This window comes from Phytohabitans houttuyneae, assembly GCF_011764425.1.
GTDB lineage: Bacteria > Actinomycetota > Actinomycetes > Mycobacteriales > Micromonosporaceae > Phytohabitans > Phytohabitans houttuyneae.
The window spans coordinates 848421-960794 of sequence record NZ_BLPF01000001.1; the positions used below are offsets into that span (position 1 = coordinate 848421).

Annotated in this window: 113 protein-coding genes, 7 pseudogenes and 3 riboswitches (2 of these 123 running past the window's edge); of the genes and pseudogenes, 51 read left to right on the forward strand and 69 right to left on the reverse strand. The window is 72.4% G+C overall.

All coding sequences use genetic code 11. From position 1 onward, the window contains the following. Window positions 1–276, reverse strand: partial view of a replication-associated recombination protein A gene (locus Phou_RS03895; protein ID WP_173058095.1) — the beginning only. Its footprint begins 1104 nt before the window's first position; 276 of the gene's 1380 nt are visible here — the first part of the coding sequence; its start codon is at window positions 274–276; its stop codon lies beyond the left edge, outside the window. A gap of 26 nt (window positions 277–302) precedes the next feature. Next, window positions 303–515 (reverse strand): hypothetical protein, encoded by a 213-nt coding sequence (locus Phou_RS03900; protein WP_173053601.1) that lies wholly within the window; start codon window positions 513–515, stop codon window positions 303–305. Between the two features lie 102 nt (window positions 516–617). On the opposite strand from Phou_RS03900, the gene Phou_RS03905 reads away from it, so the two are divergent. Beyond that, window positions 618–1316: a GNAT family N-acetyltransferase gene (locus Phou_RS03905; RefSeq protein ID WP_173053603.1), complete on the forward strand. Its 699-nt coding sequence runs from the start codon at window positions 618–620 to the stop codon at window positions 1314–1316. Between the two features lie 59 nt (window positions 1317–1375). Here Phou_RS03905 and aspS read toward each other — a convergent pair whose 3' ends face one another. The 3 genes from aspS to Phou_RS03920 form a co-directional block, all read right to left on the reverse strand. Then, on the reverse strand, window positions 1376–3184 hold the full coding sequence (aspS, locus tag Phou_RS03910) for an aspartate--tRNA ligase (RefSeq protein ID WP_173053605.1): 1809 nt from the start codon (window positions 3182–3184) through the stop codon (window positions 1376–1378). 77 nt (window positions 3185–3261) lie between these two features. Beyond that, complete coding sequence (locus tag Phou_RS03915) at window positions 3262–3975, reverse strand: hypothetical protein (RefSeq protein ID WP_173053607.1); 714 nt, start codon at window positions 3973–3975, stop codon at window positions 3262–3264. A gap of 170 nt (window positions 3976–4145) precedes the next feature. Further along, the gene (locus Phou_RS03920) at window positions 4146–4376 is read right to left on the reverse strand and encodes a hypothetical protein (protein WP_173053609.1); all 231 of its coding nucleotides are present in this window, start codon (window positions 4374–4376) and stop codon (window positions 4146–4148) included. Window positions 4377–4473: 97 nt separating this feature from the next. Here Phou_RS03920 and Phou_RS03925 point away from each other — a divergent pair, with 97 nt between their 5' ends. From Phou_RS03925 to Phou_RS04000, 17 genes are all read left to right on the forward strand, one after another. Next, window positions 4474–4809, forward strand: coding sequence for a hypothetical protein (locus Phou_RS03925; protein WP_173053611.1), 336 nt, complete (start codon window positions 4474–4476; stop codon window positions 4807–4809). Window positions 4810–4887: 78 nt separating this feature from the next. Further along, entirely contained in the window at window positions 4888–5190 is a 303-nt protein-coding gene (locus tag Phou_RS03930; protein ID WP_173053613.1) for an urease subunit gamma, read from the forward strand. Then, on the forward strand, window positions 5187–5501 hold the full coding sequence (locus Phou_RS03935; RefSeq protein WP_173053615.1) for an urease subunit beta: 315 nt from the start codon (window positions 5187–5189) through the stop codon (window positions 5499–5501). The genes Phou_RS03930 and Phou_RS03935 overlap by 4 nt, the downstream gene beginning before the upstream one ends. Then, window positions 5498–7198: an urease subunit alpha gene (locus Phou_RS03940; protein WP_173053617.1), complete on the forward strand. Its 1701-nt coding sequence runs from the start codon at window positions 5498–5500 to the stop codon at window positions 7196–7198. The genes Phou_RS03935 and Phou_RS03940 overlap by 4 nt, the downstream gene beginning before the upstream one ends. A gap of 8 nt (window positions 7199–7206) precedes the next feature. Continuing rightward, a complete protein-coding gene (locus Phou_RS03945; RefSeq protein ID WP_173053619.1) occupies window positions 7207–7830 on the forward strand; it encodes an urease accessory protein UreF in 624 nt (207 codons plus the stop codon). Then, on the forward strand, window positions 7820–8488 hold the full coding sequence (ureG, locus tag Phou_RS03950; protein WP_173053621.1) for an urease accessory protein UreG: 669 nt from the start codon (window positions 7820–7822) through the stop codon (window positions 8486–8488). The genes Phou_RS03945 and ureG overlap by 11 nt, the downstream gene beginning before the upstream one ends. Further along, on the forward strand, window positions 8485–9249 hold the full coding sequence (locus tag Phou_RS03955) for an urease accessory protein UreD (protein WP_173053623.1): 765 nt from the start codon (window positions 8485–8487) through the stop codon (window positions 9247–9249). The genes ureG and Phou_RS03955 overlap by 4 nt, the downstream gene beginning before the upstream one ends. A gap of 56 nt (window positions 9250–9305) precedes the next feature. Beyond that, on the forward strand, window positions 9306–9737 hold the full coding sequence (locus tag Phou_RS03960) for a DoxX family protein (protein ID WP_173053625.1): 432 nt from the start codon (window positions 9306–9308) through the stop codon (window positions 9735–9737). Further along, entirely contained in the window at window positions 9734–10108 is a 375-nt protein-coding gene (locus tag Phou_RS03965; RefSeq protein WP_173053627.1) for an SSI family serine proteinase inhibitor, read from the forward strand. Before Phou_RS03960 ends, Phou_RS03965 begins: the two co-directional genes overlap by 4 nt. A gap of 83 nt (window positions 10109–10191) precedes the next feature. Next, window positions 10192–10313: riboswitch (guanidine-I (ykkC/yxkD leader) on the forward strand. Between the two features lie 52 nt (window positions 10314–10365). Next, window positions 10366–11133, forward strand: a complete 768-nt coding sequence (locus tag Phou_RS54300; protein ID WP_218578699.1) for an agmatinase family protein — start codon at window positions 10366–10368, stop codon at window positions 11131–11133. Continuing rightward, entirely contained in the window at window positions 11130–11477 is a 348-nt protein-coding gene (locus Phou_RS54305; protein WP_218578700.1) for an arginase family protein, read from the forward strand. Before Phou_RS54300 ends, Phou_RS54305 begins: the two co-directional genes overlap by 4 nt. A gap of 17 nt (window positions 11478–11494) precedes the next feature. Beyond that, entirely contained in the window at window positions 11495–12490 is a 996-nt protein-coding gene (locus Phou_RS03975; protein WP_173053629.1) for an ABC transporter substrate-binding protein, read from the forward strand. Continuing rightward, a complete protein-coding gene (locus Phou_RS03980) occupies window positions 12487–13368 on the forward strand; it encodes an ABC transporter permease (RefSeq protein WP_173053631.1) in 882 nt (293 codons plus the stop codon). Before Phou_RS03975 ends, Phou_RS03980 begins: the two co-directional genes overlap by 4 nt. Continuing rightward, window positions 13368–14147, forward strand: a complete 780-nt coding sequence (locus Phou_RS03985; protein ID WP_218578701.1) for an ABC transporter ATP-binding protein — start codon at window positions 13368–13370, stop codon at window positions 14145–14147. The genes Phou_RS03980 and Phou_RS03985 overlap by 1 nt, the downstream gene beginning before the upstream one ends. 110 nt (window positions 14148–14257) lie before the next feature. Next, window positions 14258–14695: a protein kinase domain-containing protein gene (locus Phou_RS54310; RefSeq protein ID WP_281365001.1), complete on the forward strand. Its 438-nt coding sequence runs from the start codon at window positions 14258–14260 to the stop codon at window positions 14693–14695. Next, window positions 14659–15492, forward strand: coding sequence for a serine/threonine-protein kinase (locus Phou_RS03995; protein WP_281365057.1), 834 nt, complete (start codon window positions 14659–14661; stop codon window positions 15490–15492). Before Phou_RS54310 ends, Phou_RS03995 begins: the two co-directional genes overlap by 37 nt. Further along, window positions 15489–16052 (forward strand): hypothetical protein, encoded by a 564-nt coding sequence (locus Phou_RS04000; RefSeq protein WP_173053637.1) that lies wholly within the window; start codon window positions 15489–15491, stop codon window positions 16050–16052. Before Phou_RS03995 ends, Phou_RS04000 begins: the two co-directional genes overlap by 4 nt. 48 nt (window positions 16053–16100) lie before the next feature. Here Phou_RS04000 and Phou_RS04005 read toward each other — a convergent pair whose 3' ends face one another. Continuing rightward, window positions 16101–16571 (reverse strand): winged helix-turn-helix transcriptional regulator, encoded by a 471-nt coding sequence (locus Phou_RS04005; RefSeq protein WP_246273202.1) that lies wholly within the window; start codon window positions 16569–16571, stop codon window positions 16101–16103. 56 nt (window positions 16572–16627) lie between these two features. Here Phou_RS04005 and Phou_RS04010 point away from each other — a divergent pair, with 56 nt between their 5' ends. After that, window positions 16628–17155, forward strand: coding sequence for a PaaI family thioesterase (locus Phou_RS04010; protein ID WP_173053639.1), 528 nt, complete (start codon window positions 16628–16630; stop codon window positions 17153–17155). A 706-nt stretch (window positions 17156–17861) separates the two neighbouring features. On the opposite strand, the gene urtE is transcribed toward Phou_RS04010, so the two are convergent. The 6 genes and pseudogenes from urtE to Phou_RS04040 form a co-directional block, all read right to left on the reverse strand. Further along, the gene (gene urtE / locus Phou_RS04015) at window positions 17862–18554 is read right to left on the reverse strand and encodes an urea ABC transporter ATP-binding subunit UrtE (protein WP_173053641.1); all 693 of its coding nucleotides are present in this window, start codon (window positions 18552–18554) and stop codon (window positions 17862–17864) included. Then, window positions 18554–19282, reverse strand: coding sequence for an urea ABC transporter ATP-binding protein UrtD (gene urtD, locus Phou_RS04020; protein WP_173053643.1), 729 nt, complete (start codon window positions 19280–19282; stop codon window positions 18554–18556). Before urtD ends, urtE begins: the two co-directional genes overlap by 1 nt. Next, window positions 19279–20372 (reverse strand): annotated as a pseudogene (urtC, locus tag Phou_RS04025) (urea ABC transporter permease subunit UrtC). Before urtC ends, urtD begins: the two are co-directional and overlap by 4 nt. Continuing rightward, on the reverse strand, window positions 20369–21256 hold the full coding sequence (gene urtB, locus Phou_RS04030; RefSeq protein ID WP_173053645.1) for an urea ABC transporter permease subunit UrtB: 888 nt from the start codon (window positions 21254–21256) through the stop codon (window positions 20369–20371). Before urtB ends, urtC begins: the two are co-directional and overlap by 4 nt. Before the next feature lie 49 nt (window positions 21257–21305). After that, a complete protein-coding gene (gene urtA, locus Phou_RS04035; RefSeq protein WP_173053647.1) occupies window positions 21306–22547 on the reverse strand; it encodes an urea ABC transporter substrate-binding protein in 1242 nt (413 codons plus the stop codon). Between the two features lie 178 nt (window positions 22548–22725). Then, a complete protein-coding gene (locus tag Phou_RS04040) occupies window positions 22726–23844 on the reverse strand; it encodes a substrate-binding domain-containing protein (protein WP_246273208.1) in 1119 nt (372 codons plus the stop codon). A 76-nt stretch (window positions 23845–23920) separates the two neighbouring features. Here Phou_RS04040 and Phou_RS04045 point away from each other — a divergent pair, with 76 nt between their 5' ends. Continuing rightward, on the forward strand, window positions 23921–24457 hold the full coding sequence (locus tag Phou_RS04045) for a MarR family winged helix-turn-helix transcriptional regulator (RefSeq protein WP_246273214.1): 537 nt from the start codon (window positions 23921–23923) through the stop codon (window positions 24455–24457). Between the two features lie 779 nt (window positions 24458–25236). On the opposite strand, the gene hisS is transcribed toward Phou_RS04045, so the two are convergent. Together hisS and Phou_RS04055 are read right to left on the reverse strand one after the other, a co-directional pair. Further along, a complete protein-coding gene (gene hisS / locus Phou_RS04050; RefSeq protein ID WP_173053649.1) occupies window positions 25237–26574 on the reverse strand; it encodes a histidine--tRNA ligase in 1338 nt (445 codons plus the stop codon). Between the two features lie 55 nt (window positions 26575–26629). Next, complete coding sequence (locus Phou_RS04055; protein WP_173053651.1) at window positions 26630–27313, reverse strand: MBL fold metallo-hydrolase; 684 nt, start codon at window positions 27311–27313, stop codon at window positions 26630–26632. 193 nt (window positions 27314–27506) lie between these two features. On the opposite strand from Phou_RS04055, the gene Phou_RS04060 reads away from it, so the two are divergent. Continuing rightward, window positions 27507–28418 carry a peptidylprolyl isomerase gene (locus Phou_RS04060; RefSeq protein WP_173053653.1) on the forward strand — a complete coding sequence of 304 codons (912 nt, stop codon included), beginning with the start codon at window positions 27507–27509 and terminating at the stop codon, window positions 28416–28418. 43 nt (window positions 28419–28461) lie between these two features. Then, a complete protein-coding gene (locus Phou_RS04065; protein WP_173053655.1) occupies window positions 28462–29283 on the forward strand; it encodes a peptidylprolyl isomerase in 822 nt (273 codons plus the stop codon). A 352-nt stretch (window positions 29284–29635) separates the two neighbouring features. Here Phou_RS04065 and Phou_RS04070 read toward each other — a convergent pair whose 3' ends face one another. From Phou_RS04070 to Phou_RS04120, 11 genes are all read right to left on the reverse strand, one after another. Continuing rightward, window positions 29636–32125: a RelA/SpoT family protein gene (locus Phou_RS04070; protein ID WP_173053657.1), complete on the reverse strand. Its 2490-nt coding sequence runs from the start codon at window positions 32123–32125 to the stop codon at window positions 29636–29638. A 154-nt stretch (window positions 32126–32279) separates the two neighbouring features. After that, entirely contained in the window at window positions 32280–32807 is a 528-nt protein-coding gene (locus Phou_RS04075) for an adenine phosphoribosyltransferase (protein ID WP_246273216.1), read from the reverse strand. A gap of 72 nt (window positions 32808–32879) precedes the next feature. After that, on the reverse strand, window positions 32880–34067 hold the full coding sequence (secF, locus tag Phou_RS04080; protein ID WP_173053661.1) for a protein translocase subunit SecF: 1188 nt from the start codon (window positions 34065–34067) through the stop codon (window positions 32880–32882). 4 nt (window positions 34068–34071) lie between these two features. Then, entirely contained in the window at window positions 34072–35967 is a 1896-nt protein-coding gene (secD, locus tag Phou_RS04085; RefSeq protein ID WP_173053663.1) for a protein translocase subunit SecD, read from the reverse strand. 105 nt (window positions 35968–36072) lie between these two features. After that, window positions 36073–36381 (reverse strand): preprotein translocase subunit YajC, encoded by a 309-nt coding sequence (gene yajC / locus Phou_RS04090; RefSeq protein ID WP_246273723.1) that lies wholly within the window; start codon window positions 36379–36381, stop codon window positions 36073–36075. Between the two features lie 199 nt (window positions 36382–36580). Further along, window positions 36581–37645, reverse strand: coding sequence for a Holliday junction branch migration DNA helicase RuvB (gene ruvB, locus Phou_RS04095; protein WP_173053665.1), 1065 nt, complete (start codon window positions 37643–37645; stop codon window positions 36581–36583). After that, complete coding sequence (gene ruvA / locus Phou_RS04100; protein WP_173053667.1) at window positions 37645–38247, reverse strand: Holliday junction branch migration protein RuvA; 603 nt, start codon at window positions 38245–38247, stop codon at window positions 37645–37647. The genes ruvB and ruvA overlap by 1 nt, the downstream gene beginning before the upstream one ends. Beyond that, entirely contained in the window at window positions 38244–38768 is a 525-nt protein-coding gene (ruvC, locus tag Phou_RS04105; RefSeq protein WP_173053669.1) for a crossover junction endodeoxyribonuclease RuvC, read from the reverse strand. Before ruvC ends, ruvA begins: the two co-directional genes overlap by 4 nt. Window positions 38769–38834: 66 nt before the next feature. After that, window positions 38835–39437, reverse strand: coding sequence for a TetR/AcrR family transcriptional regulator (locus tag Phou_RS04110; protein ID WP_173053671.1), 603 nt, complete (start codon window positions 39435–39437; stop codon window positions 38835–38837). Between the two features lie 20 nt (window positions 39438–39457). Beyond that, window positions 39458–41026 carry an MFS transporter gene (locus Phou_RS04115; protein ID WP_173053673.1) on the reverse strand — a complete coding sequence of 523 codons (1569 nt, stop codon included), beginning with the start codon at window positions 41024–41026 and terminating at the stop codon, window positions 39458–39460. Between the two features lie 106 nt (window positions 41027–41132). Beyond that, on the reverse strand, window positions 41133–42167 hold the full coding sequence (locus Phou_RS04120; RefSeq protein WP_173053675.1) for an aminotransferase class V-fold PLP-dependent enzyme: 1035 nt from the start codon (window positions 42165–42167) through the stop codon (window positions 41133–41135). A 151-nt stretch (window positions 42168–42318) separates the two neighbouring features. On the opposite strand from Phou_RS04120, the gene Phou_RS04125 reads away from it, so the two are divergent. Continuing rightward, window positions 42319–42651: a glycoside hydrolase family 12 protein gene (locus Phou_RS04125; RefSeq protein WP_218578703.1), complete on the forward strand. Its 333-nt coding sequence runs from the start codon at window positions 42319–42321 to the stop codon at window positions 42649–42651. A gap of 89 nt (window positions 42652–42740) precedes the next feature. On the opposite strand, the gene Phou_RS04130 is transcribed toward Phou_RS04125, so the two are convergent. After that, window positions 42741–43895: a YncE family protein gene (locus Phou_RS04130; protein ID WP_246273217.1), complete on the reverse strand. Its 1155-nt coding sequence runs from the start codon at window positions 43893–43895 to the stop codon at window positions 42741–42743. A gap of 125 nt (window positions 43896–44020) precedes the next feature. Between Phou_RS04130 and Phou_RS04135 the strand changes: the two genes are divergently transcribed. Then, window positions 44021–45016, forward strand: coding sequence for an RICIN domain-containing protein (locus Phou_RS04135; protein WP_308784396.1), 996 nt, complete (start codon window positions 44021–44023; stop codon window positions 45014–45016). Between the two features lie 9 nt (window positions 45017–45025). Here Phou_RS04135 and Phou_RS04140 read toward each other — a convergent pair whose 3' ends face one another. The 7 genes and pseudogenes from Phou_RS04140 to pgsA all read right to left on the reverse strand — a co-directional run bounded on the left by Phou_RS04140 (window position 45026) and on the right by pgsA (window position 50529). Continuing rightward, entirely contained in the window at window positions 45026–45781 is a 756-nt protein-coding gene (locus Phou_RS04140; RefSeq protein WP_173053679.1) for a YebC/PmpR family DNA-binding transcriptional regulator, read from the reverse strand. After that, a complete protein-coding gene (pdxT, locus tag Phou_RS04145; RefSeq protein WP_218578705.1) occupies window positions 45781–46377 on the reverse strand; it encodes a pyridoxal 5'-phosphate synthase glutaminase subunit PdxT in 597 nt (198 codons plus the stop codon). The genes Phou_RS04140 and pdxT overlap by 1 nt, the downstream gene beginning before the upstream one ends. After that, entirely contained in the window at window positions 46374–47303 is a 930-nt protein-coding gene (gene pdxS, locus Phou_RS04150) for a pyridoxal 5'-phosphate synthase lyase subunit PdxS (RefSeq protein ID WP_173053681.1), read from the reverse strand. Before pdxS ends, pdxT begins: the two co-directional genes overlap by 4 nt. 63 nt (window positions 47304–47366) lie before the next feature. After that, complete coding sequence (locus Phou_RS04155) at window positions 47367–47861, reverse strand: hypothetical protein (RefSeq protein ID WP_173053683.1); 495 nt, start codon at window positions 47859–47861, stop codon at window positions 47367–47369. 18 nt (window positions 47862–47879) lie between these two features. Continuing rightward, window positions 47880–49015 (reverse strand): annotated as a pseudogene (locus Phou_RS04160) (glycosyltransferase family 4 protein). A gap of 12 nt (window positions 49016–49027) precedes the next feature. Next, the gene (locus Phou_RS04165) at window positions 49028–49924 is read right to left on the reverse strand and encodes a phosphatidylinositol mannoside acyltransferase (protein WP_173053685.1); all 897 of its coding nucleotides are present in this window, start codon (window positions 49922–49924) and stop codon (window positions 49028–49030) included. Continuing rightward, window positions 49921–50529 (reverse strand): phosphatidylinositol phosphate synthase, encoded by a 609-nt coding sequence (gene pgsA, locus Phou_RS04170; protein ID WP_173053687.1) that lies wholly within the window; start codon window positions 50527–50529, stop codon window positions 49921–49923. Before pgsA ends, Phou_RS04165 begins: the two co-directional genes overlap by 4 nt. 231 nt (window positions 50530–50760) lie before the next feature. Here pgsA and Phou_RS04175 point away from each other — a divergent pair, with 231 nt between their 5' ends. Continuing rightward, the gene (locus Phou_RS04175; RefSeq protein ID WP_173053689.1) at window positions 50761–52920 is read left to right on the forward strand and encodes an elongation factor G-like protein EF-G2; all 2160 of its coding nucleotides are present in this window, start codon (window positions 50761–50763) and stop codon (window positions 52918–52920) included. 109 nt (window positions 52921–53029) lie between these two features. On the opposite strand, the gene Phou_RS04180 is transcribed toward Phou_RS04175, so the two are convergent. Genes Phou_RS04180 through thrS form a run of 3 tightly spaced genes read right to left on the reverse strand, consistent with a single transcriptional unit; the run spans window position 53030 to window position 56548 of the window. Then, the gene (locus Phou_RS04180) at window positions 53030–54016 is read right to left on the reverse strand and encodes an aldo/keto reductase (protein ID WP_173053691.1); all 987 of its coding nucleotides are present in this window, start codon (window positions 54014–54016) and stop codon (window positions 53030–53032) included. A 26-nt stretch (window positions 54017–54042) separates the two neighbouring features. Beyond that, window positions 54043–54534, reverse strand: a complete 492-nt coding sequence (locus Phou_RS04185) for an HIT family protein (RefSeq protein WP_246273218.1) — start codon at window positions 54532–54534, stop codon at window positions 54043–54045. Between the two features lie 10 nt (window positions 54535–54544). Continuing rightward, window positions 54545–56548, reverse strand: coding sequence for a threonine--tRNA ligase (thrS, locus tag Phou_RS04190; RefSeq protein ID WP_173053693.1), 2004 nt, complete (start codon window positions 56546–56548; stop codon window positions 54545–54547). Window positions 56549–56635: 87 nt separating this feature from the next. On the opposite strand from thrS, the gene Phou_RS04195 reads away from it, so the two are divergent. Continuing rightward, complete coding sequence (locus Phou_RS04195) at window positions 56636–57796, forward strand: class I SAM-dependent methyltransferase (protein WP_173053695.1); 1161 nt, start codon at window positions 56636–56638, stop codon at window positions 57794–57796. A gap of 1275 nt (window positions 57797–59071) precedes the next feature. Here the strand turns inward: Phou_RS04195 and Phou_RS04200 are convergent. Further along, on the reverse strand, window positions 59072–60376 hold the full coding sequence (locus tag Phou_RS04200; protein WP_173053697.1) for an MGH1-like glycoside hydrolase domain-containing protein: 1305 nt from the start codon (window positions 60374–60376) through the stop codon (window positions 59072–59074). Window positions 60377–60554: 178 nt separating this feature from the next. Between Phou_RS04200 and Phou_RS04205 the strand changes: the two are divergent. The 3 genes and pseudogenes from Phou_RS04205 to Phou_RS04220 all read left to right on the forward strand — a co-directional run bounded on the left by Phou_RS04205 (window position 60555) and on the right by Phou_RS04220 (window position 63269). Further along, window positions 60555–61243: pseudogene (locus tag Phou_RS04205) on the forward strand (response regulator transcription factor). Window positions 61244–61299: 56 nt separating this feature from the next. Next, window positions 61300–62651 (forward strand): annotated as a pseudogene (locus tag Phou_RS04215) (ATP-binding protein). 369 nt (window positions 62652–63020) lie between these two features. Further along, window positions 63021–63269: a hypothetical protein gene (locus tag Phou_RS04220; protein ID WP_173052324.1), complete on the forward strand. Its 249-nt coding sequence runs from the start codon at window positions 63021–63023 to the stop codon at window positions 63267–63269. 199 nt (window positions 63270–63468) lie between these two features. Here the strand turns inward: Phou_RS04220 and Phou_RS04225 are convergent, their stop codons facing one another. Both Phou_RS04225 and Phou_RS04230 read right to left on the reverse strand, forming a co-directional pair. After that, window positions 63469–64488, reverse strand: a complete 1020-nt coding sequence (locus Phou_RS04225; protein WP_173053703.1) for an adenosine deaminase — start codon at window positions 64486–64488, stop codon at window positions 63469–63471. A 10-nt stretch (window positions 64489–64498) separates the two neighbouring features. After that, window positions 64499–65254: pseudogene (locus Phou_RS04230) on the reverse strand (trans-aconitate 2-methyltransferase); the annotation flags it as partial. A 55-nt stretch (window positions 65255–65309) separates the two neighbouring features. Here Phou_RS04230 and Phou_RS04235 point away from each other — a divergent pair. Together Phou_RS04235 and Phou_RS04240 are read left to right on the forward strand one after the other, a co-directional pair. Then, window positions 65310–66296: an aldo/keto reductase gene (locus Phou_RS04235; protein ID WP_173053705.1), complete on the forward strand. Its 987-nt coding sequence runs from the start codon at window positions 65310–65312 to the stop codon at window positions 66294–66296. 43 nt (window positions 66297–66339) lie between these two features. Continuing rightward, a complete protein-coding gene (locus Phou_RS04240) occupies window positions 66340–66531 on the forward strand; it encodes a hypothetical protein (RefSeq protein WP_246273724.1) in 192 nt (63 codons plus the stop codon). Between the two features lie 58 nt (window positions 66532–66589). Here the strand turns inward: Phou_RS04240 and Phou_RS04245 are convergent, their stop codons facing one another. The 8 genes and pseudogenes from Phou_RS04245 to Phou_RS04275 all read right to left on the reverse strand — a co-directional run bounded on the left by Phou_RS04245 (window position 66590) and on the right by Phou_RS04275 (window position 72081). Next, entirely contained in the window at window positions 66590–66793 is a 204-nt protein-coding gene (locus tag Phou_RS04245; protein ID WP_173033499.1) for a cold-shock protein, read from the reverse strand. A gap of 232 nt (window positions 66794–67025) precedes the next feature. Further along, window positions 67026–67298 carry a DUF4235 domain-containing protein gene (locus tag Phou_RS04250; protein ID WP_173053709.1) on the reverse strand — a complete coding sequence of 91 codons (273 nt, stop codon included), beginning with the start codon at window positions 67296–67298 and terminating at the stop codon, window positions 67026–67028. Between the two features lie 33 nt (window positions 67299–67331). Then, a complete protein-coding gene (locus Phou_RS04255) occupies window positions 67332–67604 on the reverse strand; it encodes a DUF3618 domain-containing protein (protein ID WP_371872077.1) in 273 nt (90 codons plus the stop codon). Further along, entirely contained in the window at window positions 67605–68054 is a 450-nt protein-coding gene (locus tag Phou_RS04260; RefSeq protein WP_173053711.1) for a phage holin family protein, read from the reverse strand. 65 nt (window positions 68055–68119) lie between these two features. Then, window positions 68120–69331 carry a mechanosensitive ion channel family protein gene (locus Phou_RS04265; protein WP_173053713.1) on the reverse strand — a complete coding sequence of 404 codons (1212 nt, stop codon included), beginning with the start codon at window positions 69329–69331 and terminating at the stop codon, window positions 68120–68122. Window positions 69332–69393: 62 nt separating this feature from the next. Beyond that, window positions 69394–69729 (reverse strand): hypothetical protein, encoded by a 336-nt coding sequence (locus tag Phou_RS04270; protein ID WP_173058104.1) that lies wholly within the window; start codon window positions 69727–69729, stop codon window positions 69394–69396. Between the two features lie 162 nt (window positions 69730–69891). Next, a pseudogene (locus Phou_RS52170) lies at window positions 69892–70497 on the reverse strand (DUF6042 family protein); the annotation flags it as partial. Window positions 70498–70602: 105 nt separating this feature from the next. After that, entirely contained in the window at window positions 70603–72081 is a 1479-nt protein-coding gene (locus tag Phou_RS04275; protein WP_173053716.1) for a glycoside hydrolase family 3 N-terminal domain-containing protein, read from the reverse strand. Between the two features lie 193 nt (window positions 72082–72274). Between Phou_RS04275 and Phou_RS04280 the strand changes: the two genes are divergently transcribed. From Phou_RS04280 to Phou_RS04315, 8 genes are all read left to right on the forward strand, one after another. Continuing rightward, window positions 72275–72424 (forward strand): hypothetical protein, encoded by a 150-nt coding sequence (locus tag Phou_RS04280; RefSeq protein WP_173053718.1) that lies wholly within the window; start codon window positions 72275–72277, stop codon window positions 72422–72424. A 167-nt stretch (window positions 72425–72591) separates the two neighbouring features. Further along, complete coding sequence (locus Phou_RS04285; protein ID WP_173053720.1) at window positions 72592–73206, forward strand: winged helix DNA-binding protein; 615 nt, start codon at window positions 72592–72594, stop codon at window positions 73204–73206. 279 nt (window positions 73207–73485) lie between these two features. Next, window positions 73486–75120 (forward strand): RecQ family ATP-dependent DNA helicase, encoded by a 1635-nt coding sequence (locus Phou_RS04290; RefSeq protein ID WP_173053722.1) that lies wholly within the window; start codon window positions 73486–73488, stop codon window positions 75118–75120. An 11-nt stretch (window positions 75121–75131) separates the two neighbouring features. Then, window positions 75132–75635: a hypothetical protein gene (locus Phou_RS04295; RefSeq protein ID WP_173053724.1), complete on the forward strand. Its 504-nt coding sequence runs from the start codon at window positions 75132–75134 to the stop codon at window positions 75633–75635. A gap of 116 nt (window positions 75636–75751) precedes the next feature. Continuing rightward, the gene (locus Phou_RS04300) at window positions 75752–76126 is read left to right on the forward strand and encodes a PPOX class F420-dependent oxidoreductase (RefSeq protein WP_246273219.1); all 375 of its coding nucleotides are present in this window, start codon (window positions 75752–75754) and stop codon (window positions 76124–76126) included. Continuing rightward, window positions 76119–77306 (forward strand): precorrin-6y C5,15-methyltransferase (decarboxylating) subunit CbiE, encoded by a 1188-nt coding sequence (gene cbiE, locus Phou_RS04305; protein WP_173053728.1) that lies wholly within the window; start codon window positions 76119–76121, stop codon window positions 77304–77306. The genes Phou_RS04300 and cbiE overlap by 8 nt, the downstream gene beginning before the upstream one ends. Further along, on the forward strand, window positions 77303–78043 hold the full coding sequence (cobM, locus tag Phou_RS04310) for a precorrin-4 C(11)-methyltransferase (protein ID WP_173053730.1): 741 nt from the start codon (window positions 77303–77305) through the stop codon (window positions 78041–78043). Before cbiE ends, cobM begins: the two co-directional genes overlap by 4 nt. A gap of 208 nt (window positions 78044–78251) precedes the next feature. Further along, entirely contained in the window at window positions 78252–78869 is a 618-nt protein-coding gene (locus Phou_RS04315) for a G5 domain-containing protein (protein ID WP_246273220.1), read from the forward strand. 40 nt (window positions 78870–78909) lie between these two features. Here Phou_RS04315 and Phou_RS04320 read toward each other — a convergent pair whose 3' ends face one another. Continuing rightward, the gene (locus Phou_RS04320) at window positions 78910–79980 is read right to left on the reverse strand and encodes a cobalt-precorrin-5B (C(1))-methyltransferase (protein ID WP_218578709.1); all 1071 of its coding nucleotides are present in this window, start codon (window positions 79978–79980) and stop codon (window positions 78910–78912) included. Between the two features lie 59 nt (window positions 79981–80039). Here Phou_RS04320 and Phou_RS04325 point away from each other — a divergent pair, with 59 nt between their 5' ends. Continuing rightward, window positions 80040–80774, forward strand: a complete 735-nt coding sequence (locus Phou_RS04325; RefSeq protein WP_173053734.1) for a cobalt-precorrin-6A reductase — start codon at window positions 80040–80042, stop codon at window positions 80772–80774. Here Phou_RS04325 and Phou_RS04330 read toward each other — a convergent pair. The 3 genes from Phou_RS04330 to cobG all read right to left on the reverse strand — a co-directional run bounded on the left by Phou_RS04330 (window position 80752) and on the right by cobG (window position 84075). Beyond that, window positions 80752–82239, reverse strand: coding sequence for a precorrin-2 C(20)-methyltransferase (locus Phou_RS04330; RefSeq protein ID WP_173053736.1), 1488 nt, complete (start codon window positions 82237–82239; stop codon window positions 80752–80754). The two genes, Phou_RS04325 and Phou_RS04330, sit on opposite strands and share 23 nt — an antisense overlap. Continuing rightward, window positions 82239–82859, reverse strand: a complete 621-nt coding sequence (locus Phou_RS04335) for a precorrin-8X methylmutase (protein ID WP_173053738.1) — start codon at window positions 82857–82859, stop codon at window positions 82239–82241. Before Phou_RS04335 ends, Phou_RS04330 begins: the two co-directional genes overlap by 1 nt. A gap of 76 nt (window positions 82860–82935) precedes the next feature. Further along, complete coding sequence (cobG, locus tag Phou_RS04340) at window positions 82936–84075, reverse strand: precorrin-3B synthase (protein ID WP_218578719.1); 1140 nt, start codon at window positions 84073–84075, stop codon at window positions 82936–82938. Window positions 84076–84129: 54 nt separating this feature from the next. Further along, window positions 84130–84215, forward strand: a riboswitch (cobalamin riboswitch). A gap of 52 nt (window positions 84216–84267) precedes the next feature. Here cobG and Phou_RS04345 point away from each other — a divergent pair. Next, the gene (locus tag Phou_RS04345; protein WP_173053740.1) at window positions 84268–87780 is read left to right on the forward strand and encodes a cobaltochelatase subunit CobN; all 3513 of its coding nucleotides are present in this window, start codon (window positions 84268–84270) and stop codon (window positions 87778–87780) included. Here the strand turns inward: Phou_RS04345 and Phou_RS04350 are convergent. Then, a complete protein-coding gene (locus Phou_RS04350; RefSeq protein ID WP_173053742.1) occupies window positions 87777–87947 on the reverse strand; it encodes a hypothetical protein in 171 nt (56 codons plus the stop codon). The genes Phou_RS04345 and Phou_RS04350 overlap by 4 nt on opposite strands. A gap of 86 nt (window positions 87948–88033) precedes the next feature. Beyond that, on the reverse strand, window positions 88034–88492 hold the full coding sequence (locus tag Phou_RS04355) for a phosphoribosyltransferase (protein ID WP_173053744.1): 459 nt from the start codon (window positions 88490–88492) through the stop codon (window positions 88034–88036). 57 nt (window positions 88493–88549) lie between these two features. On the opposite strand from Phou_RS04355, the gene Phou_RS04360 reads away from it, so the two are divergent. Next, window positions 88550–89368, forward strand: coding sequence for an NmrA family NAD(P)-binding protein (locus tag Phou_RS04360; protein WP_173053745.1), 819 nt, complete (start codon window positions 88550–88552; stop codon window positions 89366–89368). A 320-nt stretch (window positions 89369–89688) separates the two neighbouring features. Here the strand turns inward: Phou_RS04360 and Phou_RS04365 are convergent, their stop codons facing one another. Genes Phou_RS04365 through Phou_RS04375 form a run of 3 tightly spaced genes read right to left on the reverse strand, consistent with a single transcriptional unit; the run spans window position 89689 to window position 93481 of the window. Then, complete coding sequence (locus tag Phou_RS04365) at window positions 89689–91023, reverse strand: cobyrinic acid a,c-diamide synthase CobB (RefSeq protein ID WP_173053747.1); 1335 nt, start codon at window positions 91021–91023, stop codon at window positions 89689–89691. After that, on the reverse strand, window positions 91017–91619 hold the full coding sequence (gene cobO, locus Phou_RS04370) for a cob(I)yrinic acid a,c-diamide adenosyltransferase (RefSeq protein WP_173053749.1): 603 nt from the start codon (window positions 91617–91619) through the stop codon (window positions 91017–91019). Before cobO ends, Phou_RS04365 begins: the two co-directional genes overlap by 7 nt. Next, window positions 91619–93481 carry a VWA domain-containing protein gene (locus tag Phou_RS04375; protein WP_173053751.1) on the reverse strand — a complete coding sequence of 621 codons (1863 nt, stop codon included), beginning with the start codon at window positions 93479–93481 and terminating at the stop codon, window positions 91619–91621. The genes cobO and Phou_RS04375 overlap by 1 nt, the downstream gene beginning before the upstream one ends. Before the next feature lie 51 nt (window positions 93482–93532). Further along, window positions 93533–93705, forward strand: a riboswitch (cobalamin riboswitch). Window positions 93706–93739: 34 nt separating this feature from the next. Between Phou_RS04375 and Phou_RS04380 the strand changes: the two genes are divergently transcribed. The 4 genes from Phou_RS04380 to Phou_RS04395 are packed head-to-tail and all read left to right on the forward strand — an operon-like array spanning window position 93740 to window position 95429. Further along, a complete protein-coding gene (locus tag Phou_RS04380; protein WP_173053753.1) occupies window positions 93740–93928 on the forward strand; it encodes a CbtB domain-containing protein in 189 nt (62 codons plus the stop codon). A gap of 4 nt (window positions 93929–93932) precedes the next feature. Continuing rightward, window positions 93933–94664: a CbtA family protein gene (locus Phou_RS04385; RefSeq protein WP_173053755.1), complete on the forward strand. Its 732-nt coding sequence runs from the start codon at window positions 93933–93935 to the stop codon at window positions 94662–94664. Continuing rightward, window positions 94661–95017, forward strand: a complete 357-nt coding sequence (locus Phou_RS04390; RefSeq protein WP_173053757.1) for a hypothetical protein — start codon at window positions 94661–94663, stop codon at window positions 95015–95017. The genes Phou_RS04385 and Phou_RS04390 overlap by 4 nt, the downstream gene beginning before the upstream one ends. Window positions 95018–95021: 4 nt before the next feature. Beyond that, complete coding sequence (locus Phou_RS04395) at window positions 95022–95429, forward strand: VOC family protein (protein ID WP_173053759.1); 408 nt, start codon at window positions 95022–95024, stop codon at window positions 95427–95429. On the opposite strand, the gene Phou_RS04400 is transcribed toward Phou_RS04395, so the two are convergent. Continuing rightward, window positions 95418–95765 (reverse strand): MmcQ/YjbR family DNA-binding protein, encoded by a 348-nt coding sequence (locus tag Phou_RS04400; RefSeq protein WP_173053761.1) that lies wholly within the window; start codon window positions 95763–95765, stop codon window positions 95418–95420. The genes Phou_RS04395 and Phou_RS04400 overlap by 12 nt on opposite strands. A gap of 78 nt (window positions 95766–95843) precedes the next feature. Here Phou_RS04400 and Phou_RS04405 point away from each other — a divergent pair, with 78 nt between their 5' ends. Genes Phou_RS04405 through Phou_RS04415 form a run of 3 tightly spaced genes read left to right on the forward strand, consistent with a single transcriptional unit; the run spans window position 95844 to window position 97039 of the window. Then, entirely contained in the window at window positions 95844–96251 is a 408-nt protein-coding gene (locus tag Phou_RS04405; RefSeq protein ID WP_173053763.1) for a hypothetical protein, read from the forward strand. Window positions 96252–96256: 5 nt separating this feature from the next. Then, complete coding sequence (locus Phou_RS04410; RefSeq protein WP_173053765.1) at window positions 96257–96598, forward strand: MmcQ/YjbR family DNA-binding protein; 342 nt, start codon at window positions 96257–96259, stop codon at window positions 96596–96598. Between the two features lie 36 nt (window positions 96599–96634). Then, a complete protein-coding gene (locus tag Phou_RS04415; protein ID WP_218578720.1) occupies window positions 96635–97039 on the forward strand; it encodes a DUF3224 domain-containing protein in 405 nt (134 codons plus the stop codon). A 562-nt stretch (window positions 97040–97601) separates the two neighbouring features. On the opposite strand, the gene Phou_RS04420 is transcribed toward Phou_RS04415, so the two are convergent. From Phou_RS04420 to Phou_RS04445, 6 genes are all read right to left on the reverse strand, one after another. Continuing rightward, window positions 97602–98252 carry an SRPBCC family protein gene (locus Phou_RS04420; RefSeq protein ID WP_173053767.1) on the reverse strand — a complete coding sequence of 217 codons (651 nt, stop codon included), beginning with the start codon at window positions 98250–98252 and terminating at the stop codon, window positions 97602–97604. Window positions 98253–98304: 52 nt separating this feature from the next. After that, window positions 98305–99162: an FAD binding domain-containing protein gene (locus tag Phou_RS04425; RefSeq protein ID WP_173053769.1), complete on the reverse strand. Its 858-nt coding sequence runs from the start codon at window positions 99160–99162 to the stop codon at window positions 98305–98307. Beyond that, a complete protein-coding gene (locus Phou_RS04430; RefSeq protein WP_173053771.1) occupies window positions 99159–101546 on the reverse strand; it encodes a xanthine dehydrogenase family protein molybdopterin-binding subunit in 2388 nt (795 codons plus the stop codon). Before Phou_RS04430 ends, Phou_RS04425 begins: the two co-directional genes overlap by 4 nt. An 11-nt stretch (window positions 101547–101557) precedes the next feature. After that, window positions 101558–102154 (reverse strand): (2Fe-2S)-binding protein, encoded by a 597-nt coding sequence (locus tag Phou_RS04435; protein WP_173053773.1) that lies wholly within the window; start codon window positions 102152–102154, stop codon window positions 101558–101560. Between the two features lie 89 nt (window positions 102155–102243). Then, window positions 102244–103347 (reverse strand): vWA domain-containing protein, encoded by a 1104-nt coding sequence (locus Phou_RS04440; RefSeq protein ID WP_173053775.1) that lies wholly within the window; start codon window positions 103345–103347, stop codon window positions 102244–102246. Continuing rightward, complete coding sequence (locus Phou_RS04445) at window positions 103344–104225, reverse strand: AAA family ATPase (protein ID WP_246273222.1); 882 nt, start codon at window positions 104223–104225, stop codon at window positions 103344–103346. The genes Phou_RS04440 and Phou_RS04445 overlap by 4 nt, the downstream gene beginning before the upstream one ends. 98 nt (window positions 104226–104323) lie before the next feature. Between Phou_RS04445 and Phou_RS04450 the strand changes: the two genes are divergently transcribed. Further along, window positions 104324–104509, forward strand: coding sequence for a hypothetical protein (locus tag Phou_RS04450; RefSeq protein WP_173053779.1), 186 nt, complete (start codon window positions 104324–104326; stop codon window positions 104507–104509). Window positions 104510–104631: 122 nt separating this feature from the next. Here Phou_RS04450 and Phou_RS04455 read toward each other — a convergent pair whose 3' ends face one another. Further along, complete coding sequence (locus Phou_RS04455) at window positions 104632–104793, reverse strand: hypothetical protein (RefSeq protein WP_173053781.1); 162 nt, start codon at window positions 104791–104793, stop codon at window positions 104632–104634. 146 nt (window positions 104794–104939) lie between these two features. Here Phou_RS04455 and Phou_RS04460 point away from each other — a divergent pair, with 146 nt between their 5' ends. Continuing rightward, window positions 104940–108377: an adenylate/guanylate cyclase domain-containing protein gene (locus Phou_RS04460; protein ID WP_173053783.1), complete on the forward strand. Its 3438-nt coding sequence runs from the start codon at window positions 104940–104942 to the stop codon at window positions 108375–108377. Between the two features lie 179 nt (window positions 108378–108556). Here the strand turns inward: Phou_RS04460 and Phou_RS04465 are convergent, their stop codons facing one another. From Phou_RS04465 to Phou_RS55315, 5 genes and pseudogenes are all read right to left on the reverse strand, one after another. Further along, complete coding sequence (locus tag Phou_RS04465) at window positions 108557–109810, reverse strand: HNH endonuclease signature motif containing protein (RefSeq protein WP_173053785.1); 1254 nt, start codon at window positions 109808–109810, stop codon at window positions 108557–108559. Between the two features lie 74 nt (window positions 109811–109884). Next, on the reverse strand, window positions 109885–111036 hold the full coding sequence (locus tag Phou_RS04470) for a Gfo/Idh/MocA family protein (RefSeq protein ID WP_246273223.1): 1152 nt from the start codon (window positions 111034–111036) through the stop codon (window positions 109885–109887). Continuing rightward, a complete protein-coding gene (locus tag Phou_RS04475; protein ID WP_173053787.1) occupies window positions 111033–111767 on the reverse strand; it encodes a GntR family transcriptional regulator in 735 nt (244 codons plus the stop codon). Before Phou_RS04475 ends, Phou_RS04470 begins: the two co-directional genes overlap by 4 nt. A gap of 5 nt (window positions 111768–111772) precedes the next feature. Continuing rightward, complete coding sequence (locus Phou_RS55310; RefSeq protein ID WP_246273725.1) at window positions 111773–112084, reverse strand: Gfo/Idh/MocA family oxidoreductase; 312 nt, start codon at window positions 112082–112084, stop codon at window positions 111773–111775. A gap of 83 nt (window positions 112085–112167) precedes the next feature. After that, window positions 112168–112374: pseudogene (locus Phou_RS55315) on the reverse strand (Gfo/Idh/MocA family protein); its annotated part runs 405 nt beyond the window's last position; the annotation flags it as partial.

Genomic DNA, 112374 nt, shown 5'->3' on the forward strand with positions numbered 1-112374 from the left:
CGCCGCCACCAGGTGCGCGATCGTGGTCTTGCCGCTGCCCGGCGGCCCCCACAGGATCACCGACATCGGCGTCGAACCGCCGACCAGCTGCCGCAGGGGCGCGCCGGGTGCCAGCAGGTGATCCTGACCGACAAGCTCGTCGAGCGTCGCCGGCCGCATCCGCACCGGCAACGGGGAGTCGGCGCCGGGTGGGGTGAACCCACCCGTGGCGCCACCCCCCACCGGCGCGCCGCGCGCGCCGGTGGCCGTGAGGGGGAACAGGCCGTCGGTCTCCATCACCCAGAGACAGTACCGGCCGATCGTCAGCCGCGGCCGGGCCGCCGTCCCCGGTACCACCGACCGCCACCGCCGCCGGAGGGGCCGCGGCCGAGGCCAGCGAAGTACAGGGCCAGCAGGAACAGGCCGATCAGGACAAGGGTGTTCCAGTTGAACAGGTCCGGCGCACCCAGGTCGGAGTCGAGCAGGTCGAGCAACAGCGCGAAGCCGAACACCGCGGCAGCAGCGATGGCGAACATGAATCCTCCTTGAGGGGGGTTTGGTGCACGCCTCATGTACCCCGCGCCACATCCCGCCAAGCGTCCACCGTGGACATTTCTGGCGCGGCCTAGGCTGCGAACGTGGAGGTGGTCACGGGGCGGGAGGCGGTCGTGGCGGCGGCCGGCGACTCCCCGTATGCCAGGCTGAACACGCAGGGTGAGGTGACCGGCTATCTCGTTGCCGGTACCACCGCTTGGGTCGACCGGACCCCCGCGGGCCCGCTCGCCTGCGCGGTGGGTGAGCCCGCGCGGGCCGTGGAACTGCTGGCCGCCTCCGGCGCGTCGTGGCTGCATCTGCCGCGCGCCGTGGCCGGCGAGGTGGACCACCTGCCGGTGGCGCACCGCGACGACTGGGACTTCCTGTGGACGGCCTCGCCGCCGCCACCGCGGCCCGGCGAGGAGGCCGTGACGCAGCTCACTCCCGCCGACGAGCCGGACATCGAGGCGTTGCTCGCCGCGGCCTTCCCCGAGACGACCACCCGTCCGGGTGACCCGCGGGTGCGGGCGTGGTTCGGCATCCGTGCGCGGGGCCGCCTCGTCGCCTGCGGCGCCGACCGCAGCCGCGGTGGTGTCGGCTTTCTCGCCGGCCTCACGGTCCACCCCGACCAGCGCGGTCGCGGCCTGGGCGCCGCCCTCACCGCGGCCGTCGTCCGCCGCCACCTGACGGGGTACGGCGTGTCGTCGCTCGGCGTCCTCTCCAGCAACGCGCCGGCCCTGCGCCTCTACCGCGCGGTCGGCTTCACGGACTCGCTGGCCCGCACGTCGGTCCGCATCACTTAGGTCGTGCGCGTTGATCAGGGAGTGCCGAGTCCCTGATCAACCGCGAGAGGAGACGTAGGTCAGCTGCCGTGCTCGACCGGGGCGGCCACGCCGGCGGTACCGGGCTTGTCGGCGGGAGCCTTCGGCTTGGCGTCCACGCCCGCCTCGGCGCGCTGCTGCGGCGTGATCGGCGTGGGGGCGCCGGTCAGCGGGTCGTAGCCGCCGCGCGTCTTCGGGAACGCGATCACCTCGCGGATCGAGTCGGCCCCGGACAGCAGCATGCAGACGCGGTCCCAGCCGAACGCGATGCCGGCGTGCGGCGGCGGCCCGTACTTGAAGGCCTCCAGCAGGAAGCCGAACTTGTCGCCCGCCTCCTCCGGCGTGATGCCGAGCAGGTCGAAGACGCGGCGCTGCACGTCGGCCCGGTGGATACGGACCGAGCCGCCGCCGATCTCGTTGCCGTTGCACACGATGTCGTACGCGTACGCCAGCGCGCGGTCGGGCGCCTCCTCGAAGCTCGCCTCCCAGGACGAGTTCGGCGAGGTGAACGGGTGGTGCACCGCGGTCCAGCCACCCTCGTCCGTCCGCTCGAACATCGGCGCGTCGACCACCCAGCAGAACGCCCACGCGTCCTCGTCGACGAGCCCGGAGCGGCGGGCGATCTCGACGCGCGCGGCACCGAGCAGCTCCTGCGCCTCGCGGCGGTCGGTGGCGGCGGCGAAGAAGATCGCGTCGCCGGGCTTGGCGCCGACCGCGTCGGCAAGGCCGGCGAGGTGGGCCTCGCTCAGGTTTTTGGCGACCGGGCCGCGGGCCTCGCCGGTCTCGGCGTCGAGCACCACGTACGCCAAACCGCGAGCGCCCCGCGCCTTGGCCCAGTCCTGCCAGCCGTCGAGCTCCTTGCGGGTCTGCGCGGCGCCGCCGGGCATGACCACGGCGCCCACGTACCCACCGGCGTCGATCGCACCGGCGAACACCCGGAACTGCGTGCCCCGCAGGTAGTCGGTCAGCTCGGTCAGCTCCACGCCGTAGCGGAGGTCGGGCTTGTCCGAGCCGTACCGCGCCATCGCGTCGTGCCAGGTGATCCGCGGGATCGGGCCGGTGATCTCGTGGCCGGCCAGCTCGCGCCACAGCGCCCCGACGATCGCCTCGCCCAGGTCGATCACGTCGTCCTGGGTCACGAACGACATCTCGATGTCCAGCTGCGTGAACTCCGGCTGCCGGTCGGCCCGGAAGTCCTCGTCGCGGTAGCAGCGGGCGATCTGGTAGTACCGCTCCATCCCGCCGACCATCAGCAGCTGCTTGAAGAGCTGGGGCGACTGGGGCAGCGCGTACCACGTGCCGGGCTGCAGCCGCACCGGCACCAGGAAGTCGCGGGCGCCCTCGGGCGTCGAGCGGGTCAGCGTCGGCGTCTCGATCTCGACGAACTCGCGGTCGTGCAGCACCGTGCGCGCGATCTGGTTGGCCCGCGAGCGCAGCCGGATCGCCCGCGCCGGCCCGCTGCGGCGCAGGTCGAGGTAGCGGTACTTGAGGCGGATGTCATCGCCCGCGTCGACGTGGTCGTCGACCGGCAGCGGCAGCGGCGCCGCCTCGGAGAGGATCTCGAGCACCGCGACGTTGACCTCGATCTCGCCGGTGGGCAGCTCGGGGTTGTCGTTGCCCTCCGGGCGGCGCTCGACCGCGCCGGTCACCTTGACGCAGTACTCGTTGCGCAGCGCGTGCGCGAGCTCCATCTCCTCGCGGAACACCACCTGCACCACGCCCGACGCGTCGCGCAGGTCGACGAAGATGACACCCCCGTGGTCGCGCCGGCGGGCCACCCAGCCGGCGAGCGTCACCGTCGTGCCGGCGTCTGCGGCGCGCAGGCTCCCGGCGTCATGGGTACGGATCACGGGTACATCTCCTTCGCAATGGGTATCCGCGGACATTCTGTCAGGGATACCCGGAGTGACCCGAGGCCACCCGCCCGTCAGCGCGGGATGTTCCACGCGGTGAGCTCGACGACCACCGCGTTGTCGGACCGGACGCCGGTGATCTCGATCCGCGCCAGGCGCCACGGGGCGCCGCTGCTCTGGGCGGCGGTGAACGAGGTGAGCACGCAGAGGACCACGCCCTGCCGGGGTGGCACCCTCGCCTCCTGGGGAAGCGGCGCGGTGCGGATCTTCTCGTGGCAGTCGATGGGGCTCATGCCCTCCACGCCGTCCGCGCTGGCCTGCACTCCGTCACCCATCGTGAAGTACCGCTGGGCGTTGTAGTCGGCGTGGAGGGACAGGTCGGCGTCCTGGCTCGGCGCCTGCGCCCGCGGCTCGTCGACGTCGAGCGACATCGCGCTGTCCGTGGTCGCGAGAAGGATGAGGTTCTCCTTCTCGTACTTGACGTCGTAGTCGGTCCGCTCGTTGAGCTCCGGCGGCTCGGACGAGGTCGGGTCGACGATCGGCGGTGCCTCGGTCGTCGGCGGGGGCGCGTCGCCGGCCGCGCGGGTGCTGGTCCGGGTGTCCGGGGCGGGCTCGACGCCGCCGGCGCCGGTGGCGGCCGCGTTCTTGGCGTCGTTGGCCCGCCCGACGGCGCTCACCGCCACGCCCAGCGACACGAGCGCGATGAACACGGCGACAGCGGAGATCACGATGGGCAGGAGGCCCTTCCACCCACCACCGCCGCCGCCCGGCGTCGCGCGCGGCGGCACCGGACCGCCCGGCGGGAAAGGCCCCGGAGGCGGCGGGGACGCGGGCCCCGGAACGCCCGGGGCGGGGGCGGGCTCGATGCGGTCACGATGCCTCCTCCTCGGGCTCGACGGAGCGTTAGCATACGCCAGAGCCGCCACAATGGACGCGCCCGTAGATCCACAGTGGAAGATCAGGAATGCCCTTGAAGATCGGCAATAGCGAGTCCGCGATGCTCAAGCTGACCATCGTCGGTACCGTCGTCGCCGTGCTCGGGCTGCTCCTGCTTCGCGGCCTGGCAGTTTCCCACGTCGGGCGACGGGACGCCGGACCGCGCCACCGCGACGACGGGCGGCGGGTCGGGCCAGACCGGCACCGCGGCGACGACCCCGCCCGGGCCCGGCCCTGCCGCCGAGCCGGTCACCTACATCGACTCGCTCAGCCCGCTCACCGGCGCGGGCAACCTGGTGCCGACGCGAGGGCGGCCCACCGCGGTCGCCGGCGCCGGATATCCGCATCCGGTGGTGATCGACTGCCCCACGAACCAGTCGGACGACAAGGTCCGCGAGGTGACGTACGAGCTGCGCGGCAGGTACCGCACGCTGTCCGCGACCGTGCGCCCCCACTATGAGGAGTACCCCGACTCGGTCACGTACGTGACGGCCGTCGGCGGCTTCCCGCAGCGCGACGGCGTGCTGAGCCGGCGGGAGGTGGGGCGGCAGCAGTTCGCGACGATGGCGAGTCCGCAGGCGCTCACCGCCGAGGTGCACGGCGCCGCCGAGGTCACGATCCAGATCCGGTGCGAGTCGCCCGACGGCGTCGTGGTCCTGGAGAGCGCGCGGCTCACGCGGGGCTGAGGAGTTCCGTGCGTAACATGTCCGCAACGCAAGGGTGGCACGATCTCTACGCCCTGTAGCCGCCCGGAGGTGTGTCCCTTGTTCCTGACCCGGCACGAGCAGGACCGGCTGCTGATCCACGTCGCGGCCGACGTGGCGTGGCGGCGGCGCGAGCGCGGCCTGCGGCTCAACCACCCCGAGGCGACCGCGGTGATCACCGCGTTCCTGCTGGAGGCGGCGCGGGACGGGCGCACGGTCGGCGAGCTCATGGAGGCCGGGCGGCAGGTGCTCACCCGCGAGGACGTGCTCGACGGCGTGCCGGAGATGCTGGCGGAGGTGCAGGTGGAGGCGACGTTTCCGGACGGCACCAAGCTGGTCACCGTCCACGAGCCGATCCCATGACCGGCATCGTCCCGGGCGAGGTCATTCCGGGCGACGGTGATGTGGAGATCAACGTCGGGCGGCCGGTGCTGACCCTCGCCGTGACCAACACCGGCGACCGCCCGGTCCAGGTCGGCTCGCACTACCACTTCGCCGAGGCCAACCCGGCACTCGACTTCGACCGCGCGGCCGCGCGCGGGCACCGGCTCGCGGTACCGGCCGGGACCAGCGTGCGCTTCGAGCCGGGCATCCCGCGCGACGTCGACCTGGTGCCACTGGGCGGCAACCGGATCGTGCCCGGCCTCCGCGGCGAGGTCGGAGGACCCCTTTGAACAGGCAGCGGTACATCTCCCTCTACGGGCCGACGGCCGGGGACCGCATCCGGCTCGCGGACACCAACCTGCTCATCGAGGTCGAGGAGGACCGCTGCGCGGGCGGCGACGAGGCGGTCTTCGGCGGCGGCAAGGTGATCCGCGAGTCGATGGGCCAGTCGCGGGCGACCCGCGCGGAGGGCACCCCGGACACCGTGATCACCGGCGCGGTGGTGCTCGACCACTGGGGCGTGGTGAAGGCGGACGTCGGCATCCGCGACGGGCGGATCGTCGCGCTGGGCAAGGCGGGCAACCCGGACACGATGGACGGCGTACACCCCGACCTGGTCATCGGGCCGGGCACCGAGGTGATCGCCGGCAACGGCAAGATCCTCACGGCCGGCGCGATCGACTCGCACGTCCACTTCATCTGCCCGCAGATCCTCGAAGAGGCGCTGGCCAGCGGCATCACCACGGTGATCGGCGGCGGCACCGGCCCGGCCGAGGGCACCAAGGCCACCACCGTCACGCCGAACGCGTGGCACCTGGCCCGCATGTTCGAGGCGATCGACCCGTGGCCGGTCAACGTGATGCTGCTCGGCAAGGGCAACACGGTCAGCGCCGAGTCGATGTGGGAGCAGCTGCGGGCCGGCGCGGGCGGCTTCAAGCTGCATGAGGACTGGGGCACCACGCCGGCCGCGATCGACGCCTGCCTCACCGTCGCCGACGCCGCCGGCGTGCAGGTCAACATCCACACCGACACGCTGAACGAGGCCGGCTTCGTCGAGGACACCCTCCTCGCGATCGGCGGGCGGTCGATCCACGCGTACCACACCGAGGGTGCGGGCGGCGGCCACGCGCCGGACATCATCACCGTCGCCTCCCACCCGAACGTGCTGCCGTCCTCGACCAACCCCACCCGGCCGTACACGCGCAACACGCTCGACGAGCACCTCGACATGCTGATGGTCTGCCACCACCTGAACCCGTCGGTGCCGGAAGACCTCGCGTTCGCGGAGAGCCGCATCCGGCCGAGCACGATGGCGGCCGAGGACGTTCTGCACGACCTCGGTGCGATCTCCATGATCGGCTCGGACTCGCAGGCGATGGGGCGGGTCGGCGAGGTGGTGCTCCGCACGTGGCAGACCGCGCACGTGATGAAGGACCGTCGCGGCGCGCTGCCCGGCGACGGCGCGGCCGACAACCAGCGGGCCCGCCGCTACGTGGCCAAGTACACGATCTGCCCCGCCGTCGCGCACGGCATCGAGGGCGACGTGGGCTCGGTCGAGGCGGGCAAGCTGGCCGACCTGGTGCTGTGGGACCCGGCGTTCTTCGGCGTGCGGCCGCACCTGGTGATCAAGGGCGGCATGATCGCGTGGGCGCAGATGGGCGACGCGAACGCCTCGATCCCCACACCCCAGCCGGTCCTGCCCCGCCCGATGTTCGGCGCGTACGGCGCGGTGCCCGCCGCCACGAGCCTCGCGTTCGTGGCGCCGGCCGCGATCGAGGACGGGCTGGCCGAGCGGCTCGCGGTGGCGCGGCGGCTGGCGCCGGTCGCCGGGGTACGCGCCCGCGGCAAGGCCGACCTCCCGCTCAACGACGCCACCCCGCGCATCGAGGTGGAGCCGGACACGTTCACGGTGCGGATCGACGGCGAGGTGGTCGAGCCGCGGCCGGTGACCGAGCTGCCGATGGCCCAGCGCTACTTCCTCTTCTGACGGCGACGATGTCCACCACTCTGCTCCTGCTCGCCGACGGCCGGTTTCCGGCCGGCGGCCACGCGCACTCCGGCGGCCTGGAGGCGGCGGTCACCGCCGGCCGGGTACGCGACCTCGACGACCTCGACGCCTTCCTGCGCGGCCGGCTGGCGACGGCCGGCGTGGTGGCCGCGGCGTTCGCGGCGGCCGCGTGCGGGGGCGGCGACGTGCACACGCTCGAAGGCGAGCTCGACGCGCGCACCCCCTCCCCCGCGCTGCGCAGAGCGTCGCGGGCGCAGGGGCGGGCGCTGCTGCGCGCCGGCCGTACACTGTGGACTCTCTCCACAGTGGAGCGCGAGCTGCACCACCCGGTCGCGCTCGGCGTGGTGGCCGCCGCCGCGGGGCTGACGCCGCGCGAGGCCGCGCTCACCGCGGCGTACGGCACGGTGACCGGCCCGGCCAGCGCGGCCGTGCGGCTGCTGGGGCTGGACCCGTACGCGACGCACGCGCTCGTCGCCCGCCTCGCCGCTGACTGCGACGCCGTCGCCGCGCGAGCGGCCACAGTGGACGACCTGCCCGCCTGTTCCGCGCCGTTGCTGGACGTCATGGCCGAAGCACACGCCACCTGGGAGGTGCGTCTCTTTGCCAGCTGAGACCGAACACACGCATCCGCACCCGCACGGGGACCCGCACGCGCCGCGAGCGGCAGGCGGGCGGGCGCTGCGGATCGGCATCGGCGGCCCGGTCGGCTCCGGCAAGACCGCCCTCGTCGCCGCGCTGTGCCGCACGCTCGCCGCCGACGTGCGGCTCGCGGTGGTGACAAACGACATCTACACGACCGAGGACGCCGACTTCCTGCTCCGCAACGGGGTGCTGCCGGCCGACCGGATCCGCGCGGTGGAGACCGGCTGCTGCCCGCACACCGCGATCCGCGACGACATCTCCGCCAACCTCGACGCCTGCGAGGACCTGGAGGCCGACCTCGGCCCGCTCGACCTCGTGCTCGTGGAGAGCGGCGGCGACAACCTGACCGCCACGTTCAGCAAGGGCCTCGTCGACCGGCAGATCTTCGTGGTCGACGTGGCCGGCGGCGACAAGGTGCCGCGCAAGGGCGGGCCCGGCGTCACCACCGCCGACCTGCTGGTCGTCAACAAGACCGACCTCGCCCCGCTGGTCGGCGCCGACCTGTCCGTCATGGCCCGGGACGCCGGCGCCCGCCGCGGCGCCCTGCCGACCGTGTTCCTCTCCCTTGTGGAGGATCCGGCCGCCACACCGGTCGCCGACTGGGTGCGCGGCCTCCTCAAGGGATGAAAGCCACCGCCCGGATCACCGCGGTCGCGGAGGCCGGGCGCACGCGGCTGGTCACCCTCAGGTCGCAAACCCCGCTTCTGGTACGCAGGACGGGGTACCGCCTCGCGGACGGTGAAGCCGAGGTGCACCTTGTCGGCGGGGCGGCCGGCCCGCTGGGCGGTGACCGGCTGCGCATCGAGGTGACCGTCGAGCGCGGCGCGCGGCTGTGCGTGCGCAGCGTCGCGGCCTCGCTCGCCCTCCCCGGCCCGCCCGGCGCACAGTCCATCCTGGACATCCACGCGCGGGTGGCCGCCGGCGGCGCGCTGCGCTGGCTGCCCGAGCCGCTCATCGCGGCAAAGGGCTGCGACCACGTGTCCAGGTCCCTTGTGGAGCTGGACGGCGACGCCCGCCTCACCTGGCGGGAGGAGGTCGTGTGCGGTCGCCACGGCGAGGAGCCCGGCGACGCGCGGCTGGAGAGCGCGGTGCGCCGCGACGGCCGTACCCTCATGCGCCAGGAACTCGCAGTCGGACCGCGCGCCCCCGGCTGGGCCGGCCCTTCGGTGCTGGGCGGCGGCCGCGCCACCGGCACCCTGCTGATAGTGGATCCTCTGTGGACGGACAAGCCGCCGGAAGCGGCGGTCCTCGGGCCCGGCGCGGCGCTGATGCCGCTCGCCGGCGGTCCCGCCGCGCTCGCCACCGCGGTCGGTGGTGACCTGCGCGAGGTGCGCGCGGCGCTCGACAAGGCGTTCCCGCAAGCCGCCACAGACATAGACAAGTATTGATTGAACGCGCTACGATCTCCTGGCCGTGGGGACCAGCCTCTACAGGAGCTCTTCGTATGAACCCTGCACGCATCCCAGACCTCGTCACCTCGCTGTTCCGCATCGTGCTCGGGCTGCTGTTCGCCCTGCACGGCGCCTCGTCGCTGTTCGGCGTCTTCGGCGGCAACCGCGGCTCGGGCGAGGCGATCGCCGTCGGCACCTGGCCCGGGTGGTACGCGGCGGTGATCCAGCTCGCCGGCGGCCTGCTGGTGCTGTCCGGCCTCGCCACCCGCGTCTCCGCCCTCGTCTGCTCCGGCTCGATGGCGTACGCGTACTTCACGGTCCACCAGCCCGACGGCCTCCTGCCGATGAACAACGGCGGCGAGCGCGCCGCCCTGTTCTGCTGGTGCTTCCTGCTGATCGCGGCGCTCGGCCCGGGCCGGTGGTCGGTCGACCACATGCTGACCCGGCGGCGCGCGTCCGTGCCCGAGCCGGCGGTCGCCTCGTGAGGGCCCGGCGCGTCCTCGGCGCGCTCGCGCTGGCCGGCGCGCTGAGCCTGGCCGGCGCGCAGGGCGCGGCGGCGGGCGCGGACGGCGTGACCGAGTTCGAGATCTACACGGTCAACGGCGTCAAGACGCTCACCTGCGCCCCCGACGGCGGCACCCACCCCCACGCCAAGGCAGCCTGCGCCGAGATCGACGCGGCACGCGGCAACATCGCCGCCGTGCCCCGCCTGCCCGGCTACGGCTGCCTGGACGAGTGGGACCCCGTGCTGATCGGCGTGACCGGCACGTGGCGCGGCCAGGAGGTGCTGTTCAGCTCGTTCGAGTCGAACAAGGGCTGCGCGGCCATCCGCCACGGCCACATCTTCTGGTACTGACGATCTTTAAAGACACACAGTCGCAACAAACGGGCAAAGCACGGGCAACGGGCGGCGGTTCTACTGCGTCTGACTCACCACCGGTGAGGCGCGCCTAGGGTTCCGCCGCTCGTTCGCGCGGGCGGGGCTGGACCGAGAGACGCAGGCGCGCGTGTCGCGACGTCGCGGTGCGCGCGTTCCACGGCGGGACAAAAGCCCGGGAGACAGCCAAGTCCTGGCTGTGCCGTCCCAGCCAGGCCCCTCTCCCGGAGGTGCCCGTGGCCCACATCCACGACAACTACGGTCCCGAAGCGCGCTACGCCGTGGAGCGCGAGGCCGAACTGCCCACCACCAAGTGGGACGAGGAGGTCGCCCGCGGCCTCGAGCTCGGCCTCCCCGGCGCGGACTCCATCGTGGACCGCCGCATCCCCACGTTCAGCCGCGGCGAGCTGCCCCACTTCGCCGGCATCAACACGTTCCTCAAGGCGCCGTACCTGGAGGACGTGCGCCGCTGCGGCGAGTACGACGTGGCGGTGCTCGGCGCGCCCTTCGACGGCGGCACCACCTACCGGTCCGGCACCCGCTTCGGCCCGCAGGGCATCCGCAAGATCTCCGCACTCTACGGCCCGTACTCGTTCGAGCTCGGCGTCGACCTCCGCGAGTCGATCACGATCGCCGACCTGGGCGACGTCTTCACGATCCCGGCGAACATCGAGAAGACGTTCGACCAGATCTCCAAGGCGGTCGGCCACGTGTACGCCTCGGGCGCCTTCCCGGTCGTGCTGGGCGGCGACCACTCGATCGGCTACCCCACCGTGCGCGGCGTGGCCGAGCACCTCGACGGCAACCTCGGGATCATCCACTTCGACCGCCACGTCGACACCCAGGAAACCGACCTCGACGAGCGGATGCACACCACACCGTGGTTCCACGCCACCGACATCCCGAACGTGCCGCCGAAAAACCTCGTGCAGATCGGCATCGGCGGGTGGCAGGCGCCCCGCCCGGGGTCAAGGTCGGGCGCGAGCGCGGCACGACGATCATGACCGTCACCGACTGCGTCGAGATGGGCATCGAGGCGGCCGCCGCCAGGGCCCTGGAGGTGGCCTGGGACGGCGCCGACGCGGTGTGGCTCTCGTTCGACGTCGACTGCCTCGACGCCGCGTTCGTACCCGGAACCGGATGGCCCGAGCCCGGCGGCTTCCTCCCCCGCGAGGTGCTCAAGTTCATCCAGCTCATCGCCGAGCGGCCGCTCGCCGGCATCGAGGTCGTGGAGTGCTCGCCGCCCTACGACAACGCCGAGATCACCTCGCTCATCGCCACCCGGGTCATCTGCGACACGCTCGGCTGCCTCGTGCGCGCCGGTCACCTTCCCTTGAGAAGCGCGTAACTCGTTAGGAGCATGCAATGAGAAGAGTTCTCGCCGCCGCCGCGGCGTTCGTGTTGCTGTCCGCCGCCGCCTGCTCCGAGGGCGGCGACGACGCCGAGGCGGGCGCGCCCACCACCGTCCGGCTCGGGTTCAGCGCGTGGCCCGGCTGGTTTCCCTGGCAGGTCGCGCAGGAGCAGGGCCTGTTCGCCAAGAACGGCGTGACCGTCGACCTGAAGTACTTCGACAGCTACACCGACAGCCTCACCGCCCTGTCCACCGGAAACCTGGACGCCAACAGCCAGACGCTGAACGACACGCTCTCCTCCGTGAGCGGCGGAGCCAAGCAGACGATCGTGCTGGTCAACGACAACTCGACCGGCAACGACCAGATCATCGCCCGCGCCGGCATCGACACCGTGGCCGACCTCAAGGGCCGTACGGTGGCGGTCGAGCAGGGCACGGTCGACCACTATCTGCTGCTGCTCGCCCTGCGCAAGGCCGGACTGTCCGAAGGGGACATCACGGTGAAGGCGCTGCTGACCGACGCGGCCGCGGCGGCGTTCGTGGCCGGGCAGGTCGACGCGGTGGGCGCGTTCGCCCCGTTCACCACCACGGCGCTCGGGCTCGCCGGCAGCAAGGCGATCGCCACCTCCGCCGACTTCCCCGGCGCGATCCCGGACCACCTCGTCTTCGACGCCGACTTCGTCAAGGACCACCCGAAGGAGGTGCAGGCCATGGTGGACACCTGGTTCGACACGATCGCCTGGATCGCGGCCAACAAGGACGCGGCCATCGCCATCATGGCCAAGAAGGGCGGCGTCAGCGACGCCGACTACAAGACCTACGACGCCGGTACCACGATCTTCACGCACGAGCAGAACCTCGCCGCGTTCACGCCCGGCCAGAGCGCCGCCAACCTCGACTTCCAGGCCCGGTCCATCGCCACGTTCCTGGTCGACGCCAAGCTCGTGGACGAGGAGCCGCCGCTCGACGGTCTCTTCGACCCGACGTTCGTCAAAGCGGCGACGCCATGAGCGAGCGGGCCGGCACGGCGGCCTCCCTCGCGGCGGAGCCCTCGGCCGTGCCCGAACCCGCGCCGCCGCGCTCCCTCCCGCGCCGCCGCCCGGCCCGCGGTGGCGGGCTGTGGGCCATCCGAACGCCACCGTCCCGCCCCGCCCGCTGGACCCTGACCGTGGTGTCGGTGGCGGTACCGGTGGTCGGCTGGCAGGTGCTGAGCATGGTGATCGACGGACGGCCGGACTACCTGCCCGGTCCGGTCGACGCGGTGGCGGCGGGCATCGAGATGGCCCGCTCGGGGCAGCTCGCCACCGACGCCTGGGCGACCGTCGCCCGGGTGCTGCAGGGCTTCGGGCTGGCCGTGCTCGTGTCGGTGCCGCTCGGCATCCTCATGGGCAGCTTCCCCGCCGGTCAGGCCCTGCTGGAACCGCTCGTGGGGCTGCTGCGCTACCTGCCGGCGAGCGCGTTCATCCCGCTGCTGATCATCTGGCTGGGCCTGGGCGAGCCGTCGAAGGTGGCCCTGCTGTTCCTCGCCGCGTTCTTCTTCAACACGCTGATGACCGCCGACGCGGTACGGCAGGTGCCGCTCGGCCTCATCGACGTGTCGTACACGCTGGGCGCGCGCCGGGGCGAGGTGCTCCGCAAGGTGATCGTCCCGTACGCCCTGCCCGGCATGATCGACTCGGTCCGGGTGAATGCGGCGGCCTCCTGGAGCTTCGTCGTGGTCGCGGAGCTGATCGCGTCCGAGTCGGGGCTCGGCTACCGGATCGTGCGGGCGCAGCGGTTCAACCAGATCGACCGGATCTTCGCGGTACTCGTCGTCATCGCCCTGATCGGCCTCACGATCGACCTCCTCCTCCGGCTCACCCGCGACCGGGTCGGGCGGTGGGTCTGATGCTGGATCTCGTCTCCCTGGGCAAGCACTTCCCCCGGCGTGGCGGCGCCGTGCAGGCCCTGGAAGCCATCGACCTGTCCGTCCCGGCCGGGCAGTTCGTCTGCGTGGTCGGCGCCAGCGGCTCGGGCAAGTCCACGCTGCTGTCGCTGATCGCCGGGCTGGCCGCGCCCACCGCCGGCGAGGTACGCCTCGACGGCGCGCCGGTCACCGGCCCGGGACCGGATCGGGGGCTGGTCTTCCAGCAGGGCTGGGTCTACCCGTGGCGGACGGTGGAGCGCAACGTCGCGTTCGGCCTCGAGCTGCTGCCCCTGCCCCGGGCCGAGCGCGAGCGGCGCGTGGCCTGGTACCTGGCCGAGACCGGGCTCACCGCCCTGCGCCACGCCCTGCCCAAGCAGCTCTCCGGCGGCCAGCGCCAGCGGGTGGCGATCGCCCGGGCGCTGGCCTGTGAGCCGGACGTGCTGCTGCTGGACGAGCCGTTCGGAGCGCTCGACGTGCAGACAAAGGAGGACATGCAGCTGCTCATCCGGCGGGTGTGGCAGGACACCGGTACGACCGTGCTGATGGTCACCCACGACGTGGAGGAGGCCATCTTCCTGGGCCAACGGGTGATCGTGCTCGCCAGCGACCCGGGGCGGGTGGCGGCGGATCTGCCCGTCAAGCTTCCCGCCGAACGGGAACTGTCGGTAAAACGACTGCCCGACTTTCTCGCGATGCGGGCGCAGGTGGAGGACCTCGTCCGCGCTTACCACCGGCGCCACCAGCAAAAACGGGCCATCTGAACGGCGGTAATCGGAGCATCGGCCGATGGGTCCCCGTACGGATCTGGGATGGCTCGCCTCCCTAACAGGTGCTGAAGTGTTCATGCTGCGGTAGCACGGGAGGATCAGGCGTGGCGTCGTCGGGGCACGTCGTTGGGGGACGGTACCGGCTCGACTCGGTGCTGGGCTCCGGTGGAATGGGAGTGGTGTGGCGCGCGTTCGATGAGCGCCTCGCCCGATGGGTGGCGGTCAAAGAGCTTCGCCTCACCCAGCCCATGACTCCGGAGGAGCGTGAAGAGGTCAAATATCGGGCGATGGTGGAGGCGCTGAGCGCCGGCCGCCTCGTCCATCCGAACGTGGTCGCGATCTACGACGCGGTGGATGACGCCGACCAGCCGTGGGTGGTGATGCGGCTGGTCGAAGGGCGCTCGCTGCGCGAGGTCGTGGCGCAGGATGGCCCCTCGACCCGGTCGCCGCCGCCAAGCTCGGGCTGGGGTTGCTGGACGCGCTGGACGCGGCCCACGGGGCCGGTGTGGTGCACCGGGACGTCAAGCCGTCAAACGTGCTGATCGCCGGCGGCCGCCCGCTGCTCACCGACTTCTCCATCGCCACGGTGGCCGGCGCGCCGGTCCCGCTGCGCGGTGCGACGGTCATGGGCAGCCCGGGGTACGTGGCGCCGGAGCGGCTGCACGGCGAGGAGGGCGGGGTCCCGGCCGACCTGTTCGGGCTGGGTGCGACGCTGTTCTACGCGGTGGAGGGCTACGGCCCGTTCGCCCGGGACGACGCGATGGCCTGCCTGATCGCCACGGTCTGCGACCCGCACCCCCGCCCGGTGCGGGGGATGGCGCTCGCCGCGGTGATCGACGGCCTGCTGGCCAAGGACGTGGCGGACCGCATGGACTCGGCCGCCGTCCGCGACGCACTGATCGCGGCGGCCCGGCCGAAGACCCGCACGGTGTACCGGGTGCCGCTCACGTCCCGCCGCGCGTACACCGGCCACCGCAGCGTGGCCGTGCTGCCCACGGCCGCCGTGACGGCCCCTCCGGACCCGGCCGCTCCCCCGGCGGCGCCGGGCGGTCGCACCACCCGCCCGCCCCGCAGGCGGCGGGTCACCGTCCTCACCGCGGGAGCCGCGCTGCTGGTGCCCGTGGTGGCCACCTTCGCCAGCGCGGCCGGCGGGCCGAACAGCGCGGGCCTCGCCGGGCGCGCCGACGCCGCCGTGCGGCCCGCACCCCTGGTGTCGACCCCTCGGCCGGCCCACCCGGCGGGGCGCGGGCGCTGGGCATCCCGGGCGTCCTGCTGTCACCCTCGGGAAACCTGTACACCCCGTACAGCACGGACGGCCCCGACCCCGCCGGCGGCGTGATCACCGACCCGGTCTCCGGCACCACCCGGCCGGGCGTGGTGACAAAGCCCGGCACCGGGCCGGGCAGCGAGCCCAGCGGCGGTGGCGGCGGCGAGACCGGGGGCACCACGGCTCCGCCGGCGCCCGCGGTGACCGGCCTGACGGTGGCCGTGACGGTCGACCCGACCGCCTGCACGTACTCGGCCTCGGCCCTGGTCACCGTCTCCGCCGCGACCACCGTCACCTACCGGGTGACCTGGTCGGACGGCGGGGGCGGGACGTCGAGCGCCGAGTTCACCGGCGCGGGCGGGGGCACGCTCAGCACGCCGTCGTCCGTCTCGCACGGCGCCGGCCCGGTGTGGGTACAGGTGGACGTCCTGACCCCGACGGCGGTCAGCCAGCGCGGCAGCGGCGAGCTGCCCGCGTCCTGCTCACCGACCACCCCGTCCCCGGAGCCCGAACCGTCGCCGATGACCTCCCCGTCATCGCCCAACCCGGCCCCGGGCGCCGACCAGAACAACCCGGCCAGCGAGCCGACGCTCAGCCAGCCGCCGCAGGGGCCGGCCAGCACGACCCCGTAACCGCTTCTCGCGCGGGCGGGCCTGCCGGCCCGCCCGCCTGCCCTGCCGTCACCGCCGGCGGGCACCCTTTCCCGGCGCGGAGGCCACCTCGCGCGGCTTGAGGGCGTCGTGGCCGGACGCGCAGCGCATCACGGACTGCACCTCCTGCCCGCACTCGCGGTGGACGATCGCCACGGGCGGGCCCTCGGGATCGGCGAGGTAGCGGTTGCCCCACTCGGCGACGGCCGCGAGCACCGGATAGAGGTCGAAGCCCTTGTCCGTGAGCCGGTACTCGTCGCGCGGCCGGGCGCCCGGCTCGCGGTACGGCACGCGGCGCAGCACACCGTTGTCGACGAGCATCGCCAACCGGTTGGCAAGCACCTGCCGCGGGATGCCGGAGCGCTGGCGCATGTCGTCGAAGCGGCGGATGCCGGCGAAGATGTCGCGCAGCACGACGAACGTCCACCGCTCGCCGAGGATCGCCATCGCGCGGGCGATCGTGCAGTTTTCCACCGACCATTCCAGTGCTTGAGGTCTCACAACCGCGAGCCTAAGTCTCGTTGACAGACCCAGCAAACGGGTGGGAGTCTGCGTCCATGACACAGACTCAGGCCGTGCCCGGCGAGGAAGCCCTGCGCACGCGGAGCCGGACCTTCGAGTGGGCCGACCCCGCGGGCAACGCGGCGCTGATCGGCCAGCGCTCCGGCCTGGACCTGCTGCGCGCGATGATCGCGGGCGAGCTCCCGGTGCCCCCGGTGATGCAGCTGATCGGCGCCTCCCGCCTGGAAGCCGAAGAGGGCCGGGTGTCGGTGGAGATGACCGCGCAGGAGTTCCACTACAACCCGTTGGGCTCGGTCCACGGCGGCGTACTCTCCACGCTGCTGGACACCGCCGCCGGGTGCGCGGTCCACTCGACCCTCCCGGCCGGCGTCGGCTACACCACGCTGGACCTGAGCGTAAAGTTCCTCCGCCCGGTCACCACCGACTCCGGCCTCCTACGCTGCGAGGGCACCGTCCTGTCACGCGGCCGCCGCACCGCCCTGGCCGAGGCCCGCCTGACCGACGGCCGCGGCCGCCTCGCCGCACACGCCACGTCGAGCTGCCTCATCTTCGAGGTCCCGTAAGAGCCGCGGGCACGGCCGCGTAGCAGTTAGGGGCCGCCGCGCGGCCGTGCCCGCCCACCTCCACCGCCGCCCGGTCGGCACAGGCCAACAGGAGGCGCCCTTCGCGACCCGCGCGCGCCGGACGGCTTCCATGATCAGCACGGGCCGTCCAAGCGGCTGCATTACCCGATCGCCCTACCGGCGGCGCCTTTCGCCGTCCCCGTGACGACGGCCGATTAGCTCCCATGGTCGACGCGGTCTGTCCGAGCGGTTGCGCTACTTGGTCGCTCCCACGGGCATCCTTCACGGCCCGCGCGAAAGCGGCGGAAGGGGCCTCCACGGTCAGCGCGGGCCGTCTGAGCGGCTGCATTACCCGGTCGCCATACGGGGGCCGTCCTTTCTCCGCAGAGGCCAGCCCTCCGTGATCAGAGCAGTGGCCGGTTCGTGGGCGCATTGCTGCGCCCAGCTTGAGAGCCACTCCACGCCGAACCGCCTCCGAACCGCCGCCATGCGCACCGTGGTCCGGACCCCCGCGCCCGTGGCGGCCGGGGATCCCGACTCGCGGGTCGAGGCAAGGTCTGGCGGTGACAAAAGCCCGGGCCGCCCGCGGGCCCCGCACCGACCCACGGTCGCGCGAAGGTGGCTTGCGCACCGCGGAGGGTGAGGCCGCGGGAGCAACGGTCCGGACCACCACGGACATCGCGGTAGCTCGCTGTCTTCTCTCGAGTTAGACGGCCAGCGCCTGCCGCACGTCGCGCTCCGCCTCCTGGCCGCCGGAGCCGGATGAGGTGACGCGGCCCGATTCCAGGACGTAGTAGCGTTCGGCGGCCCGCAGTGCGAAGCCGACGTGCTGCTCCACCAGCAGCACTGACAGCCCGCCGCGGCGGGTGAGGGACAGGATCGTCTCCTGGATTTCGGCGACCACCGATGGCTGGATGCCCTCGGTCGGCTCGTCCAGGAGCAGGAGGCGGGGTGAGGTGATCAGCGCGCGGGCGATCGCCAGCTGCTGTCGCTGCCCGCCGGAGAGCAGGCCGGCGCGCCGGCTCATCAGGCCGCGCAGGGCGGGGAAGAGGTCCAGCGCGTCGGCCATCGCCGCCTTGGCGTTGGGGCGGGAGTCGGCGATCAGCTGGAGGTTTTCGGCGGTGGTGAGGTGGGGGAAGCACTGCTGGCCCTGCGGCACGTAGGCCATCCCGCGCGCGACCCGCTCGTGCGGCGCGAGCCGGGTCACGTCCTCGCCGGCGAAGAGTACGCGCCCGGACCTCGGCTTGAGCAGCCCGATCGCCGCGCGCAGGAGCGTGCTCTTGCCGGCGCCGTTGTGGCCCATCACCGCCGCTACGCCGTCGTCGGGCACGGACAGCGAGACGCCGTGCAGGACCAGGCTGCGGCCGTAGCCGGCCTGGACGCCGTCGATCTCCAGCATCACGACACCCCCAGGTACACCTGCTGCACGGCCGGGTCGGCCTGGACCTGCGCGACGGTCCCCTCGCTGAGCACCTTGCCGGCGTGCAGCACCGTCACCGTGTTGGCGAAGCTGCGCATGAAGTCCATGTCGTGCTCGATCACCACCACCGTGCGGTCGGCGCTCACCACCCGCAGCAGCTCGCCCGTGGCGTCGCGCTCGTCGTGGCTCATGCCGGCCACCGGCTCGTCGAGCAGCAGCAGCTTCACGTCCTGCACGAGCAGCATGCCGATCTCCAGCCACTGCTTCTGCCCGTGCGCGAGCGCTCCCGCGGGCTTGTCGCGCAGGTCGGCCAGGCCGATTGTCTCCAGCGCCGTCGAGACCGCTTCCGGCACCCCGCGCCGGCGGCGCGCGAGCGTCCAGAAGGAGCGGCCCGAGCCGGCCGCGATGTCGAGGTTCTGCAGCACGCTCAGCTCCTCGAACACCGTCGCCGTCTGGAACGTGCGCCCCACGCCCATCCGCGCGATCCGGTGCACCGGCCGGCCCAGCAGCTCGGTGTCGCCGAAGCGGGCCGAGCCGGTGGCCTTCACGAGCCCGGTCACGGCGTCGACGAGGGTGGTCTTGCCCGCGCCGTTGGGGCCGATGAGAAACCTGATGTCGCCCGGCGCCACCTCGAGGCTGACGCCGTCCACGGCCACAAACCCGTCGAACACCACCCGCAGGTCGCGCACCGAAAGCCCGCCGCTCATGCCGTCACCTGCTGTGGTGTGACCGTGGGCGCGGGCGAGACCGGAGCGGGATCGGGTGGCGGCCTTCGTCGCCGCCGGACCAGGCGCGCGACAGACGCCAGGCCGCCCGGCAGGAACGCCACGACCAGCACGAACAGCAGCCCTTGCAGGTACGTCCACGCGGCCGGGAACTCCTCGGACAGTGTGGTCTTCGCCCAGGCCACCGCGACCGCGCCGAGCACCGGCCCGAGCAGCGAGGCGCGACCGCCGACCGCGACGCCGATCACGAACTCGATCGACGGCACGATCCCGATCAGGGCGGGGTTGATGATGCCCACGGCCGGTACGAACAGCGCGCCGGCGAGGCCGGCCATGCCGGCGGCGGTCACGTACGCGACGAGCTTGACGTTGGCCGGGTTGTACCCGAGGAAGCGCACCCGCTCCTCGCTGTCCCGCACCGCCACGAGCAGCTCCCGTAGCGGGACCGCATCAGCTGCCGCGCGATGGCCAGCAGCAGGAGCAGCACGCCGGCGACGATGAAGTACACCATCCGCTGGTTGACCGGGTCGTCCAGGTCGTACCCGAAGAAGCCCTGGAAGTCGGTGAGCCCGTTCGTGCCGCCCGTCGTGCCCTGCTGTCCGATGAGGAGGATCGCCATCGCGGCGGCGAGGGCCTGGCTGAGGATCGCGAAGTACGCGCCGCGCACCCGCCGCCGGAAGACCAGCGAACCGAGCAGGAACGCCACGAGCATCGGCAGCAGCACAGTGGCCGGCAGCGCGAAGGCCGGGTTGGCGAACGGCCGCCACCACCACGGCAGGGAGTCGAGCTGCCCGTACAGCTGCATGAAGTCGGGCATCTGACCGGGACCGGCGTCCGCGAGCTTCATGTGCATGGCCATCGCGTAGCCGCCGAGCCCGAAGAACACGCCCTGGCCGAGCGTGAGCAGCCCGCCCCTCCCCCAGGCCAGCCCGATGCCGACGGCGACCATCGCCAGGCACAGGTACTTGGCGAGCAGGCTGAGCCGGAAGTCGGAGAGCGCGAAGGGTGCGACGGCGAAAAGGAGAACCGCGCCGAAGGCGAAGCCGGCGCCGGCGCGCCAGGAAAATCTCATGCCAAGCTCCGCGTACGCAACGTGAACAGCCCCTGCGGCCGCCACTGGAGGAAGGCCACGATCGCCACGAAGACACCGACCTTCGCGACGCTGACCGTGGTGGAGTACTCGACGAGCGACTGGAGCGTGCCGAGCGCGAACGCCACGATCACGCTGCCCTTGAGGTGCCCGATGCCGCCGGCCACCACGACGAGGAACGCGTCGATGATGACGTTGGTGCCCATCGTCGGCCCGATCGGTCCGAGCAGGGTGAGCGCGACACCGGCCACCCCGGCCAGCCCCGAGCCGATGAGGAAGGTGAGCCGGTCGACCCGCCCGGTCGGTATGCCCGAGACGGCGGCCAGGTCGCGGTTTTGCACCACCGCCCGGATCCGCCGGCCGAGCGAGCTGAAGCGCAGCACCAGCGTGAGCGCCACGACGGCCAGCAGCGCGAGCGTCAGGATGAAGAGGCGGTTGTTGCTGAGTACCAGATCGTCTGTGATCTTGATGTTTCCGGTGAGGAAGTCGGGCGCCCGCGTCTGCACGTTGGGCGCGCCGAAGATGTCCCGCGCGAGCTGCTGGAGGATCAGCGACACACCCCACGTGACGAGGAGGGTGTCCAGGGGCCGCGCGTAGAGCCGCCGGATGAGCAGGAACTCCAGCAGCACCCCCATCAGCCCGGCCACGGCGAACGCGAGCGGCAGCGCCACGAGCAGCGACAGGCCGGCGTCGGTGATCACGTTCTGGAGGACGTACACGGTGTAGGCGCCGGCCATGATGAACTCGCCGTGCGCCATGTTGATGACGCCCATCTGGCCGAACGTGAGCGACAGGCCGAGGGCGATGAGCAGCAGTACCGCGCCGATGCTGACGCCGGTGAAGAGCTGGCTGACGATGACGGTCATGGCGGACCTCCGCGGTGGGGGGTGCCCGCCCGAAGGCGGGCACCCGACGTCAGCTGAGGCCGGTGGCCCACGGGTAGCCCTTGAGGTACGGGTCCGGCTTGACGGGCTGGCCGGAGTTCCACACCTCGGTGATCAGGCCGTCGGAGCCGACCTTGCCGATGCGCGCGGTCTTGTAGATGTGCTGCGTCGCGCCGTCGATCGTGACGAGCCCCTCGGGCGCTTCGAACGTCACGCCGTCCGACGCGGCCTTGACCTTCTCCACCTCGAAGCCGCCGGCCTTCTCGACCATGGCCTTCCACAGGTAGACCGACACGTACGCGGCCTCCATCGGGTCGCTGGTCGGCTTGTCCTGCCCGTACTTGGCCTTGTACGCCTTCACGAACTTGTCGTTGGCCGCGCCGGGCGTGGTCTGGTAGTAGTTCCAGGCGGTGAGCTGGCCGTCGAGGTACTGCGTGCCGATGCTCTTGACCTCCTCCTCGGCGATCGACACGGAGACGACCGGCATCGACGTCGCGGTGAGCCCGGCCGACTTGTACTCCTTGAAGAAGGCGACGTTGCTGTCACCGTTCAACGTATTGAAGACGGCCGAAGCCTTGGACGCCTTCACCTTGTTGACGATCGTGCCGAACTCGGTCGAGCCGAGTGGCGCGTAGTCCTCGCCGAGGACGGTCATCCCGTTCGCCTGCGCATATGCCTTTATGATCTTGTTGGCGGTACGCGGGAAGACGTAGTCGCTGCCGACGAGGTAGACGGAGGTCTTTCCCTGCGACTTGAGGTACTCCAGGCCCGGCACGATCTGCTGGTTGGTGGTGGCGCCGGTGTAGAAGATGTACGGCGACTGCTCCAGCCCCTCGTACTGCACCGGGTAGAACAGCAGCGCCTTGTTCTCCTCGAAGACCGGCTTGACCGCCTTGCGGCTGGCCGAGGTCCAGCAGCCGAAGACCGCGGCGACCTTGTCCTCCTTGATGAGCTTCTCGGCCTTCTCGGCGAACGTGGGCCAGTCCGAGGCACCGTCCTCGCTGATCGGCTCGAGCTTCTTGCCGAGTACGCCGCCGGCCGCGTTGATCTCCTCCACCGCGAGCTTGATGGAGTCGCGCACGGTGACCTCGCTGATCGCCATCGTGCCGGACAGCGAGTTGAGCAGGCCGACCTTGACGGTGTCGCCGGAGGTGTCCGCGACCGCACCCGCCACCGAGTCGTTCTCACCCGTCTTGCTGCCGCACGCCGACAGCGCAACTACCGCCGCCAGCGGTATAAGGGCAGCCTTCCAGCGCCCACGAAAATCCAACATCGAAACCTCCGCACCAGGGGATTCGGCGCCACGACAGCGGGGGCCGGAATGCAGGTCAGCGTCTGCGAGTTTCGTTGCGGAGGCATTTCCCGGCCCTTAAGAGCCTGTTTCCGAAACAGCACATCCCCTGCATAAAGAAATGCCCGCACAAAGGTCTCCCAGACCTTGGCACGGGCAATTAAGAATGCGGGTTACTTCCCACAGGAAGTATCACGGCGGCCGTCCACAGTGTCAAGAGGTCAGCTCGGCCACCACGTTGAGGTCCAGCGCGTCGGCCTCGGCCAGGTAGATGCGCTGGCACAGGTGGCGGTCGCGCATCCACAGCCGGCCGCGCGGCCCCTCGTACGACACGGACTCGGCGCTCGCCCCGATCGCCCGCACGTCGAGCGAGCCGGCCCGCGAGATCAGCGCGGCGAGCAGCCGTACCCCTCGTAGCAGGACTCCCCAGGCTGCCCAGCGGCGGCGCCTCCACGCCGAAGCGGGCCGCGTACCGCCCGTGGAAGTCGAGGTTTTCCCGCGTGACGAGGCCGGCGAAGAACCCGGCCGTGCTGTAGAGGCCCGCCGTCGCGCCCGCCCCGCTGGCCAGCAGCATGTTTTCGTCCATGAGCGTGGACAGGCGCAGGCAGCGGGCGTCCAGGTTGGACCTGGCGAACGCGCGGTTGAAGCGCACCGCGTCGCTGCCCACGAGCAGCATCACCACGGCGTCCGCGCCGGTCTGCTCGATGCGGCGCAGCACGTCGCGGTAGTCGTGGGTGCCGAGCGGCAGGTACGTCTCGCCGGCCACCGACCCTCCACAGTCGACCGCGTACCGCCGGGCCTCGCGGGCGGTGCGGCGGGGCCACACGTAGTCGTTGCCCACCACGTACCACCGGCGGACGCGGCGCTCGCGTGCCAGCAGGCGCATCGCCGGCAGCAGCTGGTCGGCCGGGGTCTCGCTGGTCATGAAGACGCCCTCGGTGCGCTCGCCGCCCTCGTACAGCGCGGTGTACACATAGGGCACCCGGTGCGCGATCCGCGGCGCGACGGCCTGCCGCACCGAGGAGATGTGCCAGCCGGTGACGCCGTCGACCGCTCCCATCCGCACCAGCGACTCGACCTCGGCGGCCACCTGCTCGGGCGGCGTGCCCCCGTCGACCGGCACGAGCCGCAGCTCGCGGCCGAGCACCCCACCCGCCTCGTTGATCTCCTCGGCGGCGAGCCGGGCGCACAGCTCGCAGGTCGGCCCGAAGATGCCGGCCGGCCCTCGCATCGGGTAGACCAGCGCGACATTGAGCGTCGCGTGGTCGACAATCGACATGACCCGCATGATTCCCGGCGTACGGCGGCGAAACCAGAGCCTGCCGCTACCTGCGGCCGATCTGTAGCATGAGCCGATGCCGAGTCTCCCGCAGATGCCGGTGACATCCGCGCCGCGGAACGCGGCGACGATGACGGTCGAGGCCGGCGAGCGCCCGTTCGGGCAGGTGGAGTCGCCGCAGCGGCAGGCTCATGCGCCCGAAGACATCGTGCTCCTGGTGACCCGCGCCGAGCGGCTGCTGTCCCGGCGCCTGCGCGAGGTGCTCGACACGCACGGGCGCACGCCCGACGAGTGGCGGGTGCTGTCGATCCTCGCCGACGGCGCGGGACACCCGATGACCGAGGTGGCGGAGCACGCGTTCCTCCCGCCGGGCTCGCTGACCAAGCTCGTCGACCACCTCGTCGACGAGGGCCTTGTCTACCGCCGCGTCGACCCGATGGACCGCCGCCGCATCCGCGCCTACCTGACCGCCCGCGGCCGCACGACCCACGGCCGCGTCACCGGCGACATCCGCGCCGTCTGGAGCGAGCTGCCGATGGCGGGCCCGGAGAGCGCGCTCCTCGGCGACCTCCTGCGCGGGCTTGTCGCGGCGCTGGACCGCCCGCCTCGCTAGAGACCTTTCACGGTTGAGGTGCGCATCCGTCCACAGTGCAGCACCGCCCGACGCGGCCCGGTGCGGGCGGCGCTCACCGTCGAGATCTCGACGGTCATCCCAGGAGATGTGGGCTACCGCGACGACCGACGTGGTCCAGACCGTTGCTCCCGCGGCCTCACCCTCCGCAGTCGCCCAGCTCACCCCCACAAGCGTGCTCCCGCAGACCCACGGGAGTTAGTGCTGTAACAGCGCACCAACCCACCCCTAGATCGCGACCCTCACAACGCCTGCCCTTGATCGATGGTCACGGACCGCCAGCACAGTGCTGCCTCACTCACGGGTTCGCCCTCACGGGCGCCCCCCTTTCTGCCCACCGACGGACCGGCTACCCACGGACCAAGGACCGGCATGGCCGGCCCGGGGTCCCAGGTCCGCGACGAACCCCGCAGGGCCAGGCCCGCACGGCCCCGCCCTCTGGACCCCAGCCCGCGGCAGCGCGTAGCTAACGGCGCTGGTCCATCGGCGCGCCGCTGGTTCCTGGGCGCATTCGTGCGCCCAGCTTCAGAGCCGCCGGCGGCAACCCCATGGGACCGGTCTGCCGGAGCTGGCTCTTCGGGGTGACCGCAACCGAACGCGGAGGATGAGGCCGCGGGAGCAACGGTCCAGACCACCACGGACATCGCGGTAGCCCGGAACTATCTCAATGTGAATCTGACGTTCGCACTCACCCTGACCGCGAAAGGTGTCCAGCGTTCACCGCAGTAGGCGCCGCCGGTGCGTGTGCCGGCCGCCTTTGATCAGCCCCCGGCGGCCGTGACCGCGGGTCGGAGGTCTTCCGCGGGTGGGCTCCACGTGGCGGGGTCGGCCTCGACCTGGTCGCCGGAGCGGATGTCCTTGACCGTGTCGGCCTCGCCCTCCGCGCCCGGAAACCACACGAACGGGATGCCGCGCCGCTCGGCGAAGCGGATCTGCTTGCCGTACTTCGCCGCGGTCGGCGCCACCTCGGTGGCGATCCCCCGCCCGCGCAGGGCCGCCGCGACGCGGTCGCAGCCGGCGCGCCGCTCCTCGGACGGGAGCGCGACGAGCACGGCCGTCGGCACCGAGCGGCTCACGGTGAGCGCGCCCGCACCGAAGAGCAGGCCCAGGATGCGGGTGATGCCGAGGGAGATGCCGACGCCCGGGTAGCGGTCGGCGCCGGCGCTGGCCAGGTTGTCGTACCGGCCGCCGGCCAGCACCGAGCCGAACCGCTCGAAGCCCCGCAGCGTGCCCTCGTAGACGGTGCCGGTGTAGTAGTCGAGGCCGCGGGCGATCTTCATGTCGGCGACGCACAGGCCGGGCGAGTGCGCGGCGGCGACCTCCATCACCCGCACCAGCTCGTCGATGCCCTCGTCGAGGAGGGGGTCGGTGACGCCCAGCGCGCGGATCTGGTCGGCGAACGACGCGTCCGGCGACGAGATCTCCGCCAGCCGGAGGCACGCCTTGGCCTGCGCGTCGCTCGCGCCCGCGGTCTCCGCCAGCAGCTCGGTCACCTTGCCCGGACCGATCTTGGCGAGCTTGTCGATGGCGCGGAGGGCGGCCTGCGGGTCGTCCAGGCCGATGCCCCGGTAGAAGCCCTCGGACACCTTGCGGTTGTTGACGTGGATCAGGACCGGCGGGAGCGGCAGGCCGCCGAGCGCGTCGCCGAGCACGAGCGGCATCTCCGCCTCGTACTGGAACGGCAGCTCGTCACGGTCGACCACGTCGATGTCCGCCTGCAGGAACTCCCGGTACCGCCCCTCCTGCGGCCGCTCGCCCCGCCACACCTTCTGTATCTGGTAGCGCCGGAAGGGGAAGTGGAGCTTGCCCGCGTTTTCCAGGACGAAGCGGGCGAACGGGACGGTCAGGTCGAAGTGCAGCCCCAGCGTGTCCTCGTCCGTCTCACCTTCGGCGGCCTGGAGGCGGCGCAGCAGGTACACCTCCTTGGAGGTCTCCCCCTTGCGCAGCAGCTGGTCGAGCGGCTCGACGGCGCGCGTCTCCAGCGGGGCGAAGCCGTACAGCTCGAAGGTGCGGCGGATGTGGTCGATCATGCGCTGCTCGATCATCCGCTGCGGCGGGAGCCACTCGGGAAAGCCGGAGATCGACTTGGGCCGGCTCATGCCCGTCCCCGCTCTCCGCGCGCGCTGACCTCGATGATTCGCTCGCTTCGCTCACTCATGAAACGGTTCCAGCCTCGGCGACTTGTAGAAGGTACGGGTTGGTGGCGCGCTCGCGCCCGATCGTGGTGGCCGGCCCGTGGCCGGGCAGCACGACGGTCTCGTCGGCGAGCGGCAGGATCTTGTCACGCAGGCTGGCGATCATCGCGTCCATGCTGCCGCCGGGCAGGTCGACGCGGCCGACCGAACCGGCGAAGAGCACGTCTCCGGAGAGGCAGACCTCGACGGCGTCCGGCCCGGGCACCCGGAAGATCGCGGAGCCGCGGGTGTGGCCCGGCGCGTGGTCGACCGTGAACTCCAGCCCCGCGAGGCTGACCACTCCGCCGTCGGTGAGCTCGGCGACGTCGTCCGGCTCGCTCCACTCCAGCCCGCCCAGCAGCTGGCGCGGGTCGATCGAGTTGATCGCCTTGCTGGGGTCTTTGAGCAGCTCACGGTCGTCCGGATGGATGTACGCCGGGACGCCCCGCGCCCCGCACACCGGGGTCACGGAGAAGGTGTGGTCGAGGTGCCCGTGGGTCAGCAACACAGCCACCGGGTGCAGGCGATGCTCCTCGATCAGCGCGTCGAGCCGGTCGATAACGCCGATACCGGGATCGACCACCACACACTGCTCGCCCGGCCCTGTTGCGACCACGTAACAGTTGGTGCCGAACACGTCCGACGGGAACCCCTTCACCAACATGTGCACAAGCCTATCGGTGTTGATGACGGCCGATTGAGAACGGGCAACCTCGCCCAACACTTTCCCAGGTGATACCCGTACACTCTGGCGGGCGTTGTGTGGCGTGCGCTACACAGTTTCGGGCACCACGGCGTGTCGCGGTGCCGTGCGTCGCAGCGTGTGCGGCGTTGGCGGAATGAGGAGGGGAGCGCGGGTGGCTTCCAGCAAGACTCGGCAGCGCAAGCTGGCCCGGGCCAAGTACGACCGGCAGATGGCGCGCAAGGCCGCGCAGACCCGCCGCAAGCGGCGCGTCCAGGCCGGCGTCGGCGCGGCGGTCGCACTTGCGCTCATCGTGGTGGGCACCGTCTGGGTGCTGGGTGGCTTCGACTCGGAGCCGACCGACACCGCCGCCGCCGACATCTGCAGCTGGACCGAGGCTGACGCCGCCAACAACCCCAACCTCAAGGACGTCGGCAAGCCGCCCACCAAGGACCTGCCGACCACCGGTACGCGGCCGATGACGATCACGACCGACCAGGGTGCCCCGATCACCGTCTCGCTCGACGTGGGCAGCGCCCCGTGCGCGAGCACGAGCTTCGCCCACCTGGCGTCCAACGGCTTCTACGACAACACCAAGTGCACGGAGATCACCGCGGACGGCGCGCTGCGCTGCGGCGACCCGGGCGGCACCGGCACGGGCGGCCCCACGTATTCGTTCTACAACGAAAACGTGCCCTCCGCGCCCGAGGCGACGCCCAGCCCCGGCACCGAGCAGCCCCCGGCGTACCCCAAGGGCACGGTCGCGCTGATCGGCAACCCGCCCGGCTCCAACGGCAGCCAGTTCCTGATCTTCTTCAAGGACTTCAGCCCGACCGACACCCCCTCCTACCCGATCGTCGGCCGTGTCACCTCCGGCCTCGACGTCGTGGAGACGATCGGCAAGATCAAGACCGTCGACAACGGCACGGGTGCCCAGGTCAAGCCGGAAAAGGACATCACCATCCAGAGCCTGACCGTCGGCGAGATGGACCCGGTCTCGCCCGAGCCGTCGGCGCCCGCGTCCGGCGCGCCGTCCGGTTCGCCGGCGGCTACGCCGACCCCCTCGGCGACGGCCAGCCAGTCCTGAGAAGCTTAGGTAGGAGCGAGCACCACACCCCAGGAGGAAGAGCGTGACGTCCACAAGGGAGCGGCAGCGCGCCGCGGCGCGGGCCAAACTCGAAAGGGAGATGGCAGAGCGCGCCGCAGCGGCCAGAAAGCGCCGCCAGTGGCAGGTGAGCCTCGGCGCGGGTGTGGCGGTGATCGTGCTCGCGGTCGGCGTGGTGCTGCTGGTCAACCTCGCCGGCGACGACGATTCCACAAACACCGCGGCCGACCCGTCGGCCGGCCCGGTGAGCTGCGTGTGGAACGAGGTGCCCAAGGAAGAGCGCACCCCGACCACCAAGGACGTGGGCGTGCCGCCGACCACCACCCCGGCCAACACCGGCAACAAGACCATGACCGTCGACACCAACTTCGGCAAGGTCAACATCAACATGGACCTGTCGAAGTCCCCGTGCGCGGCCGAGAGCTTCTCGTTCCTGGCGGGTAAGAAGTTCTTCGACGGCACCAAGTGCCACCGGATGTTCCCCGGCATGCTCCAGTGCGGCGACCCGAGCGCCAAGGGCAAGGGCTACCGCGAGAGCGACGGCACCGGCGGCCCGTCCTACCGGTACGCCAACGAGTACCTGCCGGCCAACGAGCGCCCCGCCTACCCCGCGGGCGTGGTCGCCCTGGCCAACAGCGGCCCGGACTCCAACGGCAGCCAGTTCTTCTTCATCTACCAGGACGTCGAGCTGCAGCCCGACTACACCATCATCGGCAAGGTCGACGCGGCCAGCCTCGAGGTCATCAAGAAGGCCACCGAGAAGGGCCACGACGGCGCGTTCGACCCCTCGCCGGGCGGCGGCCACCCCAAAAACGACATCAACATCAACGCGGTGACCGTCTCTTAGCGGTTCGGGTCGGGGGCCAGGTCGCGGTTTGACCTGGCCCCGATTTTTTGAGCTACCGCGACGTCCGCCGTGGTCCAGACCGTTGCTCCCGCGGCCTCACCCTCCGCGGTGGTCCATCTCCCCCGCGACCCCCGCGATCGTGGACGTACGCCGCCCCTGACAGGGCAGGAAACGTCCACGATCCGCTGGCTCGCTCCGTGCGCGGACTGCGGCGCCTTCAGAGAAGGGCTTGTCGCGCGGGGCTGGCAGCGGAGGTCGGGGCTTTCGGCGAGCCCTGGCGAGCCGCCGACCTCCGCGGTGCCCGCGGGAGCGAACGGTCCGCAGCTGACGCGGACGCGGGCAAATAGATCCCCTACGCCCCTGAGGTGACCCGGTAGGCGTCGAAGACGCCGTCGACCTTGCGCACGGCGGCCAGCAGGTGGCCGAGGTGCTTGGGGTCGGCCATCTCGAACGAGAAGCGGCTCACCGCCACCCTGTCGCGGGTCGTGGTGACCGTCGCGGACAGGATGTTGACGCGCTCGTCGGACAGTACGCGGGTGACGTCGGCGAGCAGCTTGTGCCGGTCCAAGGCCTCGACCTGGATCGCGACCAGGAACGTGGAGGCCGACGTCGGCTTCCAGGTCACCTCGACGATGCGGTCGGTCTGTGCCTGGAGGTCCTCGGCGTTGGCGCAGTCGTCGCGGTGGACGCTGATGCCGCCCGAGCGGGTGACGAAGCCGAACACCGCGTCGCCCGGCACCGGCGTGCAGCAGCGCGCGAGCTTGATCCAGACGTCGCTCACGCCGCGGACCACCACGCCCGGGTCCTGTGCGGCCTGGCGTGCCCTCGGCGGGCGGGTGGCGACGGCGGTCTCGGCGATGTCCTCGACCGCGCCCTCCTCGCCGCCGTAGCCGGCGACCAGGCGCTGCACCACCGACTGCGCGGACACCTGCGACTCGCCGACGGCCGCGTAGAGCGAGGCGACGTCGGCCAGGTGCAGGTCGCGGGCGATCGCCATCAGCGCTTCGGTGGTGAGCATCCGCGTCAGCGGGAGGCCCTGCCGGCGCATCGCCTTGACGATCGACTCCTTGCCGGCCTCGATCGCCTCCTCGCGGCGCTCCTTGTTGAAGTACTGCCGGATCTTCGTGCGCGCGCGGGGGCTCTTGACGAAGCCCAGCCAGTCCTGCGAAGGTCCGGCCGTCTCGGACTTGGACGTGAAGATCTCGATCACGTCGCCGTTGGACAGCGTCGACTCCAGCGGCACCAGCTTGCCGTTGACCCGCGCGCCGATGCACTTGTGGCCGACCTCGGTGTGCACCGCGTACGCGAAGTCGACCGGCGTCGAGCCCGTCGGCAGCGGTATCACGTCGCCCTTGGGCGTGAAGACGTAGACCTCCTGGCTGGAGAGGTCGAACCGCAGCGCGTCCAGGAACTCGCTCGGGTCGCTCGCCTCCCGCTGCCAGTCCAGCAGCTGCCGCAGCCACGTCATCTCGTCGATGTGCGCCGGCGGCCCGACGATCGTGGCGCCCTTCTGCTCCTTGTACTTCCAGTGCGCGGCGATGCCGAACTCCGCCGTGCGGTGCATGCCCAGCGTGCGGATCTGCATCTCCACCGGCTTGCCGGTGGGGCCGATCACGGTGGTGTGCAGCGACTGGTACATGTTGAACTTCGGCATCGCGATGTAGTCCTTGAAGCGCCCCGGCACCGGCTGCCAGTTGGCGTGGATGACTCCCAACGCCGCGTAGCAGTCGCGCACCGTGTCGACAAGGATCCGCACGCCGATCAGGTCGTAGATGTCGTTGAAGTCGCGACCCCGCACGATCATCTTCTGGTAGATCGAGTACAGGTGCTTGGGCCGGCCGGTCGTCTCGGCCTTGATCTTCGCGGCCTTGAGATCCGTCTGGACCTTCTGCGTGACCTGGCGCAGCAGCGTGTCACGCTGCGGCTGGTGCTCGCCGATCAGCCGGTTGATCTCCTCGAACCGCTTGGGGAACAGCGTGCCGAACGCGAGGTCCTCGAGCTCCCACTTGATCGTGTTCATACCCAGGCGGTGGGCCAGCGGGGCGAGGATCTCCAGCGTCTCCTTGGCCTTCTGCTCCTGCTTGGGACGCGGGAGGAAGGTCAGCGTGCGCATGTTGTGCAGGCGGTCGGCGAGCTTGATGACCAGCACCCGCGGGTCCTTGGCCATCGCGACGACCATCTTGCGGATCGTCTCGGCCTTGGCCGCGTCGCCGAGCTTGACCTTGTCGAGCTTGGTCACGCCGTCGACGAGCAGCGCCACCTCGCCGCCGAAGTCGGTGCGCATCTGGTCGAGGTTGTAGTCGGTGTCCTCGATCGTGTCGTGCAGCAGCGCGGCCACCAGCGTCGTGGTGTCCATGCCGAGGTTGGCCAGGATGGTCGCCACCGCGAGCGGATGCGTGATGTACGGGTCGCCGGACTTGCGGTACTGCCCCGAATGCCACTCGGCGGCCACGTCGAAGGCGCGCTGCAGCAGCCGCGCGTCCGCCTTGGGGTGGCACGCGCGGTGAGTGGCGATCAGTGGCTCCAGCACCTCGCTCACCTGCGGTGTCTGCCAGGGCGCGTTGAAGCGGGCCAGCCGCGCGCGCACCCGGCGCCCGGTCGGCGCACCGGCCCAACCCGATGGGCTCGCCTGGTCGGCTGACTCGTCATCGTGGACGTGGTCGTCATGGTTGGCGGCCTCGACCTGCGGAAAGGGCACGACCACGGCGGCGCTGTCCGCACGGCCTTCGACGGCCTCGACGGGTGCGCTGCCAGCAGCGGTCGCCGTCTCCTCAGGCGCGGTCCGCGCCTCGCCAGTCGGATGCACGCTGCCCTCCACTGAATGGGCGACGTCCTGAGACACCGGCCTCCTCACCCTCGCCGGGGAATGCACCGACCGTATCCGGCCGGCGCCAACCTGCGCTACCCACGCCGGACCGTTCCTGGCCGGTCGCGGAAGGCAATCCTACCCGTCACGCCCGCTGAGCAGCCCATTCGGGCCACCGGGCGGTTGGTGACTAGACGGTCAGGAGGGCATGAACCTCGCGCGGCGCCAGCCTGTCCCGCCCGGGCAGGAACGACAGTTCCAACAACACGGTGAAGCCGGCGACCGTTCCCCCGGCGCGCTCCACGAGGTCGAGCGTCGTGGCCGCGGTGCCCCCGGTGGCCAGCACGTCGTCGACCACCAGCACCCGCTCCCCCGGCTTGAACGCGTCGGTGTGCACCTCCAGCGCGGCCTCGCCGTACTCGAGCTCGTAGGACGCGCGGTGCGTCTCGCGGGGCAGCTTGCCGGCCTTGCGGACCGGGACGACGCCGAGACCTGTCGCGTACGCGATGGCGGCGGCGAGCACGAACCCCCGCGCCTCGATGCCGGCCACCACGTCGAAGGAGCCTGCGCCGTGGTACGCCACGATCCCGTCGATGACCTCGCGGAACACCGGGCCGTCCGCGAACAGCGGCGTCAGGTCCTTGAAGAGGATGCCCGGCTTGGGAAAGTCCGGCACGTCGACGATGTGGCTCGCCACCAGTTCCGCGAGATCAGCCACGCAAGCCCCCTTACTCATGGTTCAGGGCGCCCCTCAAGTGGCTTGGGGGACGCCCTGATCGCTGAATGAACCTCAGTGACGCTTGCCGCCACGCGGCCGGCTGCCGGAGCGGCCGCCGCGGTTGCCGGACGGGCGCTTGGCGGTCGGGCGCGCGCCCACCTTCGGCGCGGCACCGGCCATCGCGGCCACCTCGGCGTCGTCGCGCTGCTCGGCCGGCGTCGCCTGCTTCGGCGAGCGGGTCGCCTTGGGCGCGACCTCGCCGCGGGCGATCGCCGCGCGCCGGGCCAGCACCCGCTGGGTGTGCGCCTGGTACTTCGGCTCGTAGCCCTTGAGCGTGGTCAGCACCGGCGTGGCGAAGAAGATCGACGAGTACACCGCGATGCCCATACCCACGAAGAGCACGAGGCCGAGGTCGCGGAGGGTACCCGCGCCGAGGAGGCCGGCACCGATGAACAGCAGGCCGCCGACGGGCAGCAGCGCGACGAGACCGGTGTTGATCGACCGCATCAGCGTCTGGTTGACCGCCAGGTTGGCCGCCTCCGCGTAGGTCTGCGTGCTGCTCGCGGTGATGCCTCTGGTGTTTTCCTGCACCTTGTCGAACACCACGACCACGTCGTACAGCGCGAAGCCGAGGATCGTGAGGAAGCCGATGATCGTCGACGGGGTGATCTCGAAGCCGACCAGCGAGTACACGCCGGCGGTGAGCACCAGGTCGAACAGCAGCGAGGAGACGGCGGCCACGGCCATCCGCCACTCGAAGCGGACGATCAGGTACAGCATCACGACCGCGATGAAGATGATCAGGCCGAGCAGCGCGCGCTCGGTCACCTGGGCACCCCACGCGCCGCTCACCCGGCTGTTGCTGATCTCGTTGGCCGGGATGCCGAACGCCTCGACGAGATGTTCCTTGACCGCCTCGGACTGCTCCGGCTCCATCTCGGAGGTGCGGATCAGGTAGGTGCCGTCGCCGCCGCCGACCTGCTGGGTGGACGCCACGCGCAGCGGGTCACCGCCGGGGTTGGGCACATCGCCGAGCGCCTCGTCGACCGTCTCCTCCGCGTGCTGCAGCGTGCCCACCGAGGCCGGCACCTGAAACTCGTTGCCACCGGAGAACTCGATGCCCAGCGTGAAGCCGCGCGCGAAGAAGCTGATCACGGCGATCAGCACCGCCACCGCCGCCACGGTGAACCAGATCTTCCGCTTGGCGACGATGTTGAGGTCTGCCTGGCCCTTGTAGAGCCGCGTAGCGAGCCCACTCATGGGGTCACGCCTCCTTCACGCGCGGGTTGCTGGGCTTGGCCGGCGGGTCGGTGGGTTCCTTTTCCAGGACGCGGCCGAGGCCGCTCACCCGTGGCGAGAGGAACGCGCGGGTGCGCGCGAACATCGTCATGATCGGATGCCGGAAGAGGAACACGACCACGAGGTCCAGGATGGTCGCGAGGCCGAGAGCGAACGCGAAGCCCTTCACCGTGCCGACCGACACGATGTAGAGCACCACGGCCGCCATGATGGTGATCGCGTTGGCCGAGATGATCGTGCGGCGGGCGCGGGCCCACGCGCGCGGCACCGCGCTACGCGGACTTCGACCATCGCGGATCTCGTCCTTGAGCCGCTCGAAGTAGATGACGAACGAGTCCGCCGCCACACCGAGTGACACGATGAAGCCCGCGATGCCGGCGAGGTTGAGCGTGTACCCGATCTGCCGCCCCAGCACGATGAGCGCGCCGAAGACCAGCAGGCCGGACAGGATCAAGCTCAGGAAGATGACCGTGCCGAGCAGGCGGTAGTAGAAGAACGAATAGATGATGACCAGCAGCATGCCGATGCCGGCGGCCAGGAGGCCGGCCTTGAGGTGCTCGGTGCCGAGCGTCGCGGAGACGTTCTGCACCTCCTGCTGGGTGAAGGTCAGCGGCAGCGCGCCGTAGCGGAGCTTGCCGGCCAGCTCGTTGGCCGTCTTGGAGTTGAAGCTGCCGGTGATCTGCGAGTCGCCGGTCAGCACGCCCTGGATCTCCGGCGAGGAGATCACCTGGTTGTCGAGCACCACAGCGACGCGGCACTTGCCCTGGTCGCCGAGGGCCGAGGCGTCACAGGTGCCGCCCGTGTTCTCGTACGCCTCGCGGGTCAGCGCGGTCCACTTCTTCTGGCCGTCGCCGGTGAAGTCGAGCGAGACGACCCAGTCGCCGCCCTGCTGGTCGAGCACGCCGCTGGCGTCCGAGACGTCGGTGCCGAGCACCTTGGCCACGTCGAGGAAGAGCTTCTGCGGGCCCTCACAGGAGACCGCCTGCTTGCTCGGGTCCTGGATCGAGCCCGGCGGCCGGCTGTCGAGCTGGGCGCAGCTGATCGTGGGCACGCTGTACTGCATCTTGGGGTCGAGCGCGGCCACCTCGGGCCCGTCGAGCTTGCTGAACGCCGCGAACTGCTGCACCGCCGTGGGGTCGGCGCTGAGGTCCGGCGGGTTTTCCAGGGCGCTCGCCGCGGCCCAGGCCGCGTCGCCGACCTTGCGCTTGGCGTCGGCCAGCGCCTGCTCCTGCGTGCGCGTGCCGGTCTCGCCGCCGGCCGGTGCGGAGCTCGTCGCGCTCGGGGTGGGCGTCGGGGTCGCCGAGGGGGACGCCGACGGGGCCGGCGCGCCGCCGCCCTGGCCGCCGGTCGCCGAGGCGCTCGGGGCCGGCGTCGCGGCCGCGCCCGTCGCCGAGGCGGACGGTGCGGGCGAAGCCGTGCCGGACGGGGTCGCGCTCGCCGTGGGCGCCACCGCGGCCGCCGAGCTGTCCGCCGTGATCTTGAGGACCTTACGGAACCGCAGCTCGGCAGCCTGCCCGAGGTTGGCCAGGGCGTCGTCGCTCTCGCCGGCCAGCGAGACCACGATGTTCTTGTCGCCCTCGGTCACCACCTCGGCCTCGGAGACGCCGTAGGCGTTGGCCCGGCTCTCGATGATCTGGCGGGCCTCTTCGAGCTGGTCGGCCTGGGGTGCCTGCCCGTTGGCCGTGGTGGCCGTATAGGTCACCCGGCTGCCGCCGATCAGGTCGAGACCGAGCTTGGGCTCGAGCCGGTCTTTGATACTGCCGCTACCGCCGAGAAAGACCAGGAGGTAGAGGACGACGAAGAGCAGGGCGAGCACGGCCAGCTGCCGCCCTGGGCGCATCTGTCCCTGAGGTGGTGCCACGGCTGTCGGATCTCCTGTGCGGTCTCGGTGTGGGCCCGCCGGCGAGCCGGCGGCTTCTGGGCATGGTCGAACGGGTGGTGTGGGGGCGCCGCCCGCTCAAGCGTTTCAGTCCTTGACGTCGGCCTCGTCGACGACCTTCTCGGCCGCGGGCGCGTCCTGCGGCGTCGCGCCGCTCACGACGCGGGCGATGGCGGGACGGGCGTACCGGTTGTGCACGCCGGGCGCGACCTCGAGCGTGACCGTCTCGTCGTCGACGCTGACGACGTGGCCGTAGAGGCCGCCGATCGTCACCACCTCGGCGCCGGGGCCGAGCGTCGACTGCATCTGCTCCGCTTCGCGACGGCGCTTCTGCTGCGGGCGAATCATCATGAAGTACATGACGCCGAACAGCAGGACGATCATGAGAATCGGCATGAAGCTGCCGGCGCCGCCGGAGTTTGCTGCCAAAGGCACGATAGATGACCTTCCAAGTGGACCCGCACCCGGCGCGGGGGCGTCGGAGCGCAGGCGTGATCTCACATCCTGTACGGATCGCGGCGAAGTCTAGTCCCTGTCCCTGTGAACACCGAACTTGGCACAGATCACGTTCAGATCACGGGATATCCAGGGACGACTATGGCTCGGCCGAGAACAGGTCGGGTACCGGGCCGGCACCCGTACCGAACGTACCATTTGGTGGCGTTCGTCCGAGATGGTGCCATGCCGCTTCCGTGGCGACACGACCACGCGGGGTACGCGCGAGCAGGCCAGCACGCACGAGGAAGGGCTCGCAGACCTCCTCCACCGTGTCGGGTTGCTCACCCACCGCGACCGCGAGGGTCGACAGGCCCACCGGCCCGCCCCGGAACGAGTCGACCAACGCGGTCAGCACCGCCCGGTCGAGGCGGTCGAGGCCGATCTCGTCGACGTCGTACACCTGCAGGGCCGCCCGGGCCGTCTCCAGGCTGACCACGCCGTCGGCCCGGACCTCGGCGAAGTCCCGCACCCGGCGCAGCAGCCGGTTGGCGATGCGCGGCGTCCCCCGCGACCGCCCGGCGATCTCCACGGCACCGTCCTCGGTGATCGGCACGCCGAGGATGCGCGCCGACCGGTGCAGCAGCGTGCGCAGGTCTTCGGCCGAGTAGAAGTCGAGGTGCGCGACGAACCCGAACCTGTCGCGCATCGGCCCGGTCAGCAGCCCCGATCGCGTGGTCGCCCCCACCAGCGTGAACGGCTCCACGTCGAGCGGGATCGCGGTGGCGCCCGGCCCCTTGCCCACGACCACGTCGACCCGGAAGTCCTCCATGGCGCTGTAGAGCAGCTCCTCGGCCGGCTTCGCGATCCGGTGGATCTCGTCGATGAAGAGGACGTCCCCCTCGGCCAGGCTGGTCACGATCGCGGCCAGGTCGCCGGAGCGCTCGATCGCCGGCCCGCTCGTCACCCGGATCCCCACGCCCAGCTCAGCCGCGACGATGTTGGCCAGGGTCGTCTTACCGAGGCCGGGCGGGCCGGACAGGAGGATGTGGTCGGGTGGGGTGCCGCGGCCCATGGCGCCGCGCAGCAGCAGGTCGAGCTGGTCGCGCACCCGGTGCTGGGCGATGAAGTCGGCCAGGCGCTTCGGGCGGACGCTGACCTCGGCGTCGCGCTCGGCGTCGCTCGCGTACGCGGAGACCAGGGCGTTGCCCTCGGGGGCGTCCATCAGCGGGTCTTGCCGAGCAGGCGGATGGCCTGCTTGAGCAGCACCGGCACGGGCGACGTGGTGCCGTCGACGGTCTCGGCCACCGCGGCCACGGCCTGCTCCGCCTGCGACGCGGTCCAGCCGAGCCCGATCAGGCCCTGCCGCACCTGCTCCTGCCAGGCGCCGACGAGCACGCCGGCGGTCTCGTCGTTGCCCACCACGACCGGGCCGATGCGGTCGCGCAGCTCCAGTACCAAGCGCTCCGCGCCCTTCTTGCCGATGCCGGGCACGCGGGTGAGCGTCGCGGTGTCGGCGGTGGCGATGGCCCGCCGCACCGTCTCGGGCGAATGCACGGCCAGCACCGCCTGCGCGAGCCGGGGCCCGACGCCGCTCGCGGTCTGCAGCAGCTCGAAGAGCTGCTTCTCCTCGTCGTCGGCGAAGCCGTAGAGCGTGAGCGAGTCCTCCCGCACGATCAGGCTTGTCGCGAGCCTCGCCTCCGCGCCCAGCCGCAGCCCGGCGAGCGTGCCGGGCGCGCACTGCACGGCGAGGCCGACCCCGCCGACCTCGATGACGGCGCCGTCAGGCGACACCGCCGCGACCACCCCGCGCACGCTGGCGATCATCTTGCCCCTCCCCGGTGCTTGGACGCGGCGGCCTCCAGCTTCGAGCGCGTGCCGCCGCGCCAGATGTGACAGATGGCCAGCGCGAGGGCGTCGGCGGCGTCGGCCGGCCGGGGCGGCTCGTCGAGCCGGAGCAGGCGGGTCACCATCGACGTGATCTGCGCCTTGTCGGCCTGGCCCGAGCCGGTGATGGCCGCCTTGACCTCGCTCGGCGTGTACGTCCTGACGGGCAGCCCGGCCCGCGCCCCGGCGAGCACCGCGACGGCGCTTGCCTGGGCGGTGCCCATCACGGTGCGCACGTTGTGCTGGCTGAACACCCGCTCCACGGCCACGCTGCGCGGCCGGTGCTCGGCGACGAGGTCGTTGAGCGAGCGGTCGAGGTGGAGCAGGCGCAGGGCGAGGTCGTCGGCGGGGTCTGTGTAGATCACGTAGTAGGCGACAAGGGTGCACGGCCGGCCGGGCACGCCCTCGACGACGCCGACTCCGCACCGGGTCAGCCCCGGGTCGACGCCGAGCACGCGCACGCGACGACCCCCTCCCGCTGCACACACACCACGTACGTGTGTTCGACACCCTAGCGGGTGGCCGCCTCAGCGCGGTGTAAGGCCCGCCAGCAGCGTGTCGACGACCCGCTCGGGCAGGTCCTTCTCGTCGATGTCGGGGCTCCATCTGAGGATCTTCTGCATCAGCACCGGCCCGGTCAGCATCGCCATGGCCAGCTCGATGTCGAGGTCGGCCCGGAGCTCACCGGTCTGCACGCCGCGGCGCAGGACCTCCCGGGTCATTTCGCGGCGGGGCTGGATCAGCTCCTGGTACACCGCGTACTGCTCGGGGCTGCGGTGCACCTCCGGCACGAGGCACGGCATGATCTTGGAGGCGCGGGGGTCGGGGTTGCGCCCGACGCCGCGCAGCAGCAGCACGAGGTCTTCGCGGACCGACTCACCCTTCGGCGCGGGCGGCTGCCCCTTGAGGGTGCGGAGCGCGTCGACGAGGAGGGCCTGCTTGCCCGACCACCGCCGGTAGATGGTCGCCTTGCCCACCCCGGCCTTGGCCGCGATCGCCTCGATGGACAGCGACTCGATCGTGCTGCCCTCGGCGAGCAGGTCGAGCACCGCCTCGATGATCGCCTCATCTGCGCGGGTGCTCCGCGGTCGACCGGGCGACCGCGGAGCACTTTCAACAGCGGAGCTCATACCAATGCATCCTCGCCGATCTAGGACGCGGCTGCTAGTTCCGCCGCCGCTGGCGCGTCGACCGGCTGCGGCTCCGGCTCCGACTTGCCCGGCATCCACCGCACCACCATGAGCACACCGAGCGCGGCCACGATCGCACCGATCGCGGCGGTCCAGTGCATGGCGGTGACGAAGGCGCCGTTGGCCGCGTCGATCACCGCACCGCCGGCCGGGCCGAGCCGGTCGGCCACGCCGTACGCACCGGAGATCGACTCCTCCACCGCGTCCCGGGCCGGGGCGGGCAGCGCCTGGGCGGCGCCGTCGACCTGACCCCGGTACACGCCGGCCAGCACCGAGCCGAGCACCGCGACGCCGAGCGCGCCGGCCACCTGGCGGACGGTGTTGGAGACCGCGGAGCCGACGCCGGCCTTCTCGCGCGGCAGCGACGACATGATCGACTCCATCGCCGGCGGCATGATGTTGGCCATCCCGACGCCCTGGATGAAGAAGAGCGCCAGCACCGCGATGATCGGCGTGTCCACGCCGAGGAAGGCGAAGCCGCCCATCCCGACCGCGGTGAGGGTCAGGCCCACGGCGGAGACGGCCTTGCCGCCGTACCGCTTGACCATGGCCGCGCTCCGCGGCGCGAACGCCATCTGCGCCACCGCGAACGGCAGCATCATCAGGCCGGTCTGCAGCGGGCTGAAGCCGCGCACCAGCTGCAGGTAGAAGGCGCTGAAGAAGAACACGCCCATCGCGGCGAAGAAGACGAGGCCGATCAGCGCCACCGGGGCCGCGAACCGCGGCACCTTGAACAGGCTCACGTCCAGCGACGGGAACTCGATGCGCCGCTCGTAGGCGATGAAGGCCGCGAGGACCGCGAGGCCACCCACGACGGACACCCAGACGACCGGCCGGCCGAAGCCGTGCTCGCCGCCGTCGATGATGCCGTACGACAGGGCGACCAGGCCCACGACGGACAGCAGCACGCCGATGACGTCGATCTTTCCGGGGCGCGGGTCGCGCGACTCCGGCACCATCACCGCGACCGCGATGAGACCGGCGATCACGACGGGCACGTTGATCAGGAAGACCGAGCCCCACCAGAAGCTTTCCAGCAGCGCGCCACCGAGGATCGGGCCGATCGCGATCGCGAGGCCGACCGAGCCGGACCAGATCGCGATGGCGCGGGCACGCTCGCGCGGGTCGAAGACGTTCGAGATGATCGACAGCGTTACCGGCATGATCGCGGCGCCGCCGAGGCCCATCAGCGCGCGGGCCCAGATCAGCTGGTCTGCGGACTGCGCGTTCGCCGACAGCAGCGACGCCAGCCCGAAGATCGCCAGGCCGACGCTCAGCATGCGCTTGCGACCGAACCGGTCGCCGAGCACGCCGGCGGTGAAGAGCAGGCCCGCGAAGACCAGCGTGTACGAGTTGATGGACCACTCCAGCTCACCCTGGCTGGCCCCGAGGCCGTGCACCGGATCCGCGAGCGTACGCAGCGCGACGTTGAGCACGGTGTTGTCGAGGACGACCACGAGCAGGCTGATGACGAGGACACCCAGGATGGCCCAGCGCCGTGGGTGTCCGGTGTTGAGTTGCGGTTGCACCTTTGCGTGCTCCCCCCGATACGGAACAGTCTCGTATTTGTACGCGGTTGACGCTACGCCGGAACGAAGCGATACGGAACCGTCTCGTATCTAAAAGTGGGGGCGGTCACACAAGGGCGTTCAGGGCCAGGTCGACGTCGGCCTCGGTGGAGTACACGTGGAAGGACGCCCGCACCCGCCCGGCCCGCACCGCCGCGCGGACGCCGGCCCGCTCGAGCCGCTCCTGCGCCCCCGGCACGTCCACGGTCACGATCGCGCTGGCGCCCGGCGGGCGCCCGAGACCGCCCAGGAAGCGGTTGGCCAGCGCGATGTTGTGCGCGCCGATCTCCGCGACCCCGATCCGCTCGATGAGGTCGAGCGCCGGCACCGCGCCCACGCAGCTGAACCACGCCGGCGAGATGTCGAACCGCCGGGCGTCGGCGGCCAGCCGCAGCGGCGGACCGTAGTAAGAGTCGTGCACGTCCTCCCCCGCGAACCACCCCGCCGCGTCCGGCCGCAGCCGCTCGCGCAGCGCCGGCGCGAGGTAGGCGAACGCGAGGCCGCGCGGCCCCATCAGCCACTTGTACGTCGAGATCGCCACCGCGTCGGCCAGCCCCGCCTCGAACGGCAGCCACCCGCACGCCTGCGTGGCGTCGACCACGACGAGTGCGCCGTGCGCGCGGGCGGCGGCCACGATCTCGTGGTACTCGGCGACCGTGCCGTCCGACGACTGCACCAGGCTGAACGCGACGAGGTCGGTGTCACCGTCGATCGAGGCGGCGAGCTTGCCGGCGGGCACGGTGCGCACCCGCACGCCGCGCGCCTCCTGGGCCAGCCACGGGAAGAGGTTCGAGGTGAACTCGACCTCCGGCGCCACCACCCGCGCACCGTCCGGCAGCGCGGCGGCGACCGGCGCGAGGACCTGCGACACCGTCGCGCCCGCGGCCACGTCGGTGGCGGGCACGGCCATGATGCGGGCGACAGCTTCGCGGGCCGCACCGGTCGCCTCACCCCAGCCTTCCCACGAGGTACGCCCGGCGCGCCACTCGCCGAGCGCACGCTGCAACGCGTCCCACGCGGGTCGGGGCGGTAACCCGAAGCTCGCGGTGTTGAGCCAGCCCGGCTCGGCGTCCCACAACCCCTGCGCCTCCGCAAGATCCATGCGTTCCAGCCTAGTTCGTTTCCGGCATGCTGCATTCATGACTATCGACTTCTACTCTGTGCCGTACAGCGCCGATTTCTCGCTTATAGATGTCGAAACGACTTCGAAGCGCTTCGATGCGTGGTTTCGACCCCGTCCGAGAGGGCACGCCATGCGCATCGCCGCCCTCACCGCCGCCGCACTCGCGCCCGTCGTGGGCCTGACCGTGGCGCCCGCGCAGGCGGCCGTCCGGGGCTCGTCCGACCCGTGGGCCACCTGGAACAACGGCGGCTACAGCCTCTACAACAACATCTGGGGCGGCGCCGGTCCACAGTCGATCTGGGCCAACTCGTACGGCAGCGTGCGCAGCAGCTTCAACGTCACCGTGCCGAACGCCGGCGCCTACACCAGCGCGTACGACATCTGGGCCGACGGGCACACGTACGAGATCATGCTGTGGATGAACAAGGTGGGTCCGATCGGCTCGTTCCAGACAAACAGCTAGCCCTCCCCCGCTTGCGGTTGATCAGGGAGTTGGTGGGCGTGTCGGCCGGCGTTTCCACGCACGAACTCCCTGATCAACCGCGAGGAGGGTCAGCGGATGTTGCCGGTGTGGCCGAGCGAGTAGCGGCCGGGCTGCGGCCAGATCGTCAGGCCGTGCGGGCCGGCGCCGACCGGGATGCGGGCCAGGAGCTTGCCGTCCTTCGTCCTTATCGCGTAGACCTCGCCGTCGTACCGGCCGGACAGCCACAACACCGTGCCGTCCGCGGAGACGCCACCCATATCCGGACTGCCCCCGCCCGGAATCCGCCACTTGGTGAGCGGCTTCAGCGTGGCCGTGTCCAGCACGGTGACGGATCCTTCGCCGCGGTTGGAGATGTACGCGCGGGCGCCGTCCCGGCTGAAGTAGATGCCGTGCGTCCCCTTGCCGGTGGGGATGAAGCCGGTGCGTGTGGTGGCCGCGCCGTCGAAGACGTACACCCCGTCGGCGTGCATGTCCGCGACGAGGAAGTGCTTTCCGTCCGGCGTGAGCCGGGTGTCCTGCGGCATGCCGTGCGGCACCACGTCGAGGTCGAACTGGCGCAGCTTCTTGTGCGACACCCCGTCCAGCACGAGCATGCGGTTGGCGAACTCGCAGCTGACCAGCATCGTCTTCGCGTCCGCCGAGTAGTCCATGTGGTTGATGCCCGCGCACTCCGGGAAGCTCAGCGACTTGGTGCGCTTCCAGGTGGTCGGGTCGTAGAAGTCCAGCCGCTTGTACGCCTCGGCGACCACGATCCCCTGCTTGCCGTCCGGCGTGAAGTACAGGTTGTACACGTCCTGCACGTTGATCAGCTTGCCCGACTTGCCGGTGCGCGGGTCGATCGGCACCAGCCCGCCGGTCGGCACCCGGCTTGAGGCGACGTAGAGGGTGCCCAGGTCGTACGCCGGCACGACGTGCTGCGGCTCCGGCCCGCCGTAGAAGCGGTCCACCACCTTGTACGTCTTCGGGTCGATGACCGTGACGTCGTCGCTCTGGGTGTTGGGCACATAGACGAGCTCGCGGTGGCCGCGGACCGCCTCGCTGAGCATGCCGGGCCCGGCGGCGGCATAGACATTGGTACCGGTGGCGGCGCCGGCGGTGGCGGACGGGCTGGCCACGGCCGTGGCGGTTTCGGCCTCCCTGGGGGCGGCGTCACCGTTGTCACCGCACGCGGCGAGGAGGGCGAGCACGAGGCATCCGGCCACTGCCGGCCTGATCGTCGACACCCTTCCAACCCTAGCCGTTTCGCCCCTTTTGTCCGGCGGAGTTTCGCCAAATCGGCGCCCTTGTATTTAAGAACATGGATGGATACGGTCCTGGAAAGCGTTTCCCCCCGTGCCTGGGAGTCGCCATGGCAAAGCTCCGCTCCGTCCTCGTCGCGGCCGCGACCGCGCTGTTCGGCACCGGCCTGCTCGTGACCGCCGTCGCCGAGCCCGCCTCCGCCGCGGTCGGCGCGATCCGCGGCGCCCCCTCCGGCCGCTGCGTCGACGTGCCCAGCGCGAGCAAGGCCAACGGCACGCAGGTGAAGCTCTACGACTGCAACGGCGGCAGCAACCAGCAGTGGAACCTCACCTCCGGCCGGCAGCTGCGCGTGTACGCGGGGACCAAGTGCCTGGAGGCGGCGGGCAACGGCACCTCGGCCGGCACCCAGGTGGTCATCGGGGACTGCGCCGGCGGCGCCAACCAGCAGTGGAACGTGATCAGCGGCGGCACCATCACCAACGCGCTGTCCGGGCTCTGCCTGGACGCCAACGGCGGCGGTACCGCCAACGGCACGGCGATCATCCTGTGGAGCTGCAACGGCGGCGCCAACCAGCGGTGGAACAGCACGACCGGCGGCGCCGGCTGCCCGGCCTCCGGCGGCATCACCTACACGCTGAACCGGGCCTCCGCGCCGACCGCCGACCAGACCGACTCGTACAACCGCATCACCGAGGCGATGAACCTCGCGCTGACGGTCTACAACTGCTACCTCAACGTCAGCAAGGCGCTGTCGGTCCACTATGTACCGAGCGTGCCCACCGCGGACGGCAACTACAACGGGACGATCCGCTTCGGCGCCAAGTCGACGATGGTGCAGGCCACCGCCATGCACGAGATCGCGCACACGCTGGGCGTCGGCACGTACAGCGGCTGGGCACCCCGCGTGTCCGGCGGCCGGTGGACCGGCGGCAACGCGATCAACCAGCTCCGCACGCTGGACGGCAACCCGTCGGCCGTGCTCTACGGGGACGGGGCCCACTTCTGGCCGCACGGACTCAACCAGGCCAGCGAGGCCACGTCCGCCGACGAGTACATCCGCAACGTCAGGATGGTCGCCGCGCTCCGCCAGGACATGGGCCTCTGAGGAGACCCGTTAGCCGACGGCCGCCATGACCTCGTCGGAGACGTCGAAGTTGGCGTAGACGTTCTGCACGTCGTCGCAGTCTTCGAGGACGTCGATCAGCTTGAAGATCTTGCGCGCGCCGTCCTCGTCCAGCGGCACGTTGACCGACGGCACGAAGGAGGACTCGGCCGACTCGTACTCGATGGAGGCTTCCTGCAGGGCGGTGCGGACGGCGAGCAGGTCGGTCGGCTCGCTGACCACCTCGAACGCCTCACCCAGGTCGTTGACCTCCTCGGCGCCCGCGTCCAGCACGGCCGTGAGCACGTCGTCCTCGCCCGGGCCGCCGGTCGCCTTCGGGACGATGACCACGCCCTTGCGACTGAACATGTACGACACGGAGCCGGCGTCGGCGAGCGAGCCGCCGTTGCGCGTCAGGGCGGTGCGGACCTCGGTGGCCGCGCGGTTGCGGTTGTCCGTCAGGCACTCGATGAGGATGGCCACGCCGTTCGGCCCGTACCCCTCGTACATGACCGTCTGCCAGTCGGCGCCGCCGGCCTCCAGGCCGGAGCCGCGCTTGACGGCGCGGTCGATGTTGTCGTTGGGTACCGAGTTTTTCTTCGCCTTCTGGATGGCGTCGAACAGCGTGGGGTTGCCGGCCGGGTCGCCGCCGCCGGTGCGCGCCGCCACCTCGACGTTTTTGATGAGGCGGGCGAAGAGCTTTCCGCGCTTGGCGTCGATGACCGCTTTCTTGTGCTTGGTCGTCGCCCACTTTGAGTGGCCGGACATTACCCCTCCGTCACGTTAAGCCCCGCGCGCACCATTTCCACGAAGTGGCGGTGGACCCTGAGGTCGCCGGTCAGCTCCGGGTGGAAGGCGGTGGCGAGCAGACTGCCCTGCCGAACCGCGACAATCCTACCGGCGGCGTGCCCCAGCACCTCCACCCCCTCGCCGACGCTCTCCACCCACGGCGCGCGGATGAAGACCGCGTGGAAGGGCTCCTCGAACGGGCGGAGCGTGACCGGCCCCTCGAACGAGTCGACCTGGCGGCCGAAAGCGTTGCGGCGCACGGTCATGTCGATGCCGCCGAACGACTGCTGGTCGGGGCGGCCGTCGAGCACGCGCTCGGCGAGCATGATCATGCCGGCGCAGGAGCCGTAGACGGGCATGCCGCCGGCGATGCGCTTGCGGATCGGCTCGAGCAGGCCGAACTCGATCGACAGCTTGCTCATCGTCGTCGACTCGCCGCCGGGGACGACGAGGGCGTCGACGGCGTCCAGTTCGGACGGACGGCGCACGGCCGACGCGGAAGCACCGCACGACTCGAGTGCGCGCAGGTGCTCCCGGACGTCGCCCTGTAGAGCGAAGACCCCGATCTGGGTCACCAGCCGCGCTCCGCGAGGCGGTGCGGCTGCGGGATGTCGTCGACGTTGATGCCGACCATCGCCTCGCCGAGACCGCGCGAGACCTTGGCGAGCACGTCGGGGTCGTCGTGGAAGGTGGTGGCCTTGACGATCGCGGCCGCGCGCTGGGCCGGGTTGCCGGACTTGAAGATGCCCGACCCGACGAAGACGCCCTCGGCGCCGAGCTGCATCATCATCGCCGCGTCGGCGGGGGTGGCGATGCCGCCCGCGGTGAAGAGCACCACCGGCAGCTTGCCTGCCTGAGCGACCTCGCGGACCAGCTCGAACGGCGCCTGCAGCTCCTTGGCCGCCACGTACAGCTCGTCTTCGGGCAGCGAGGTGAGCCGCTTGATCTCGCCGCGGATCTTGCGCATGTGCGTGGTCGCGTTCGAGACGTCGCCGGTGCCCGCCTCACCCTTGGAGCGGATCATCGCGGCGCCCTCGGTGATGCGGCGCAGCGCCTCGCCGAGGTTGGTGGCGCCGCACACGAACGGCACCGTGAACGCCCACTTGTCGATGTGGTTGGCGTAGTCGGCGGGCGTGAGCACCTCGGACTCGTCGACGTAGTCGACGCCGAGGGCCTGCAGCACCTGCGCCTCGACGAAGTGCCCGATGCGGGCCTTGGCCATGACGGGGATCGAGACGGCGCTGATGATGCCGTCGATCATGTCGGGGTCGCTCATCCGGGAGACGCCGCCCTGGGCGCGGATGTCGGCGGGCACGCGCTCCAGCGCCATGACCGCGACCGCGCCGGCGTCCTCCGCGATCTTGGCCTGCTCCGGGGTGACCACGTCCATGATGACGCCGCCCTTGAGCATCTCGGCCATGCCGCGCTTGACGCGGGCGGTGCCGGTGGCGGGCGCGCTTGCTGTACCACTGGAATGCATCGAGGCAGTGATCTCGGCCATGACCTGCAGTTTAGTTGTGTCTCAGGCCGGCTCCCACGTCCAATCGCACCCCAGGTGGCCTGCTTAGGTAACGGGCGAGGCGGGCGTCACCACTGACGGCGCGAGGATCGGGTCGTCGATGTCGAAGTACTCCGGCTCGGGGTGCCGCCGGGTCATCCGCAGCAGCCGCACCACCCGCCGCCGGCGCAACGACAGCGCGTCGCGTACCAGGTCGGTGTGCACCTGCCGGGCCACCGCGAGCCGCCGGCTCACCGCGACCAGCGCCTCGGCCTCCCCGTCGAGGGGCACGGCCCGCAGCTGGCGCGTCAGGTCGTTTTCCGCGGCCCCGCGCTCTTCCGGCGCGGCGTCCAGCGCGATCCGGGCCGCCGCGTAGAGCTCGACCGTCGAGTGCTCCTCGGCGAACACCGCCGCCGCGGCCGCCCGCCGCAGCAGGTGCGCGTCGAGCGCCTTGGCCGCGGCCGCCGCCCGCGCGTGGAGCCGGTCGACCCGGCTGGCCGTCCAGGTCAGGTACGTCGACACGAGCACCACGACGGTGACGACGCCGACCACCCACCACATGAGCGCATGGTAGAGGGGTCAGACGGGCTGGTCGTCGATCGCCCTTCCGTCGGTAGCCTCGATCGCCGTCGCGTATACCTCGAGAACACGCTCCGCCACCACCGGCCAGTCGAACTCGGTGACGACCTGCCGCGCCGCCTCCGCGAACGCCCCTCGCCGCGCGGGGTCGTCCAGCAGCTCGCCGACCGCGGTCCGGAGCGCGGCGACGTCGCCGACCGGAAAGAGCGAGCCGGCCCGCCCGCCGTCCAGGACCCGCCGGAACGCGTCCAGGTCGCTGGCGACGATCGGGGTACCGGCCGCCATCGCCTCGGTGAGGATCATGCCGAACGACTCGCCGCCGGTGTTGGGCGCCACGTACACGTCGACGCTGCGCAGCATCCGCGCCTTGTCCTCCTCGGAGACCTTGCCCAGGTACGTGACGCGCTCGTGCAGCCCCGCCGGCAGCCCGTCGAGCAGCTCCTCCCGCTCCCCGGCCCGGCGACGAGCAGGCGCAGTCCGGGACGGGTGGCGGCGAGGTCGGCGTACGCGGCGCGGAGCAGCCCGAATCCCTTGCGCGGCTCGGTGAACCGCCCCAGGAAGCCCAGCGCGCCGCCCTCGCCGGGCCAGTCCGGCAGCGGCGCGGCGGAGGCGAACCTGGCGACCGCGACACCGTTCGGGATCTCGACCGCGCCGCCGCCCACGTGCTCGACCTGTACCTTGCGGGCCAGCGCGCTGACCGCGATCCGCGCGGTGATCCGCTCCAGCACGAGCTGGAGCAGGCCCTGCGCGGCGGCCATCGCCCGCGACCGGGTCATCGCTGTGTGGAACGTGGCCACCACCGGCCCCCGCGCCGACAGCACCGCGAGCATCGACAGGCTCAGCGTGAACGGCTCGTGGACGTGCAGCACGTCGAACTCACCCCGGGCCAGCCACCGCCGCACGCGCGCGGTCGAGACCGGGCCGAAGCTGATCCGGGCCACCGAGCCGTTGTACGGCAGGGGCACCGAGCGGCCGGCCGGCACCACGTACGGCGGGAGGGGTGCGTCGTCGTCGGCCGGCGCGAGCACGCTCACCTCGTGCCCGAGCGTGATCAGCGCCTCGGCGAGGTCCATGACGTGGTTCTGCACACCACCCGGGACGTCGAAGGAGTACGGGCACACGATGCCGACGCGCACGCCGCCCCCTCCCTACACCCGCTGTGCTGTCGCCGGGCTGTCCAGCCAGAGCCGCTGCAACATGTGCCAGTCTTCCGGATGACGGGCGATCCCCGCGGCCAGCCCGTCGGCCACCCGCTGCGTCAGCTCGCGCACCCGCTGGTCGAGCGGGCCCTCGGTGGGCGGCTCCAGCGGCTCGGAGAGGGCGCAGCGGGCACGCTCCGGCTCGTACCACGCGGTGACGGTGTAGAGCGGCGCCCCGGTGCGGAGCGCGAGCAGCGCGGGCCCGGCCGGCATCCGCGCGCGGCCGCCGAAAAAGGACACCTCGACGCCGCGGGCGGAAAGGTCGCGATCGGCCAGCAGCGGCACGATGAAACCCTGGCCCAGGCGGTCGACAAGATGATCGAAGGGAGGCCGCTCACCGCCGCCGGTGGGGATGATCTCCATTCCCAGACCGCGCCGGTACGCGAGGAAGCGCTGGTACATGCTCTCCGGCTTGAGCCGCTCGGCGACCGTGACGATCGGCCAGCCCTTTGCGGCAACCCACGCGCCGGCCGCGTCCCAGTTGCCGCCGTGCGGCAGCGCGACCACCGCGCCCCGCCCCGAGGCCACGTCGGCGGCGAGCCGCTCCTCGCCGTCGAGCGCGAAGTCGTCAAGGATCTGCGCCTTCGAGCGGGACGGCAGCCGGAACGCCTCCATCCAGTAGCGGGCGTACGAGCGCAGCCCGCGGCGTACCAGATCGTCGAGCTCGTCCTCCGGCATGTCCGGACCCACGACGCGGCGCAGGTTGCCGGCCAGGCGGGTGGCGCCCTTTCCGCGCTTGCGGGCCGCCCAGTCGGCGCCGGTCCGGAAAGCCGCCGCCGCGACCGGCCGGGGCAGGGCCCGGACCAGCCGCCAGCCCGCCGCGTACCCGAGCTCGGCCGCGTTCATGCCTGGGCTTGCTTGTACACGTGTGCGATGCGCTGCCCCACGGTGATCACCGAGAGCACCGCGAGGATCCACAGCGCCGCCGGCAGCGCCCACTCCAGGCCGATGATGGTGAGCAGCCCGCCCACACCGACGCTCAGCAGCCGCTCGGGCCGCTCGGCGATGCCGACGTTGCAGGTCATGCCGAGGCCCTCGGCGCGCGCCTTGACGTACGACACGATCTGCCCCACGCCCAGGCACAGCAGCGCGGCGACCATGCCCCAGCGGTCGCCCTCGGTGGCAAGGTAGTAGGCGACGGAGCCGAAGATGCCGGCGTCGGCCACCCGGTCCATCGACGAGTCGAGGAACGCGCCGAAGCGGGTCGAGCCGCCCTTCATGCGCGCCATCGTGCCGTCGAGAAAGTCGGTGAGCGCGAAGACCACGACCAGCACGAGCGCGATCAGCAGGTGGCCGCGCGCGGCGAACCCGACGGCGCCGACCAGCACGCCGACGGTGCCGGCCACCGTCACGGTGTTCGGCGAGATGCCCATCCTGAGGAGGGCGCGGGCGATGGGCTCGACGACGGAACTGAGGGCCGTCCGAGCGGATACACGGAAGATCTTCGCCATGGCGGCTCTCACGATACGGCGTGGCGCCCCGATGCCGGGCGCGGGCCGTGTTGGGTTACTTCTCGCGTCGGGGTTGTGTACGGCGTGTTGCGGGTGTGGGATCGAAGGGCGAACGTGACGTTGCTCACGGGTGCTGGTTCGGCGCGGAGCGGGCACGCGACGCGGCGAACAGCGCCCTAATAGAGAGAGCAGCTCACGCCCTGATTCGCTCTCTTGAGGGAGGTTCTGGCGATGGCGCAGAAGAGTCAGGAGAAGGGAGTCACCGGCCCCGCGCCGGTGGTGGACGCGCCCGGCAGGGTACGCAACGTGGTGCTCGTCGGCCATTCCGGCGCCGGGAAGACGACTCTGGTCGAGGCGCTGCTCGCCGCGACCGGCACGATCCCCCGGACGGGTGTCGTGACCGAGGGCACCACGGTCTGCGACCACGACCCGGCAGCGGTGAAACAGCAGCGGTCGGTGAGCCTTGCCTGCGCCCCGTTCATGCACGACGGCATCAAGGTCAACCTCCTCGACACCCCCGGATACGCGGACTTCGTCGGCGAGCTGCGCGCCGGGCTGCGCGCCGCCGACGCCGCCCTCTTCGTGGTCTCCTCGGTCGACGGCATGGACGCCGCGACCGCGACCCTGTGGGAGGAGTGCGCCTCGGTCGGCATGCCGCGCGCGGTCGCCGTCACCCGGCTCGACCACCAGCGGGCCGACTTCGACGAGACGGTCGCGCTGTGCCAGCGCGTGTTCGGCGACAACGTGCTGCCCCTGTACCTGCCGATGCTGGGCGACGACGGCGAGTCCACCGTGGGCCTGATGGGCCTGATCACCAAGCGGGTCTTCGACTACAGCGGCGGGTACCCGCCGGAGGTCCGCGACCCGGACCCGGAGCACCTGCCGGCGATCGAGGAGGCGCGCAACGAGCTGATCGAGGGCATCATCGCGGAGAGCGAAGACGAGACGCTCATGGACCGCTACCTCAGCGGCGAGGACATCGAGGTCGAGGTGCTGATCGCCGACCTGGAGAAAGCGGTCGCGCGCGGCCACTTCTACCCGGTCGTGCCCGTGTGCGCCGAGACCAAGGTCGGCCTCGACGCGCTGCTGGAGCTTCTCACCGCCGCCTTCCCCACGCCGCAGGAGCACGACCTGCCCGCGGTGACCGGCGTCGACGGCTCGCCGCAGCAGCCGCTGACCTGCGACCCCAACGGCCCGCTGGTCGCCGAGGTGGTCAAGACCACCATCGACCGGCACGTCGGGCGGGTCTCGCTGGTGCGGGTCTTCTCCGGCACGCTGCGCCCCGAGGCCACGGTGCACGTGTCCGGGCACGGCATGGAGGACCGCGGCCACCCGGACCACGACGCGGACGAGCGGATCGCGCACATCTACTCCCCGCTGGGCGCGACGTTGCGCGAGGTGCCCGCGGCGGTCGCCGGCGACATCTGCGCGATCACCAAGTCGGGCAGCGCGGAGACCGGCGACACGATCTCGGCCAAGGACCACCCGCTGCTCGTCGAGCCGTGGGAGATGCCCGAGCCGCTGCTGCCGGTGGCGATCGTGGCCAAGAGCCGCGCCGACGAGGACGCGCTGGCGAAAAACCTCGGCCGCCTCGTCGCCGGCGACCCCACCATGCGGCTCGAGCGCAACCCGGAGACCCACCAGCTCGTCCTCTGGTGCATGGGCGAGGCGCACGCCGACGTGGTGCTGGACCGCCTGCGGGCCGGCGGCGTCGACCTGGAGACCGAGCCGGTGCGGGTGGCGCTGCGGGAGACGTTCAGCAGCGAGTCGTCCGGGCACGGGCGGCACGTCAAGCAGTCCGGCGGCCACGGCCAGTACGCGGTCTGCGACATCAAGGTGGAGCCCTTGCCGCGCGGCAGCGGCTTCGAGTTCGTCGACAAGATCGTCGGCGGCGTGGTGCCGCACAACTACATCCCGTCCGTGGAAAAGGGCGTCCGGGCCCAGATGGAGCGCGGCATCGTCGCCGGCTACCCGGTGGTCGACCTGCGGATCACCCTCTTCGACGGCAAGGCGCACAGCGTCGACTCCTCGGACGCGGCCTTCCAGACGGCCGGCTCGATGGCGCTGAAGGACGCCGCCGAAAAGGGCCACCTGACGCTCCTGGAGCCGGTCGACGAGATCGTCATCCGCGTGCCCGACTCGTTCGTCGGCGCCGTCATGTCAGACATGTCCAGCCGCCGGGGCCGCGTGCTCGGCACCGAGCCCGACCAGGCCGGCACCGAGCGCACGCTGGTCCGCGCCGAGGTGCCGGCCACCGAGCTCGTGCGGTACGCGGTGGAGCTGAGGTCCATGACCAGCGGCGCCGGCACCTTCACCCGGAGGTTCGCGAGGCACGACCCCATGCCCGCCCACCTGGCCGACCAGGTCAAGAAGGAACACACCTCCAGCTAGACCCCTGTTGCGGTTGATCAGGGAGTCGGTCGGGCGTGTGCCGGCGCGGCACCCCACCAACTCCCTGATCAACGCCCCCGGCCCGGCGGTCACCGCTCCAGCCAGGCGGTCACCGCTCGAGCCAGGCGGTGACCGCCGCGACGGCGTCCGGCGACAGCGGGCCCTTGGCCAGCGCGCCGGCGTTCTCCTCGACCTGGGCCACCGTGCGGCAGCCGGGGATGGGGACCGTGCGAGGGCTCCTCGCCCAGAGCCAGGCCAGGGCGCCCTGTGCCAGGGTGCGGCCGTCCGAGGTCAGCGCGTCGCGGACCGCGGAGACCCGGTCCAGCCACGCCGGCGCCGGCCGCCCGTCCTGGAAGAAGGAGAGCCAGTCCGGCGCGACGCCGCGCACGTCGTCCGGGCCCAACGTCGACGACCGGGTGAACTTACCGGTCAGCAGGCCCATCGCCAGCGGCCCCCGGTTGATGCTGGCCAGGTCGTACTTCTCCACGACCTCGAGCACGTCCGGCGAGTCCTCCAGCACCGACATCGCGTGCTGGATCGCGGTCACGTGCGCGCCCGCCGCGGCGATGGCCGAGGCGCGGTCGGCGAAGTCCGTGCTCCACCCGTACGACCGGATCTTCCCGGCGGCGACAAGCTCCTCAAGGGTCTCCACGAGGTCGAGCGCGACCGGGATGTCGAGGTCGTTCAGGTGCAGCTGGTACAGGTCGATGTAGTCGGTGCCCAGCCGCCGCAGCGAGCCCTCGACGGCCGTGCGCAGGTACCCCGGCGTGCCGTCGCTGCCGGTCAGCTGGCGGGTGGCCTCGTCGAAGGTGTTGCCCCACTTGGTGGCGATCACCACCTCGTCGCGCCGGCCGGCGAAGGCGCGGGCGAGCATCCGCTCGCTGTGCCCCGTGCCGTACACGTCGGCGGTGTCGAAGAAGGTCACGCCCAGCTCCAGCGCCCGGCGCAGCGCGCGGACCGACTCCTCGTCGTCGACCTCGCCCCACCCCAGGGGCTGCGTGCCCTGCCAGAAGGGCCCGCCGATCGCCCAGCAGCCCACGCCCAGCGCGGACACCTCGATGCCGCTACGTCCCAAAGTCCGTGTCAAGGAAGCCATGCGGCAACGCTCTCAATTCGAGCGCGCTATAAGTCAAGCCATGCCGAGGCGAAAAGGTCGCGGGTCTCGGACAGCAGCTGCGGCAGCACCTTCGTGTGGCCGATCACGGGCATGAAGTTGCCGTCGCCGCCCCACCTCGGCACCACGTGCTGGTGCAGGTGTGCGGCGATGCCCGCGCCGGCCACCGCGCCCTGGTTCATCCCGATGTTGAACCCGTGCGCCCCGCTCACGGCCCGCACGACCCGCATCGCCGTCTGCGTGAACGCGGCCAGCTCGGCCGTCTCCTCCGCGTCGATCTCGGTGTAGTCGGCCACGTGGCGGTAGGGGCAGAGCAGCAGGTGCCCCGGGTTGTACGGGTACAGGTTGAGCACCGCGTAGACGAGCTTGCCCCGCGCGACGACGAGGCTGCCCTCCTCCATGCCGGGCGCGACGCAGAAGGGGCAGCCGGGCGGCTGGTCCTTCCCCGCGATGTACGTCATGCGGTGCGGCGCCCAGAGCCGCTCCAACCCGTCCGTCACGGCTGAGATCCTAGGCTGCCGACGGACCCGAGTTCGTCCGCGAGCGGACCACCTCGACCACGTGCGCGACCGCCTCGGCCAGCGGTACTCCGTTGCGCTGCGACCCGTCCCGGTACCGGAAGGAGACCGTGCCCGCCTCGACGTCCGCGTCGCCGGCGATCGCCATGAACGGGATCTTCTGCTGCTGCGCCGTACGGATCTTCTTCTGCATCCGGTCGTCGGACGTGTCCACCTCGGCCCGGATGCCCTCCGCGCGGAGCAGGTCCACAAAGGACGCGAGGTACTCGGCGTGGTCGTCCCGGATCGGGATGCCGACCACCTGCACCGGCGCCAGCCACGCCGGGAACGCGCCCGCGTAGTGCTCGGTCAGGATGCCGAAGAACCGCTCGATCGACCCGAAGAGCGCCCGGTGGATCATGATGGGCTGCTGGCGCGTGCCGTCGGCGGCCTGGTACTCGAGCCCAAAGCGCTTGGGCTGGTTGAAGTCGAGCTGGATCGTCGACATCTGCCAGGTGCGGCCGATCGCGTCGCGCGCCTGCACCGAGATCTTCGGCCCGTAGAACGCCGCGCCGCCCGGGTCCGGCACCAGCTCCAGACCCGAGTCCTCGGCCGCCTGCCGCAGGATCTCGGTCGCCTCCGCCCACTCCTCGTCCGAGCCGATGAACTTCTCCGAGTCGCCCCGCGTCGACAACTCCAGGTAGAAGTCCTCCAGGCCGTAGTCCTTGAGCAGGTCCAGCACGAACGCGAGCAGGTCGCGCAGCTCGCCCGGCATCTGCTCACGGGTGCAGTAGATGTGCGAGTCGTCCATGGTGAGGCCGCGCACGCGGGTCAGGCCGTGCACGACGCCCGACTTCTCGTACCGGTACACCGTGCCGAACTCGAACAGCCGCAGCGGCAGCTCCCGGTACGACCGCCCGCGCGCCCGGAAGACAAGGTTGTGCATCGGGCAGTTCATGGCCTTCAGGTAGTACTGCGCGCCTTCGAGCTCCATCGGCGGAAACATCGTGTCCGCGTAGTACGGCAGGTGGCCGGAGGTCTCGAACAGGTGCGCCTTGGTGATGTGCGGGGTGTTGACGAACTCGTACCCCGCCCGCTCGTGCCGCCCCCGCGAGTAGGCCTCCATCTCGCGGCGGATGATGCCGCCCTTGGGGTGGAAGACCGCGAGGCCCGAGCCGATCTCGTCCGGGAAGGAGAAGAGGTCCAGCTCCGCGCCGAGCTTGCGGTGGTCGCGGCGGGCGGCCTCCTCGAGCAGCCGCAGGTACGCCTTCAGCGCGTCGCGGGTCGGCCACGCCGTGCCGTAAACCCGCTGCAGCTGGGGGTTCTTCTCCGAGCCGCGCCAGTACGCCGCGGCGCTGCGCATGAGCTTGAACGCGCCGATCAGCCGCGTGCTCGGCAGGTGCGGGCCGCGGCACAGGTCCGACCAGCACACCTTTTCCGACGAAGCGTCCACGTTGTCGTAGATCGTCAGCTCGCCCTCGCCGAGCTCCATGATCTCCGAGGCGTCGAAGCCGCCCGCTCCCGACGCGTCGACCAGCTCCAGCTTGAACGGCTCGTCGGCCAGCTCGGCGCGCGCCTCCTCGACGCTGTCGAAGCGCCGCCGGCGGAAGCGCTGCCCCGACTTGACGATCTCCTGCATGCGCTTTTCGAGCTTGTCGAGGTCGTCCGGCTGGAACGGCTTCGGCACCGCGAAGTCGTAGTAGAACCCGTTGTCGATCGGCGGGCCGATGCCGAGCTTCGCCTCCGGGAAGATGTCCTGCACCGCCTGGGCGAGCACGTGTGCGGTGGAGTGGCGCAGCACGTTGAGCCCGTCCGGCTCGTCGAGCGCCACCGGCGTCACCGTCTCGTCGGCCGCCGGCGCCCAGTCGAGGTCACGGAGGTGGCCGGCGCTGTCGCGTACCACGACGATCGCCTTGGGCCCCGCGGCCGGAAGGCCGGCGGCGGACACCGCCTCGGCCGCCGTCGTCCCGGCCGGGACGACGAGGTCGGCCACAGCGGGGGTACGGGGTGCGGACACGGTGATCTCCTCAAGGTGGGCTCGTCGGTAACCGGTGCAATGCTATAGAGCCGAGCCGTCGCGCCCGCGCAGCGGTAGATTGCCGGTGTGGCAGTCTCGGATCTGATCAACGCGCTCCAGCGCAGGTACCAGGAGTTTTCCGCCTCCCGGACGGCTGTGCCGTTCGCGGTGGCCACCGCGGGCGGGCCGGCACACCGGTTCGGCGCGGGCGATCCCGTGTTCACCATCACCGTCAAGGACGAGCGCGGGGCCAAGGCGCTCGCCGGCCTCGACCAGTTCGGCGTGGCCGTGGCCTATCTCAAGGGCTGGCTGGACGTCGACGGCGACCTCGCCGAAGCGCTGAAGATGCGCGCTTTCTTCAAGGACTTCCACCCGATCGCGTTCCTGTCCCGCTTCACCCCCGCCGCCATCTGGCGCGGCCGCAAGGAGGACGACCGTCGGGCGATCTCGCAGCACTACGACGAGGACTCCGAGTTCTTCCTGACGTTCCTCGACGAGCGGCACCGCTGCTACACCGAGGGCGTCTTCGCCAGCGACGACGAGCTGCTCGAAGACGCGATGACCCGCAAGATGGACCTCGCGATCGACGCGATCGGCGTCAAGCCCGGCGACCGCGTGCTGGAGGTCGGCGGCGGCTGGGGCGCGTTCTCGGAGCACGCCGCCCGCCGCGGCATCGACGTCACCACCACGACGTTGTCGAAGGAGTCCGAGCGCTACCTGCTGGACCTCTTCGAGCGCGAAAAGCTCCCGGTCAAGGTCGTCCGCCAGCACATCTTCGGCTACAAGGACCCGGACCGCTTCGACGCGATCGTCAACATGGGCGTGACCGAACACCTGCCCGACTACCGCACGACACTCGCCAAGTACGCCGAGCTCCTACGCCCGGGCGGCCGCGTCTACCTGGACGCGCTCGCGATGCGCCGCAAGCACATGGTCTCCACCTTCATGAAGCGGTACATCTACCCCGGCAACAGCGCGCCGCTGCTGCTCCACCAGTACCTGCGCCACGTCGCGAGGTCACCCTTCGAGCTGCTCAGCGTCACCGACGACCGCCACAACTACTTCCTGACCTGCCGCGAGTGGGCCAAACGCCTCGACGACGCCCGCGAGGACGTGATCGCCCGCTGGGGCGAGCCGCTGTACCGCCGCTTCCGCCTCTTCCTGTGGGGCTCCGCGGCCGGCTTCGACACCGGGCTCGTACAGGCGTACCGCTGGGTCCTCCAACTCCCCGCCCGCCCCGCCACCTGACGCGCACGCCCTGGACCTCGCGCTTGCCGCGGCGAGGTCCAGGGCCTCCTACGCGCCGGTCCGTCCAGGGCTTCATACGCCCCGGGTCAGTCCAGGGCCTTTACGTCCCGGTCCCTCCAGGACCTTTACCCCCGGTCCGTCCAGGGCCTTTATGCCCCGGTCCGCGCCAGTGACGGACCGCTCGCTCCCGCGGGCACCGCTCCGGTCGGCGGCTCGCAGGGCTCGCCGAGTGCCCCGACCTCCGCTGCCAGGCCCGCGGGTCAAGCCCACCCCGCCGCGGCCGCCCCCTTGCGGAACCCGCTCCGCACCGCCCTCATTCGGGCGCGTTCGCACCTAATCCCCTGATCTGGCTGCACTGGTGAATCGCTCGCTCCCCAGGCCGCCGGGACACATCCGACCAGCACGCCGAGCCGACCGCACCGGGCCGCTCGAACAGCGCCCGGCAGGAGCGACGGCATCGTCTCCGGCCAAGCCGGGCTGACCGAAGCCAGTCGCGCCCCGCCCGATCGCCGGTCCCCCGGCCGCCTCCGTCGTCGTCCGGAACTGGGCGCACCCATGCGCCCAGCCCGAGAGGACGTCCAGCCGCACCCACAGAACCCGCTCCACGAGGCCCTCGTCCCGGGGCGTTCGCCTCCGCCCCTGTTCTGGCTGCAATAACGGACCGCTCGCTCCCGCCTGGCCGCCGAGACACATCCAACCCGCACCCCGAGCCGACCGCACCATCGTCCGAAACCGGGCGCACCAGTGCGCCCAGCCCGAGAGGACGCCAAGCCGCACCCGCGGAACCCGCTCCACGCCGCCGCCTCGTCCCCGGGAGCGTTCGCACTTGCCCTGGTCCGGCCACGCAGACGGACCGCTCACTCCCACCAGCCGCCGGGACACATCCGACCGGCGCCCCAAGCCGACCGCACCGTCGTCCCAAGCTGGGCGCACCAATGCGCCCAGCCCGAGAGGACGTCCAGCCGCACCCGCGGATCCGCTCGGCGCCGGCCCTGGCAGCACCCACAACGCCGCCCCGCCCCAGCCCGGTCCGGGCTACCTGTTCCCCAGCGGAGGGTGAGGCCGCGGGAGCAACGGTCCGGACCACGACGGACGCCGCGGTAGCCCAAATCCGCAAAGACCACCACGGAGGGCGAGGCCCGGAAGACACGCTCCGTTCCGCGGCAACCCCGCGCAGGTCCGGCCGCGACAGACGCCGCTGTAGGCCAAACCGGTCTCCCCCGCGCAGGGTGAGGCCGCGAGAGCAAAAGTCCGGACCGCGACCGACGCCGCGGGTTAGGGGGTCGCGGCCATCAGGTCGAGGGCGAGGGCCGCGGTCCAGCTGAAGGCGGCCGCGCCGATGCCGTGGCCGGTGACCGGGTCGAAGTACTCGTGGCAGCCGCCGCGGCGGATGACGCCGAGCATCGCGGCGCGCAGGGCGGCGGCCTCGTGCTCGTGGCCGTGGGCGCGCAGGCCCTGCCAGAGCAGCCAGTTGACGTTGATCCAGACCGGGCCGCGCCAGTAGCGGAGGCGGTCGAAGTCGGGGGCCGTGCGGTCGTACGACGGCAGCGGGAGCTCGCCGCCCAGGCCGAACGCCTCCGAGCGGGCCACCTCCAGCAGCGACGATCGGTGCGCCTCGGGCAGGCCGGGCAGCACCAGCGGGATCAGGCCGCTCACGCAGCGTGCGGTGCTCAGCTGGCCGGTGCGCACGTCGCGCGCGTGGAACATGCCGGTCGACGGGTTGAACAGGCGGTCAACCAGCACCTTCGTGATGTGCTCTGCCCGGTCACGGTGGGGCGCGGCGTCGGCGCCGATCACCTCGGCGATGCCGGCCAGGGCAAGCTCGGCCAGCGCGAGCAGCGCGTTGAAGGACGGGCACTCCACCAGGAACGGGTGGCGCTCCAGCAGCCCCTCGTCCAGGTAGCCGCCGTCGCGGTAGGCGGCGGCGATCGCGATGTACCGCGCGTAGTCGGTGTCCGTCGGCCGGTGCGAGTGGACGGACACCTGCGTGTCCTGGCGGCGGTGGCTGCGCAGCAGCGAGAGGTCCACGGGGACGGCGGCGAGCGCGTTGTCCCAGGCCGGGCTGTTGTCCAGACCGGACTCCCAGGGGTGCACGATGCTGGCGAGCCCGTCGCCGGCGACGTCGCGGCCCTCGAAGAGGTACGTCTGCTGCTTGACCAGCCGCGGGTACAGCCACTCCAGCTCGTGCCGCGCGGCGTCGCGGTCGAGGCAGCGCAGGTAGACGTCGCGGGCGGCGACCGCGTGTACCGGCGGCTGCACGATTCCCGTGGTCAGACCGCCGAGGCGGCCCGGTGACGCCGGCGCGTCCCAGAAGGCGGGACCCGGGAAGTAGTCGCGCTCGGACACGTCCGGGTCGAACACGATGTGCGGGACACGCCCGTCGTACCACTGCGCGGCGAACAGGCTGCGCAGGTCGCGCCAGGCCCGCTCCGGCCGGTGGTGCGCGAGTCCGACCGCGATGAAGGCGGCGTCCCAGCTCCACTGATGCGGGTACAGGGCGCGCGATGGCACCGTGTGGTCCCGTTCCCAGTTGGCGTCCAGGACCTCGACGGCCTGGCGCCGGAGCTCTTCCTCGCTCATGACAGCGCCGGCCTCAGGGGCCGGCGCGAGGGGCGTATCCGTGGCGCTCACGCAACCTATATTGGCAGGTCACTGCTCGTATCGCAGGATCATCTGGATTGTGTCTCGATTATCGGTACGGCGTGAGATCAGCAATCCGGGATCGTCCGTGGCTTGCCAAGGGCAGTACCGTCTTCGCATGGCCACCGTCCTCCTGGTCGAAGATGACCATGTCGTGCGCAGCGCGATGCTGCGTTCGCTGGCTGATCGGGGCCACGCCGTCCACGCCGTCGGCACCGCGCTGGACGCGTTGCGCCGGGTCGCCTCCGAGACGCCTGACCTGGTCGTCCTGGACCTCGGCCTGCCCGACCTCGACGGCGCCGACGCCCTGCGCATGCTGCGCGGCATCACCGACATCCCGATCATCATCGCGACCGCGCGAGACGACGAGCAGGCGATCGTGCGGCTGCTGCGGGCCGGCGCCGACGACTACATGGTGAAGCCGTTCACCGGCGCCCACCTCGACGCGCGCATCACCAGCGTGCTGCGCCGCGCGGGCCGCGCGAGCCGCACCGTGCAGCCGGCCGTGCACGAGGTCGGCGGCCTCAAGGTCGACGTCGGCGAGCGGAGCGCCCATCTCGACGGGGTGCCGCTGGCACTGACCCGCAAGGAGTTTGACCTGCTGGCATACCTGGCGGCGCGTCCCGGCCGCGTGGTGTCCCGACGCGAGCTGTTGGAGGAGGTATGGCGGCAACCGTCGGTCGGCGAGGACCAGACCATCGACGTGCATCTGTACTGGCTGCGCCGCAAGCTGGGCGAGTCCGCGGCGAAACCCCGCTACCTGCGCACCGTGCGGGGGTCGGATTCCGGTTGGTGGCACCGGACTAAGGCAGGCCCACGCGTACGTCACGGCGGCCCTCACCACGATCGCCGCGCTCGCCTTCATGATCCCGCTCGGCCTCGAGCAGCGGGCGGACGCGCACGACGAGGCGGTGGCCGAGGCGCAGCGGCGTGCGGCCGCCGTGGCCGGCGCGCTCACCATCGCGGCCGGCGACGACCAGCTACGCCGCGCCTCACTCGCCGCGGGTGAGGGTGACCCGGTCGTGGTGCACGGACTCACGGCGCCCGCCGAGGGTTCGCACGCCGAGCAGGAAGACGTGACCCGGGCGGCGCGCGGCACCGAGGCGGTGCTCGCGGACGCGGAGGGGGCAAGGTCTACCTCCAGCCGGTACCGATGGCGGGCACCGTCGCCGTGGTGGAGGTCTTCCTGTCCGACGGCGCTTTCGGCGGTGCCAACTGGTGGCTCCTGATCGGTCTCACCCTCGGCCTGGTGGCCGCGTCGGTGATCGTGGTCGACCGCCTCGCCGCCGTCGCCGTCAACTCCGCGCGCAACCTCGTCAACGCCGCGATGGCGGTCGGTGACGGCGACCTGGCCGTGCGCGTGCAGCCCAGCGGCCCGCGCGAGCTGGCCGAGGCGGGGTACGCGTTCAACCGCATGGCCGACAAGCTCGTCGCCGCCCGCAGCAACGAGCGCGAGCTGGTGGCCGACCTCTCCCACCGCCTGCGTACCCCGCTGACGGTGCTGCGCCTGGACGCGGACGCGCTCGACTCGGACGACACGAGCGTGGGGCAGTTCAGCGCGGCGGAGCTGGACCGGCGGCGCACGATCCGCCGCATCCGGCAGGCGATCGTGACGCTGGAGGGCGAGGTCGACGTGCTCATCAAGACCAGCCGCAAGGTGGTCGAGCAGGCCGAGCAGCCCGAGGAGAGCATCTGCGACGCGGCCGAGGTGGTGCGCGACCGCATGGTCTTCTGGTCCGCGCTCGCCAGCGACCAGCAGCGTCCCAACCAGGTCACCGGCGCGCACACCCGCATCCCCGTGCCGCTGCCCCGCGCCGAGCTGGCCGCCGCGCTGGACGCGGTGCTGGGCAACGTCTTCCGGTACACGCCGCAGGGCACCGCCTTCGAGGTGGCCATCTCCCGCCGCGACGGCTACGTGGCGGTCCGCGTCGACGACGCCGGCCCGGGCATCGCCAACCCCGACCGCGCCCTCCGCCGCGGCGCCAGCGACCGCGGCTCGACCGGCCTGGGCCTGGACATCGCCCGGCGCGCGGCCCAGCAGGCCCGCGGCTCGGTGAGCATCGACCGCGCCCGCCTGGGCGGCGCCAGCGTGGTCATGCTGCTCGCCGACGCCGAGGCCGTCCCCAAGCAGGTGAGCCGCTTCGGCCTGGTCGGCCGCCTGGCCCGCGAGCCCGGCGCCCGCCGCTGGCCCCGCCAGCGCTCCAGCCGCGACTGAACCCGCGCATCTGATCGCCCAGGTCCGGTGCCGCCGCGCTCCGGCTGGCCGGCGCGCGGCACGTCGCCCGGCTCCGGGCCTGCCGCCCTCGGTTGGCAGGCGCGGCACATCGCCCAGGTCCGGGGCCGACGGGCCTCGGGTTGGGTGGCGCGCTCCACAGGGGACCGGCAAGTTCTCCTTAGGTCTGAATTAACCGGACGGTTCACAGGGTGGCCGGATGGCAGCATCAACGTCGATCCCATCCTGGTTCCACCGGACCACCACCCGCAGTAGGTCCACCCACCCCGGTCCGGTGGGACCTTTTGCGCGCGCGGCGGGAAATGGTCCCCAACCCTGATCCCGCCGCGCGCCCACCTAGGAGGAGGGCACATGAGCGAGCGCAGCCGCGCGTCGACGCCCTCACCGTGGCGCCGCCCCGGGCCGTCGGTGGTCCAGCCGGCACCCGACTTCCTGCTGCCCAGCCCGGCGGCGAGCGCTCCGGAAGCCACGCCGCCCGAGGAGCCGGAACACCGCCACCCACCCCGCGGCCGCCGCCGCCTCATCCGGTGGGTCGCCATCATCGCCGGCGTCATCCTCGCGGTGCTCGCCTGCTGGCAGGACCCGCTCTACGCCCTCTAGAGCTCCCTCCGCCGGCACCGGGAACGCACCCCAAGGAAACGCTCAGCTGCGCTCCACGTTTCCCGGGGGCCCCGCGCAGGGGTCCGGACCACGACGGGCGTCGCGGTAGCTCGCATCCAAAGGTCGCTGGGCGCATTGGTGCGCCCAGCTTGGGAGCAACGTGCGCGCGGCAGGTCGACCCGGCGCGGAGGGCGACGCGCTAAGCGCGGTGCGCGGCCACGTACGCGTCGATCTCCGCGGCGATGCGGGCCTTCTCCGGCGCCGGCAGGAACGATGCCGCCACCGCCTCGCGGGCCAGCTCGCCCAGGCCCTCCTCGTCGAGGTCGAGCAGGCGCGCGGCCACCGCGTACTCGTCGTTCAGCGTCGTGCCGAACATCGGCGGGTCGTCGGAGTTGATCGTCACGGGTACGCCGGCCGCGCGCAGCACCGGCAGCGGGTGCTCGTCGAGCGAGGCCACCGCGCGGGTGCGCACATTGGACGTCGGCGAGATCTCCAGCGGGATGCGGTGCTCGGCCAGGTACGCCATCAGGCGCTCGTCCCGCGCCGCCGAGATGCCGTGCCCGATCCGCTCGGCGCCGAGCTCGCGGATCGCGTCCCAGATCGTCTCCGGGCCGGTGGTCTCGCCCGCGTGCGGTACCGAGTGGAGGCCCGCCGCACGTGCCTTGTCGAAGTACGGCTTGAACTGCGGGCGCGGCACCCCGACCTCCGGCCCGCCCAGCCCGAAGCTGACCAGCCCGTCCGGCCGCTGGTCGAGCGCGATAGCGAGCGTCTCCTCCGCCGAGGGCAGCCCCGCCTCGCCGGGGATGTCGAAGCACCAGCGCAGCACGATGCCGAGCTCGGCCTCGGCCCGCACCCGCGCGTCCTCGATCGCCGCGCAGAACGCCTCGGCCGGGATGCCGCGCGACACATGCGAATATGGCGTCACCGTCAGCTCCGCGTACCGCACCTGCTGGCGGGCCAGCTCGCGCCCCACCTCGAAGGTCAGGATGCGCACGTCCTCGGGGTCGCGGATCAGGTCGACCACGCTCAGGTAGATCTCGATGAAGTGCGCGAAGTCGCGGAACTCGAAGTACTTCGCCACCGCCTCGGGATCGGCGGGCACCGGCGTGCGCCCCTCGTGCCGGGCGGCCAGCTCGGCCACGATGCGGGGCGACGCGGACCCGACGTGGTGCACGTGCAGCTCCACCTTGGGCAGTCCGGCGATGAACGACTCCAGCATCAGTCCCCTGCGTACGCGCTACGAAGAAGATCCGTCGGAACGGAAACGACACGACCGTACCCCGCACCGGGTAGGCCGCCGCGAGGCGTTTTTCCAGCGTGTCCCGGAACACGTCCCACGCCGGCGGGTCCAGCGCCGCCTTCACCGGCCGCAGCGCGGTGCCCTCCATCCAGGTGAGGACCGGGTGGGCGGCTCCGGGGACCACCGGCAGCCGGTGCAGGTACGTCGTCTCCCACGCGTCCACCGCGCACCCGGCGCCGGCCAGCACGTCGGCGTAGCCGGCCGGGTCGAGCACCGGCGCGTCGCGCGCGAGGTCGCCCAGGCCGGCCTCCGCTGCCAGCGAGCGGAGCGCGAGGTGGGACGGCGCGTCGAAGTTGCCCGGCACCTGCACGGCCAGCCACGCACCGGCCGGCAGCGCCGCCACCCACCGTGGCAGCAGGTGCTCGTGGCCGGGCACCCACTGCAGCGCGGCGTTGGAGACGACCACGTCGTGGTCACCCTCCGGGGTCCACTCGCGCAGGTCGCCCACCGCGAATTCCACCGGGTACCCGCCGGCGCGCGCCTTTTCGATCATCTCGGCGGAGGAGTCGACTCCTGACAGGCGCGCGCCAGGCCACCGCGCGGCGAGAGTGGCGGTGAGGTTGCCCGGCCCGCAGCCGAGGTCGACCACGGCACGCGGCTTCTCGGCCCCGACCCGGGCGACGAGGTCGAAGAACGGGCGCGACCGCTCGTCGCCGAAGCGCAGGTAAGTGGCTGGATTCCACACGACAGACCTCCAAACCGTACGTACGTCTTGTGAAGAATACCGCTAGGGTGTCCGCGTGGAGAAGCGCAGCTTCGGCCGGTTGGGCCGTGACGCGGGAGTGATCGGACTCGGTGCCTGGCAGCTGGGCGCGGACTGGGGCGAGGTGAGCGAGGACGCCGCCTTCGCGACGCTCGGCGCCGCGGTCGACGCCGGCGTCACGTTCCTGGACACCGCCGACGTGTACGGCGACGGCCGCAGCGAGCAGATCATCGGCCGCTTCCTGCGGCAGCACCCCGCCGGGCCGCGCCTGACCGTGGCCACCAAGATGGGGCGGCGGGTGGCGCAGGAGCCCTCGGCGTACAACATCGACAACTTCCGCGCGTGGAACGACCGGTCCCGCGCCAACCTCGGTGTCGACACGCTCGACCTGGTGCAGCTGCACTGCCCACCCACCCCGGTGTACTCGACGGACGCCGTCTTCGACGCCCTCGACACGCTCGTGCAGGAGAAGCGCATCAGGGCGTACGGCGTGAGCGTCGAGCGGGTCGAGGAGGCCCTCACCGCCATCGCCCGCCCCGGCGTCGCGTCCGTACAGATCATCCTCAACGCGCTGCGCCTCAAGCCCGTCGACACCGTGCTCCCCGCGGCGGCGGCCGCCGGCGTGGGCATCATCGCGCGGGTGCCGCTGGCCAGCGGGCTGCTGTCCGGGCGGTACGACGAGCGCACGACGTTCGGCGCGGACGACCACCGCAACTACAACCGGCACGGCGAGTCGTTCGACGTGGGTGAGACGTTCTCCGGCGTGCCCTACGAGGTGGGTCTGGAGGCCGTCCGCCGGCTGAAGGCGCTGGTCCCGCCCGGTGCGACGATGGCGCAGTGGGCGCTGCGGTGGATCGCCGACCAGCCCGGCGTCACGGTGGTGATCCCGGGTGCGCGTGGCCCGGAGCAGGCAAGGGCCAACGCGGCGGCCGCGGACCTGGCACCCTTGTCCCCTGAGGCGCACGCCGCCGTCGCCGAGGTGTACGACGAACTCATCCGCCCCCTTGTGCACGACCGCTGGTAAGGGAGGCACGTCCGTGAAGGCGTGGTTGCCGCTCGCCCTGGGGATGCTCGCCATCGTGGTGGGCGCTGTATGGACCCTCCAGGGACTGGGATACCTGTCCGGCAGTGTGATGACCGACGACCGCACCTGGGCGGTCGTCGGCCCGATCGTGGCCCTCGTCGGCCTGATCCTCGTCGCGGTGGGCCTACGGGTCCGCCGCCGCGGTCAGGCCGGCAACGGCCCAGCCGGAGACTGACAGCAAGGAGCCCCCGCGAACGTTGGTGATCGCGGGGGCTCTGTGCTGTCGCGGCTGATCAGATGGGGCGGACCTGCTCGGCCTGCGGGCCCTTCTGGCCCTGGGCGATCTCGAACTCCACCCGCTGGTTTTCCTCCAGCGTCCGGTATCCGCTGGTCTGGATCGCCGAGAAGTGGACGAAGACGTCGGAACCCCCGCCGTCAACGGTGATGAAGCCGAAGCCCTTGTCTGCGTTGAACCACTTCACGGTTCCCTGCGCCATGCTGTATCTCCTTCTGAAACTGGCGGCCGAGCACACCGTGCGGCGGCCGGTTGGCCGTTTTCGAGCACTGGCGCCGAGGCGGCCTCCGGTGAAGGAGTCTTCCCAACCACGCCATCTCTAGAACAGCGTGGAACAGCAAACCACGTACGCAAAAACTTCGCACAGTCTACCGGAGGAAATTCTCCGACATGTGACCTGATTCGCCGTTAACAAGGGTAAACGCGAGTCTGTTTCAGGCCGGCCAGCGGCCCGTCAAGCGCCGCACGCCGGTAGCCCCGCCACGGTCGACAGCGGCCTTGACCACGGCGAATATGGCGCCCTGCAGGGCCGCGGCGGCCAGGATCTCGCCCCAGCCCCGCTCCTCGTCGGTGGCGTCCGGCGCATCGTCGTCACCGGCCGCGACCTTCCACAGCTGCTTGAAGATCGCGCCAGCCACGATGCCGGCCCCGATGCCCAGCAGCATCCCGACCGGCTTGTACGCCACCTTGCTCACGACCTTGGCCACCGCATCCTCCCCCTCGATACTCGAAAAAGATGCTCAGCGGGAACGCTTTCGCATCACCATCAGCACAACGATCGCCGCCAGCACGCCGGTGACAGCGGTGGCGGCGGCCACGAGCGGCACCCGGTTTTCCCGCGCCCGCTCGGTGGTTTGCGCGACCGACTGCCGTACCCGCGCCTTGACATCGGCCTTGGCGGCCAGGGCCTGGACCGTCTCCCCCAGCTCGGCCCGCGTCTGCCGGATCTCCGCCCGCAGCGCCTCGGTGTCCACCTTGCCGTTGGTGGACACCTTGCCGTTCGTCGCAACCATCTACGCCCCCTCGCCGTGGCCGTTGGCCCGCGCCCGCACGGCCCCCTTGACCGTGTCGACGTCGGCCTTCAGCCCGGAGGCGGCCGCCTCGGGCATGGGCGGCACAGCCTGCTTGACCTGCCGCTTGCCGACGAGCGCCATTATCCCAGCGGAGACGAACAGCAGGACGGTCACGATGAGCGCGGCGAGCCACGCCGGCATCACCAGCGCGAGCAGGAGGATGCCGGTCGCGATGAGCGCGCCGACGCCGTACAGCGCGAATGCGCCCGCGCCGCCGAAGAGGCCGATGCCGACGCCGGCGTGCTTGCCCTTCTCGGCGAGCTCGGCCTTGGCGAGCGCCAGCTCGTCGCGGACCAGCAGGGAGATCTGTTCACTTGCGCGCTGCACCAGCTCGGCGGTTGACTGCTCACTCAACGGGCGGGCCGGACCGCGTTCGAGAACATCGGCCATGGCGTCCTCCTTCACCCTCTCTCGGGGACTATGCCCAGCTTATGAGCGCTCCAATCCCCGTGGCGTCAGGTTCGGGACTCGTCCGGGTCCGAACGTTCGGGCGGACCTTCGAACTCGGCCGCGCGGGCCTCCCCTTCGGGGCTGCCGCCGAAGACCCGGGCGTCGTCGTCCGGTTCGGTGGGCACGTCCCGGCGGCCCGGGCGGACGTCATGCGCGGTCGAGGGGCGCACCCACTGCCACGCGAGCCGGTTTGCCCCGTCGCCGACCTCGGCGCGCACCCGGGGAAGCGAGGTGGGCTGGCGGTCGCGGATCCAGCCGACGAAGTGCTCGCGGACCAGGCAGCGCAGGTCCCAGAGGGTCGGCGCGTCATTGGCGCTGACGAGTGCGCGCACCCTGATCATGCCGCCCACCGCGTCGGTCACCTGCAGCACGCAGACCCGGCCGTCCCACAGCTGGCTGCCTTCGAGCAGGGTGCGCAGCTCCTCCCGCATGTCCTGCACCGGCACCGCCCAGTCCAGGTCGAACTCGGCCGTGCCGAGCACGGCTGAGCCCGTGCGGGTCCAGTTCTGGAACGGTCGGGTGGTGAAGTACGTGGTCGGCATGATCAGCCGCCGGTCGTCCCAGATCTGCACGACCACCGTGGTGAGCGTGAGCTCCTCGATGCGGCCCCACTCGTCCTCGACCACGACCACGTCGTCGAGCCGGAGCGCGTCGCTGAACGTGAGCTGCAGCCCCGCGAAGATGTTGCCCAGCGTGCTCTGCGCCGCCAGCGCGGCCACCACGCCGATGATGCCGGCCGAGGCGAGCAGGCTGGCGCCCACGGCGCGGACGTGCGGGAAGGTCATCAGCATGATGCCGAACGTCACCACGACGACGGCCGCGACCGTGACCCGGCGCAGCAGCCGCACCTGCGTCTGCACCTTGCGGGCGCGCAGGTTGTCCGGCACGTCGGTGCGTACCCGCGACACGGCGACGTCCTCGACCACCAGGGCCAGCGCGGCGAGCAGCCACGCGAACGCCGCGATCACCGCGAGCACGAGCAGGTGCAGGACCACGTCACGACCGGCGAACTCACCGCCGGTGGCCCGGACCCCCACCTCGATGGCGAGGACGGTCATCGCCACCTGGAACGGGCGGTGCGCGTGGTCGGACAGCTCCCTGAGCAGGACGGATCGCCGGCCGAGCCGCCGCGCGACGCGGTGCACGACCGCCACCACCGCGAGGGCGAGCACGGCGGCGCCGAGCGTCACCGAAATCGCCCAAAGCACGGTATCCACGTCCCAATCCCCTCGAATCAGGCGAACGAACAACCTTGCCCGATCAAACAGGGACCAACCGCCTAAGCGCGGGCGATCTTCACCACGACGTTACTATCCGTGACGCTCTCAAGCGTCACGTTCATCCCGGCGACCTCCGTGCCGCCCTGCCCCACAGTCAGGCTGAGCTGCTCGCCGGCCACTTCCAAGGTGACCCGGTCGCCTTCCGCGCTCACCAGCTTGGCGTCGACCCCCAGCACGCTGGCCTGCGCCTCCACGCCTCTGTCGAACGTCACCGTGCACTGGTCGAGGCCACAGTTGGTATCGGCGCCTTCAGAACTACACCCCGTCAGCACCGCGGCTGCGAGGGCCAGGCCGATCGCCACGCGGGCGGTCAGTCGCTTCGTCACGCCGCCCAGCCTACGTGGTCGCGGCGATCCCGGCCTGGCGTCAGACCGCGTGCTCGGGCGCGGGCAGGTCGTCGAAGGGAAACCGGCGGGCGAACGCCGGCCACGGGATCGTGAGGCGCACCCGGTCGCGAGCGGCGAACGGCGGGGGTGGACGTGGACGCCGGCGACCTCGACGAGGCGGGCCAGCGACCGGCGCACCTCGCCCTCCGGCATGCGCAGCGCCGCGGCGAAAGCGCGCAGGTCGGTGGTGACCTGCCGGCGCCGCCACCGCGGCCGGGTGCGCTCGGCGAGCGCCCGCACGGTGATCGCGACGAGCACCGTGCGGTCGTCCTGCTGGGCCCGCTCCTCGTCGACGATCTCGTTGCCGGCGAGCGGCAGCACCTCGATCGGGTTTTGCTCCAGGCGGGGCGTCAGCCACTCACCGTCCATCTCGAACAGTCCGAACCCGACAAGGCAGGAAAGCAGCTCCTCCAACGTGTGCGGCACCGGCAGCCCGCGCCGGCGGCACATCTCGGTGAACAGCTCCACCCGCGCGGCCCGCACCCGCACCACCCGGTCGTAGTGCTCGCGCGCCTGCAGCTCGGCGTGGTCGGCCTCGCGACGCGGGTGGTGGCTCTGCGCCTGCGCCACCCAGTCGTCGACCGAGCCCGGGTCGCACCACACGGCCTTGTCCCAGGGCAGCATCGACCACGCCTTGCGGGAGAAGCCGTGCTGGTCGGGCACGACCGTCAGGTACGCGAACGAGCATGGCAGCCAACGGATCCACGACGGCACCATGACCGCGCGCTGCCATTGGTTGGCCACGCAAGGACGATAGCGCCACTACGCGTGTCCGTGGGGGCACCCTCCGCTGTGGACAGTGATCCACTGGAGCGCCTTCCCTCAGCGGCCGGCGAGCACCTCGGCGGCGGCCTCGCCGTTGGCGCGGGTCGCGCCGTACGTGGCCACGTGCGTCGCGCCCACCACCGAGGCGGGCACGCCCATCTCCACGACGATCGCGTCCGGACGCGCGGCGAGGGCGGTCGCGACCGCGCGCCCCATCCACTCGTACCGGTGGACGTCGCGGACGACGAGGACCAGCGGCCGGCCGGCGGCCGCGGTGTGGAAGTCGCCCGCGGCCTCGGCGGCGGAGAGCCGCGCGGCGGTGGTGCCGGGCAGTCGGGCGGCGAGTGGCACGGCAACGCCCCACGGCGTCTCCGGGCCGATCGCGAAGTTGCGCGGCGGCTCGAACTCCACCACGTGCGGCGCGGCGGCCAGCGGCAGCGCGGACGCGGCGCCGGTGACCCGGACCGCGCGGCGGGCGCCGGCGAGCCCGACCGGGATCCCGTCCAGCCGATCGGGCACCGCCGCGGCCCTCGCCTGCGCCGTCCACGCGGCCAGCTGCTCGACCCGCTTGGCCGCCTCGGCCAGCCGCTCCTCGGGCAGCTCGCCCGCCGCCACCGCGGCCACGATCGCGTCCCGCAGGCGGGTGGCGGTCGCCTCGTCGGCGTGGTCGCCGCCCACGCAGATCGCGTCGACGCCGGCGGCGAGGGCCAGCACGGCCGCGCCCTCCAGGCCGTACCGCGTGGCGATGGCCTTCATCTCGATGCCGTCGGTGATCACCGCGCCGTCGAAGCCCAGCTCGTCGCGGAGCAGGTCGGTGAGCACGATCCGGCTCAGCGTGGCCGGGCGTTCCGGATCGATGGCCGGCACGAGCAGGTGGCCGGTCATGATCGCCTGCACTCCCGCGGCGATCGCGGCCCGGAACGGCGGCAGCTCGCACCCGTCCAGCTCGGCCCGGGTGGCCGCGATCCGCGGCACGTCCACGTGCGAGTCCACGCTGGTGTCGCCGTGGCCGGGGAAGTGCTTGGCGCAGGCCGCGACGCCGGCCGACTGCAGACCCGTGATCCACGCGGCGGTGTGCCGCGCGACAAGCTCAGGATCGGCGCCGAAGGCCCGCACGCCGATGACCGGGTTGTCCGGGTTGTTGTTGACGTCGGCGTCCGGCGCGTAGTCCAGCGTGATCCCCGCCGTGGCCAGGTCGTGGCCCAGGTCGCGGGCGACCGCCTCGGTGAGCGCCACGTCGTCGACCGCGCCGAGGGCGAGGTTTCCGGGGCGCGAGCTGCCCTGCCAGGTCTCGAAGCGGGTGACGTCGCCGGCCTCCTCGTCGACCGCGACGATCACGTCGGGACGCTCCGCGCGCAGCGCGGCGGTCAGGTCGGCGACCTGGGCGGGGCTGGCGAAGTTGCGGCCGAAGAGGGCCACGCCGCCCAGTCCCTCGCCCAGCCAGCGCCGTACCCAGGTCGGTGGGAGCGTCCCCTCGAAACCCGGCTGCAATACGGCACCCGCGAGGCGAAGCAAGTCCCGGCTGGTCTCCGACATGTGGCCCCCGTACTCCATAGTGGACAGTCCCCACCGGTCCGGCGGGTAGATGCCATGGTCACACCGGATCCGGGAAATAGTCAATAAACCTTTCTATTAAGTCTCACTAGACGGGCAGGCCTTTGTGCCGGTATGCCCACGAACGGGTGTCACGGGGCGGCGACTTCTTGCCTCACCGTGAAAGAGTGCGGGGATGGACGCGTTGCTCTCGGCTGCCACCATCGCTGCCGAGGACCGGAGCTGGTTCGACATACCGGCCGTCCGCGTCGTCGGGTCGATCCTCGGCGCGCTCCTGCTGCTGGCCGCGATCCGGTCGATGTTCGGCAAAGGCAAGGGAAAGTAGCGACGCGCTGTTCAGCAGGGGTGGACACTCCTGCCCGGTTAAGGAACCGCTGAGGAAGCCGCCGCCCATCTGTGACTGTTTCCGCACGTACCGCAGGAGTAACGTGACGCGCGGTACGAACGGTGTACCCCTCCCCCCGAATCGTTACCAACCAGGGATAAATACGCGTGGACCTGGAAACCTCTACCCGCCAGCTAGCCACGGGCCTGACCCGCGTGGCGGTGGCCGTGCAGGCCGCCGAGAGCCCGCTCCAGCTGGAGCGCACGATCGCGCAGCAGCAGGTGCTGCTCCTGCTCAGCCGCCGCAGCGAGGTCTACCCGCTGTCCGAGCTCTCGGCCGACCTCAACATGACCACCCACGCGACGATGTCGGCGATAGCGACGCTGGCCCGCGAGGGCCTGGTGTCGGTAGACCCCTCCCCGTCGTACGCACCACACGCCGTCCGCATCGCCCTGACCGACGCCGGCCGCGCCCAGTCGCCCGAGCTGCTCAACTGGGCCGCCGACCTGCTCGCCGAGCTGCACAATCTGGACCACGAGGGCCAGCACCAGCTGCTCGGCGTGGTGGCCAGCCAGATCCGCCGCATGCAGCGCGAGGGCCGCATCCCGGTCACGAAGATGTGCGTGAGCTGCCGCTTCTTCGACGGCTACGCCCACCCCGGCACCGACGAGCCACACCACTGCTGGCTGATCGACAAGCCGTTCGGCCACCAGTACCTGCGCCTCCGCTGCCCCGAAGGCCAGCCCGGCGAAGGCCCCGTCCGCCCCGACGAGGCGGCCTAGCGGTCACCCTCTTTTGAGCTACCGCGACGTCCGCGGTGGTCCGGACCGTTGCTCCCGCGGCCTCACCCTCCGCGGTCGCCAGGCTCAACCCCAAGGGGGGCGGCACCTGCGCGGCGATCCCTGTGAGCCGCCGACCGGAGCGGTGCCCGCGGGAGCATGCGGTCCGCAGCTGACGCGGACGGGGGCATATCTGCCGATAAAGCGTCACGACGGCGCCGGCGGGGCGGAGGGCGGCCCGGCTGTTTGCGGGTGGCGCGTGGGGGGCACGATGGCGGCGCCATGAGACTGCCTCTTCCCCTCTCCCGGCGGCTGCGCCGCGCCGCCCGCACCCACTTCGGATGGCGCCGTCTGCGCCCGGGCCAGCTCAACCCCATGCGCGCGGTGATGCGCGGGCGGGATGCGCTGGTCGTGTTGCCTACCGGTGGCGGCAAGTCCGCCATCTACCAGGTGCCCGCGATGATGCTGCCCGGGCCGACCGTGGTGATCTCGCCGCTGCTCGCGTTGCAGCAGGACCAGATCAACGCCATCAACGACCGCCCGGGGATGGCGGCCGTCCGGGTCAGCTCGGCCGAGACGCCGGGTCAGCGGGCGGCGGCGCTCGATGCGGTCGGCAAGGGGTTGGCGCGGTTTCTCTTCATCACGCCCGAGCAGCTCACCGACCCCGAGCGGCTCGCCCAGGTGAAGGCGCTCCGGCCGGCGCTGGTCGCGGTCGACGAGGCGCACTGCATCTCGGCCTGGGGGTACGACTTCCGGCCGGACTACCTCGCGCTCGGCCACCTCATCGAGGGCATCGGCCGCCCGCCCGTGGTCGCGTTGACCGCCACCGCGTCGCCGCCGGTGCGCGACGACATCGTCGAGCGGCTGCGGCTGCGCAGCCCGCTCGTCGGCGTGTCCGGCCTGGACCGCTCCAACCTCTTCCTCGAGGTCGCGCACTGCCCCGACGAGGACTACCGGTGGCGCCGCCTGCTCACGCTGCTGCAGGACGGCGAGCGGCCCGGGATCGTGTACGTGCCGACCCGCCGCGCCGCCGAGGAGCTGGGCGAGCGGCTGTCCGCGGCCGGGTACGCGGCGGAGGCCTACCACGGCGGCATGGCCGCGGGCCTGCGCGAGCGGCGGCACGAGGACTTCCTCGCCGGGCGGGTGCCGGTGATGGTGGCGACCTCCGCGTTCGGCATGGGCATCGACAAGCCGGACATCCGGTGGGTGGCCCACATGGCGCTGCCCGACTCGCCGGACAGCTACCAGCAGGAGATCGGCCGGGCGGGGCGGGACGGCGCGCCGGCCCGCGGGCTGCTGCTGTGGCGGGCCGAAGACGTGGGGCTGCAGCGCTTCTTCACCGGTGGCGCGCCGGACGAGACCGAGCTGCGCGACCTCGCCGCTGTGCTGCGTACCGGCCCGCTGGCCCGCACCGCCCTGCGCGAGCGCACCGGCCTCGGCGCCCGCAAGCTCGGCCAGCTGATCGGGCTGCTGGAGCAGGTGGGCGCCGCCGCGACGGTGGGCCAGAAGCTGACGTCGCCCCGGTACGCGCCCGAGCCGGTCGAGGCCGCCCGCGCCGCCCTGGCCGAGGCCGAGCGGCAGCAGGCGGTGCAGCGCTCGCGCACGGACATGATGCGCGCGTACGCGGAGAGTGAGTCCTGCCGCGGCCAGGTGCTGCTCGCGTACTTCGGCGAGCACCTCGCCCACCCCTGCGGGCACTGCGACAACTGCGCCGGCGGGCGGGCCAAGCCGGCGCCGAAAGCGCAACGCGGCCCGTTTCCGCTGCACAGCACCGTTCGACACGCCGAGTGGGGGGTCGGCTTGGTGCTCGCATACGAGTCCGACAAGATGACGGTTCTGTTCGACGACGTGGGGTACAAGACTCTGTCCGTGCCAGTCGTTCGTGACCAGAAGCTGCTGGTGGTGGAGACAGGATGAAAGGCGGTCCCGTGACCGAACAACCGGTGTACTCGACGCTGGGCTTCTCCGACGAGGAGTGGGGCCTGCTCACCGGCCTGCCGCTCGCGGTGCTCACCGCCGCCAGCGCGGCCGAGTCCGACGGCACCCGCCGCACGCTCGCCGAGGGCGCGGCAGGGCTGGAGGCCGTGTCCGCCGGGCGGGAGGGCGCGAGCCCGCTGGTGACCCTGGTGGCCCAGGAGGTGGTGTCGCGGGCCGGCGACCCGGAGGCCGGCGAGGAGCTGCCGCTGATCAGCCCGGAGGACCCGGAGGCGTACACCGCCGACGTGCTCGGCCGGGCCACCCAGGCGGCCGCACTGCTGCGCGGCAAGGTGGACGAGGGCGAGGCCGGGGCGTACGGCCACTGGCTCGTCAGCATCGCCGAGCAGGTGGTCACCGCGGCCCCCTCCGGCGGCATGCTGGGCATCGGCGGCGACCTGGTGACCGAGCCGGAGCGGCGCTTCCGGGACGCACTGGCGAAGGCACTGCAAGACTAATCGATAGCCATGGATGCGCGGGGGCGTGCTCTCGATCCTCTACCAGCGCCGGTCGAGCGGCACGACCCCGTCAGCCGTGCGGGTGGTGGACTTCCGCTTGGGCTAGTGTGCTGCTGGTGTTGGGCGGCGAGTCTTTCCTGAGCTTCTGGCGCGAGCGCCACCTCTGCACGCTGACCACCCTGCGCCGGGACGGTTCGCCGCACGTCACCCCGGTCGGCGTCACGCTCGACCCGGAGGCCGGCCTCGCCCGCGTGATCACCTCGCGCGACTCCCGCAAGGCGCGCAACGCCGCGGCCACCGGCCGCGTCGCCGTCTGCCAGATCGACGGCCGCCGCTGGTCGACGCTCGAAGGCCGCGCGGTGGTCCGCGACGACCCGGCCGCGGTGGCCGAGGCCGAGCGCCGCTACGCCGAGCGGTACCGCGTCCCCCGCGCCAACCCCCAGCGCGTCGTCATCGAGATCAGCATCACCCGTGTGCTCGGCAATGCCTGACGCGTCCGTCGTCGGCATCGGCGCCGACGGCTGGTCCGGCCTGTCGCCCGCCGCCCAGGCCGCGGTGCGGGCCGCCGACGTCATCCTCGGCAGCCACCGCCAGCTCGACCTGGTCCCCGAGTCGTGCGCCGCCGAGCGCGTCCCCTGGCCCACCCCGCTCATGCCCGCCCTGCCCGCCCTGCTGGAGGCGCACCGCGGCCGGCGCGTCTGCGTCCTGGCCAGCGGCGACCCCATGCACCACGGCATCGGCGCGGCGATCGTCCGCCTCCTCGGCGCCGAACGGGTCACCGTGCTCCCGCACGCCTCGTCGATGTCGCTGGCCTGCGCGCGCCTCGGCTGGGCGATGGAGGAGGTCGAGGTGGTCGGCCTGGTCGGCCGCCCGCCCGAGCTGCTGCACGCATACATCACCCCGGGCCGCCGCCTGCTGGTCCTGGGGGCGGGCGCGGCCACCGTCGCGGGCATCCTCACCAAGATGGGGTACGAGCAGAGTCGGTTGACGCTCCTCGGACAGCTGGGCGGCCCCGCCGAGCGGGTCACCCGCGGCACGCCGCTCTCGGCCTGGGCGGCCGCCGACCCACTGTCCATCGTGGCGGTCGAGTGTGTGGGATCCGGCTTCCTGCCGCAAGTGCCCGGCCTTCCCGACGACGCGTACGTCCACGATGGACAGTTGACGAAGCGCGAGGTGCGCGCCATCACGCTGTCACGTCTCGCGCCGGCACCCGGCCACCTGCTGTGGGACGTCGGCGCCGGCGCGGGCAGCATCGCGATCGAGTGGATGCGCACCCACCGCGCCTGCCGCGCCGTGGCCGTCGAGGCCGACCTGGCACGCGCGGCCCGCGTCCGCACGAACGCGGCGGCGCTCGGCGTACCCCATCTGTCCATCGTGGAGGGCCGCGCACCCGCCGCACTGGCCGGCCTCCCGGACCCGGACGCGGTCTTCGTCGGCGGCGGCGTCACCGAAGCGGGCATGCTCGAAGCCTGCTGGTCGGCCCTCTCCCCCGGCGGCCGCCTGGTCGCGAACGCGGTGACCCTGGAGTCCGAGGCGGTCCTCGCGGCGTGGCACGCCAGGCTCGGCGGCGACCTCACCCGCGTCGAGGTGAGCCGCGCCGGCGCGGTGGGCGGCTTCACCGCGTGGCGCCCGGCCCTGCCCGTCGTCCAGTGGTCGGCGGTCCACCCGTGACCGTCCACTTCATCGGCGCGGGCCCGGGGGCGGCGGACCTCATCACCGTGCGCGGCCGCGACCTGATCGCGGCAAGCGCGGTCTGCCTCTACGCCGGCAGCCTCGTCCCCGCCGCCCTGCTCGACGCCTGCCCACCCGGCGCCCGCAAGGTCGACACCGCCAACCTCACGCTCGACGAGATCCTCGCCGAGATGGTCGCGGCGCAGGAGTCCGGGCACGACGTGGCCCGCCTCCACTCCGGCGACCCGTCCATCTTCAGCGCGATGGCCGAGCAGATGCGCCGCCTCGACGCGGCCGGCATCCCCTACGACGTCACCCCGGGCGTCCCCGCCTTCGCCGCCGCGGCCGCGTCCCTGGGCCGCGAGCTCACCGTGCCGGGCGTCGGCCAGACCGTGATCCTCACCCGCGTGACCGGCCAGGCCACCCCGATGCCGCCGGGCGAAGACCTGGCGACGCTGGCCGCGAGCCGCGCGGTGCTGGTGCTCCACCTGGCGGTACAGCGCGTCGACGACGTAGCGGCCGCCCTCGTCCCGCACTACGGCCGAGACTGCCCGGCGGCCGTCGTCGCGTACGCCTCCCGCGCCGACGAGGTCATCCTCCGCGGCACCCTCGACACGATCGCCGGCCAGGTGGCGGACGCCCGGGTCACGCGCACGGCCGTGATCGTGGTCGGCCGCACCCTCACGGCGACGGAGTTCCCGGACAGCCACCTGTACTCGGCGGCGCGTACCCGCTGACCCGCTCCGGCATCCCGGAATCGGGTGGACGTCCGGCGCGGCCAGGCCTTGATCGGCGGATGCGCGGCCGGCTGGAGATCTACTTCGGATCGACCTTGCGCGGGCGAAGGGTGCCCGTCGGCCCGCGATGACCAGATCGATGACCGACGGTGATCAACGTCGTACCGGATGTACCGTACGGGCCCTCACATCTACGGAGGGTCGGAACATGAGGGTGCAAAAGGTACTCATCCGCGTCGCGGCGGCCGTCTGCGTCGCGGGCCTGTCGTTCGCGTGCGCGCCGGCCGACAGGGAGCAGGTCGCGGCCGAGACGGACGTGACCGCCGTCGAGGAGACGCCGAGCGCCGAGCCGACGCCCACGGCCGAGGCGACGCCGACGCCGACGCCGACGCCGGAGGTCACGCCCACGCCGGCCGTCGAGGTCAAGACGGTCACCGTCACGCAGGCGGTCCCGTTCAGGCGGACCACGGTCAAGGACTCCACCCTCACCGAGGGCACCCGCAGGGTACGGACCAAGGGCGTGGCCGGCGTGAAGACGCTGACCTACGAGGTGACGTACACGGACGGGAAGGAGACCGCGCGCAAGCTGGTCAGCCAGGCCGTCACCAAGCAGCCGGTCACCGAGGTGGTCGTCGTCGGCACGAAGAAGAAGGCGCCGACCCGGCAGTGCGACCCCAACTACAGCGGCTGTGTCCCGATCGCCAGCGACGTCGACTGCGCCGGCGGCAGCGGAAACGGTCCGGCCTACGTCAGCGGACCCATCCGGGTGACCGGCAGCGACATCTATGGCCTGGACAGCGACGACGACGGCATCGCCTGCGAATAACCCGGCAGCGGGCGTCAGCGGCTTCCAAACAGGCGGCTCTCTACACGGGAGCGCGGCCCACGACGGTGCCGGCGCGGTCGATCACCAGGACGTCGACCGTGACCGGCGCCTCGCGGAGCACCCCGACGGCGGTCCGCCGCGCGCGCTCCGCGATCAGGTCGCCCAGCGGCAGCCCGGCGGCCTGGCAGTGGCCGAGCGCCTCCAGCGCGGTGTTCGCGGCGGCGACGCGGGCGACCAGCTCGCCGTCGCCGCCCGCCGCGCGCACCGTCTCGGCCATCGCGCGCAGGTCCACCTGGGAACGTCCAGAGTGGAGGTCGAGGTGCCCCTCGGCCAGTTTGGACAGCTTGCCGATGCCGCCGGCGATCGTGAGGCGGGACACCGGGTGGCGGCGCAGGTGCTTGAGCACCGCGCCGACGAAGTCGCCCATGTCCAGCAGCGCGTCCTCGGGCAGCCCGTACAGCTCGGCGGCCACCCGCTCGGACGTGCTGCCCGTGCACCCGGCCACGTGCTCGCGTCCGGCCGCCCGAGCCACGTCGATGCCGCGGCGGATGCTGTCGATCCAGGCGGAGCAGGAGTAGGGCACCACGATGCCGGTGGTGCCCAATATGGAGAGTCCGCCGACGATGCCGAGGCGCGGGTTCCACGTGCGCCTGGCGAGCTCTTCGCCGTTGTCGACGGAGATCTCCACGACCGCGTCGCCGGTGCCGCCCAGCCGGGTGGCCACCTCGGTGACCGCGGCGCGCATCATGCGGCGGGGCACCGGGTTGATGGCCGGCTCGCCGACCGGGAGCGGGAGGCCGGGCTTGGTGACCGTGCCGACGCCGCTCCCGGCCCGGAAGAGCACGCCGCTGCCGGCGGGCCCGGGCGTGACCGTGGCCCGCACGAGCGCACCGTGCGTGACGTCGGGGTCGTCGCCGGCGTCCTTGACGACGCCCGCGGTCGCTGACTGCGCGGTCAGCTCCTCGACGGCGAGCGCGAAGGTGGGCCGCTGCCCCTTCGGCAGCACGATCTCCACCGGGTCCGGAAACGCCCCGGTGAGCAGCGCCGTGTACGCGGCGGTCGTCGCCGCGGTCGCGCAGGCCCCGGTGGTCCAGCCGTAGCGCAGAGTCACCGCACCAGCATGCCCCACCCTCCGTGACGGCGGCCCGGCAGGGTCGGGAGACTGGAGCCGTGCGAACCCTGCTCATCCTCGGCGGCACGGGCGAGGCCCGCGCGCTGGCGGCGCGCGCGGCCGGATGGCGGGTGGTCACGTCGCTCGCCGGGCGGGTACGCGACCCGGCACTCCCCGAGGGTGAGGTGCGGGTGGGCGGCTTCGGCGGGCCGGACGGGCTCGCCGCGTGGCTGGTGGCCGAGGGCGTGGGCGCGGTGGTGGACGCCACGCACCCGTTCGCGAGCCGGATCAGCGCTTCGGCCGTCTCCGCCGCCCGGGCCACGGGCGTGCCGCTGCTCGCGCTGCACCGGCCCGGCTGGAGCGAGCGGCCCGGCGACGACTGGCGGCGCGTGCCCGGCATCGCCGAGGCGGCCGCCACACTGCCCGGCCTCGGCGCGCGGGTCATGCTCACGACCGGCCGCCAGAGCCTCGCCGCCTTCGCCGGACTGCCGCTCTTCTTCCTCGTGCGCACCGTCGACCCGCCGTCGCCCCCGCTGCCGGCGCGGCATCACCTGCTGCTGGACCGCGGGCCGTACACGGTGGACGGCGAAGCGGCACTCATGCGCGAGCACGCGATCGACGTGCTCGTCACGAAGGACAGCGGCGGTGAGATGACGGCGGCGAAGCTGACCGCGGCCCGCGAGCGGGGAATCCCGGTGGTGATGGTGGATCGGCCCGCGCGGGCGGCCGGCGTACCGACGGTGTCCACCGTGGACGATGCCGTCGCGTGGCTCAGGGGTATCGGCGCGGCGTGAACACCGCTCCTCCGCTGCCCTGGCGCGTCGTCGACGAGCCGACGATGAGCAGGCACCGCATGTCCACCGTGGACGGGTCGAGGTCGGCGAGGCGCACGACCCGAACGAGCTCCTCCGGCCCGCCCACGTCCCGCCCGACGACCACCGGCGTGTCCGGCGCGCGGTGCTTCAGGAGCACGTCGCGGGCCTTCTCCACCTGCCAGGTGCGGGTGCGCGAAGCCGGGTTGTAGATGGCGATGACGAGGTCGGTGCCGGCGGCGGCGTCGAGCCGCTCGACGATCACGTCCCACGGCTTGAGCCGGTCCGAAAGGGACAGCACGCAGTAGTCGTGGCCGAGCGGCGCGCCGACCCGGCTCGCCACGGCCTGCGCGGCGGTGAGCCCGGGCACGACGCGCACCGGCACCTCCGCGTACCTGGGCTGGGCGGCCACCTCGATCACCGCGCTCGCCATCGCGAAGACGCCCGGGTCGCCCGAGGACACCACCGCGACGCGGGAGCCGGCGACGGCCAGGTCGAGCGCGTACTCCGCGCGCGCCGCCTCCTCGGTGTTGCCTGAGGCGTGGCGCCGCTGGCGCGGGTTCGGCGGCACCCGGTCGAGGTACGGCCCGTAGCCCACCAGATCGTCGGCCGCACCGAGCACGGCCTGCGCCTCCGGCGTCGTCCAGTCGCGACCGGCGGGGCCGAGGCCGACGACCGAGACCTCTCCGGGGCCCGAGCGCGCGGCGGGCTCGGGCACGCGTGCGGCCGCCACCCCGCTGGGCAGTACCGCGAGCGAAAAGTACGGCACGGACTCGGGATCCACACCGGACAGTGGGACCGTGCGCTGGCGGCCGGTGGTGGCGCGCTCGACGTACCACGCCTCGTCCAGCCGGCCCGCCGTGGCCAGCGCCTCGCGCACCGCCGGAAACGTGCGGCCCAGCTTGAGGATCGCCGCCGGCCCGGAGCCGTCCAGGCGGCGGGCCAGCTCCTCCGGCGGCAGGGTGCCGGGCAGCACGGTGAGCACCTCGTCGCGCTCCACGAGCGGGCGCCCCAGCACCGCCGACGCGCCGCTGACCGAGGTGACGCCGGGCACCACCTCCGTCGTGTACCGGTGCGACAGTCGCTTGTGGAGGTGCATGTACGAGCCGTAGAAGAACGGGTCGCCCTCACACAGCACCACCACGTCCCGACCGGCGTCGAGGTGTGCGGCGAGGCGCGCGGCGCACTCGGCGTAGAACTCGTCGATCGCGGCGCGGTAGCCGCCCGGGTGCGCGGTCGTCTCGGTCGTCACCGGGTAGACAAGCGCCTCCTCGACCTGCCCGTCGCGCAGGTACGGCTCCGCGACCGTCCGCGCGATGCTGCGGCCGTGGCGGGCGCTGTGGTACGCGACCACGTCGGCCCGCTCCACCAGCCGGGCGGCCTTCACCGTCACCAGCTCGGGGTCGCCCGGCCCGAGCCCCACGCCGTACAGCCGCCCCGCACCCATCACTCCTCCTCGCTGGCGATGGCGTTGATGGCCGCCGCCGTCATCGCGCTGCCGCCGCGGCGGCCGTGCACCACAAGGTGTTCGAGGTCGCTGGCCGCGAGCGCGCGCTTGGACTCCGCCGCCCCGATGAAGCCGACCGGGATGCCCAGCACCGCCGCGGGCCTCCCGGCACCCTCGGCGACAAGCTCCAGCAGGCGGAAGAGCGCGGTCGGCGCGTTGCCCACCGCGACGAGCGCGCCGTCGAGGCGGTCGCGCCACAGCTCCAGGGCCGCCGCGCTGCGGGTGGTGCCCAGCCGCTCGGCGAGCGCCGGCACGCGGGGGTCGCCGAGCGTGCAGACCACGTCGTTGTCAGCGGGCAGGCGGCGGCGGGTCACCCCGGCGGCCACCATCGTGGCGTCACAGAGGATCGGCGCGCCGGCCCGCAGCGCCGCCCGGCCGGCCGCGACCGCCCCCGCCGACCAGGCGAGGTCTTCGACGAGGTCGACCATCCCGCACGAGTGGATCATCCGGACGGCCACCCGCGCCACGTCGTCCGGCAGGCCCGACAGGTCGGCCTCCGCGCGGATCGTCGCGAACGAACGCCGGTAGATCTCCGCGCCATCCGTCAGGTAGTCGCTCATGCCCGTCCTCGCTTCGCTCCGGGCGGCCACGAGACTCCAAACGCACTGCGCCAAATGATTCGCTCGCTACGCTCGCTCATGCCGTCACGTAGCCGTCCGGGGTGGCTTCCATCCGCAGGTGCTCGCCGGCCGGGCTGCCGCAGGCCCGCTCGCAGCCGACCCAGTGCACGGGCAGGCCGTGCGACGGGTGTCCACTGTGGTGGTCGAGCGCGTCGGCGCGCACGTCGGCGTGCCCGCGGGCGCATCCGGGCGAGCCGACGCACGCGGTCACCCCCACCCACGGCGAATCGGGATCGGTGGCGAGACCCGCCTCGTCGAGGCGGGCGAGGAAGCCGTCGTCGGGCAGGTCCGGCAGCACCACGCCGCGCCACGGGGTGACGATGACGCCCGGCGCGGAGCGGAGCACGTCCGCCTGCGCCGCGGAGAGCCGCCCCAGCGGCACCGCCGCCGCCACCGCGACCCGGCCGTCCACCTGCGGCACCGCACCGATCGGGCCCCACGAGACGGGACGCGCGGCGGGCAGCCCGGGCGGCGTCGCACCGAGGCGCGCCGCCACCCGGTGCACACCATCGTCCAGTTCGGACAGTCGCCAGTGCTCGTCCCGCTCGGCGAGGAAGGCGTGCGCGGCGGCCAGCAGCGCCGCCACCGCCTCGCCGGGCGCCACCCGCAGCCCGCTGTCCCGGCCGGCGAGCAGGAGGGTACGCCCGCGCAGCGCCACGTCGGCGCCGAGCCCGGCCACGTCGCCGCGACCGTCGTCGAGGGCGAAGAGGAAGCGGCCGGGCAGGTCGGCGAGCGCGGGGTCGGCGCACAGGGCCGCGTCGAGCGCGGCGACCAGCGGGCGCACGTCGATCACGCCTCGTCCATCGCGGCCGCTGAGCGGGGAGGCGACGATGTTCCGTACCCGATCATGGGTGAGGGACGGCAGCAGGCCGGCCGCCGACAGCCGGTCGGCGAGCGCCGCCTCCGCCCCGGCCGCCAGTCCGCGGACCTGGAGGTTGCCCCGCGAGGTCAGCTCCAGCCCGCCGGCGCCCAGCTCAGCCGACGCGTCGACGACGGCCCGCCACTGGTCGGCGGAGAGAACGCCGCCGGGCACCCGGATCCGGGCGAGCCCGCCGTCGCGGGCCTGGTGCACCTGGATGGCGCCGGGACAGGCGTCGGGTCCGGAACGCGGTTTCTCGTGCCCCCCACGACTCGGGGGGTGGGGCAGGTCGGGCACGCGCCGGATACTACGGGCAGCTACGCTGGTGTCCGCAACCCGCGGCGACAAGCGGAGGAAGCCGGTGCGAGTCCGGCGCGGTCCCGCCACTGTCACCGGGCAGCACGTCTCGTCGAGCGCTGCCCGGGAGCCAGACACTCCGGTCGCCGTGACCTTCGACCCGGGACGCGGATCCCGAGGGAGGCCGTGGCCATGTTCCTGCTGCTGTCGACGTCCGACACCGACCTGTTGAGCGCGCGGGCGAGCGGCGCGCCGTTCCGGCTGGCAAACCCGGCACGCACGGCGGTGGCCGACCTTCCCGACCTGGTCGAGGGCGCGGACCTCGTGATCGTCCGCCTGCTCGGCGGCCGCCGCGCGTGGCAGGAAGGGCTCGACGCGCTGCTGGCCGGCCCCCGCCCGGTGGTGGTGCTCGGCGGCGAGCAGGCGCCGGACGCGGAGCTCATGCGCCTGTCGACAGTGCCGAGCGGGGTCTGCGCGGAGGCCCATGCCTACCTCGCGCACGGCGGCCCGCACAACCTCGCCGAGCTGCACCACTTCCTGTCCGACACCGTGCTGCTGACCGGGCACGGCTTCGCGCCGCCCGAGCCGACGCCGGTGTGGGGCGCCGGTGAGCTGCCCGAAGGTGCCGGTCCGGTCGTCGCCGTGCTGTACTACCGGGCGCACCACGTGGCCGGCAACACGGCGTTCGTCGACGCGCTGTGCGAGGCGGTCACGCGGGCCGGCGGGCGGCCGCTGCCCGTGTACTGCGCCTCGCTGCGCACCCCCGACCCGGCGCTGCTGGCCGCGCTCGGGCAGGCCGACGCGCTGGTGGTGACCGTGCTCGCGGCCGGCGGCACGCGTCCCGCCGAGGTGGGCGCGGGCGGCGACGACGAGGCGTGGGACGTGGGTGCGCTCGCCGCGCTCGACGTGCCGATCCTGCAGGGACTCTGCCTCACCGGCGGGCGCGACGCGTGGGCCACCGGAGACGACGGACTGTCCCCGCTGGACGCGGCGACGCAGGTGGCGATCCCCGAGTTCGACGGGCGCATCATCACGGTGCCGTTCTCCTTCAAGGAGATCGACCCGGACGGCCTCACGGTGTACGTGGCCGACCCCGAGCGCGCCGCCCGCGTCGCCGGCATCGCGGTCGCACACGCCCGCCTCCGCCACGTGCCGGCGACCGAGAAGCGGGTGGCGCTGATGCTCTCCGCGTACCCGACCAAGCACTCCCGCATCGGCAACGCGGTCGGCCTCGACACCCCGGCGAGCACCGTGCGGCTGCTGGACGCGCTGCGCGAGCGGGGGTACGACGTCGGCGACCTGCCGGACGACGGCGACGCGCTCATGCACACGCTCATCGCCGCGGGCGGGCAGGACCCGGACTGGCTCAGCGAGGAGCAGCTCGAAGGCAATCCGGTCCGCATCCCGGCGGCCACCTACATCGCGTACTACGAGACGCTCCCGGCCGCCCTGCGCGAGCGGATCGAGCGGCACTGGGGGCCGCCACCGGGCGAGCTCTACGTCGACGCGTCGGGTGACATCGTGCTGGCCGCCCTCCGCGCCGGCAACGTGGTCGTGATGGTGCAGCCGCCGCGCGGCTTCGGTGCCAACCCGATCGCCATCTACCACGACCCCGACCTGCCGCCGAGCCACCACTACCTTGCCGCGTACCGATGGGTGGCGGACACGTTCGGCGCGCACGCGATCGTCCACATCGGAAAGCACGGCAACCTGGAGTGGCTGCCCGGCAAGACGGTCGGCATGTCCGCCGCGTGCGGGCCGGACGCCGCGCTGGGCGACCTCCCGCTGGTGTACCCCTTCCTGGTCAACGACCCCGGCGAGGGCACGCAGGCCAAGCGGCGGGCGCACGCCACACTGATCGACCACCTCGTGCCGCCGATGGCGCGCGCCGAGTCGTACGGCGACATCGCCCGCCTGGAGCAGCTCCTCGACGAGCACGCCACGATCGCCGCGCTCGACCCGGCCAAGCTGCCGGCGATCCGGGCGCAGATCTGGACCCTCATCCAGGCCGCGCGGCTCGACCACGACCTGGGTGTGGACGACCGGCCGCACGACGCCGAGTTCGACGACTTCCTGCTGCACGTCGACGGGTGGCTGTGCGAGGTGAAGGACGCGCAGATCCGCGACGGCCTGCACGTGCTCGGCGTGGCACCGGTGGGCGAGGCGCGGGTCAACCTCGTGCTCGCCATGCTCCGCGCCCGGCAGATGTGGGGCGGGCGGGTGGCCGCGCTGCCCGGGTTGCGCGAGGCCCTGGGCGTGGGCGAGTCACTCAAGGACGTCGACCGCGTCGAGGCCGAAGCGCGCGCCCTCGTCGAGGCGATGGAGCGCGCCGGCTGGGACGCCGAAGCCGTGCCCGACGGTCCGGCCGCGGAGGTGCTCCGCTTCGCCGCCACCGAGATCGTGCCGCGCCTGGCGCGCACCACCGACGAGCTGACAAACGTGCTGCGCGCGCTCGACGGGCGGTACATCCCGGCCGGGCCGAGCGGCTCACCCCTGCGCGGCCTCGTCAACGTGCTGCCCACCGGCCGCAACTTCTACTCCGTCGACCCGAAGGCGGTGCCGAGCCGGCTCGCCTGGGAGACGGGGCAGGCGATGGCCGACTCGCTGCTGGCCAGGTACCGCGCGGACACCGGCGAGTGGCCCCGCTCGGTGGGGCTGTCGGTGTGGGGCACGAGCGCGATGCGCACCGCCGGCGACGACGTGGCCGAGGTGCTCGCGCTGCTCGGCGTCCGTCCACAGTGGGACGAGGCTTCCCGCCGGGTGAACGGCCTCGCGCCCATCCCCCTCGCCGAGCTCGGCCGGCCCCGGATCGACGTGACGGTGCGGATCAGCGGGTTCTTCCGCGACGCGTTCCCCCATGTGGTCGTGATGCTCGACGACGCGGTCCGGATGGTGGCCGACCTCGACGAGCCCGCGGCGGAAAACTTCGTCCGCGCCCACGTGAGCGCGGACCTGGCCGAGCACGGCGACGTGCGGCGGGCGACCGCGCGGGTGTTCGGCTCCAAGCCCGGTGCGTACGGCGCGGGCCTGCTCCCGCTCATCGACAGCCGCAACTGGCGAGACGACGCCGACCTGGCCGAGGTGTACGCGGCGTGGGGAGGCTTCGCCTACGGGCGCGACCTCGACGGCGTGCCGGCCCGCGCCGACATGGAGTCGGCCTACCGCAGGATCGCCGTCGCCGCCAAAAACGTGGACACCCGCGAGCACGACATCGCCGACTCCGACGACTACTTCCAGTACCACGGCGGCATGATCGCAACGGTGCGCGCGCTGACCGGCGCGGCGCCGGCCGCGTACATCGGCGACAGCACCCAGCCCGAAGCCGTGCGCACGCGCAGCCTCCACGAGGAGACGGCCCGCGTGTTCCGCGCCCGCGTGGTCAACCCGCGGTGGCTCGCGGCCATGCGGCGGCACGGGTACAAGGGTGCCTTCGAGCTGGCGGCCACAGTGGACTACCTGTTCGGCTACGACGCGACGGCCGGCGTGGTGGCCGGCTGGATGTACGACAAGCTCGGCGAGACCTACGTGCTGGACGAGGAAAACCGCGCCTTCCTGGAGCGGTCGAACCCGTGGGCCCTGCACGCCATCGCCGAACGCCTGCTGGAAGCCGCCGAGCGCAAGCTGTGGGAGTACCCCGACCCGGCGGTGCTGGAGGGCCTCCGCGAGGCGTACCTGGCCACGGAGGGTGACCTGGAGGGCCGCTAGCCTTCTTCGACGTCGAGGTACTGCGTGCCCGCCTCCAGCGCCACCCGAGCCAGCTCGTCGCACTGCTCGGGCGTGAGGGTGAGGCCCAGCTCGTGGGCACGCCGCGCCACCGCGACCGCGCCCACGGAGATGGCGACATCGGGCAGCCGTTCTGAAAACTCGCTCACGGAGCTCGTCCTCCTCGCTGGGAGCGTGTCGCAATATGCCCAACGCGAAGTCTCCCGCGTACCACAGGTTGGTACAAGCACCCCAATCAATCGGAGGACCAGGGGAAATTTATCCAGCGGTCGGTGTGCTTCCAGACGTACTCGCAGCGGACGCTCGTGTGGGGCTTCTCGTAGAGGACGGCGCACCGCACCTCGGCCACGTGGTCGCGGCAGAAGTCGTGCACCAGCTTCAACGTGGCGCCGGTGTCGGCCACGTCGTCGGCGATCAGCACCCGCGCGCCGGCGAGGTCGACGACCTGCGGCACGGGCGGGAGCATGACCGGCATGTCCAGGCGCTCGTCGATGCCCGTGTAGAACTCCACGTTCATCACGTGGAGGTTCTTCACCTCCAGCGCGTACCCGAGCGCGCCGGCCAGGAACAGGCCGCCGCGCGCGATGGCGAGGATCAGGTCGGGACGGTAGCCGTCGTCCGACACGCGTTTTGCCAGCTCGCGGCTGGCGCGGCCGAACATGGCCCAGTCCAGCACCTCACGATCTTCCGTCATGCCGCCACCATATGCGGGCCGGCCTTTTTGTCGTACCTGTCTGTTTGGCTCCAGGGCATGAGTAAAGACGCGATACTCGTGCTCGGCGCGACCGGCACCACCGGCCGGCGGTTGACCGGGCGCCTGCGCTCAGCGGGCGCCACCGTGCGGGCGGCGTCGCGCCACGGCGACGTGCGGTTCGACTGGTCCGACCCGGGCACCTGGGACTCCGCGCTCTCCGGCGCCGTCCGGCTCTACCTGATGGCGCCCCACGAGCTGCCCGTCGACCCCCGCTTCGTCGAGCGCGCCGTCACGCGGGGCGTGCGGCACATCGTGCTGCTGTCCAGCCGGGGCATCGAGGTCATGGGCGACGAGCGGCTGATGAGCGCGGAGCGCACGGTGCGCGGGTCGGGCGCCGACTGGACGATCCTGCGAGCGGACTGGTTCGACCAAAACTTCGACGAGGGCTTCTTCCAGCCCGCGGTGGTGGCCGGCGCGCTCGCCGTGCCGCTGGGCGACGCGCGGCAGGCGTTCGTCGACGCGGACGACATCGCCGCCGTCGCGGCCGCCGTGCTCACCGGCGACGGGCACGCCGGCCACAGCTACGAGGTGACCGGCCCGGACGCGCTGTCGTTCGCCGAGGCGGTGCGCATCGTCGGCGAGGCGGCCGGGCGCCCGGTCCGGTTCGGCGGCACCGACGGTGACTACCTGGCCCAGCAGGCCGCGCTCGGCCTGCCCGAGGAGCAGACCCGGCAGGAGATCGCGGCGTTCACCGCGCTGCGCGAGCAGGGCGACCAGAGCGCCACCGACACCGTGCGCCGGATCACCGGTCACCCGCCGAAGAGCTTCCACACCTACGCGACCGAGGCCGCCGCCCGCGGCGCCTGGAAGGAATGAGAGACAGCAGATGTGAGCTACCGCGACGTCCGCCGTGGTCCGGACCGTTGCTCCCGCGGCCTCACCCTCCGCGGGGGTCGGGCGGCGCCCACCGCGAGCTGCCTCTCAAGCTGGGCGCACCGATGCGCCCAGCTGCTCGCGACTGTTGCCGGGACTTCAGCCAAGCATCACGGCCACCCGGTGGCGGGCTTGTCGCGCGGAGCCGGCAGCGGAGGTCGGGGTTTCGGCGAGCCCTGGCGAGCCGCCGACCGCAGCGGTGCCCGCGGGAGCGTGCGGTCCGCAGGTGACGCGGACGGGGGCACGTCTGTCTGGAAGGAACGTCACGACGCGGCGGCGACAAGGCGGTGGGCGATCTCGGGGTGGGCGGCCCAGTGGAGGTGGAGGTAGGAGGCGTGCACGCCGCCCACCACGAAGCCCTCCGGCCCGGCGCCGCGCCAGGCCCACGCGGGTGCGCCGCCCGCCCGCGGGGTGACCGCCGTGCGGTGAAACTCGTGGCCGGTGACCCGCGTGCCGGCCGGCGCGACTGAGCTGTCGCTCAGCGCGACGGCGTCGCGGTAGCCGAGAGTGAGGCGGTCGGTCATCGTGGCGTCGGCGTCCAGCACGCCGCACATCTCGGCGCCGTCGAGCGTGCGGCACAGCCACAGCAGGCCCGCGCACTCGGCCGCGATCGGGGCGCCGCGCGCGGCCATCGCGGCCACCGCGGCGCGCAGTGGCGCGTTGGCGGCCAAGCGGTCCGCGTACACCTCGGGAAAGCCGCCACCCACCACCAGCGCCCGCGCCCCCTCGGGCAGCGCCTCGTCGCGCAGCGGATCCACTGTGGACACCTCGGCGCCGGCCGCGCGCAGCAGCTCGACCGTCTCCGGGTAGCCGAAACTGAAGGCCGGGCCGCCCGCGACCGCGACCACCGGGCGGCCCGGCATCGGCTCCACAGAGGAGGGTGTCCACGCCGCGGAGGCCAGCGGCGGCGCGGCCCGGGCCACCGCGAGCACCGCGTCGAGGTCGACGCCGGCGGTCACGAGGTCGGCGAGCGCGGACACCGACGCGGTGGCGTCGGCGGAACGCTCCACCACGGGCACCAGGCCCAGGTGCCGTGACGGCGCGGCGACCGCTGAGTGGCGGCGCAGCACGCCGAGCACCGGCGTGCCGACCTCCTCGCACGCGTCCCGCAGCAGCGCCTCGTGCCGGTCGGAGCCGACCCGGTTGAGGACCACGCCGGCCAGCCGCACGCTGCCGAACGACCGGAACCCGTGCACCAGCGCCGCCACCGACCGCCCCTGCGCGGACGCGTCGACGACGAGCAGGACCGGCGCGGCGAGCAGTGCGGCAACGTGCGCGGTGGAGCCGAAGTCGCCGGCGCCCACGCGCCCGTCGTACAGGCCCATCACGCCCTCGACCACCGCCAGCTCGGCACCCGCGGCGCCGTACGCGAAGAGCGGGCCGATCCGCTCCTCACCCACCAGCACCGGGTCGAGGTTGCGGCCGGGGCGGCCGGCGGCGAGCGTGTGGTAGCCCGGGTCGATGTAGTCGGGGCCCACCTTGAAACCGGCCACCCGCGTGCCCCGCGCGGCGAACGCGGCCAGCAGCCCCGTCGCGACCGTCGTCTTGCCGTGCCCGGAGGCGGGCGCCGCGATGACCAGGCGTGGGACGGTCACCACTCGATGCCCTGCTGCCCCTTGCGCCCCGCGTCCATCGGATGCTTGACCTTCGTCATGTCGGTCACCAGGTCGGCCGCGGCGACGAGGTCGGGGTGCGCCTCGCGCCCGGTGACCACCACGTGCTGCGAGCCGGGCCGGTCGCGCAGCGCCGCCACGACGTCCGCGACGTCGACCCAACCCCACTTCATCGGGTACGTGAACTCGTCGAGCACATAGAACCGGTAGGCTTCCGCGGCCAGGTCGCGTTTGACCTGCGCCCACCCCTCGGCCGCCTCCGCCGCGTGGTCGCGCTCCGTGCCGGGGCGCTGGATCCACGACCAGCCCTCGCCCATCTTGTGCCAGGTGACCGCGCCGCCCTCGCCGGTGCGGCCGAGCGCGCGGAGCGCCGCCTCCTCACCGACCTTCCACTTCGGACTCTTCACGAACTGGTACACCACGATCGGCCAGCCGGCACTCCACGCCCGCAGCGCCATCCCGAACGCGGCCGTGGACTTGCCCTTGCCCTGTCCGGTGTGGACGGCCAGGACGGGCTGGCGCCGCCGCTCGCGCGTGGTGAGCCCGTCGTCTGGCACGGTGTCCGGCTTGCCCTGCGGCATCAGGCCGCCCTCCCCAACCGGTTGGTGGCTGACAGCTGCGCGAGCGGCACGCACGGCGCGTCGAGCGCCACGGCCAGCCGCCGCGCGAGGCCCAGCCGCACCGGCCCGGCCTCGCAGTCGACCACAACGGACGTGGTGCCGGCCAGTGACGGCACCACGCCCAGCGGGTCGGGTCCCGCCGTGTTGCGGCCGTCGGTGACGAGCACGAGCAGCGGGCGGCGGCGTGGATCCCGGCGGCGCTCGGCGCGCAGCGTGCGCGCGGCCGCCTCCAGCCCGGCGGCCAGCGGTGTGCGACCGCCGGTGCGCAGGCGGGCGAGCTTCTGCACGCCCACCTCGTGGCTGGAGGTCGGCGGCAGCACCTCGTCCGCGCCGGCGCCCCGAAATGTGATCATGCCGACCCGGTCGCGCCGCTGGTAGGCGTCGCGCAGCAGTGACAGCACCGCCGCCTTGACGGTCGTCATCCGCTGCCGCGCGGCCATCGAGCCGGACGCGTCGACGACAAAGAGCACGAGGTTGGACTCCTTGCCCACGTGCACCGCCTCGCGCAGGTCGGCCGGCTCGACAGTGCGGCTGCCCCGCGCGGCCGCCGCCAGCAGCGTGGCGGGCAGGTGCGGCGCACCGGCGCCCTGCGGCAGGCGCGCGCCGACCACGCGGCCGCGCCGGGCGTACGCGAGTGAGCGCCGGCCCGCGTGTGCCCGCTCCCCGGTCTTGGGCAGCGTCAGCACACGCGGCCGGTACGGCTGTCCGGGCGCGGCGGCCGCCTGCTCCGCCGCGTCATCGCCCGCACTGTCCTCACCGTCCTCATCGGACCGCGTGCCACGGCCGCCCGGCGGGTCCGGCTCCGGCTGCGGGTCCTCATTGGACAGTGTTTCCTCCAGCCGCTCCTCGTCGGTGCCGGGCGGGTCGAGCGGGTCGCGGCGGCGCCGGTGCGGCAGCGCCAGCCGGGCGGCGTCCCGGATGTCGCCGGCGCTCACCTCGTCCCGCCCGTGCCACGCCGCGAGCGTCAGCGCCGCCCGCGCCACGACGATGTCGGCGCGCAGGCCGTCCACTCCGTACGCCAAGCAGATGCGGGCGATCCGGTCCAGCTCGCCGTCCGGCAGCCGCACCGAAGCCAGCCTCTCCCGCGCGGCCACGATCCGCCCGGCCAGCTCGGCATCCTCGGCCGCCCAGCGCGCGGCGAAGCCGTCCGGGTCCGCGTCGTACGCCAGGCGCCGCCGCACCACCTCGGCCCGCGGCGCGGGCTCGTCCGGCGAGGTCACCGACACCACGAGGCCGAAGCGGTCGACGAGCTGCGGGCGCGGCTCGCCCTCCTCCGGGTTCATCGTGCCGACGAGCAGGAAGCGCGCCGCGTGCTTGACCGACACACCGTCCCGCTCCACGTGCGCGCGGCCCATCGCCGCCGCGTCGAGCAGCAGGTCGACCAGGTGGTCGGGAAGGAGGTTGACCTCGTCCACATAGAGCAGTCCACGGTGGGCGGTGGCCAGAATCCCTGGCTCGTAAGCCTTTACGCCGTCGGCGAGCGCGCGCTGGATGTCGAGCGTACCGACCACGCGGTCCTCCGTCGCGCCCACCGGAAGCTCCACAAGGGACGATCGGCGCCGGGTGACCGGCGGGTCGGCGGCGTGCGGCCCGTCGGGGCACTCGGCGTCGGGCGCGGCCGGATCACAGGCGAAGCGGCAGCCGCGGACCGCGTCGATCTCGGGCAGCAGCGCGGCGAGCGCGCGCACGACTGTCGACTTCGCGGTGCCCTTCTCGCCGCGGACGAGCACGCCGCCGATCGCCGGGTTGACGGCGGTGAGCAGCAGTGCGAGCCGCAGGTCGGCGAGGCCGACGATCGCGGAGAACGGGTAGGCCGCGGGCATGCCGGCCATGCTGGCCCAGCCGGAGGGCTGGCGTCAAACACCTGTCCGGAGTTACGCTGCCCACGCCACGGTGCTCGGGAAGCCGGTGAGATTCCGGCGTGGTCCTCGCCACTGTGACCGGGGAGTGCTCCCCCGCTGCACCACTGGACCGGCGACGGTCTGGGAAGGTCGTGGGAGCGCGTTGATCCGGGAGCCAGGAGACCGGCCGTGGCAGTTGGACCGCATCGCCACGAGGCATGGACGAGAGGAACACCTGGCATGGCCGCACCCTCGCCACCCACCGCATCCGTCACCCAGATCCGCGTGCCCGTCGCCGCTTGGCTGCTCGTGGCGTTCGCACTGCTCGCGGTGTTCGTGTTGTTGCAGCTCAACGGCACAGCGTTCGCGGAGCAGATCCACGAGTTCACACACGACGGGCGGCACGCGCTCGGCGTTCCCTGCCACTAGCGCCATGTCCTCCCTCACCCTCGGCGCCGTGCTGCGCCGGGCGGCTCTGGCCGGGCTGTTCGCCGGCGTGGCCGCCGCGCTCGTCGCGCTGCTCGTCGTCGAGCCGCAGATCGACAAGGCGCTCGTGATCGAGGAGACCCGTTCCGGAGCGGGAGCGCATGAGGAGCCGGTCTTCGGCCGCGCGACACAGGTGTTCGGCGGCATGCTCGCGGCGGTCGCCGTCGCCGTGTGCCTCGCGCTCGTGGTGGGCGTGGTCTTCGCCCGGGTGCGGCACCGGCTGCCGGCCACCACCGACTTTGGACGGTCGGCGCTGCTGGCGTTGATCGGCTTCACGACGGTCGTGCTGCTGCCCGCGCTCAAGTACCCGCCAAACCCGCCCGGCGTCGGCGACCCGGACACCGTCACCGAGCGCACCGTGCAGTACCTGACGCTGATCGCGGCCGCGGTCGCCGTGACGTGGCTCGCCTTCCTCGTGCACGACCGCTTGGCCGCCCGCCCGTGGCCGCCGGCCCACCGCGCGGCGCTCGCGGTGTCGGTCGCCGCCGTCGGATACATCGCGCTGCTCATGACGTGGCCGGCCAGCCCCGACAGCGTGCCCTCGGACATCCCGGCCGCCCTGCTGTGGGACTTCCGGCTGGCGTCGCTGGGCGAGCTGGCGACACTGTGGACGGTGCTGGGGCTGGGCTTCGGCCTGCTGCTGACGCCCCGCACGGTCGCGGCGCCCGCGCCGGCGTGAGCGCGGTCACGGTCACGGTGTGCCGCGGCTGCTGCTGCGGCACCGCCCGCAAACACCCGGGCGTCGACCACGACGGCCAGGTGGGTCGCCTGCGCGCCGCGGCGGGCCACCACCATCGGGTGCGGACCAGCGGCTGCCTCAACGTCTGCGGCGAGTCCAACGTGGTCGTCGTGCAGCCCGCACCCGAGGCGCGGCGCGGTGGCGCCCGCCCGGTGTGGCTGGGCACCGTGCTCGACGGCGACGTGGAGTCGCGCATCGCCGAGTGGGTGCGCGCCGGCGGTCCCGGCGTGGCGCCGATGCCGCCCGCTCTTCGGGCACTGGCCTTCCCGGCGCCGCGGTGGAAGGCACACTGAGATCATGACTGTGCGACAGCTGCGACTGGCCGTGACGGCCGACGACTACGAGGCCGCGCTCCGCTTCTACCGCGACGTGCTCGGGCTGACCGAGCAGGCGACCTACCACCGCCCTGACGGGGACGGGCGGGTCACGATCCTGGAGGCGGGCCGGGCGACGCTGGAGCTGATCGAGCCGTCCTACGCCGAGTACATCGACGACGTCGAGGTGGGGCGCCGGGTGGCCGGGCACGTGCGGGTGGCCTTCGAGGTGGAGGACTCGGCGGCGGCGACCGCGCGGGCCGCCGAGGCGGGCCTCGAGGTGATCGCCGAGCCGCGGCGCACCCCGTGGGACTCGCTCAACGCCCGCGTCGACGGCCCGGCCCACCTGCAGCTGACGATCTTTCAGGAGCTGGGCGAGTCAGCGCAGTGACGCCTCGTACTCCGCGATGACCTTCTTGGGCACGCACATCCGCCAGGCGTCGGTGACGAGCTCGCGCATCTCCGCCTCGTCGATCTTCGCGAGCCAGACCTGCACCCAGTTGTAGCGCTCGTCCGACTTGATCGGCATGAAGAACTTGTCCGGCTCGGCAGCGATCAGCGCGGCGCGCTCCTCCTTCGGGTAGCCGAAGCCCATCTCGGTCTCGTCCCGGGAGAGCGCCACGAAAACGATCTGGCCGACCCGGAACTTCACGCGGTCGCGCACCATCGCCTCGTACGCGCGCGGGAGCGAGAGCGCCACCGCGCGGATGTCGTCCGCGGTCACCATCGGCCTACCGTACCTCCGGCGCCCGTGCTATGGTCGGCCCGTAACTAGACAGTGGCTAGATCGAGATGGGACAAGATCATGTTGCTGAGCGACGAAAGCCGGTACGTCGCCGGCGTGCTGCTGATCACGATCGTGACGATCGAGTTCGGCGGCTGGTTCATGACGAAGATCGTCCGCGGCCAGGTGCCGATGACCGACTTCCAGAAGGCGTTCGCGCGGGCCGGCCACGCCCACGCCGGGGTGCTCGTGACGCTCGGCCTGATCTGCCAGGTGCTCGCCGACGCCACCACCTTGAGCGGCGCGGCCGACTGGGTCGCGCGCCTCGGCGTTCCGGCGGCCGCGATCCTCATGTCGGGCGGCTTCTTCGCCTCCTCCGCCGGGCGCGGCATCACCCAGCCCAACCGCTTCTTCTGGGTCCTCTGGCTCGGCGCGGCCGCCCTCGCCGCCGGCACGGTCACCCTCGGCGTCGGTCTTCTCATAGCCTGAGGGGCATGACGTGGGATGAGCTGCTGGCGTACTGCCTGGCCAAGCCGGGTGCGTGGCAGGACGAGCCCTGGGAGGGCGACGTCGTGGTGAAGGTCGGCAGCAAGATCTTCGCGTTCCTCGGGTCCGGCGAGGGCGTCGGCGTCAAGTGCGGGCCCAACCGCGAGGTCGCCGACGAGTGGCTGCTCCGCTACCCCGAGGACGCGTCGGCGTCGGCCTACATCGGCCGCTCCGGGTGGAACTCCCTCCGCATCGGCGGCAAGATCCCCGACGACGAGATCCGCGAGGCGGTCGACGGCTCGTACGACGCGGTGCTCGCCAAACTACCCAAACGCGAGCGCCCTACCTGACACCGGTTGTCAGGGTCGTGCGGCATGCTGTGGCACATGACGGAGTACGCCAAGGGCACGTTCACCATCGACGGCTGGGACCAGGAAACCTTCGACGAGGCCGAGGCCGAGGGCGCGACGCTGGCGCAGGCGACGGTGACGAAGACCTTCACCGGTGACCTGACCGGCACGAGCAGCACCCGCATCCTGATGTGCACGACGCAGGTCGAGACCTCCGCGGCCTACGTGGGGTTCGAGCGCTTCAGCGGCACGGCCGGCGGGCGGACCGGCACGTTCGTCCTGCACCACAGTGCCACCGCCGACGCGGACGCCGGCCAGGCACTGCACTGGGCCATCGTGCCCGACTCCGGCACCGGCGACCTCCGCACCATCCGCGGCACCGGCCAGATCACCGTCGACGCCGACGGTGGCCACGCATACACCCTGGAGTACACGCTCTAGCTCTGGTCCGGACCCCACGACCTTGAAAGATCCAACCCAAAGAGATCCGGGCTACCGCGACGTCCGCCGTGGTCTAGACCGTTGCTCCCGCGGCCTCACCCTCCGCGGTCGCCAGGCGCCGGGAGTGCGCGAGTCAGCCCGCAGTTCGGCACCGTCGTCGCAGTCTGTGACTGTCGATCAGTTGGGGTCGGTGTCAGCCTCGAATCTTGGTGAGTTAGCGCGTTATTTCGACGCTAACTTGCCAAGATCTGCCGGAGCGGGCTCCTGGGTTGAGCTGAGCGACCGCGGAGGGTGAGGTCGATCTGCTCTCCAGGGGCCGCAACCGACCACGATCCGCTCCGTGGGGCCCTCTTGTCGACGCCGATCAAGGAGCCAGTGCGGTCCAGATCGCCCCGGGCGGCCGGCTACGACAGATCTGTAGAGACTTCGAGCGCGCATCCTTCCCTGCGACGCCGTTCTGCTGTGGACGGATCGCCCACCTCGGCCCCAAAGCTCAGATCGTGGTGCGGATCCGCCCCTGACGGGGCGGATCCGCGTACTGCCTCGCGCGAACGAACCAGCCTCAGCGGCGGATCGCGCGGATCACGAGCCAGGTGAGGACCGCGGCGCCGGCGCTCAGTGCGATCAGCCCCGCGTAGCGGGCGGCGGCCGTGCCCACCGACAGCTTGAGCACGTCGATCGGCTCGATCTCGGCCTCCGGCTGCGTCTCCGGCGCCACCACGGCGGAGGCCGGGTCCGGGGGCGCGGCCTCCTCAGCCGGCGGGTCGGGCACCTCGGACAGCTTGCCCGCGAGGCAGTCGGCGAACTGGCCGATCAGGCGCCCGCCCACGTCGGCGAGCATGCCGCGGCCGAACTGCGCCGGTTTGCCGGTCACCGTCAGGTCGGTCGACACCTCGACGCGGGTGCCGTCGCCGTCGGGCAGGAGTGTGGCCGTGACCGTCGCAGCGGCGGTGCCGGCGGCGCGGGTGTCCCGGCCGGTGGCCTCGACCACCACGCGGCGGGCCGCCTCGTCGCGCTCGACGAAGCGACCCTTTCCGGTGTACGTGAGCACAATCGGCCCGACCTTCACCTTCACCGTGCCGTCGAACTGCTCCCCGTCGAAGTCCTTCAGCGTGGCGCCCGGCATGCACGGTGCGACCCGCGGCACGTCCAGCAGCACACTCCACGCCTCTTCGACGGGGACCGGCACGGTGAAGGAATGGTCGAGCTTCATGCTGCTCCCTTTCCGGTCCGGCGTCGGCCGGCGGCCGGCCCTCCGAGCCCGCTCACCCGATACCCCCGGCCGCGAGCACCGCCCGCTTCGTCAACACGGTCACCAGGTGTCCCCGGTATTCGGCGGAGGCGAAGACGTCGGAGGGTGGGTCGGTGCCCTCCGCGGCCCGGCCGGCGGCCGACGCCACCGCGTCCACAGTGGCCGACGCGCCGGCGAGTGCCTGCTCCACGCCGCCGGCCCGCAGTGGCGTGGCGCCCATGTTGGTGAGCGCCACCCGCGCCTCGGCGATGCTGCCGTTTTCGCGCCGCACCGCCGCGGCCACGCCGCAGATCGCCCACGCCTGTGCCACCCGGGTGAACTTCTCGTAGTGCGTCGTCCAGCCCGGAAGCTTCGGCACCCGCACCGAGACGAGCACCTCGTCGGGTGCCAGCGCGGTGGTGAGGAAGTCCACGAAGAACTCCCCCGCACCCACGGTGCGCCGCCCACCCGGGCCGGCGATCTCGAACGACGCGTCCAGCGCCACCGCCACGCCCGGCAGGTCGCCGGCCGGGTCGGCGTGCGAGAGCGAGCCGCCGAGGGTGCCCAGGTGGCGCACCTGCCGGTCGCCGACCATCGCCGCCGCCTGGGCGAGCAGCGGTGCGTGCTCGGCCACCAGCGGGTCGCGCACGAGGTCGGCGTGGCGGGTGGTGGCGCCGATGACCAGGGCGTCGCCGTCGTCGCGTACGCCGCGCAGGTCGCCCACCCCGCCGAGGTCGACGAGGACGGTCGGTGCGGCGAGGCGCAGCCGCAGTACGGGGATCAGGCTCTGCCCGCCGGCGAGCACCTTGGCGTCCTCGCCGCCGGCGGCGAGCGCGGCGACCGCCTCGTCCACCGTGGACGGTCTGGTGTAGTCGAACGCGGCCGGGATCACGACCGGTCACCCCCTTGGACGGCCCGCCACACGCGCTCCGGCGTGCACGGCATGCGGATGTCGTCTACCCCGTACGGCCGCAGCGCGTCGACGATCGCGTTGACCACGGCCGGCGTGGAGGCGATCGTGCCGGCCTCGCCGACGCCCTTGGTGCCGAGCGGGTGGTCCGGCGCGGGCGTCTCGGTGCGCTCGCTCACGATGTCCGGCAGGTCGGCCGAGCTCGGCGGCGTGTAGTCGACGAACGTACCGGTGAGCAGGTTGCCCTCCGCGTCGTACACGGCCTCTTCGAACAGCGCCTGCGCGATGCCCTGCGCCACGCCGCCGTGCACCTGACCCTCGACGATCATCGGGTTGATCACCCGGCCGACGTCGTCGACGGCCACATAGGACCGGATCGTGACCCGCCCCGTCTCGGTGTCCACCTCGGTCGCGCACAGGTGGGTGCCGTGCGGGAACGAGAAGTTGGCCGGGTCATAGGTCGCTTCGGCGTCCAACGACGGCTCGACACCGTCCGGCAGGTCGTGCGCCGCGAACACGGCGAGCGAGCAGTCGGCGAGCGTCTTGCCGGCCGCGTCCTCGGGCGCCCCGCGCACCCGGAAGGCCCCGCCCTTGAACTCCAGGTCGGACACGTCGCACTCGAGCAGGTGCGCGGCGATCGGCTTGGCCTTGTCGACCACCCGCGTGCACGCGTTGACGAGCGCGAAGCCGCCGACCGCGAGCGAGCGGGACCCGTACGTGTCCAGGCCCTTGTGCGAGGTGCGCGTGTCGCCGTGCAGCACCTCGACGTCCTCGAACGCGACCCCGAGCTGGTCGGCCACGATCTGGCTCCACGCCGTCTCGTGACCCTGCCCGTGCGGCGACGTGCCGGTGACCACCTCGACCTTGCCGGTGGGCAGCACCCGCACGGTGGCGGTCTCCCACCCGCCCGCGCCGTACCGCAGCGCGCCCAGCACCCGGGACGGCGCGAGCCCGCACATCTCCGTGTACGTGGAGACGCCGATGCCCAGCTGCACCGGGTCGTTCGACTCGCGCCGGGCGGCCTGCTCGCGCCGCAGCTCGTCGTACCCGAAAAGGCTCATCGCCTTGTCGGTGGCGGCCTCGTAGTTGCCTGAGTCGTAGGTCAGCCCGGCGACGGTGTCGAACGGGAACTCCTCATGCTTGATCCAGTTGCGCCGGCGCACCTCGATCGGGTCCAGGTCCAGCTCGACCGCGAGCTCGTCCATGATCCGCTCGATCGCGAACGTGGCCTCCGGCCGCCCCGCCCCCCGGTACGCGTCGGTGATCGTCGTGTTCGTGAACACGCCCACGCACTCGAAGCGGTAGCTGGGGAACTTGTAGATCGCGTTGTACATGAACGCACCCAGCAGCGGCACGCCCGGCGTGACAAGCCCCATGTACGCGCCCATGTTGGCCAGCAGCTTCACCCGCAGCCCGAGCACCGTGCCGTCGCGCCTGGCGGCAAGCTCCAGCTCCTGGATCTGGTCGCGGCCGTGGTGCGCGGAGACGATGCTGTCCGAACGGGACTCGGTGTACTTGACCGGCTTGCCGACCCGCTGCGCGGCCAGGAACGTGATCAGCTCCTCGGCCGTGACCTGGAGCTTGCCGCCGAACCCGCCGCCCACGTCCGGCGCGACCACGCGCACCTTGTGCTCGGGCGTGCCGGTGACGACGGCCAGCAGGAAGCGCAGGATGTGCGGGATCTGCGTGGCGGACCAGAGCGTGTGCTGGTCACCGGTGGGGTCGGCGACCACGCTGCGCGGCTCCATGAAGGCGGGGATCAGCCGCTGCTGGATGTACCGCCGCTTGATCACGACCTCCGCGTCCGCGAAAGCGGTGTCCGTGGGCTGGCCGGTGCCCGCGTCGCCGGAGTCGAAGATCCAGGTGTACGCCTTGTTGGTGCCCTTGTCGGAGTGCACCAGGTCGGCGCCCTCCTCGAGCGCGGCCGGCATGTCCAGCACGACCGGCAGCGGCTCGTAGTCGACCTCGATCGCCGCTAGCGCGTCGACCGCGCTGGCCCGGTCGCGGGCCACGACGACGGCGACCGCCTCGCCCACGTGCCGCACCTCGGTGACCGCGATCGGCGGGTGGTCGGGCAGCAGCATGTCTTCGGTGACCGGCCACGCGCACGGCAGGCTGCCCTGCACGTCGGCCACGTCGGCGCCGCTGAACGCCGCCACGACGCCCGGCTCGCTCCGCGCGGCCGAGACGTCCACGCGGGTGATCCGGGCGTGCGCCATGGGACTGCGCAGGATCGCCAGGTGCAGCATGCCCGGCAGCGTGACGTTTTCCGTCCACATGGTGCGGCCGGTGATGAGGCGGGCGTCTTCCTTGCGCCGCCGCGCCGCGCCCACCTCGGTGGCCGGGCGCTCCTCCATGATCGTCATCAGCCGACCTCCTACGGGACCGGCCGGGGCACGGCCTCGGCGGGGACGGGTGTGGGCTCCGACTCGGCCGCGGGCTCCGCGTCCGGGGTGCCCGGCATCGGCCCGTCGGCGACGGAGGCCGGCTCGGGCGTCGCGCCGGTGGCGCGGATCGTGGCCGCCGCGTCGTGGACGGCCCGGATGATGTTCTGGTAACCCGTGCAGCGGCACAGGTTGCCCTCCAGCCCCTCCCGTATCTCCGCGTCGGTGGGGTCGGGGTTTTCGGCGAGCAGGTCGACCGCCGCCATGATCATGCCGGGTGTGCAGAAGCCGCACTGGAGCGCGTGGCGGTCGTGAAAGGCCTGCTGCACGGGGTGCAGGTCACCCGACGCGCCGGCCAGGCCCTCAACTGTGGTGATCTCCAGGCCGTCGGCCTGGACCGCCAGCACGGTACAGCTCTTCACGGACTCGCCGGCCATGAGCACTGTGCAGGAGCCGCAGTTGCTCGTGTCGCAGCCGACCACGGTGCCCACCTTGCCTAGCTGCTCACGCAGGTGGTGGACGAGCAGCGTGCGAGGTTGGACGTCGTCGTCGTAGCGGACGCCATCGACGGTGATGCTGATACGGGTCATCATCCCTCCCGTCAGGAGCGGGAACCTACCCTCAGACAAGTCCTCCGGACGCCCCGCCGCAAGGGGTTCGGCGTAACACGCCGGAAACATCATGATCGACTGATAACGCGAACCAGTTCTTCCAAGGCCGCGAGGCTGTGCCCGGCGACGAAGTCGTCCAGGTACGGAAGGGCGGCGGCCATACCGGCGACCAGCGGCTCGTACCCTGGCTTGCCGCGGTGCGGGTTGACCCAGACCACCCGGTGGGCGAGCCGGGACAGGCGGGCCATCTGCGCGGCGAGCAGCGCCGGGTCTCCCCGCTCCCAACCGTCGCTGAAGAGCACCACCACCGCGCCCCGCGCCGTGCCCCGCTGCCCCCACCGGTCGAGGAACGCCTTCAGCGAGTCGGCCAGCCGGGTGCCGCCGTGCCAGTCCGGTATCGCCTCGCCGGCGGCGCGCAGCGCACCGTCCGGGTCGCGGTGGCGCAGCGCGCGGGTCACCCTGGTCAGCCGGGTGCCGAGCGTGAACGCCTCGGTCAGCGTGGGCCGCCGCCGCACCGCCGCGTGCGAAAAGCGCAGGAGCGCGTCCGCGTACGGCGCCATCGAGCCGGACACGTCGAGCAGCAGCACCAGCCGGCGAGGCTTGTCGCGCCGCTCCCGCCTGGCCAGCCGGGCAGGTTCGCCGAGCTGGCGGAGCATCCGGCGGACGGTGCGGGGCGGGTCGACGGTGCCGCCGCGTGCCGGGCGGTGGCGGCGACCGGGCCGTGCGGCGGTGGCCGGGGCGAGGAGGGCCACGAGGCGGCGCACCTCGTCGCGCTCGGCCGCGGAGAGCACGCCGAGGTCGCGATGGCGCAGTACCTCGGCGGTGCTGGCCGCCACCGCGAGGTCGTCGCCGGCCTGCTCGCCGCCGCTGCCGTTGGGGTCGGCCTGCGCGAACAGCGCCACCGCCCGCCGCTTGGCCGGCACGGACGCCGCGGGTGGCGACGGCGCGCGTCCGCCGAAGTAGGCGGCGAACGCGGCGTCATAGACCGGCAGGTCGTCGGGCTCGCCGCAGAGCGTGAGCCGGCCGGCCCAGTACGCGTCCTGCGGCCGGCTCACGTCGAGCGCGTCCACCGCCGCGACCATCGCCTCGACCCGCTCCCCCGTCGCGTGCACGCCCGCGTTGCGCAGGGTGCGGGCGAAGCCGACGAGGACCGAGGTCAGGTCCGAGCTCATCCCGATCGCCACGGCTGGGCCGTCTTGACCCGCTCCGCGTCCTCCCGGTATTTGAGGACGGCGCCGAGCGTGGCCGCGGCCAGGTCGGGATCGATCTCCCGGGCGCCGAGGGCGGCGAGCGCGCTGGTCCAGTCGATGGCCTCGGCGACGCCGGGCGCCTTGATCAGGTCGAGCTGGCGCATCCGCTGCACCGCGCCGGCGACGTCCGCGGCCAGCCTCTCGGTCACCTCGGGCAGCCGGGACCGGATGATCGCCACCTCTTGCGCGAAGCTCGGGTGCTCGACCCAGTGGTACAGGCAGCGACGCTTGAGCGCGTCGTGCACCTCGCGGGTGCGGTTGCTCGTCAGCACGGTAAGCGGCGGGGTCGTCGCGGCGATGCGGCCCAGCTCGGGAATCGTGATCGCGGCGTCCGCGAGGATCTCCAGCAGGAACGCCTCGAACTCGTCGTCGGCCCGGTCGATCTCGTCGACCAGCAGCACGCACGGGCTCAGCTCCAGCGCCTGCAGCAGCGGGCGGGCGATGAGGAAGCGACGGTCGTAGAGGCTCGCCTCCAGCGCCGCCGTGTCCGGTCTGTCACCCGCCGCCGCGGCCGCCGCCTCGACGGTGCGCAGGTGCAGGATCTGCCGCGGAAAGTCCCAGTCGTAGAGCGCCTGCGCCGCGTCCAGCCCCTCGTAGCACTGCAGCCGCACGAAGTGCGCGCCGGTCGCCGACGCCAGGGCCTGCGCGAACGCCGTCTTGCCCACCCCCGCGTCGCCCTCCAGGAAAAGCGGGCGGCCCAACTTGAGGGCCAGGTGGCCGGCGGTGGCGAGGCCGTCGTCGGCCAGGTAACCCACGCCGGCGAGCGCTTCGGCCAGCGCGGCGGGAGTGGCGGGGATCACCCGATCAACTATGCCACCGCCACGGTGAGGGGTATCACGCCTGGTGGTAACTCCCTCGTAGCGAATACGCAGTGTCATGGGGGTGGGAGGTACATCAAATGCTTTACGACTGCCCGGAGTGTGGGCTACCCGCGGAGGTGACCACGGTCGGTGACGCCCGCGGGACGGACGGGCCCGTCGAAGTCGTGCGGGTGCGGTGCGCCGCCGCGCACTGGTTTCTCGGGCCGGGCGAGGCCCTGCGGCGGCTGCTGCCCGACCCGCGATCGAGCAGCAGCCGCCGCTGAGCTGTGGCGCGGTCCGTTCGGGTCGGACGGCGCCCCTTCCCCGTGGAGGCTCGTGGACAAGCCAGCGGAGAATAGGGCCCGTCGATGCGTGTACGCGACCCCGTCCGGCGACTTTCGAGCGTCTACTGGTTGTCGTCGGCCGGCGGCGCGCTCACGCCCTTGCCCTTGGCCGGCGTGCTCACGCCCTTGCCCTGCGTGGTCGAGCTGACGCCCTTGCCATCCGGGTCGGAGCTGACGCCCTTGCCCTGCGCACTGACGTCCGCGGGCTCCAGCGGGTCGGTCATGGGATCCCCCTTTGTGGACGGAAAACAGCTCCTTGCACCGTAGTGTCCAAAGTCGGCGCACCGCTGTCTCCTCTTCGACAGGCAACGTTACCGTTTCCCTGACGCACCTTGGCCCAGCGGGCACGACCTGCGAGGATGGTCGCGGGATGGGCGACGAAACGGAGCAGCGCGACACACAGCGCGTGTGTCTGAAGTGCGACGCCCCGGCCAACCCCGAGCACCACTTCTGCGGCCGGTGCGGCGCCCCGCTGCACATCCGGTGTGGATCGTGCCTGGCGCTGGTCGCGCCCGAGTTCATGTTCTGCACCAGCTGCGGCAGCCCGCTCACCCGCGAGCTGCAGGCGACAAGCGCGCACCGCGAGGAGCGGCGCACGGTCAACGTGCTCTTCGTTGATCTCAAAGGCTTCACCGCGATGGCCGAGCGCCTCGACCCCGAAGACCTGCGCCGCCTGCAGGTGGACTACTTCAACACCGCGCGCGAGGTGATCCGGCGGTACGGCGGGGTGGTCGAGAAGTTCATCGGCGACGCGGTCATGGCCGTCTTCGGCGTGCCGGTGGAGACCGAGCACGACGGGTACCGGGCGGTGCTGGCCGGCCTCGACATGCAGCGGGCGCTCGACGGCAAGCCCCTCGCGGGGCGCTACCCGATGCGCGCGCGGGTGGGCATCGCCACCGGCGAGGCGCTTGTGGACCTTGCCGCCGCCCGCAACGGCGGTGAGGCACTGCTCTCCGGCGACGTGGTGGCCACGGCCGCGCGGCTGCAGACCCACGCGCCGCCGGGCGGCGTCCTCGTCTCGGCCGCCACCCACCGCGCCACCGCCGGCTCGATCCGCTACGCCGAAGAGCCGCTCCACCTCGAGCTCGCCGGCAAGTCGCGGTCCGTCGAGGCATGGCTCGCCCAGGCTTCGGTACGCCGCCCGCCGGTCGTCGACGACGAAGGCACCCCGCTGGTCGGGCGCGCCGCCGAGCTCGACCTGCTCATGGCGGCGGTGCGGCGGTGCGTCTCCGAGCGCCGCGCCCACCTCGTGTCGGTGGTCGGCGCGCACGGCATGGGCAAGAGCCGCCTGGTGCGCGAGCTGTCCCGCCGCATCCACGACGACGGCGACCTGCTGGTGCGGTGGCGGGTCGGCCGCTGCCTGCCGTACGGGGCGGGAGGCACCTACGACGCCCTCGCCGAGATCGTCAAGGCCGAGGCGGACGTGCTCGACACCGACGACCCGGCCAGCACCCGCGAGCGGCTGACGGTCGCGCTGGCCGAGGTGCTGCCCGGCCCGGAGGTGTACCGCCTGGTGGGGCTGCTCGGCCCCCTCGCCGGCCTGCCCGGCCGCGCGGTGCGACCCGGCGAGATCGAGGCCGCCTGGCGCGACGCGCTGCTCGCGCTGGCCCGCCACATCCCCACCGTGCTGGTGATCGAAGACCTGCACTTCGCCGACCAGGCCATGCTCCGCTTCCTCGCCGACCTCGTGGAGGCCGGAGGCGATGTGCCGCTGCTCGTGCTGTGCACGTACCGGCCGGAGCTGCTCGACGAGCAGCCGGCCTGGCCGTCCGCGCTGCCCGGCATGCTCACCGTGTCGCTGGCCCGCCTGCGCAACGCGGAGATGCGCGCGCTGCTGTCCGGGCTGCTCCTCCAGCAGGACATGACCACCGACCACGCCGACCGCCTCACGATGATCACCGGCGGCAACCCGATGTACGCCGTCGAGTACGTGCGCATGCTCGCCGAGCGCGGCACCGGCTCGGTGCTCGGGCGCGACGGCGAGGTCGACGTGCCGGAAAGCGTCCACGGCGTGATCGCAAACCGCATCGACCTGCTCGACAACGCCGAGCGCACCGTGCTCAACGCCGCCGCCGTCCTCGGCGACCGCCTCTGGAGCGGCGCGATCGCCGACATGCTCGCGCTCGACGCGGTCGGCGTGGCCGGCGTCCTGCGCCGCCTGCAGCGCCGCGACCTCCTCGTCGCCGGCAGCGTGTCCACTGTGGCCGGTGAGGCGGAGCTGACCTTCCAGCACCAGCTCGTGCGCGACGTGGCGTACCGCCGCCTGCCCCGAGCGAGCCGCGCGGCGCTGCACCGGCGCGCGGCGGCCTGGCTGGAGCGAGTCTCCATCGACGGCCGCAACGACCTCGCCACCGCCGTGGCCCGCCACCGCATCCAGGCCCTCGACCTCACCCAGAGCCTCGGCGAAGACACCACCACCGACGCCGAGGCCGCCCGCACCGCGCTGCTCGCCGCCGCCGAGGCCGCCTTCGCCGTGTACGCGGTGGACGCCGCGCGCGGCTACACCGAGGGCGCGCTCAACGCCTGGCCCGCCGACCACGAGCCGGACGCGCGGCGCCGCACCGAGCTGTTCCACCACCGGCTGCAGTTCCTGGCCGACTCCGACAGCTTCTACCGCGACCGGGTCAAGCAGGTCGCCCGCCTCGCCGACCGCATGCGCGAGGCCGGCGACCGCACCGGCGAGGCCCGCGCCGAGACCCTCCTCGGCCTCACCGAGCTCATGCGCGCCGAGCGCGACAAGGCCCGCGAACACCTCGACCGCGCCATCACCCTCTTCCGCGAGCTGCCCGACGACGCCGCCAAGACCGAGGCGTACGCGGAGCTGGCCCGCCTGCACCTGCTCGAGTTCCGCACCGACCTCGCCCTGCCCGCCGCCCGCGCCGCCCGCGACCTCGCAAACCGCCTGGGCCTGGCCGACGCCGAGGTGCACGCGCTGGTCACCGAGCATGCCACCCGCTACGTGGCCGGCGACCTCGCCGCCCTCGACGACCTGGAGCAGGTCATCGAGACCTGCCGCGCGCAGGGCCTGCCCACGCTGCGGCGCGCGCTGCACAACCTCGCCACGTTCCGCCAGGAGGAGGGCGACCTGTCCGGCGCCGCCGACCTCGAACGCGAGAGCCGCACCGTCCACGGTGGACAGATCAGCCTCGTGCTCGACCACTCGGAGGAGGCCGAGCTGGCCTACTTCAGCGGCGACTGGGTGGCCCTGCTGCGCGCCGCCGACGAATACCTCGACCACGAGGCCGAGGGCGCCGGCACCGCCGACTGGGACCTGCAGCTGCGCGGCCGCCGCGCCTGGATCGGCGCCCTCTGCGGCCGCCCCGACGGCGAAGACATCGCCCGCAGCCTCGACGTCGCACACCGCTCCGGCTTCGTCCGCCTGCGCTACAACGCCTACGCACACGGCGCCCTGGCCCGCGCCCTCGACGGCAACGTGGACGGCGCCACCACCCTGCTGGCCGACCTGGCCAGCCTGTGGCGCGAGGCACCGACCGCCCTCACCCTGGAGTGGCTCTCCGCCGCAGCCCACGCCACCGTCCTCACCCCGGCCGCCGCGCCCGCGATGGCCGAGGTCGTCCGCACCAGCCTGCGCCGCACCCGCTGGGTCGAAGCCGCCGAAGCCCTGATCGCCGGCAACCCGGCCGCCGCGGTCACCCTCTACGACGACATCGGCTGCGCCAGCGACGCCGCCCTGTCCGCCGTGTGGGCCGCCCGCACCGCGCCCACCGAGCCGCACCTGGACCGCATCCGCACCTTCTCCGCCCGCAACCACGCCGGTCGACTCCTGGACCTCGCAGCTCTCCGCTGACGGCACCCAGCAGCCTCCGCCCGCAACCACGCCTATCGACTCCTGGACCTCGCCGCGCTCCGCTGACAGCACCCAGCAGCTCCGCCCGCAACCACGCCGGTCGCCTCCAGGACCTCGCCGCGCTCCGCTGACGGCATGGCAGCAGTCTCGGGCCGGCGGGATCTGGGCGGCTCCCCATCTCAGGGCGGTGCCGGTCCGACTGTGTAGGTGTGTCCGAGCCGGGTCCGCCAGACGAAGGTGCCCGGGGTCGGCTGGCTCAACCTGACGCCTTTACTGTGCTTGTAGCCATGGCAGTGCCGACACAACACGCCCAGATTGGCCGGTGTGGTGGATCCGCCGCTCTCCCAGGCGACCGTGTGGTCCAGATCTGACCGGCCCGCCGGGACCCGGCAGCCGGGCGCGCGGCAGGTGCGGTCGCGGGCCTGGACGAACGCGGCGAGACCGGCCGCGGGGCGCCGGCGCAGGGGACCGTGCGCCATGACGGCGCCCCGGCCGTCAACCACGGTGAACCGCCACGACCGGTCGCGCTGCTGGTCGGCGACCTTGGCGGCGATCTCGGCGAGGACCGGGCCCCAGCCCTTGATCTCACCGGGATGCGCGCCGAGGCCGGCCAGGGTGGCGAACGGGACGACCAGCTCCACGCCGCCGACGCGCGGGGCGGGCGCGGTCGCCGCGTGGTGGCCATTGAGAATTTCCAGGAACAGGTCGGCGCGCAGCTCGTCAAGGGACCGCGTGTCGCCGGACCGCTTGGCCGCGCGGGCGAGCGCGTCGATCCGGGCTGCCGCCGCCGCGGCCCGCTCGGGCGGCAGGTGACAACCGGCGAGCGTCGCGGTGCCGTCCTGGTCCAGACCGTGCTCGATCCGGCGCCGGGTCAGGGCTTCACGCTGCCGCTGCGCGGCGGCCTCGGGATCGGCGGCGATGACCAGCTTGCGCAGCCGGGCGCGCAACTGCCCGGTGGTCCACCCGCCGGCCGCGGGCAGCACGAGGTCGACCAGCTGCCGGGCCAGCGGCGGCGGCAGGGCGGCGGTCTCCTCGTCGAGGACGCGGGCCCTGGCCAGATCGATCCGGCCGGACCGGAGCGCTGCGTGCGCGGCCGGAAGGCGCTCGACCAGTTGGCATGCCGTGCCCATCAGCGTGTCGGCGGCCCGCCGGGTCAGGGCCAGCGCGAACCGGACCTCGTCGGCGGCGAACTCCTCCGGGCGGTCGGTCCGCTCGGGCGGGCTGGTCTCGTCGCCCGGCGGGCAGAATGCGGACTCCCATGCCGCGGCCAACAGCGCGGCCTGGTAGTGGGCGATCTGCCGGGAGATGGCCTTGACCACCTCCACCACCTCGAACCCATTCAGCGCCGCCAGGTCGATGCGGTCGAGGACGGCGGCCAGCTCCGCCCCCGGCGGCAGCTGGACCAGCTTGCCGGCAACACCCTCTTCGAACACGCGTCCGAGTCTAGTCAACCCACCCACCGCGCACCATCCACGATGGACGCATAACCACAACATCGTGCATCTGTTCAGGTGGAGAGCGAGATCCAGGCACCGGTGCGGAAGGATTCGGCCATGGCGGCGGTCGCGCGGGCGGCGTGGACCGCGTCGATGAGCACGGGGCCGTGCGCTGCACCGTCCACTATGGAGCGCAGAAAGCCGGCCGCCTCGATGACCTTCAGGTCGTCGTAGCTCATCGCTATGCCGGCGCCCGGCTGGAAGGCGGCGAACTCGCCGGCGCCGGGGCCCACGTGCTCCGCGGCCAGCGACAGGTTCTGGTAGCCGCCGCCCGTCGACACGCGCAGCTCGCCCATGCGGCGGAAGTCCCAGGCAAGCGCGCCCTCCGTGCCGTGGATCTCGAAGCCGTAGTTGTTCTGGTCGGTGACGCTGACCCGGCTCGCCTCCAGCGAACCCCGCGCGCCCGAAGCGAAACGGACCAGGCATGCGGCCCAGTCCTCGTTTTCCACCGGGCCGAGCGCGCCGCTCGCGATCGCGTAGTGGCTGGTGGCGCCGGACGGCGTGGGGCGTTCCGGGATGAACGTGGCCTGGTCGGCGACCACCGCGTCCAGCGGTCCGAGCAGGTGGCGGGCGAGGTCGGCGGCGTGCGACATGAGGTCGCCGAGCACGCCGGAGCCGCTCGTGGCGCGGACGAAGCGCCACGACAGCGCGCCCATGGGGTGGGCCGCGTAGTCGCCCAGGAAGCGGAACCTCGCGTGGGTCACGGTGCCCAGGTGGCCGGCGGCGATCAGCTCGCGGGCGCGGGCCACGGCGGGCGCGCTCCGGTAGTTGAAGCCGACGGTGCCGCGGACTCCGGCCTCGGCCGCCGCGCTTTGGACGGCGGCGGCCTCGGCGGCGTCGCGGCCGACCGGCTTCTCGATCCAGATGTGCTTGCCGGCGCGGGCGGCGGCGACCCCCACCTCGACGTGCAGGTCCGTCGGTGTGGTGATGCTGACCGCCTCGACCTCCGCGTCGGCGAGCACGCCGGCCCAGTCCACTGTGGTGCGCGCGAAGCCGTAGCGGCGTGCGGCGTCCTCCCGCAGGGCCGCGACCGGGTCCGCGGCGGTCACCAGCCGCGGCGCCAGCGCCAGGTCGGGGAAGTGGTGGCCGACCCGCAGGTACGACTGGGAGTGCACCCGCCCCATCCAGCCCAGGCCGATGACGCCCACGCCGATCGTCCTCACCGCGCCACCAGGGTCAGCTCGAAGGAGTACAGCGACGCGCGGTACGCGTGCTGCCCGAACTCGACCGCCCGCCCGGCGTCGTCGTAGGCCGTCCGCGCCATCGTCAGCAGCGGGGCGCCGCGCGGCTCCCCCAGCGCCTTGGCCTCGGCGGCGGTGGCGCGGCGGGCGCCGATGGTCTGCTCGGCGAGGCGGAGGTTGACGCCGGCGGCGCGCATCAGCTGGTACAGGCCGCGGTCGCGCAGGTCGTCGGCGCTGATCCGGAGCAGGCCGGCCGGCAGGTAGTTGCGCATGAGCGCGAGTGGCTCACCCTGCGCGTACCGCAGCCGCTCGACCGCGAGGACCGAGGCGCCGCTGGGCAGCACGAGCGCGACCGCCACCTCGTCCGGCGCGGTCACCGAGGCGAGGGAGAGCACGTCGGTGCGCGGCTGCTGGTGCGTGCGGTCCAGGTCCTCGTACAGGCTGGTCAGCTCGACCGTGCGGCGGACCCGGGCGTGCACGACCTGGGTGCCCACCCCGCGCTTGCGCACGAGCATGCCCTTGTCCACGAGGTACTGGATGGCCTGCCGCATGGTCGGGCGGGACAGGCCGAGCTGGTCGGCGAGCGCGACCTCGTTTTCTAGGCGCGTGCCCGGCGTGAGGTGGCCGGTCGCGATCAGCTCCTCCAGCCGCCGCGCGACCTGGAAGTACAGCGGCACGGGGCTGGACCGGTCGATGCGGATGAGCTCACTCACCGGGGTCACGGTGACGATTCTCCAGAGTAGAGCGCTGGCCGTTCGGCCAGGTCCACCATCGTCCGGCTGCCGCGGGACGCCACGGCGGCCTCGGCGACGGCGGTGGCCGCGTACCCGTCCCAGGCGCTCGGCCCCGTCGCCGTCCCGCGGTGCACGGCGTCGACCCAGTCCTGCAGCTCGTCCACGTAGGCCTGGGCGAAGCGGGCCTGCCAGTCCATCGGCAGCGCCTGCACCCGCCCGCCGTCGAGGGCGACGGCGCCGGTGGTGGGCGCCTCCAGCGCGACGGTGCCGGTGGTGCCGACGACCTCGCAGCGCACGTCGTACCCGTAGCGGGCGTTGACGAAGACCTCCGCGTCGATGACGATCCCCGCTCGCTCTCCAGCAGCACGAGCCGGGGGTCGCGCAGCTGCGGCGAGGCGAGCGGGCTGTGCGGCACCTCGACCACGGTCGCGGCGACGATCTCCTGGCCGAGCAGCCAGCGGGAGGCGTCGACCTCGTGTACGAGCGAGTCGGTCAGCGACATGTCGCCGGTGAAGGCCGGCGGGACGCTCACGTTGCGGTGGACACAGTGGACGAGCAGCGGCTCGCCCACCCGCCCGGCGGCGAG

Excerpts from the sequence above, each read along its gene's own strand:
- Phou_RS03900 (WP_173053601.1), bottom strand. The coding sequence starts at position 515 with ATGTTCGCCATCGCTGCTGCCGCGGTGTTCGGCTTCGCGCTGTTGCTC.
- Phou_RS03935 (WP_173053615.1), top strand. The coding sequence starts at position 5,187 with ATGACCGGCATCGTCCCGGGCGAGGTCATTCCGGGCGACGGTGATGTG.
- Phou_RS03945 (WP_173053619.1), top strand. The coding sequence starts at position 7,207 with ATGTCCACCACTCTGCTCCTGCTCGCCGACGGCCGGTTTCCGGCCGGC.
- Phou_RS03955 (WP_173053623.1), top strand. The coding sequence starts at position 8,485 with ATGAAAGCCACCGCCCGGATCACCGCGGTCGCGGAGGCCGGGCGCACG.
- Phou_RS03960 (WP_173053625.1), top strand. The coding sequence starts at position 9,306 with ATGAACCCTGCACGCATCCCAGACCTCGTCACCTCGCTGTTCCGCATC.
- Phou_RS54305 (WP_218578700.1), top strand. The coding sequence starts at position 11,130 with ATGACCGTCACCGACTGCGTCGAGATGGGCATCGAGGCGGCCGCCGCC.
- Phou_RS03975 (WP_173053629.1), top strand. The coding sequence starts at position 11,495 with ATGAGAAGAGTTCTCGCCGCCGCCGCGGCGTTCGTGTTGCTGTCCGCC.
- Phou_RS03980 (WP_173053631.1), top strand. The coding sequence starts at position 12,487 with ATGAGCGAGCGGGCCGGCACGGCGGCCTCCCTCGCGGCGGAGCCCTCG.
- Phou_RS03985 (WP_218578701.1), top strand. The coding sequence starts at position 13,368 with ATGCTGGATCTCGTCTCCCTGGGCAAGCACTTCCCCCGGCGTGGCGGC.
- Phou_RS04010 (WP_173053639.1), top strand. The coding sequence starts at position 16,628 with ATGACACAGACTCAGGCCGTGCCCGGCGAGGAAGCCCTGCGCACGCGG.
- urtE (WP_173053641.1), bottom strand. The coding sequence starts at position 18,554 with ATGCTGGAGATCGACGGCGTCCAGGCCGGCTACGGCCGCAGCCTGGTC.
- urtD (WP_173053643.1), bottom strand. The coding sequence starts at position 19,282 with ATGAGCGGCGGGCTTTCGGTGCGCGACCTGCGGGTGGTGTTCGACGGG.
- urtB (WP_173053645.1), bottom strand. The coding sequence starts at position 21,256 with ATGACCGTCATCGTCAGCCAGCTCTTCACCGGCGTCAGCATCGGCGCG.
- urtA (WP_173053647.1), bottom strand. The coding sequence starts at position 22,547 with ATGTTGGATTTTCGTGGGCGCTGGAAGGCTGCCCTTATACCGCTGGCG.
- Phou_RS04040 (WP_246273208.1), bottom strand. The coding sequence starts at position 23,844 with ATGTCGATTGTCGACCACGCGACGCTCAATGTCGCGCTGGTCTACCCG.
- Phou_RS04045 (WP_246273214.1), top strand. The coding sequence starts at position 23,921 with ATGCCGAGTCTCCCGCAGATGCCGGTGACATCCGCGCCGCGGAACGCG.
- hisS (WP_173053649.1), bottom strand. The coding sequence starts at position 26,574 with ATGAGCCGGCCCAAGTCGATCTCCGGCTTTCCCGAGTGGCTCCCGCCG.
- Phou_RS04055 (WP_173053651.1), bottom strand. The coding sequence starts at position 27,313 with ATGTTGGTGAAGGGGTTCCCGTCGGACGTGTTCGGCACCAACTGTTAC.
- secF (WP_173053661.1), bottom strand. The coding sequence starts at position 34,067 with ATGAGTGGGCTCGCTACGCGGCTCTACAAGGGCCAGGCAGACCTCAAC.
- yajC (WP_246273723.1), bottom strand. The coding sequence starts at position 36,381 with ATGCCGATTCTCATGATCGTCCTGCTGTTCGGCGTCATGTACTTCATG.
- ruvB (WP_173053665.1), bottom strand. The coding sequence starts at position 37,645 with ATGGACGCCCCCGAGGGCAACGCCCTGGTCTCCGCGTACGCGAGCGAC.
- ruvA (WP_173053667.1), bottom strand. The coding sequence starts at position 38,247 with ATGATCGCCAGCGTGCGCGGGGTGGTCGCGGCGGTGTCGCCTGACGGC.
- Phou_RS04110 (WP_173053671.1), bottom strand. The coding sequence starts at position 39,437 with ATGAGCTCCGCTGTTGAAAGTGCTCCGCGGTCGCCCGGTCGACCGCGG.
- Phou_RS04120 (WP_173053675.1), bottom strand. The coding sequence starts at position 42,167 with ATGGATCTTGCGGAGGCGCAGGGGTTGTGGGACGCCGAGCCGGGCTGG.
- Phou_RS04125 (WP_218578703.1), top strand. The coding sequence starts at position 42,319 with ATGCGCATCGCCGCCCTCACCGCCGCCGCACTCGCGCCCGTCGTGGGC.
- Phou_RS04135 (WP_308784396.1), top strand. The coding sequence starts at position 44,021 with ATGGCAAAGCTCCGCTCCGTCCTCGTCGCGGCCGCGACCGCGCTGTTC.
- Phou_RS04140 (WP_173053679.1), bottom strand. The coding sequence starts at position 45,781 with ATGTCCGGCCACTCAAAGTGGGCGACGACCAAGCACAAGAAAGCGGTC.
- pdxS (WP_173053681.1), bottom strand. The coding sequence starts at position 47,303 with ATGGCCGAGATCACTGCCTCGATGCATTCCAGTGGTACAGCAAGCGCG.
- Phou_RS04155 (WP_173053683.1), bottom strand. The coding sequence starts at position 47,861 with ATGTGGTGGGTGGTCGGCGTCGTCACCGTCGTGGTGCTCGTGTCGACG.
- Phou_RS04165 (WP_173053685.1), bottom strand. The coding sequence starts at position 49,924 with ATGAACGCGGCCGAGCTCGGGTACGCGGCGGGCTGGCGGCTGGTCCGG.
- pgsA (WP_173053687.1), bottom strand. The coding sequence starts at position 50,529 with ATGGCGAAGATCTTCCGTGTATCCGCTCGGACGGCCCTCAGTTCCGTC.
- Phou_RS04175 (WP_173053689.1), top strand. The coding sequence starts at position 50,761 with ATGGCGCAGAAGAGTCAGGAGAAGGGAGTCACCGGCCCCGCGCCGGTG.
- Phou_RS04180 (WP_173053691.1), bottom strand. The coding sequence starts at position 54,016 with ATGGCTTCCTTGACACGGACTTTGGGACGTAGCGGCATCGAGGTGTCC.
- Phou_RS04200 (WP_173053697.1), bottom strand. The coding sequence starts at position 60,376 with ATGAGCGAGGAAGAGCTCCGGCGCCAGGCCGTCGAGGTCCTGGACGCC.
- Phou_RS04220 (WP_173052324.1), top strand. The coding sequence starts at position 63,021 with ATGAGCGAGCGCAGCCGCGCGTCGACGCCCTCACCGTGGCGCCGCCCC.
- Phou_RS04225 (WP_173053703.1), bottom strand. The coding sequence starts at position 64,488 with ATGCTGGAGTCGTTCATCGCCGGACTGCCCAAGGTGGAGCTGCACGTG.
- Phou_RS04240 (WP_246273724.1), top strand. The coding sequence starts at position 66,340 with ATGCTCGCCATCGTGGTGGGCGCTGTATGGACCCTCCAGGGACTGGGA.
- Phou_RS04245 (WP_173033499.1), bottom strand. The coding sequence starts at position 66,793 with ATGGCGCAGGGAACCGTGAAGTGGTTCAACGCAGACAAGGGCTTCGGC.
- Phou_RS04255 (WP_371872077.1), bottom strand. The coding sequence starts at position 67,604 with ATGGTTGCGACGAACGGCAAGGTGTCCACCAACGGCAAGGTGGACACC.
- Phou_RS04260 (WP_173053711.1), bottom strand. The coding sequence starts at position 68,054 with ATGGCCGATGTTCTCGAACGCGGTCCGGCCCGCCCGTTGAGTGAGCAG.
- Phou_RS04275 (WP_173053716.1), bottom strand. The coding sequence starts at position 72,081 with ATGTCGGAGACCAGCCGGGACTTGCTTCGCCTCGCGGGTGCCGTATTG.
- Phou_RS04280 (WP_173053718.1), top strand. The coding sequence starts at position 72,275 with ATGGACGCGTTGCTCTCGGCTGCCACCATCGCTGCCGAGGACCGGAGC.
- Phou_RS04290 (WP_173053722.1), top strand. The coding sequence starts at position 73,486 with ATGAGACTGCCTCTTCCCCTCTCCCGGCGGCTGCGCCGCGCCGCCCGC.
- cbiE (WP_173053728.1), top strand. The coding sequence starts at position 76,119 with ATGCCTGACGCGTCCGTCGTCGGCATCGGCGCCGACGGCTGGTCCGGC.
- Phou_RS04315 (WP_246273220.1), top strand. The coding sequence starts at position 78,252 with ATGAGGGTGCAAAAGGTACTCATCCGCGTCGCGGCGGCCGTCTGCGTC.
- Phou_RS04330 (WP_173053736.1), bottom strand. The coding sequence starts at position 82,239 with ATGGGTGCGGGGCGGCTGTACGGCGTGGGGCTCGGGCCGGGCGACCCC.
- Phou_RS04335 (WP_173053738.1), bottom strand. The coding sequence starts at position 82,859 with ATGAGCGACTACCTGACGGATGGCGCGGAGATCTACCGGCGTTCGTTC.
- Phou_RS04345 (WP_173053740.1), top strand. The coding sequence starts at position 84,268 with ATGTTCCTGCTGCTGTCGACGTCCGACACCGACCTGTTGAGCGCGCGG.
- Phou_RS04355 (WP_173053744.1), bottom strand. The coding sequence starts at position 88,492 with ATGACGGAAGATCGTGAGGTGCTGGACTGGGCCATGTTCGGCCGCGCC.
- Phou_RS04360 (WP_173053745.1), top strand. The coding sequence starts at position 88,550 with ATGAGTAAAGACGCGATACTCGTGCTCGGCGCGACCGGCACCACCGGC.
- cobO (WP_173053749.1), bottom strand. The coding sequence starts at position 91,619 with ATGCCGCAGGGCAAGCCGGACACCGTGCCAGACGACGGGCTCACCACG.
- Phou_RS04375 (WP_173053751.1), bottom strand. The coding sequence starts at position 93,481 with ATGCCCGCGGCCTACCCGTTCTCCGCGATCGTCGGCCTCGCCGACCTG.
- Phou_RS04380 (WP_173053753.1), top strand. The coding sequence starts at position 93,740 with ATGGCCGCACCCTCGCCACCCACCGCATCCGTCACCCAGATCCGCGTG.
- Phou_RS04385 (WP_173053755.1), top strand. The coding sequence starts at position 93,933 with ATGTCCTCCCTCACCCTCGGCGCCGTGCTGCGCCGGGCGGCTCTGGCC.
- Phou_RS04395 (WP_173053759.1), top strand. The coding sequence starts at position 95,022 with ATGACTGTGCGACAGCTGCGACTGGCCGTGACGGCCGACGACTACGAG.
- Phou_RS04400 (WP_173053761.1), bottom strand. The coding sequence starts at position 95,765 with ATGGTGACCGCGGACGACATCCGCGCGGTGGCGCTCTCGCTCCCGCGC.
- Phou_RS04405 (WP_173053763.1), top strand. The coding sequence starts at position 95,844 with ATGTTGCTGAGCGACGAAAGCCGGTACGTCGCCGGCGTGCTGCTGATC.
- Phou_RS04410 (WP_173053765.1), top strand. The coding sequence starts at position 96,257 with ATGACGTGGGATGAGCTGCTGGCGTACTGCCTGGCCAAGCCGGGTGCG.
- Phou_RS04415 (WP_218578720.1), top strand. The coding sequence starts at position 96,635 with ATGACGGAGTACGCCAAGGGCACGTTCACCATCGACGGCTGGGACCAG.
- Phou_RS04420 (WP_173053767.1), bottom strand. The coding sequence starts at position 98,252 with ATGAAGCTCGACCATTCCTTCACCGTGCCGGTCCCCGTCGAAGAGGCG.
- Phou_RS04430 (WP_173053771.1), bottom strand. The coding sequence starts at position 101,546 with ATGACGATCATGGAGGAGCGCCCGGCCACCGAGGTGGGCGCGGCGCGG.
- Phou_RS04435 (WP_173053773.1), bottom strand. The coding sequence starts at position 102,154 with ATGACCCGTATCAGCATCACCGTCGATGGCGTCCGCTACGACGACGAC.
- Phou_RS04440 (WP_173053775.1), bottom strand. The coding sequence starts at position 103,347 with ATGAGCTCGGACCTGACCTCGGTCCTCGTCGGCTTCGCCCGCACCCTG.
- Phou_RS04450 (WP_173053779.1), top strand. The coding sequence starts at position 104,324 with ATGCTTTACGACTGCCCGGAGTGTGGGCTACCCGCGGAGGTGACCACG.
- Phou_RS04455 (WP_173053781.1), bottom strand. The coding sequence starts at position 104,793 with ATGACCGACCCGCTGGAGCCCGCGGACGTCAGTGCGCAGGGCAAGGGC.
- Phou_RS04460 (WP_173053783.1), top strand. The coding sequence starts at position 104,940 with ATGGGCGACGAAACGGAGCAGCGCGACACACAGCGCGTGTGTCTGAAG.